The following is a 115343-nucleotide window of genomic DNA, read 5'->3' as shown; positions in this document are numbered from 1 at the left end:
CCCACATACTCTACATCTTGGGAGGCGAGCATTCTAGCCAGATCACCAGTTTTGTAAATGCGAGACCCTTGTCTAAACGGATTGTCCAAAAAACGCTCCTGTGTCAAATCCTCTCTAGACAAATACCCTCTTGCAACGCCATCACCTGAAATATATACCTCTCCCGCTACACCATCAGGTACGGGTTGTAGCTGATCATTTAGTAGATAGATTTGCACGTTATTTATCGGTCGACCAATTGGCACAGACCCAGTCCGATCTGTTTCTGGATTATACTCATAGATCATACACCCCACTACTGTTTCTGTCGGGCCATACTCATTGTAAATGCAAATATTTCCCTCAAAACTCTCATAGATTTTAGCAGCAAGCGATGTTTTAAGGTCTTCTCCTCCAACGATGAATCGTTTGATTGACGATTGTCGATTATCTCTGTCACTAATTAACGCAAGATGCGCAGGTGTCAGTTTAAGTATGTTGACGCGATTCTCACGAAGAATGGTGTCCAGAACGAATTCAGAACCATTTTCTACATAAACCACGATTTCGTTTCCATTTAGGAGTGGAGCGAAAATGGAAGTAACTGTTAAATCAAAAGCTAAAGAGGAATATAGTGCAAAGGATTCATCCTGAGACTGTATGTACATCTGTTTCGCCCAATGGATGTAGTTGATTAATCCTCTATGTTCGATTAACGTTCCCTTTGGTTTTCCAGTAGAGCCCGAGGTATAAATCACATAAACCAAATCACTTGGTTCGTTTATGTCCGTGAGATTATGTGACTCTAATGCATAGGTAGTTGGATCATCAAGACGGATAACCTCTCCATTGAAGCCTTCTATATCCACATCCACATTTGATAGTAAAAGCTTGGTCTGACTATTTTGCAAAATATATGCAACGCGATCGGTTGGATAATCAGGATCAATCGGCACATAGGCACAACCTGCTTTTAACACAGCCCAAATCCCCACAACCATATCATACGAATGTCTCATATAAATACTAACTAGTTGGTCTGGCTTAACGCCTTTAGCTCGAATCGTACGAGCTAATCTATTGGCTTGTTCGTTAAGCTGATGATATGTATACGTTTGATCTTGAAAGCGTACAGCAACACGATTTGGAGTTAACGCTACCTGATCCTCAAAAAGCTGATGTATAGTCTTGTCTTTTGGGAAAAACGCATCTGTTTGATTTCGACCATAGATATGATCATGTTTCTCTCGATCACTTAAAAGAGAGACTTCCTTAATCGACTTCTCTGGCTGTTGTATCATCTGTTCAAGAACATACATCAATCGACTGTGTATTTCTTCGATCTGCTCATTTGTATAGTCACTGGTTTTATAATCATAGAACAATGTAATTTTATTCTCACTTGACCATTCTTTTATTACCAATTGTAATGAGTAGGCCTGATAGCCACTATAAAATTCTAGATTATCAATGTTAATTCCCTCAAGCTCATTAACTAGCTTTGTTCCGTAGTAATTCACACAAATTTGGAAGAGACTATCATATCCCTTTTTCTTTAATTCTAAATTGCTAATTAGAAGATCATACGGATATCTTTGATGAAAAAAATTACTTAACATCTCATTATGAACTCTCTTGTATAAACTAGTCAGTGTTTCAGTATCTTCTAACTCCATGCGAAATGGCATGGAACTAGTAAACATACCAAAGATATTTTTCTCTTTATTCCCTGAACGATTAAGAACCGGGATACCAAGTATTTGATCTTTGGTTTGCTGTGTTTTGTATTGATAAAGTAAAACAAGCATAATGAACAGTGAGCTTAGCGATAGATTATGCTCAGTAGCAAACTCATTAATACGACTCGATAATTCTTTATCAAGATCGATGCTTTTTCTATGCCCTTCCACTTTATCTGAACTCTTACTCAAGAAGCTTTCAGGAAGTGCTTGAAATTTTTCATTCCAGTATTTCTTATTTTTTTCAAAACGGTTGGAAGATAGATATTTTTGTTCTTGTTGTAAATAATCGAGATACGAGTATTCAACTTCTCTAGATATTTTCTCACCATTTTTTATTTTTTGATAAATCTCCCCAATTTGGTTGGTCATAATATTGATAGACCAGCCATCGGCAATGATATGATGCAATTTGATGAAATATCCTGTATATTTCTCATGAACGCGAAAGGTAGCAAAGTAAAACAAAGGATGATCAGCAAGTACAAATGGCTTTTTGAACTCTGACTCGGCCCATTGCATTACCTCTTCTTCAGCTTGAATCGAATGACTGAAGTCATAGAAGGGTACGGAAAAATCATTCAACTCTACAACGTATTGATTTACAAAGCTATCTTTCTCATGCATGTGTAGCCTCAAACCATCATTCTTGTTTATAAAAATCTGAATAGCTTGAGTAAGATAGGTAATATTAACAGAACCATTCATTCGAACGACTCCTCCAATATTGTACATGGAGGTGTGAGGATATGTTTTCTCAATATACCATACCCGTTTTTGGGAATGTGAAAGTGGATAATACGTACGCGTAACGGTCAAAATAATCTCCCTCACTTTCTGGTAATTAGATAACTTCTAAAAAAACAACGAGTTTTCCTATTTCTATTTCAAACCTATTAGTATGTAAAGCTAGCGATTTCTGGCTTAATCATATGAGTCACGATTTATTTTTATATAAATCAAGTAAGGTTATGTTATTTTATTAAGCCACGTACTTTTTCCTTACCAGTCACAAAGTATCCCATATTGTTAAAATTTTAATTTTAATTCTATTTCATTTTATTAAAACAAACACTGAATGTAAAACATATTATCTCATTTATTCAATTTTTTTACTTTTTATATAATCCCCAAGTAAAGTAGCCATCTTTTGGACATGAGGCATTTCTAACATAGTATAATGATTGCCCGTAATATATGTTGAATGTATTTTCCCCATGGTAAATTCATTCCAGCGTGCTATATCAGCGATCGTCGCGGATTGATGCTGAACCGACGATTCTAAAGCAAGAAAGAGGTGTAGATCAGAGTCGATTTTCCCAAGAAGATGATATTTGTGTATTGCTAAGCCATTTGTTGCATGAATACGTAGTTTAGGAAGCAAAGCCTGTCCATACACTTCATCTGGAAATAGTTTTTGTTTGCGCGCCTCTTCCCAGCAAAATTTCATTTTTTCCTCTTCGCCTAATTCTGCTAAATCCTCTTGATCTATGCCGTTATAAAGAGCGTATTGAATAATAGTATCCAAGTTTTCATAACGTTGGTCAAAACTGATACGGTCCTTTTCAGTTAGCGGGAGACAATCTACCAATACCAGTAATTCTACCTTCTCCCCCTTCTGTTCTAATTGTTTGGTCATCTCATAAGCAACCAGACCTCCAAATGACCAGCCAACTAGTTGGATAGGCATAGTTGGCGTAATTCGGCGAATAGAAGCATTAAAGTGTGTGGCCATTTCTTCCACTGTTGTCAACATCTCTGCTTCGCCATCATACCCAACGGCTTGAATGCCATAAACGTTACGCTCCCCTCCTATAGCTTGTGCTAGATGAGAAAAATTAATGACTCCCCCTCCCTGACCATGAATAATGAATAGTGGTGGGACATCAGGATTTCCTTGCTGAAGCAGGATAACAGTCTCCTCTTTACTTGCCTCTTGCATCTGAAGATGTTCACAAAGACCTGCAATAGTAGGAGCCTTAAACAAATCTGACAAAGGAAGATTTATTCCAAAGCGTTGGTTGATCTGACTAACAAGCACAAAGGCTTTGAGTGAATGACCTCCTAGCATAAAGAAGTTATCCATAACACCAATAGGTTTAACCTCAAGAATTTTCTCCCACAACAACACCATTTGCTCTTCAAATTCGTTTCGCGGTGCAGAGTAACTATGTTCATTTACATGAATGCTCCCATCTGGCTCAGGCAAAATTTTGCGATCTATTTTCCCATTAGGAGTTAATGAAAATTCATCTACTGCGATAAAAACGCTTGGCAACATATAATCTGGTAAAAAAGTAGCAAGCCATTGATGCAATTTTTGTGTAGCATCTGGAGCTGAATTCCATTCTTTATTTTGAAAAACAACGTATGCACACAAATATTTAAATTCATAAGAATCCGTCTTAGTCATAACTAGTGCCGCTTCAATCTCAGGATGACGTAACAATTGAGTCTCTATTTCGCCAAGCTCAACACGGTAACCACGAATTTTTACTTGATGATCCGTTCGTCCCATAAACTCTAAATTTCCATCCTCTGCCCATCTTGCTTTATCTCCTGTGCAGTACATCAGAGTATGTGGGTGAAATGGGTTCGTCTTAAAACGGTCTTCTGTCATCTTTTCTTGATTCCAATAACCAAGGGATAATCCATCACCTGATACCCAAAGTTCACCTATCACACCTCTTGGCACAAGGTGGCACTGGGCATCTAGAATGTAAATCTGCATATTGCCCAATGGCTTACCAATTGGAACATATTTACCCCTTATCTCGTTTTTTTCATAGCGGTAGGTTGTACAACAGATGGTAGCCTCGCTCGGTCCATATCCATTGACTATGAGCATTTCTGGATTCAGAGATAGAAATTGATCCAATACCTCATCCTTTATTGGCTCAACACCAACAAGCATTTTATTCAAGACAAAACCATCAGGCGAAAGAAGAATAGTCTCATACAACTGGGTAAGGAGAGCAGGTGGTATATAAGCTAGAGTTACCTCTTCTTCCTCTATCGTTTTAGCAAGAAGCTTGACATCAAATTTATGCCCATTAAAAAGGACCAGTGTTCCACCATTAGTCAACGCCTGAAAAATCTCAAAGCAACTAACGTCAAATGAAATATCTGTAGAAAGGAGAAACCGGTCTTTATAGCTGATCGTTCCCAAATATTCTTTATTCATAGCAGTGACAAAATGATGCAGGGCCTTATGCTGAACCATCACGCCTTTTGGTTTACCTGTTGAACCAGAGGTATAGATGATATACAGAAGGTCATCTGCATTAGTATCACGCTCGAAATTGTCTGCATTGCCTTCCAATCGTATTTCATCCATGAAAATCCACTCGCCATCAAATCGTACATTGGTAAGGAGATTTCGCTTGGTTAAAACCAAGCCCACTTCACTATCTTCCAACATATACTCAATTCGTTCGTTCGGATAATTCGTCGACAGTGGTACATACGCCCCTCCAGCTTTTACTATGGCTAGAATGCTAATAAGTAGCTCAGGAGTACAATCCATCATCACCCCAATAGGTTGATTACGCTCAACCCCTTTGGCACGAAGAAACCTGGCAAGCCGGTTAGCTGCTTCATTCAATTCTCGATAACGTAGTATCCCCCCATCTGAAACAACCGCAATGTGATCAGGATGCAAAATAACTTGTTGCTCAATTAAATCAGTAATGGTTTGTTCTTTGTTATAAGAAATAGCGATTTGATTGTTGACGGATAACAATTCGTGTTTTTCTTCTAGACTCAGTATTTCTAATTCGCCGATAGTACGTTCGGGTTCTCGAGCAGCTACTTCCATTACTGTTATAAAATGCTTTAGCATCCTCTCTGCTGATTCCTTCCTCCACAGTTCAGAGGAAAATTCCCATGAGACTTGTAATTGATCTTCATATTCAACAGCAACCACGGTTATATCAAATTTAGCAATATCATGATCTTGCATGTTTGGTAGAATCGCAATTCCATCAAGCTCGACGCTTTGTTTCTCATAGCTTTGGAGTGTCAGCATGGTGTCAAATAGTGGATTTCGTCCCATATCTCTAGTTAACTTAAGATTCTCCACCAAGTCATCGAGAGAATAATCCTGATGATTAAACACCTGAATGGTTTGTTGCTTTACTTCTTCTAAAAAAGAAGCAAATGCTTTACTTGGCATAGGTTTATTTCGAATGGCCACCGTATTAACGAACATTCCGATGACAGATTCCACATCGCTTACACTCCGCCCAGCTACTGCTGTTCCTACAACAATATCTTCCTGATTGCTGTATTTGGCGAGCAGTATATTGTACGTAGCAAGCAGAAACATGTAGAGAGTAGTCTCTGTTTTCTGACAGAGTCGCTTTACAGCCTCAAACTGTTCCCCAGATAACGAGGCGGTTATTAACCCACCCTTGAAACTTTGGAGTTTTGGTCGCATAAAATCAGTTGGTAGGTTGAGCACAGGTATTTCATCAGAAAATTGTGTTAGCCAAAACTGTTTTTGCTGCTTGTACTCTTCCGATTGCTCCCACTTATTTTGCCACATAGCATAGTCTTTATAATGAATGGTAAGCGGCGACAGATTCTGACCGTGATAAGCTTTTTCCAGCTCTGCGAAAAGAATATTTATCGAGACACCATCAGATATAATATGATGCATGTCAATCATCAGAAGACATTCATCATTGTTCAGAGACACAAAACCTGCACGGAATAATGGAGCTACACCTAAATCAAATGTTTGAAAGAATGACTGAATAACTTGCTTCTCTTCTAATTCTGTAGCTTCTAGAAGAGATAGCGTGAAATCTATACGAGTATGAACCCGTTGCATGGGAACACTATCAATCACATGAAAAGAAGTACGTAGCGCTTCATGACGATTAATGAGAGTTTGAAATGCCTTCTCCAACTTATCCAGGTTTATGTTTCCAGTAAAACGCCAGATGGTAGGCATATTGTATGCGGTCTCTGCCCCTTCAAATTGATGAAGTAAGAACAAACGGCGTTGCATCGAAGAGAGTGGATAATATTCTCTATGCTCAGAAACTTCTATCTTTCTTGTTATTCTTTTTTCTGCGTGGGCAATCATTTTTACTTGATTGCCCACGGTTGAATGCATAAAAATATCCTTCAGCGTTATATGAGTACCATATGTTTTGCTGATTTGGTGAGCCAGTTTGATAGCTGATAGAGAATGACCACCTAATTGAAAGAAGTTATCTGTAACCCCAACCAACTCTCTTTTCAAAATATTTTTCCAAATGAAAACCAACTGCTCCTCCATCTCACTGCCTGGAGCAACGTAAGAAAGCTGGGCAAGTTCATGGGCATCTGGTTTTGGCAAAGCATGGCGATTGATTTTACCGTTTGAAGTGAGCGGGATATTTTTTAGTCGGATGAAAAATATTGGGATCATATACTCCGGTACTTTCCGTTGGAGAAATTCACGTAATTCACCTTGTCCCAGTTCTTCATCAGAAAGATAATAACTGCACAGCTCATTTTCGTTTTGCTCATTGGGCATAGCCAATACAATCGCTTCATGGATCGACGGATGACTTATTACATGCTTTTCAATCTCGTCTATCTCGATGCGATATCCTCGAATTTTTACTTGATGATCTATACGTCCCAGAAATTGAACTGTACCCGCTTCATCCCATCGCGCCATATCTCCGGTTCGATAAAGTCGTTCACCAGCTTGAAATGGATGGGCTATAAATTTCTCTTTCGTTAACTCTGGTTGTCCAAGGTAACCACGTGCAAGCCCTTTTCCAGCAATACACAATTCACCAGGTACCCCTATTGGAACATACTGCAAATCCTTATTTAGAATGAATACTTCCGCTTGATGAATTGGTGTACCGATAGTTGGACATTCTTCAAATCTACCCCATTCGTCAAACTCAATTGGCATAGCCAGAGTACCAATTGTTGACTCGGTTGGGCCATAGTGGTTCATTATGGTTACAGCAGGATAGTAACTATGGAACTTAGCAACATCAAGTGGCTGAATAGATTCTCCTCCTGAAACGACTAAACGCAGTGCTGTCATGTCGGATGTATGTAACCCGTCAATTGCTTGTACTAGTAATGAAAAAAGAGACGGTGTCAGTTTTAAAAAGCTGAGCTGCTGATCTTTGATGTAATTCAGTAAGCTATCAGGGTGCAGATATGTATCTTTTGGCACTATATGCAAGGTACATCCATTTAGCAGTGCTGGAAAAAGACTCGTATATCCTAAATCAAATGCATAGGAAGATAAGAGCATTGTGCTGTCTGTTTCTGTTATGCTAGCCTGCCTACTGAACCAGGTTACATAATTGATCAGGTTCCGATGCTCTACCATCACACCTTTTGGTTTGCCAGTTGTACCTGAGGTATAGATGACATATAGCAGATGAGCTGATGTCTGAATCGGTGTAAGATTGGACATATCACCAACATATAACTCATCCCCATCTAGGCTAATTATTTCTCCCTCAAACTCTACATCGCTTCCTAGTTTCTTGTGCGTTAACAAAAAGCGAGACTCACTGTCGGCTAGCATATAGCTTATGCGCTCTGAAGGATTCTCAGGATCGATGGGAAGAAAGGCACTGCCTGCCTTGAGAATACCTAAGATACCTATCATCATCTCCAAGGACCGCTCTACCATCAGAGCAACTACTTCATCTTTCTCTACACCTTTTTCTCGTAAGTTCCTTGCCAATTGATTTGCTTTCTCGTTTAGTTGTCGGTATGTTAACATCTGCTGCTCTTGGTATACCACAGCTACCTTATTTGGATGACGTTCAGCTTGATGTTCAAACACTTGATGTACTAACATATCTGTCGGATATGATTCAAGTGTTTGAGAAAAAGAAGCAAGCTGGACTTTTTCATCTTCACTCATCAGCTCAATTTCACTCAAAGATATCGTTACATTTGTTGAAATCGTGCGAAGAATATTTTTGTAGTGAGTGAAAAATCGCTCCAGCGTTTGTGACTTATACAGCGATTTATCATAATGAAGATGTACATTTATCGTTTTATCTGTCTTTGAAAAAAGAAGTATAAGGCCTACCTCTTGTGCCTCGATAAACTCTCTATCGTGTATGCTATCAAGTGCTACAACCACATTAATAAATGGAGAAACAGAGCCCTCAGGATTAATTCCCAACTCTTCAAAGATATGATGAAGAGGAAAATCCTGATGCTTGTATGAATCCGTAAGAGACTGTTTCACATCCATAATAAATTGTTTGGAGGCTAGATGTGGAGCTGGATTAGAGACGATAGGGACCAGTCTTGTTGTCGGTGAAAGATTTGGTGCGCCTATACAAACCTCTGTTTGTTGGGTATATTTATGTAGCCAAATTTTTGCCGTGGCTAACAAAAAGGTATACACAAGCACATCAGAATTTTTACAAACTTGAATCAGCCTGTCTGTAATATCCTGTTCAATAGATAATTGCAGTGATGCCTTACATTTGGTTTGACCTACGTAAGGATAGTCTGTGGGAACCATAGAGGGGATGAACTCACCACCAAGTTTAGAAAGCCAAAATTGTTTTTGTTCAATCACTCTATTGTTAAAGACTTTCATAGTATTTATTTGCCACCTTCCTCTTCATATAATCGGTGCCAGAATATATGGCTGGTTTATTGTTACTCATCTGCATAACCATATAGTTTCCTTGATTGTTTGCAAAACATTGTTTCAACGCCCTTTTTGCGAATCCTTTTTTGCGATAATTATTGAGGACAAATAGCTCATTCACATAGAAATCTACACCTTCCCGAAGATTTTTATTGAAAATTACACAAATATGAAATAGTTGATCTTTTTAATCAATAAAAATGGGCTTTGTGCTTCTTCAGTTACATAGCGTATGAGACCTTCATAAATCGCTTTGTGGAAAGAACGTTACTATCCACTAACAATTGAACAAATGAACTGTATCTTTAGCATCCTTCTCTGGTACGATTACGAAATAAACGAAATGAAGAAATTTTCAAAACAACAAAAAAATAAGAACGATCGTATTTAGAAATAATTGTTCTTCAGTCCTAGTTATTTATTGTTTTACTATTATTTAACTTCAAAATGGATAATCCTGCAAGTATCTTGTTAAATTATATTAAAAAATAATTTGATAATTGAGTATTTATTAAAAATACCTTAAGTTGATCATAACAATGAAAAATATTTATTTTGAATTTTATAACCTTTTTGTTTGTACATAACGTATTTAGATAAAATGTAATTGTTGCAATATGCTTTTTTTAAAGAGTAAATAACTTTTCTCACATTAAAAAAGATTGACTTCCATATAATCTCCATTGCATCATCTGTTTGATCCCTCATCCAGAAATATTCTTGTTTACACAATCTTATCCTAAATAGAATAAAGTCTTAAAGACACAAAATACCCCAGCACCAATACGGTACTGGGATTGCTTTATTGAAACAGATCTCTTTTGCCATACTTCCTTCTGGGCTTCTTTTTCCCAGTCTGTCTTAAAATTGCTCAGAACTATTTACTAGCAAGAATCATTTTTTTCTATGAGTTGAGGTGCTGTACTTCCTTTCTTCTTTTTACTAAAGGAGATTACATATCCAAGAAGTGCTCCTACTACCCCTGGAATAATCCATCCAAGACCTTCTGCATGCATGGGTAAATATCTCAGTAGGTTATCAAATGCAAGAGAATGAAATCCTACTTGGCCACATGCATCAGTAATGCTGATAATTCCAACAAATAACATACTGCAAACATAAACAATGGAATCACCTTTCAGTACGTCATTCGCAAATGAAAGAACAATCAGAGTAATAGCTAACGGATATATAGCAGACAATACCGGTACTGAAATCGATAAAATTCCACTCAATCCCATGTTAGCAAAAAACATACTTATTAAGGCAAGTACTGTTACCCACATTTTATATGAAACTCTAGGTACCAATGTTGCAAAGTACTGACTGCAAGAGGTAATTAGACCAACTGACGTCGTTAAGCATGCCAGCGAAAATACAAGACCTAATAATATCACTCCTGGTTTTCCAAACAAATAAAGTACCACGTTTGTTAAAGTTTGAGCACCATTCTCCGCCACTCCAAACATGTGTGAACTAGCTGCTCCCAGATAACCCAGTAAAACATAAATTGACACCAGAATGGCTCCAGCAATCAATCCTGCATAGACAGTAGTAGCGATCAATGACTTCTTTTCTTTAATGCCCTTTTGCTTAAGAGTCACTGAAATTACAATACCAAAATTAAGAGCTGCAATTGTATCCATGGTTAAGTAACCATCCAAAAAACCATTGAAGTAAGGAGTTTGTACGTAGCTTTCAATTGGACTATCAAAAGACCCCATAGGTTTAAATAAGCTATAGATGAAAATGCCCGCAAGTAAAATCAATAAGGATGGTGTTAGTACCTTTCCAAATCGATCAGATAGTTTATCAGGGTTTAAACAAAGCCAAAAGGCAATTAAAAAATAAACCAGCGTATAGAGTAATAGAATCCAACTATTTTGTTGCCATTCTGTTGGTAAAAAAGGAGCTACTCCCATTTCAAAGGCCAAGCTTCCATTACGCGGAATCCCTAAAAAAGGTCCGATCGACAAATAGATAAGAAGGGTGAAGATTAATGCAAAAATAGGATGAACTCGTTTTGCTAAATGGTGTAGGCCATCTGACTTCGCTACTGCAACAACACCCAAAATAGGAAGCCCAACAGCAGAGATAATAAAACCACTCATTGCTTGCCAAAAGTTAGTCCCTGCTGATTGCCCTAAATAAGGTGGAAAGATTAAATTACCAGCTCCAAAAAATAACGAAAAAACCATAAAACTAACTAACAGTAAATCTTTTTTTGATAACCTCTGCATATTTATTCTCCTCACTACAATTCATTTTCTTGTTTGAACGGATCCATGCTACTGTTAATCTGAATCTCAATTTCCATTGTGATCTCTCCTTTTAATTTATATATAAGTTAACATCCCTGAATAGTAGGAATTAATAGTGCTAGTAGCCAGAAAACAGTCAGTAATTCAGTCTAAAATTCGAATACGCCTCGCAGTAAACTATAAAAAAAACGCCTCAGTAACCAAGCGGGTGTTTGATCTACAAACACTTCTCTTTTGGTTACTGAGGCGAAGAAAACGCGGTACCACTCAGCTTTTCTGTCTTCTCACGAAAAACAGACTTTGCTAGTCCATACTGAACTATAATCAAATAACGGTGATTTTTCCGTTGTTCTCTACTATGACATTGTATTAGTTGTCATTTCAAAAACAAAGCTCTTAGGTGATATTCAAAGAAGTATAATGACCATCCTTTCAGCCAGGGGACAGCTCTCTGCACATTAAATCCTTCTTTTACTTCTCCTCTTCAACACTTTCTACATATGTAGTTATAGTGAAAAACTCTCGTCTCTGCAATCAACGGCTACGTTTTGATTGCAGAGACGAGAGTTTCGCGGTACCACTCAGCTTTTCTGCCTTCCTCACGAAAAGCAGACTTATCAAGTCTAAAAAAAGACTTCGTTCCTTTTAACGGGGGGACAATCCGTTGTTAGCTACTTCGATAGATTAGATTCATCGTTCGTTAACAAAGCTCCGAGGTGATATTCAAAGGGAAATAACGACCATCCTTTCAGCTCTAGGGATGGCTCTCTATCGTCAGTTCTTATCTTCTACTTGTCCTCATCACAACTTTTAAATTTGTTTGATTTGTTAGTATTATAGTAATTTTTTGAGGTTAATGTCAATCATTTTTAATTTAAATAAAAAAATTTAAAAATTCTGCACATATTTTAACTCTATCTCCAATTTACTTCCATAAACTACTCTACAAATGAATGATCCTCTTCTATAACCCCTCTAACAATAAGTAACTCATCTGTCAGTCCAAACTCCGTAGGAAGTTGACGGTCTAGTATTAAAAAAACATTACTTAACAAAACTCTTTTACGTACCCCTTCTAAATCCCCAACAATCCTATTCAAGACAGGTTTTCTATCTTCATTCAAGCTATTATTAATCATATCTCTAATTTTAGAGGAAGCTTTAAAAGCCAGCTTTACTTTAGCACCTGCTCCCTTCACATTTGGTTTGACAATAACATATTTGATTCTGTCAATTGGATCTCCGTTCTCATCATAAACATAAGCGTTTACAACTCTAAACATTTTATCAGCTCATCCCTATAGTATTACGTACATATAATTATAGCACTAATACGTTGAGATGTTCATAATTTCAGTAAAAGTCTTTGATTTTTCTAAGGTTTCAGCTATAAATCAATGTAAAATATTTTAAATTAGGAGCTTGAGTAAAAAAATCCTCCTGGAATACTTTTACGTATTATCAAGGAGGATTTCTTTTTCACGATATTATTTTATCTTATCCTATTCTTCCCAAAGCTTCACTTCAGCCATTTTTTCGCCTTGCTTAATTTTATCAACATGCTCCATACCTTCGATCACTTGACCAAATACAGTATGGACGCCATCTAGATGTGGGAATGCATCATATCCGATAAAGAATTGGCTACCGCCCGTATCTTTACCTGCATGTGCCATGGACAATGCGCCACGAACGTGTTTGTGTGGATTTCCTTGTGTTTCACATTTGATTGTGTAACCAGGACCACCTGTACCCATTCCGTTCGGGCAACCACCTTGTGCTACAAAACCTGGGATAACACGGTGGAAAGTCAGACCATTGTAGAACCCTTCATTTGCTAGTTTTTCAAAGTTTGCAACCGTTCCAGGCGCTTCGTTATGGAAGAATTCAATAACAACCTTATTTCCGTTCTCTAGGGTAATTTGCCCTTTTTTCATATGTATGTACCTCCATTATTTCCATTCCCTTAAAAGGGTAAAATAGTTAGTCCACTTGCTTATGCAACCAAGTGGTTTTTATCCCTTTTATATTATCCTGTTCAATTACTAATAGCAAGTTATCGTTGTTCCGAGCAAAAAAAAAAGAGACCCAATGTCTGATATCTCTTTTCTTTGCTTACTTTATAATGTAACACATTATTTATAGAGAGACTTTTGTATATAAGCGGTCATTACGAATCAGATCCATCAATGATTCGCGTTGAACAACCAATTCCGCTTCTCCCTCTTTAACAAATACCACAGCAGGACGTGTAATTCTATTATAGTTATTTGCCATTGCGTATCCGTAGGCTCCCGTACTGGAAACTGCCAATACATCCCCAGGTCGATGAGAGGATAAGTGAACATCCCAGATAAGCATATCACCAGTTTCACAGCATTTACCGGCTATCGAGACCAGTTCTGTAGCTGGTTCATGTAGACGATTTGCTACGCAAGCCTCATACTTGGCTTGGTATAGAGCAGGACGCAGATTGTCAGTCATCCCGCCATCAATCGCTACATATTTGCGAACATGAGGGATTTCTTTCGTCGCCCCAATCGTATACAAGGTTGTCCCAGCATCTCCAATGATACTCCGGCCTGGTTCAATCCAAATTTCCGGGAAAGGCAAGTCATGCTTTGTAAACTCATCACGCACGCTACTGGTAATCGCTTCGATGTAGTCTTTTGCTGCAAGAGGTGTATCCCCTTCTACATAGCGAATACCAAATCCGCCGCCGACATTAAATACCTGGCAAGTAACACCAAGCGTCTTTCTCACAGCCGCTAAAAATTCAGTCAAACGTTGAATAGCTAAAAGAAAACCATCTGTCTCGAAAATTTGTGAGCCTATATGACAATGAATCCCTAGCAACTGTAACGCTTTGCTTTCATGAACCACTTCAATAGCTTTCATTGCTTGATTGCTAATCATGTCAAATCCAAATTTCGAATCCTGCTGTCCAGTGGATATATATTCATGCGTGTGTGCCTCTACGCCAGGTGTAAGACGTAGTAAAACATTGGCTGTCAATCCACGTTCTGTAGCCAGCGAATTCAACATGTCTAACTCATAAAAGTTATCTGCCACAAAACAGCCTATATTGGCTTCCAGAGCCATAATTAATTCTTGCATGGATTTATTATTACCATGGAAATGAATTCGTTCTGCCGGGAATCCCGCCGCTAAAGCTGTGTATAGCTCCCCTGCTGAAACCACATCCAGAGATAACCCTTCCTCTTCTACTAACTTACACATCGCCATCGTGCAAAATGCTTTACTAGCATAAGCCACTTGGAAAGGAAATTCACTTTGCTGAAAGGCCGCTACATAAGCACGGCACTTTTCCCGAATTAATGTTTCATCATAGACGTATAATGGAGTCTGATATTGCTCTACTAGCTGACTAGTATCACATCCTCCAATTTCTAGGTGTCCTTTTTCGTTGATGCGACTGGTGCCATGCAAAAACATATCGTTTGCCTCCCCTTATCCACTTTCTCTGCTGCGCTGGTAGTATCTGTCTCTTTGACCAAAAATCATGAAGCTATTCTGTCTTTTTCATGTTTTTCGACTTTTGCAGAGAGGAGATAGCGAGGATCATACATTGCTGACTCGCTATTCATCCTGTATTTTTATGCGTATACCTAATTTTTAAGCATTAATATACCACAGCAAGTAACCAAATCCAAGAGATATATGACTATGCCTACCAATCTATTGCCTGTTCGCATTTTGGGAACGAACAATGCTTGGCCGTTTCCCCTGATTAGGCACAGGCGTACGGAACAAAATCTCTTTAAGCCCATCATAGTTAAACGGAATAAATGGCCACAAATAAGGGGTATCTATTGATCTAGTCATCGCAAGAACAAGCAAGACGAAGGCACAGCCAAACATATAGCCCGGCAATCCAAAAAATCCAGTACTCAACAACAAGAGTAATCGCACCAACCGATTGGCCATGCTGAGTTCATAGCTAGGAGTTGCATAGGTGCCGATCGCAGCCATAGCTAGGTATAGGATAACTTCAGGTGAGAACAACCCTACTTTAACAGCGATCTCCCCGATTAACATGGTAGCAATAAGTCCCATTGCAATGGAAAGCGGTGCAGGAGTATGTACCGCCGCCATCCTCATTAAGTCCAACCCCAGCTCAGCCAGCAAAAATTGTACCATTAACGGAATAGAACCAGTATTTTTCACACCGAGAAAATCAAGCTGGGCAGGAATATATTCCGTATGCATCACCAATAACAGCCAAAGAGGTGGTAAAATCAAGGAAGCTATGATTCCCAAAAAGCGTACCCAGCGTAGATAAGCTCCAACCACTGGCGTCTGCCTATATTCCTCAGCATGTTGTACATGATGGAAATAGGTGGCAGGTGTGATGATAACGCTAGGTGATGTATCTACATAAATAAGAACATGTCCTTCCAGAAGGTGAATAGCTGCTACGTCTGGCCGTTCCGTATAACGTACCATCGGAAATGGATTGTATGATTTTCCAATAATAAACTCTTCAATGGTTTTCTCTGACATCGGAATCCCATCAATCTGGATCTCCTGAAGTCTTCCCTTTAATTTCTCCACTAAATGCAGATTCGCTACATCAGCCAGATAAGCGATGACTACATCCGTTTTAGAACGTTCCCCTACCTGCATAATTTCATAGCGTAAGCGTTCATCACGTATACGACGACGAGTTAGTGAGGTGTTGGCAACGAGGTTCTCCGTAAAACCATCATGGGCCCCTCGCACAACGCGTTCTGTAGCTGGCTCTTCTGGTGTACGAGTCAGGTAAATTTTTGCATCTAACATCAGGGCTGTATCTTCCCCATCAATCAACATACCGATTTGACCAACCAATACTTTATCCATAAACTCATTGCATGTATTTATCTTTGTTATTTGAAAGAACGGAACATATTTTTGATAAAAGATTTTCCAGTTATCTTCGCCCGTTTCACGTTCCTTAATATTATTTAGATCTTGTAAAATCAAAGTTACAATCTTGCTATCCGCAAATCCGTTAATATAATACAGACTTACTCTAATGCGTCCTACTTTCAGATCATGGACACCAATATCAAAAGATGTGCCTATCCCTAGCTTGTCATCAAGAAACGCTCTATTCTCCTCAAGACTAGGTGCAATAGGTTGTTTGTCTTGTTTATCCTCCGACACTGAACCCACTCCTTTCCATAATCCATTCCACGGCTTTTCTTGTGATGGGACATCCCTTATTAATGTGGTCCCTACCGTCCATTTTTCCAATATCGCCAATTCCAATAATGTGGGCTATATCACATGCATTCAGAATGTCCACAGTGTCTCCGTAGATACGATGTTCAAGTTCTTTGTGTACGACCCCATCCTTATCAACAGCATCTTCAACCACCATTCCCTGCCTCGTAACCGAGTATTTTACCTTCGTACCCGCTACCCATTTCGTATTGGATGCTACTGCTATTGCTCCCATTACGTTAACGTCAGGGTGCTTTGCTACAAAACGAATCGCTTTTTCCCCTCGACCAAAACCATAATTCCCATTGTCATCAAACATGACTAGTACGGGATCGTGAGGGGTCTGTTTAATAAGTGTTACCATCTGTTCCCCTGACAGTGGCGTTGGATTACCTGCGGATAACGAAATACATCTTCCGCCGATTTGTCTAGCTACTTCTTCAATTACTCTCTGCGCGATGTAGTCGCCGTCTGTGATGATGATGACGCGGCGTCGAGCCTGTTTCATTCAACCGCCTCCTCCGCCGGAATACCTACCCTTTTGGTTTAAACACGAGAGAAGCTAGGAAGCTAAAGGCGATCGCCGCAGTAATACCAGCCGCTGGTACCTCAAACATTCCAGTCGCTACCCCTATCATTCCGGTTTGATTTAATTCCTGTAAGGCACCGTGGTACAGTGAATGACCGAAACTGATGATAGGCACAGTAGCACCAGCACCAGCAAATTTGATAAATCCATCATAAATACCAATAAAATCAAGCAAAACACCTGTGACTACTAACGTAACCATGACATGAGCTGGTGTTATTTTGGCTACATCTAACATGATCTGCCCAACCACACAAATTAAACCACCAATTACAAAAGCAATAAGGTATTCCATGATTATTTCCCTCCTTCAAATGCAACAGCATGTGCAATACACGGGATTGAATTTCCTTGTTGCGTGCTAATGGGACTAAGAAGGGCACCTGTGGCGCATACAAGCACCTTTTTCATTTTGCCTGATTGAAGCTGATTCATGATATAGCTGTACGTTACGCTAGCACTAGAAGCGCATCCACTTGCCCCTGCAAATACTTCTTGATCGGGCGAATAAATCATTAGGCCACAATCATTGTAAACACCTTCCATGTTGTAGCCTTCTTTTGCTAACATATCTTTACAAATGGCATAGCCAACACTCCCTAAATCTCCTGTGACAATGAGATCATAATCTTTAGGGCTACGACCGGTATCAATAAAATGAGTAGCGATCGTGGAGACGGCAGCGGGTGCCATCGCAGCTCCCATTGCAAAAGGGTCCGTAATACCCAAATCAATTACTTTGCCAACGGTAGAATATGTAATGCGTGGTCCACTCCCACCCAAGCCTACAATGGCTGCGCCCGCCCCTGTAACCGTACACTGTGAATGCGGAGGCTTTTGTCCACCATACTCCGTTGGATAACGGAATTGTCGTTCAGCTGTCGCGTTATGACTGCTACATGCGGCTACTATATAATTGGAATAACCCGCATTCACAAGGGCAGAAGCGGTAGAAAGCGTCAGCATCGAGCTGGAACATGCTCCATACATGCCCAGTGTAGGAAACTGCATTTTTTCTGCTGTAAAGCTAACCGTGATATTTTGATTAAGTAAGTCTCCTGCGATAATTTGATCGATTTGATCATCTTTTAACTTAGCTTTTTTAATCGCAAGCTTGATAGCATCTTCCATCAATTTTTTTTCAGCCTTTTCCCATGTTTCTTGACCTGCATACATATCGTCATATGCTTTATCAAACAAGTCTTTTAATGGCCCTTCTCCTTCCTTTGGCCCCACTACTACCGCACTGCCCTGAATACGTACATCTTCGTTATATTTCCACGTTTGTCGGCTTACTCTATTTTGACTTTTCGTTGCCATACTCACTTATTTCACCTCGTTTAGTAGTACATATTTAAAATCACACGTAAAATCCCAAAAATAAAGGCTGCCGTTACACCATAAACAATGACGGAACCTGCCAGTTTAAACATATTTCCAGCCACACCAAGCACATATCCTTCACTGCGATGTTCGATAGCAGCAGATGACATAGAGTTGGCAAACCCTGTGATGGGTACTGCTGAACCAGCCCCCGCATACTGCCCGATGTTGTCGTAAATCCCAAATCCTGTCAATAACACAGCAATTAAAATGAGCGTCACAGAAGTTGGTCCTGTGGCCTTTTCTGCGTTTAGCTGAAAAAAAGTCATATAGAGATTCTGAATGAATTGTCCTAACAAACAAATACTGCCACCAACCCAGAAAGCTCGAAAACAATTTAACAAGACATTACGTTTTGGTTCATATTTTTTGGATTGTTCCTGATAGATCTGCTTATTCATTTGTAGTTTGAATCCCCGTTTTTGTTTTGTTGTTGCCATCAAGCTTGTCTCCTTTATTTCTGTAATAAAGTACGATTATGGTCTAATTCCTACTGCTTATTTTTTCTATGTCTTCCCTATCCTATGAATGGTTCGATTTTCCAATCCCAATCCTTCTTGTTTTCCGGCTTTATATTCCCTTTATATAGAAAAGGTCCATTGCAACAAAGAACCAACTATTTTCCCCAGTACCATTGCCATTAAAAAGTTTCGCATATAGTCATGAAGCCCTAACCTCTTGGTTAAAATAGGAAAAACATTTAACACCTCTGTAAGACCAGCCGCTAGCATGCCTACGAAAATTCCAGCTATAGTTCCTACCACAGAGGATACAACTGCTGGCAACTGAACAGAAATCGCAAAGTAATCACACCACGTAAACCAGAGCGCTCCCAGGACAATTGCCCATTCGTAACTGCGGATAGAAGACTGAGAAGAAGAGAGTTGCGTCAAGCGTGGAATGATATCTAAGACGCTTAAAAAGGCGACCAGACCACTGCCTACTGCCAGACCCCAACCTAGTCCAGTTACAATGACAAACAAATAGAGAAGCATCATGTCTTATCTCGCTGGTTCTCCTCATTCTCATTCTCTAAATAATATTGATCTAAGTTCTGCTGATATAAAAATAATTCGACGTCAAGTGGACTAGGCTCTTCGTTGAACCGTTTACGAAAAATATGATTAAAAAACAAGACCATTCCAAGACCAATTCCTAGTGAGTAAGGGATTTGTAACAACAAAGGGCGTTTTTCATATTGTCCTGTAATCAGTTGATATAAGCGTTGCTGTACTTCCAACATGCTGACATCAGCGTGAAAGTTCATAATGGCTAATCCAGAGCCTATAAATAAAATTAGCCAAACAAACGATACAATAAAGAGATTGGCCCGTTTTATAGGGCTTTCTACCTCAACGATGATTTGAGACGTACCTTGCACTTCAAGATGGACTTCTGGGTACATCTGACGCAGTTTACGAATGACCTGCATAATGTCGATGATAATCAGATTCCCATCCTCTTTCTTTACTTGATAGACTGGGATGCGACGTAGTTTATCTTCTCGTTCTCCATCCCAGTAGAGTTGACAAATATCCCCGAGCAAAATGACATCTTTCTCTCTAATCACCAGTCGTTTCCGTAACCGTAAAAACAAAGGATGCTCCATTTCACTGCCTCCTTCCTTCTATGCAAGCAGTGTGGTGTTTTTTGTAGTATCTGCAAAAAGAAAAAGACCATTCGAGCTATGAACTGCACCCTGTCAAGTAGACAGTACAAAAAATAAAAAACAGTTAAGCAGCCTTAGTTCTGTATTCCATTGGACTAAGGCTGTTTAGTTTTACCTGTAATCGGTCGTTATTGTAAAAGTACATGTAGTCATCAATGTCTTTCTTAAGTTCCTCGAAGGTACTATATGAATGCAAATAATACTTCTCACATTTAAGGGTTCCCCAGAACGCTTCTATTGGACCGTTATCAATACACCTGCCAACTCGGGACATGCTGTGGGTTAGTTTGTCGGCAAATAACTTTTTGAACCTGAAAGAGGTATATTGAAAACCTCGATCACTATGAAGCATAGGCTTACTTCCTGGTACCGCTTGCAAGGCCAAATTCACTGTTTTAAACACAAGGCTATTGTTATTGGAATGGCCTAAAACATAGGAGACAATCGAGTTATCATGAAGGTCTAAGATAGCACTTAAATAGGCCTTCTGGCCACTTCCGTACTTGAATTCCGTTATATCGGTTACCCACTTCTCATTCGGTGTTTTCGCATAAAACTTACGATTTAACAGATTCTCAGCAACTTGCTGTGGAGCTGAACGCGCATATTTTTTTCTCTTTCTGCGGATCACCGATTGGATTCCTCTTTTCTTCATAAGGCGTTGTATTCGCTTATGATTGATCCGTCGCTGGGTCTGGCGGCGCAAATGGAGGGTTAACCGACGGTACCCGTAGATGCCATCAACCTTCTCGTATAACGAGAGCATGGCATCAGTGAGTTGTTGATTTTCCAGTTCACGAGAACTGGTTTTGCGATTGAGCCATTTGTAATAGCTTGACCGTGAAATCTTTGCGATTTCACACAATACCTGCACGCTACATTGTTCTTCTTGCCAAACAGCTTGAATGGCAAGGTAGACATTCTCCTGCCGATATTGGCTTAACGTCGCCACCTTTCGATTTCCTGTAACTTTTTTAAGAAAGCATTCTCTGCTCGAAGCCGCTCATTTTCATACTCCAGCTTTTTCATTGCGAACTTTTGGCGATCCGCTTCGGTTAACTCCTCAAGCGCTTTTTTTCTTCCCCGCCCATCCTGTAAAGCATCCTGACCGTCATTTTCATACTTCTTTACCCATTGGTACACTTGTTGGTAGGAGACCTGGTACTGCTCCGCTGTCTTTTGATAGTCATGATGATGGGTAAGACAATAAAGAACAATATCAATCCTCTCCTGCCAAGTTGTAGATCGACCTTTCGTCATAGCTTTCACTCCCCCTGTATAGGTTTTTAAGCTGCTATGACCATTATACTTCTTTACCCAGTTGGAGAGTTGTGTTCGGCTGGCTATCTTGTACTTATCGATGGTCTGATATTGTGACAATCCCCCATAGAGATAATCCCTCACCGCTTGAAGCTTTAGTTCCGCAGAATAACTTCTATTGTGGGTTCGAACCTCTAACCCTTCGTATCCATACACTTCATAACGACCTCGCCATTTCGCTAAGGTTGATTTGTTAATCCCGTATTTTTTAACTGTAGCCATAAGACCCAACTGGCCACTTTCAACTTCTTGTAGGATGGCGAATTTCTCTGGCGCACCATATTGTACTTTAGGCATGAAAAAGCTCCCCTCACAGTAACAGGTTTTATTATTTCACCTGTCTACCTTTAGGGGAGCATATCAGCTAATGCTCGATCTGGTCTCTTATCGTTTGAAGTATTCTCTTTTCCAATCGGGATACCTGTACTTGTGAAATTCCTAATCGCTCGGCTACCTCTGATTGAGTTTGGTCTTTATAGTAACGCATAAGAACAATTAATTGTTCTCGTTCTGTTAATTTACTTATTGCATCGCGTAAAGCAATCTGATCAAACCATTTGTTTAAACTTTCATCAGCTATTTGATCTATCAGCGTAATAGGGTCACCATCATTTTCAAAGACAGTTTCATGAATAGACGATGGAGCTCGGCTAGCCTCCTGAGCGAATACGACATCCTCGTTAGATAACCCTAACGTTTCCGCCACTTCGCTGATGGTAGGAGAACGCCCAAATTTCTTATACAATTCGTCCTTTGTTCTCCGTACTTTGTTTGCGGTTTCTTTCAACGAACGGCTTACTTTAACCGTACCATCATCACGTAGGAAACGCTGAATTTCTCCAATAATCATTGGGACAGCGTACGTAGAAAATTTGACGTCGTAGTTTAAATCAAATTTATCAACTGCTTTCAATAATCCAATGCACCCAATCTGGAACAAATCATCTGCCTCATAACCACGGTTCATAAAACGTTGGACAACGGACCATACTAAGCGAATATTACTACTCACCAATTGGTCACGTGCAGACGTATCTCCCGTTTGACTTTTGGCAATGAGCTCTTTTACTTGTTCGTTAGTGAGAAACGGCTGACTAGCGTTTTTGATATCGGCTCCCATGGCATTACCCCTAGCTTTGTAAAGCTTTAGCATAAGCGAGACGTTTAACTAAGCGAATACGTGTACCCTGATTAATGGCGGTAACCACTTCTAGAGAATCCATGAAGTTTTCCATGATCGTAAATCCCATTCCTGAGCGCTCCAATTCTGGCTTGGAAGTAAACAATGGTTGCATCGCTTCTTCCACGTCATTAATTCCTTTGCCATAATCCTCAATGACAAGCTCAACTACCCCGTCCTCCAAAGCTGCTTCAATATGGACCACGCCCAGTGGATTCTCATCATAGGCATGGATAATCGCATTCGTCACCGCCTCTGATACGACCGTTTTAATTTCCTCCAGCTCTTCCATCGTGACATCGAGTTGTGAGATAAAAGAAGCGACAGAAACACGTGCAAATGCTTCGTTTTGACTGAGGGCAGAGAATTGTAGTTGCATTTGATTTCTCATCGTTATGCCACCCCCAGTACGTTCAGGGCATCTGATACGTGTTCTTTATGCTTCAATACTTTAAACAAACCCGACATTTCAAAAATGCGATAGATGGTTGGGTTAATGGAACAAACAAATACTTCACCAGAACGGGCAGTAATTTGTTTGTATCTCCCTAAAATCACGCCAATTCCTGAACTATCCATGAAGGTCAAGTCCTCCAAGTTGAGGACCACGTGCCGAATCTGCTCATCCTTGATAGCTGTGTCTAAACGGTTGCGCAAGGTTTCCGCTGTGTGATGGTCCAATTCTCCTTGTAACCGGACCAACAAGACCTCATGTAAGGTCTCCATCTCAATGTGTAAACTCATAACTTGGAACAACTCCTTCTCCCGTTGATGTCTCTCTTTTTCTCTATGTAACAAACCAATTCCTCCCAGCCGACAAAAGAACAAAAAAGTCGAGAAGCCTCTACAAAAGTGGACATTCTCGACATTTTTCGTGATTTCAGCGATAGGTAAACATTACCTTCTTGGTTGTTCGTTTGAGTATGTCCCACATATTGGCACGGTCTACTGTTTTCTCCGGATACAGATCAATACGAGCTACTTCTTTACCATTTTTTTTGATAAAAATATGACCTACTACATCCGTTTTTTGAATCGGAGCCTTCACCTCGCTTGCAAGCGTGATCTCTTTTACATAAGCGTTAGGATTTTCTCCTTTTTTGGTAAGAAGACTGACAGGTTGTTCGGTCACGATGTTTACCTTCGTTTCTTCCCCTTTATCCAGAGAAAGCTGTTGAATAACATCCCCTTTTTTATAAACAGGATGTACTTGGTAATGATTGAAGGCATAATCAAACATACCAGTAATTTCACTATTTCTTACCTTGGTATCGGGTTCGCCCAATACGACAGCAATTACACGCATGTTTTTGCGTTTAGCTGTTGCTGTGATACAAAACTTAGCTTCCGAGGTATAGCCGGTCTTCAAGCCGTCCACTCCGTCATAAAATCGTACAAGTCGATTCGTGTTAACTAACCAGAATGGGCTGGTGCTTTCTTTGCGCAGGTAATCTTGATAGATGCCTGTATATTTGGTAATCATTTCGTGTTTTAACAGCTCACGTGACATGATTGCGATGTCAGAGGCGGTCGAGTAGTGATCTGGAGAAGGTAGTCCATTACAATTAATAAAATGAGTATTTTTCAAACCTAGTTGTACAGCACGTTCATTCATCTTGTTAATAAACGCTTCTTCTGTTCCACCAATATGCTCGGCCATAGCAACTGCTGCATCATTCCCAGAAGCAATTGCAATGCCTTTGATCATATCTTCCACGGTCATTTCTTCCCCTAGCTGCAAGAAAATCTGAGATCCACCCATGGAAGCCGCTCGCTCGCTGGTACGAACTTTGTCGGTTAACTTTACTTCTCCCCGCTCCATCGCCTCAACAATCAGTAACAAGGTCATTACCTTGGTAATACTAGCGGGTGGTAGCTTCTCATGCGCATTTTTTTCAAACAAAATGGTTCCGGAATCAGCCTCCATCAGAATTGCTGACTTTGCTTGTGGAGCCATATCAGGTTTTGACTCCGCTGCAAAGGCTACCCCTGGAGCAAGCAAGGTTATGCAAGTTACCAAACAGAGAAAAACACGAAGTAATCTTTTCATTTCGCTCTCGTACCTCCATTCGTATTCATAGCTTCCCCTTTTCCAAGGAAAATATTCACACTTTCATAGAATTTAAAAATGTGGAGAAATCCCTATCTGTTGCGTAAGTGAACCTTAATCAGGGTTGCATCTTTTACCATAAAATGTAACAGGATCCGACAGCACAAAAAAAACTTGCCGTCTCTTTTGCAGAGAACGACAAGTTTCTACTTATACTTGGAATTTAGATACATGAGCTTCTAGGTCATTAGATAATTCTAGCATGCTTTGTACATTTTGATTTATCCGGGATATTGCTTTTAATTGATCTTCTATAGTTGTGACCGCTTCAATTAGGGATTCATCAATTTCACCGGACCTAAGCGATAAACTTTGCATGGAGCTACTAACAACTTGATTACCTGCTGCCATCTCTTCCGAAATAGCGGTCATGGATTCGCTTTGTTCAGCCGCAGACTGAATTTCTTGCAAGATGTGGGTAAAGGATTGACCCACCATCTCAACGGATTTAAGTCCAACATCCGCTTGTTTTACTACATCATCCATATTTTCCGTCATCTCTTTTGCTTCATAGTTAATAGATCCAGCGATTGATGCGATCTTTTCCGAGAAGCTACTGCTTTCTTCAGCCAATTTGCGAACTTCGCTTGCTACAACGGAGAATCCTTTACCCGCTTCACCCGCACGTGCCGCTTCTATAGCAGCATTTAAAGCTAAAAGATTGGTTTGAGAGGCAATTCCTGTTATCATTTTCACAATTTCAGAAATCTCTTTAGCCCTTTGTCGCAGGGTATGCATCCGATTCGCGTTTTGTCCAATTTCTACTGTAACACCACGAACAACTTCAACTACATCTTGAACCTGCTTCATTCCAACTTGAGTGCGTTCTAATGTTTTGGATGTAGCATTGGATGTCGCCTCTGCTGATATAGCAACCTGCTCCACCCCTTCGGAGATTTCTGAAACAGTAGTCACTGTGTCTTGTACTTCGCGGTTTTGCATGGAAATACGCTCGGAAATCCCAGTTAATGTACCTGAAATTTGGTGTAGTGATACCGTATTTGCTTCAGAATGTTTCTGCAATTCTCCAGATGCCTCATTCAAGACAACCGCTTGGCTTTGTACACGCGTAATTAAATCTTTCAGCTCGCCTACCATCTGGTTGAGAGCCTGTCCAACTTGGGCGATTTCGTCTTTACCCTTCACTTCTATTTTCGTCGTAAAGTCTCCACTACCTACTCTGTGCATCTGTGTAGTAACAGAAATCAATTGCTTTTTCATGCTATTTGCATACCACCAAATGGCTGCACCCGCAAGCAAAGTGACCGGTATGCTAACTAGGAAAATAATCCAGCCCATACTGTTCACTTCTCCATAAATTTCCGACAGACTTGTGCTTAGTACCAAGCTCCAGGGCAACGTTTTTAAAGGAGCAATTGATGCAAATGATTCTATGCCATTATCATCGTAAATGACATTCGTGCTAGAGCGATCTTTTACTTTTTGCATCACTTCTTTGTATGCTGGATTATTACCAACTTCTACATTGTTCGTTTGCTCCACATTCTTATGAGCCACGACAAGACCATTCTCATTAAGCACATACCCATAACCCTGCTCCATGAACTGAACTCCTGCTACTCTATCCAGCATTTTCTGCATAGAGAATGCAACAATGAGAATACGACTCGTATCGGAATTAGAAGGACCCACCGGTGTTGCGATGTATCCGTAGCTTTTTTCCACTTGAGGTTGGATATCTTCACCAGAAATGATCATTTGCTTTTTAGCAATAGCATCTTTAAAAAATAACTTATCATTAAAATTAGTATAATTCATTGTCGTCAGTGAATATTCTTCAATCCCTGTTTTTCCATTTACCAGATGAATCTTTTTAATTTCCGGAAAACTCTGTCTCAATAATTTAAATTCATCTTTTATGAGGGTATCAATGGTCGTCCTCATTAGATTCTTTGAAGCAGAACCTTTTACTTGTGTCGCAATCGAATCTATCCATTCATCAACACTTGCTGTATACTGCTCTGTCAACATTTTAGATTGTTTAGTTGTAATGTTGATTAACGTATTTTTGGAAAAAGACAACACGATTGTTTCCAAGGTTCCAAAGATCAGTAGCACCATAATGATTCCCCAAATAATCATTTTAGTAGCTATGGAGTTGCCCATATGAATTTTCATTTTTCTTATGTTTGCTAAAGAGGGTTTCCAGTTATCTTTTAACCCTCTGACTCCCTTGATCATTTATATCATCCTCCTTACATGTTGGAAAGGCCAGTGCATAACGAGCCTACGGTACTACAATCATTCATATGTATAAACAAAACATGAAACATATTATCTATATCGGAAAAACAGAGGGACTTAATTACTATAAAACTGTAAATTTTCACAAAATAATAAATTTACAAATGATTTACACACAAAATTTCAAGTGGCAACATCTTCTTTTTTTGCAAGAACAATCCTCTTCACAACACAACATTCCCATCGATCAAAAAGAACAACGACGCCCTGCTATGATGCAAGGCGCCGTTTTCTTTTGTACTAGTTTCTTGAACAATTCAACGAGTTTAGTTATACAGGTGACAAGCTGCGAAATGGCCTGGTTCAATCTCTTTCCAAACCGGTTCTTTCGCTGCACATTCCGGCATTGCTTTCGGGCAACGCGTACGGAAATGACAACCGCTCGGTGGGTTCATTGGACTCGGTACATCGCCTTGAAGGACGATACGCTCACGATTACGTTCGATTTCAGGATCTGGAATCGGAATCGCGGATAATAAGGCTTGTGTATATGGATGTAGCGGTTTTTCATACAGCTTTTCACTGTCTGCCAGCTCCACCATTTTTCCCAAATACATAACGCCAACACGGTCAGAAATATACTTAACCATGGACAAGTCATGGGCGATAAACATATAAGTTAAACCCATTTTTTCTTGCAATTGTTCCAACAAGTTAACAACCTGAGCTTGAACGGATACGTCCAACGCAGATATTGGTTCGTCACATACGATGAATTGCGGCTCAACAGCTAGTGCTCGTGCAATCCCGATACGTTGACGCTGACCACCAGAAAACTCATGTGGAAAACGGTTCGTATGCTCTGGATTCAAACTTACTAAAGCAAGCAATTCTTGAATACGTTCTTTACGTTTTGAACCTGTAGCAAGACCATGGATATCTAATGCTTCCCCGATAATATCGCCAACTGTCATACGCGGGTTAAGAGAAGCGTATGGGTCTTGGAAAATCATCTGGATGTTACGACGCATCGCTTTCATTTCAGTCGGGCTTAATTTAGATAGATCTTTACCCTCAAAAATTACTTGCCCGTCGGTTGGTTCATACAAGCGAAGCATTGTACGGCCAGCTGTAGATTTCCCACAACCTGACTCGCCTACGATTCCTAATGTTTCACCGCGTTTAATAGTAAATGATACGTCATTAACCGCTTTTAACGTACTTTCACCGATCTTAAAGAATTTCTTTAAATTACGTACCTCAACCAATGTATCACTGTTTGACAGATCTTTGTTTGACATCTGTGCTCCTCCTCCCCTACGAACCTGTGCGAGCTTGTGCAAGCGGATGTTGCAACCAGCAAGCGGCACGTTGACTATCGCTAATGGTGGTCAATTCCGGATCATATTCCATGCACACCTTCATTGTGCATTCACAGCGAGCAGCAAAGCCGCAACCCACTGGAGGTTTTAATAGATCAGGTGGTGTACCGAAGATTGGAGTAAGCGGCTCATCACGATCTAAGTCAAGGCGTGGTACAGAGCGCAACAAACCTTTTGTATATGGATGCTGAGGATTGTAGAATACTTCATCAATTGTACCCTCTTCAATTACCTTACCAGCATACATAACAACTACACGATCGCACATTTCGGCAACAACACCCAAATCATGCGTAATCATGATAATGGAAGTACCCATTTTCTTTTGTAAATCTTTCATCAAATCAAGAATCTGCGCTTGAATAGTCACATCCAAAGCTGTTGTTGGCTCATCGGCAATTAACAGCTTTGGCGAACATGCAAGAGAGATAGCAATCATTCCACGTTGGCGCATACCACCAGAAAATTCATGTGGGTATTGGTTCACACGACGATCTGGCTGTGGAATACCTACGATATTTAATAATTCCACGGCACGTTCTTTTGCAGCCGCTTTGGACATGTTTTGATGTTTAATCAAACCTTCCATGATTTGATTACCAATCGTCATAGTTGGGTTTAAAGAAGTCATAGGATCTTGGAAAATCATACCCATTTCTTTACCACGAATGGATTCCATTTCTTTATTTGTCTTCTTAATAATATCTTGACCATTAAACAAGATTTGACCTTGCTTATATTCACCCGGAGGTGTCGGAATTAGCTTCATCAACGATTGAGCTGTTACCGACTTTCCACAGCCGGACTCCCCTACGATTGCTACTGCTTCCCCTTTATTTACATGAAAGTTTACGCCACGCACAGCTTTCACTTCACCAGCATAGGTGTGGAAGGAAACATGCAAATCTTTAACTTCCAAAATTCGTTCCATCCTAATCCCTCCTATTTACGTAAGCGTGGGTCTACTGCATCTCGTATACCGTCACCCAACAAGTTTAAGGCCAAAATGGTTAAACTGATAAATACAGCTGGGAACATTAATCGCCACGGGTAATACTTCATCGCTGGCAGCCCCTCGGATGCCATGGTTCCCCATGAAGCTACCGGTGCGGAAACGCCTAGACCTAGGAAGGACAAGAATGCTTCAGCAAAGATCGCACTTGGAATTGACAAGCTCAACGTTACGATGATCGGACCCAGAGCATTCGGAATCAAATGCTTAAAGATGATACGATTACTATCAGCTCCAAGTGATTTCGCAGCTAATACATACTCTTGTTGTTTAAGCTGCAACATCTGACCCCGTACAATCCTAGCCATTCCGATCCAACCCGTTATGGTGAGGGCTAAAATAATAGTGGTAACACCAGGCTTTAATACAACCAACAGCAAGATAACTACTAATAGATAAGGAATAGCAAACAGGATATCCGCAATACGCATCATAACCTCGTCAACTTTACCACCGTAGAAACCTGCAATACCACCCCAAAGTACTCCAACAATCAAATCGATAAAGGCAGCGGCAAAACCTACTTCAAGGGAGATACGTGCACCGTACCAAATTCGAACGAACATATCGCGTCCCAAATCATCCGTCCCAAAGAAGTGCTCCATGGAAGGCTTTTTGTTTTTACCAGTCAAATCTGTAGAGAAGTAGTCATTGGAACTCACCATCGGCATAAAAATAGCACAAACGATAAGAGCTATTAAAAAGATAAGTGAAACCATTGCTACTTTATTTTGTTTTAGACGGCGCCATGCATCTTGCCAAAAGGATAAACTTGGACGCTTAATTTGTTCTGCCTGACTAGCATCTACCGAGACAGGCTCAAAGTGTTTTTCTGTTAATTGCATACTGTCACTACTCCTTTCCAACATCGCCAAGCTTAATGCGTGGGTCAATCAATGTATAGGCAATATCCACAATCAAAACCATGACAACAAGTATCATCGCATAGAAGACGGTCGTACCCATGATAACCGTATAGTCACGATTCGTAATGGATATAACGAATTCTCTACCAAGACCAGGGATACCAAAGATTCTCTCAACAACGAATGCCCCAGTCAAAATGCTAGCAGCCAAAGGACCTAAGTAAGTAATAACAGGTAATAGAGCATTTCGAATCGCGTGCTTTACTGTGATAACGAAAGTACTTAACCCTTTAGATTTAGCCGTTTTAATGTAATCTTGTCCCATAATTTCAATCATATTAGAACGAGTCAGACGCGCGATAAAGGCTAGCGGGCTTGCTGCCAACGCGAATGTTGGTAGAACGGTATGTTTCCAAGTATCCCATTTTGCAATCGGGAACCACCCAAGTTCAATCGAGAAAATATATTGATAAAAACTTGCAAGAATAAAGCTAGGTACAGAAAGTCCAAGCACCGCAATCAACATGGCACTATAATCCTGCCATTTGTTATGATAAAGAGCTGCGATAACGCCCAAGGAAATTCCACCAAAAATGGCTACTAATAAAGCTTGTAAACCTAAATGTGCTGATACAGGAAATCCACGATTGATCATATCATTAACCGTTGATGATTTCTCAGTAAAGGATGGACCCAAATCCCAGGTAGCGATCCCTTTCAAATACAGCAGGTACTGCTGACTGATCGGCAAGTCCAGATTGTATTTTGCTTCCAGCGCTTTTTGAATCTCTGGTGGTACATTACGTTCACCGGTGAATGGTCCCCCCGGAATTGAATGCATCAGGAAAAAAGTCGCGGTAACAATTAAAAACAGAGAAAAAAACATAAAGATGATACGTTTACCAAGGTAACGGAGCAAACCTCATTCCCCCTTAAAAGATTTCTACTATCTCTACACAATCCACGTCAGACATCTTAATGACCTTACGTGAATATATGATTGTGCTACTGTACAAGCGATCATCATTTTTTAGCAAGCATTTTACAATATTCGACAGTTTTTGAGCGTGCTCTATCCTTCTCTGAGAAGGAAAAATAGTCTTATGCGTTATTGTACTACTTAAGTAAAGGAAACCAAATATGCTATTCATTCTGAATATTCTAGATACGACACGATAGGTTCTCTCGTGCTTTTTTACCGATATAATTCAAGAAGGCTGATCATACATCAAAACAGAGGGCAAGTGGTTCACTAAATCATGCCCTATACTGAAAGGTGCATGATTCATGGTACAATGCTCTCATTTTATGTTTTTTCAGAAAAATCTAGCATCGGAAGATATGGTCCTAAAACCGGATTGTTCAACTCCCTTCTGGTGTTACATTATCCTCTTCACGCACGTACGAAAAAGATTCTTTATACTGCTTTAGCTCCAAAGAGACATCGGCAGCGAGAATTCCATCGATTCGCGAGAGTTGCTCATTAACGAAGATAATCAGTTCATCATTGCTGTAAAAACAGGCTTGTATAATTAAATCGTGCTTGCCACTAAAAGCTCCCACGAATGTAACCTGAGGTAATTGGGTTAACTCAGCAGCTACTTGTTTCTGTTTGCCCAATTTCGTGGTTAGCCCGATAAAGGCTAGCACATCAAGCCCCAATTTTTCCGGGTCGGTGCGAATGACGAATTGAAAAACTCCATCATGTAATAGTCGGGATATCCTCGAGCGAATCGTGCCTTCACTCACTTTTAATTGGTGAGCAATCTCTGTATAAGGAGTTCGGCCATCTTCTTGGAGGATCTGCAAGATTTGCCTATCCACATGGTCGATTTTCCTCAATCTTACCACTCCATTTTACTCATATTTCTGTTTAAGCTCATTTACTCTACGAATTCACTTTCAATCATTTCCGTTTCTTTACGAATTTCGCAAAATAACGAAACAAACTCTCTGTTACATATAAAAATATTACGAATTTATTACGGTGTCAACGAATTAGAGCCCCTGCAAACATAAAATATTATAAACAAAGTGAATAGAGCTATCATGAATTTCCTACAAATGTATGTTGTATACTAAACTGACCAGTCAATTTTCATAAACTTTTCGGTTTCAGTCAAAAGAGTCTTGCAAATAAAGCTATGATTACGCTTTCTTTTTGTCACTTGTTTGAAATCTTCCTTTCTTTGTCATTCATTATTATAATTTATTTATTTTATTATTTTTTATGTTCATCTGACAGAATTATCTCACATATGTAACATCATGCATGCATTTTTAACCCCACATAGTAACATCTAAATGGAAAAACTCTCTTATCCACCCACCAGTATATCTGCAAAAGCAGATTTGGCTTATGTTTGGATCAAGAGAGTATCACAAAATCATTTTTAACATTCTTCTAACAAACGAGCTAATAGTGTGGTTCGTTTTGGAATATCTTTAATCCAAATGAACTCACGCGGAGAATGAGCATAATCTCCACTTGCCCCCAATCCATCTAACGTAGGCACGCCACAAGCAGCAACGAAATTACCATCACTTACCCCACCTGTTCCCTCTTCGGTTAAAGAGCAAGAAAATTCTTGCTCACAGATAAACTTTGCTAACGAAAAGAGTGCATAGCTTTTCTCTGTTTTTTCCATGGGCGGACGGCTAATTCCGCCTTTTACAACCAGCTTTGTTCCAGTAAGTACCGGTTGTAAAGACATGATCACTTGGTGTAACCGTTCGGCTTCCTCTTGAGATTGAACTCGTACATCTACTTCTGCTTCGGCATAATCGGCTACTACATTTCTCCCCACCCCTCCAGTGACAGTTCCTACATTAACGGTTGTTCCACTGTCATAATTGGTAAGGTTATGCAATCGTTGAATATGATAGGTCATCTCTTGAATAGCTGAAATTCCCTTTGCATGGTCCACACCTGCATGAGCTGAGACACCTGATACCTGAATGGTATATTGTGAGCTACCTTTACGCCACGTCTTCAACGCCCCATGTGGAGCCATCGGAGGTTCCAAGATGAAGGCTACCTCTGCTTTTTTTGCTTCCTCTTCCAAAATCATACGTGAAGTAGGACTACCGATCTCTTCATCACCTGTTAAAAGAAGAACAAATGTTTTATCTTTGGGCAAACGATCAAACATATCCAGAGCATGAATAGCAAATAGTGCTTGGAGAATTCCTGCCTTCATATCATAAACACCTGGACCATATGCTTTTCCGTCTTCGCAGCGAAATGGTCGCTCCACGGATTCTTGTAGTGGCCATACCGTGTCATAATGACCAACTAATAAAATTCTTTTCTTACCTGTCCCCACCTCACAGCGCAGTTGGTCGCCATAGGTGGGATTCGTATAACGATGGATGACTCCATTTGTTAATTTTTGTATTTCTTTTATATACCAAGCAATCATTTTTTCACTCTGTGGTTTATGTTTGGAAGGAGAGTCGATATTGACACTCTCCTCTAATCGTTGCAAAAAGCTAGGAAGTTGTTCTTGCAGATAAGTATATAGGGCCATAGGTAAATGACATCTCCATTAGTGTTGTTGTGCGTTTAATCCAAACAATCGATCTAAACCATACACCTTCTCTAATAAAAAGATAAAGAATAGGCTAATTAAAATAACGACAGATGAGATAGACGCTACCATCGGATCAAGAGACTCTTGCATGTACGTAAAAATGGCAAGTGGTAACGTTGTTGTATCGGGAGCGACAAGAAACAAGGAAATTGTCACATTATCAAACGAGGTCAGGAAGGAGAAGATAAATCCTGACAAAATCGCTGGACGAAGCATTGGTAGTGTAATATCCCAGAAAACATGTAGCGGCCTTGCTCCCAACATATACGCTGCTTTTTCCAGGGTGTAATCAAATGTAGTTAACCCCGTCAAAACCAGTCGTACTACATAAGGAATAGAAATTAAAACGTGAGCCAGCAACAAGCCAAGGAATGTTCCTCCCAGCTCTAGTCGAGTAAAGAAAAGCAGGGCGGCGATACCAATAATGAGCGATGGAACTGTTAAAGGTAACAAGAGTAACCCGCTTATTATGTTCTTTCCCTTAAATTGATACTTAGAAATAGCTAGAGCAGCCATAGTACCAATCAGTGTAGCAAGGATAGCTGTAATAGCTGCAAGCTGCAAGCTAAACCAGAATGCATCAATGAACTCTGGACGATCTAGGATTTGTTTATACCAATCAAAAGAGAACCCTTCAGGGGGGAACGACAGATAACCCGCAGACGTAAACGAACTAGGAATAATAATCAAAAAAGGTGCATTTACAAAAATCAAAATGGCGACGGTGATAACACCTAGCCAGGAAAATCTTCCTTGTCTCATGATGTAAACACCTCTTTATACCTTTTTGTTTCTACTAATCGTGTAAATAATGTGACCAGCACAACCGTACTTGAAAGCAATAATATTGCGAGAGCTGCCCCTAATGGCCAGTTCAATGTCGACATGATCTGTTCAAAAGCTAATACAGGAATCACTTTAACAGACGTTCCCCCCATAAGAGCAGGCGTTACATAAGCACTCATCGACAAGCTGAATACAAGCGTAATACCGGCAAACACACCTGGTATACTTAGAGGTAACGTAATGTGAAAGAACGACTGAAGACGTGTTGCCCCTAAGATAGAAGCTGCTTTATACAAAGAAGCATCAATGGTGTACAGACTAGTAGCAATCGCTAATACCATATAAGCAATAAAAGCATCCGTTAAGCCTACGACAATGCCCAATTCGTTGTATAACAAACGTATTGGTGCATCAATAAGCCCTACTTTTATCAACAAACTATTAATCCAACCAGTATCTCCAAGGATAACCACCCAGCCAAAATTCCGTATGACAACACTAATAAGATGTGGACACAAAATTAACATCGTGACAAGCCCGCGCATCTTTCCTTGTGTGCTGGCCATAAACATGGCCACAGGATAAGCTAGTAGTAACGTACAAACAACCGTATACAAACTTAAGGTAATCGTTCTTCCTAGAATCTCTAGATAATAGGTATCTTGAAACAACAAGAGATAGTTAGACCAACTAAATTGACCCTCTGCCCCTTCAAAACTTAAAAGAAGGATCAAGAGCATAGGAATCAGAAAAACACCCAGCAAAATAATCATTGCTGGCAAAAGTAATAACAGATAGGCAAGTCGTTTGGACATCTCCTACTTCCTCCCCTCCGTCATGACAAATACATCTTCTTTATCCCATTGACAGATTACTGTCTCTCCATGTTTAATTTCGGTAAGCACACTAGATTCTTGCACACGCACATCCAGCTGAACTCCGCCAATACACACCTTACATTCTGTATATGCTCCAAGGAACGAAGAGAACGATAGTTGTCCATACATTTTATGATCGGCGGTGATTTGATCACCTGATCTATCACTTAATGGACATAATTTGATTTTTTCAGGACGAACATAGGCAGTCACTCGCTGTCCTACTTGGAAGATTTTATCTGTCACCACAGCCTGCATCTCCCAATCTCCATCTGTCTTTATGATCATGGTTTGCCCTTCAATAGATGTAATGAGACCAGGCAATCTATTAGACTTACCAATAAACGTATGAACAAATTCGGTTGCAGGATGATGATAAATTTCATGAGGTCGACCAATTTGCTCTACACGTCCGTTATTCATAACTGCAATTCGATCAGATAGCGATAATGCTTCTTCCTGATCGTGCGTAACAAAAATAGTTGTAACGCCGATTTCCTGATGTAGACGCTTAAGCTCATCACGTAATTCTTCACGTAATTTCGCATCCAGATTGCTTAATGGTTCGTCGAGAAGTAATAGGGATGGCTCAACCACTAATGCTCGAGCAATCGCAATACGTTGGCGCTGTCCACCAGATAGCTGCTTGGGATAGCGGTCTATTACATGCGGTAGCTTCACCAGCTCTAGAACTTTTCGTATCTTTTCTTTTTGTTCCGTTTTAGATATTTTGCGTAGTTTTAATCCGTAACCAATATTCTCTCCTACAGTCATGTGTGGAAATAAAGAATAGGTTTGGAATACCATGCCCAATTCACGTTTGTAAGGAGGAACTCCATTCATCTTCTTTCCTTTAATGAGCAACTCACCTTGATCGGGATCTAAAAATCCAGCGATCATATGTAACGTTGTCGTTTTGCCACAACCCGAAGGTCCGAGCAAGGAGATGAACTCCCCTTGCTCAATCTGAAGCTGGAAGTTATCAACAACAATTTGATTCTGGAATTTTTTCTGAACATTGATGAATTCTACATCAAATACTCTAGTCAATGTGGACACCTACTTTCCTACCCTTGGTGCGATTTCCTTGTTGAAACGGTCAACCCACTCTCCCGTTTTGTTGCCCAAAACAGAATAATCAAAATTTACGACTCTCGTGCGGTCAAAATCAAGCTGTTTCTTTATCTCGTCTGGTAAGTTCACTTTGGTAGCTGGGTTGTAATACAATTTTGAGGCATACATGTTTTGCACTTCATCTGTTAATAAGAAGTTAATAAATTCTTTAGCTGCTTCTGGATGTTTCGCACCTTTTACCATAACTGCTACGTTAGGTACAATGTTGGCCCCTTCTTTGGGAAACACGAATTCAAGTGGTAAACCCGACTTTTTCTGCGTGATACTACGGGCCATTGTCCAAGCAGTGTAAGCGGACGTTTTACTTTGCAAATTCTGTTGTAGCTGTGCTGCTGACTTTGCAAATGTAGGCATATATCCTGCAATCGTTTCCAGCTTTTTAAAGCCCTCTTCCATCTCTTTTTCCGAACCGCCATTTGTATACGCAAGCATAATCAAAGTACTTCGTCCAAAGTTGCTTGTTACATCGGTTAAAGTCAGATTTCCTTTCATTTCAGGACGAGTGAGATCATTCCAAGATTCTGGAACAGGCATACCTTTTGCTTTAACTAACTCACTATTGTAAGAGATACCCATCGGCGTGAAATTGACTGTAACTCCCGAATTATCTAACACTTTTAAGTCATCAGATACGTTAGCAGCATTAGAGATTTCTGTAGCTGTAATGGGCTGCCATAGTCCTTCTGTACGACCTTTCTCTTGCTCACCACCTTCAACGATAGCTATATCGATCTGTGGAGAATTTTGTTGTGCTTTCACCTTAGCCACAATTTCTGTAGATACACCTGATACATATGAGAGCTTTACGTCTGGATATTTTTCATTAAATTTTTTAAAAATCTCGTCTTTCATTAATTTCTCTACGGTAGCGCCATTACCAGCAATGACTAGTTTGTTTTCCATTTTCGCTGGAGTAGACGCAGCACCTCCACCTTGCACGGGTACCGATGTCGAACCACTATTTGCTACTGGTTGCGCTGAGTTTCCACAGCCTGCTACTAACGTTCCTGCAAGTGCTATAACGGATAAGACAGACCACGCTTTTTTCTTCATCATAAGCCCCCCATACTCTCTTTTTATTGTTCACTATAAGAGAACGTTGTTATCTATATAAGAACGATATGTGAATTTTAGCATGAATATTTTTAAAAATCAATTATTTGTGAAAATTATGTGTTCATGATACAATACCGTTACGTCAGGGCTTTTCCCCCATTTTTTGGAATACCTAGTCAACCATGCATGACTTTTCATAGGAAAGGAATAATCGGATGGACAACTTCTTATCTTCCGTAAAAAAAAGCTGTCATCTCATGCAACTCTTTCTGGATTCTCCTAAGGAATTAGGCGTAACAGAGATAAGTAAGACACTGGCGATGTCCAAAAGTGCCGTACATAAATTACTGACAACTCTAGAAAGCGAAGGCTTTATACGCCAAAATCAAAAAACCAAGCAGTATTCACTTGGTTATACCCTACTTGAATTAGGCACAAAGGTATTACGCGATCACGATACAGTTGAATATGCTAAACCCCATGTACAAGAGCTGGCGGAACAGACCAAAGAATTGGTATGTCTCTGCATCATGGATGGTAGAGATGCCATTTATGTGGACAAAATAGATTCCCAATATCCTATCCGGTTTACCGTCGATGCTCATCGTCGCTTCCCCTTGTATGCGACCAGTAGTGCTCGTTGCTTGCTGGCATATCAATCAGAGACTTTCATTGATGAAATTCTGGCAACTGGCCTAAAAGCATATACACCACAATCACTTACTTCTTCTGAGGAAATGAAGCAGCGTCTGACAACTATCAAACAAAATGGCTATGAAGTTAGTTCTAATCTGCGTAACATTGGTGTAACAGCTATTGCAGCACCTATTTTCGATGCAACTGGTCAGGCTATCGCTTCTATCAGCCTGATCGGTCCTTCTGAGCGTATGCTTCCCTATATGGATGCTTTTCAGCAAAAAGTGTTGCGAACCGTCTCTCAGTTATCGCTTGGTCTAGGTTATCACCAATAACGTACAAAAATCCCTTTGGCTCTTGTTGTCCAAAGGGATTTTTCTATGTTACCTATCAAGCATACCTTGCGTTCCACTAATAGGCATGCCATGTATTTTTAGATCTTTTCTATAACACCTTTTACTAAAGAAAGAAACTCTGCTTTCACTTTCTCAGTCGTCTCCATTACCTCATCATGGGATAATGGTTGATCAAGTATTCCTGCCGCCATGTTGCTGATGCAAGAAATACCTAGAACCTCTACGTTCATATGACGGGCCACAATTACTTCTGGTACTGTGGACATTCCAACAGCATCCCCGCCTAAAATACGCAACATACGAATCTCAGCAGGAGTTTCATAGGATGGACCTAGTAGCCCTGCATACACGCCCTCTTGCAATTGGATCCCTAATGTAGCTGCTATCTCTTTAGAGAGCCCACGCAAGCGTTTCGAGTAAGCTTCAGACATATCAGGGAAGCGAGCACCTAAAGACTCATCATTTTCACCGATCAGTGGATTACGATATGTCAGATTTAGATGATCAGAAATTAACATCAGATTACCTGGCTGATAGGATTCATTGACGCCACCTGCCGCGTTTGTCACGATAATAGTTTCTACACCAATCGCCTTCATAACACGAATCGGGAATACAACAGCTTCCAAATCATGACCTTCATAGTAATGAAAGCGACCTTGCATCGCTACTACCTGCTTGCCCTTCAATTTCCCAATAACCAATTGCCCTTTATGTCCGACTACTGTTGACTTCGTAAAATGAGGAATCTCGTCGTATGAAATAATGGTAGCTTCTTCAATTTCTTCTGCCAAAACGCCTAAACCGGAGCCTAAAACCAAACCGATTGTTGGCCTTTCAGTCAGCTTTTCCTCAATAAACGCTTTTGCTTCAAGAATTTTGGACATGTATGCTCTCCCCCTACAATTGAGCTAAGAAACTTTGGCCGATTTTCGGCATTTTTACTTCGAAGTTCTCGGCAATGGTTGCACCTAAGTCAGCAAATGTTTCACGTACACCTAGATTTTTGCCTGTCTCCAAATTTTTATAGAAAGCCAATACAGGAACATATTCACGTGTATGATCAGTACCATGGTGTGTTGGATCATTTCCGTGGTCAGCTGTAATGATAAGCAAGTCATTTTCTTTCAAGGCAGCCAATAATTCTGGAATGCGTGCATCAAATTCCATTAAGGCTTTTCCGTACCCTTCTGGATCACGACGATGACCGTATTTGGCATCGAAATCAACCAGATTTACGAAACTAAGCCCGGTAAAGGATTCTTGCATGCTTTGAAGCATTTTATCTACTCCATCCATGTTATCTTTGGAACGAACCTCTTTACTTACGCCCTCTTCCGCATAGATATCAGAAATTTTACCAATAGCGATAGATGTTAATCCCGCATCCACAAGGTTGTTCATGACAGTTTTATCAAATGGCTTTACAGAGTAGTCATGGCGGTTAGAAGTACGCTCGAATGCACCTGCTTTTCCTAAGAACGGACGAGCAATGACACGTGTAACCGCATATTCGTCACGCAATGTTAGTTCACGAGCAACCTCACAAATGTTGTATTGCTCTTCTAACGGGACGATCTCTTCATGAGCAGCAACTTGGAATACGCTATCAGCAGACGTATACACAATCACTGCACCTGTTTTCATATGCTCTTCGCCCAGTTCATCTAAGATTTCAGTTCCGGACGCTACCTTATTTCCAAGGACCTTACGTCCTATGCGTTGCTCGAATTCCTCAATTAATTCTTGCGGAAATCCGTCTGGATATGTATTAAACGGAGTAGATACATGCAAGCCCATAATTTCCCAATGACCTGTTGTTGTATCTTTACCCATGGAGATTTCTTTCATTTTGCCGTAATGTGCCTGAGGTGCAGTTACAGCTGGTACGTTATGTAGAGGAGCAATGTTCCCCAGACCCAATTCTGCAAGATGCGGCAGAGCAAATCCTTCTACCTTTTGTGCGATATGACCAAGTGTATGAGAGCCTTCGTCATTAAATCTCTTAGCATCTGGCAATTCACCAATTCCAACACTATCCATCACAATTAAAAATACACGTGAAAAACGCTTCATTTGTCTGTTCCTCCTTATGCACTTGAAGTCTGCCTTGTAAAGTGTACGTTCATCTCTTTAGGCACGAGGATGTGTTTTAGCATATACATCTTTGATGCGCGTACGCGTTACATGCGTATAAATTTGTGTTGTAGAAATATCGGCATGTCCCAGCATTTCTTGTACAGATCGTAAATCTGCGCCATTTTCCAAAAGATGTGTTGCAAAGGAGTGTCGCAAGGTATGCGGAGTAATCTCCTTTTGAATTCCCTCTTGTAAGGCATATTTTTTAATAATTTTCCAAAAACCTTGGCGCGTAATCTGTGTGCCTAAATGATTTAAAAACAACGCCTGATCCGAACTAGCCTTAACAAGCTGAGGACGTCCCCGCTCTAAGTAGTTACGGATGACTTGAATTGCAATGCTACCAAGCGGAATCATACGCTCTTTAGAGCCTTTCCCCATACATTTAACAAAGCCCATGTCCAGATTAATATCCCCCAGTTGTAAGGATACTAACTCAGAAACACGAATTCCGGTCGCATACAGTAATTCTAGCATGGCCTTATCACGATATGCTATGGGCACATTTCCTTTTGGACCATCTAATAGACGCTCTACTTCTTCTACGGACAACACCTTAGGCAGCCTTTTCTCGATTTTGGGTGTCTCCAGATGAATAGATGGATCAGTCGTCATATGACGGTCTCGAACCAAGAATTGATAAAAAGCACGAATGGAGGCCATATTCCTAGATAACGTAGCCGTAGCCCGTCCTTTTTCTTGAAGCATTAAAAGATAGCCAACGATATGAGTACGCGTGGTATCTTCTACCTTGCTGATTCCCTGGTCGCTTAAATAGGCAGCGTACATTACCAAGTCATGTTGATAAGATTCCAACGTATTTACTGCAAGTCCTTTTTCTACTGCTAGAAAGTGGGTGAATTGATCGATTAGCGTATCCATGAAGCCACTTCTCCTCCTGGATTAATTATACCAGAGCGGTACCTTATACCTTTCAACAGCGTACTTTCAAAATCCTGCTTTCTCATTCCCCTTCCGAGAAAAAAAGCTGAAGGCGCTCCAAATACCAGTCCCACTCAGAGACGGGTTTATTGTCTAGCCATTTTACCACCTTAACGGCATTCCCTGAAGGTTCCCGATATGGATTCGCCGGCAAAATATGGTGTGATAAGTAGGATACTACTCCATAACTGAACAAGGAACAAGTGACAAAAAGTAAAAAGAATCGAATTAATTCCATAAATCGTCGAAATGGAAAACTCATTACAACAACCCCTTGTGCACGGTTGTTGTTATTTTATGCCTTCTTGTCCCATTTCATGACCCATTCTTGCATAAGAAAAAACTTCTCCTTAACTATGGAGAAGTTCTTACTTGTAGTCTTCCAAATTAACTTTATCAAGACAACGATGGCAGATTCCATAAAAACTGAGTCGGTGATCCGTAATAGCAAATTTGTAGTCCGATTTTACCTTCTCTTCTGTTCCCACTAACAAATCTTCAAATATCTCATCCACCGTCCCACAATGCAAGCAAATCAAGTGATGGTGGTGATGTTTAGCATTGTCATCACGGAGGTCATAACGTGCTACACCGTCGCCAAAGTTCATTTTATGGATAATCCGCAACTCACTCAATAGCTCCAAGGTGCGATACACCGTAGCCAAGCCAATTTCTGGAGCTTTGTCTTTTACCTTTAAATAGACATCCTCAGCACTAAGATGATCTGCCTCATTCTCCAGTAAGACACGAACTGTAGCTTCGCGTTGCGGAGTCAATTTATAGTGGTGCGAATGTAATTGTTGCTTTATCTTTTCTATTTTTTCTTCCATGTATGCCCCTCCCCGTTCGCATCAAACCTGTACTTATTATAGAGGAGAGAAATCTATTTAGTCAAATACATAAGTTATTATCTTATAATTATTCTTAATTAATGGCGTACTGCATCAATAATGGGGACAAAAAAGTCTCCAATAAAGCTGCCGCTGTCATGATTACAAACATGCCTCCCACCAAAATTGAATAATTAGCAAAGTGCGGCATAATGCTATCTCGACGTGTTACTAATCTAGTGCGAATCAAGCGAAGAGAGAATGAAATACCTGCAACTCCCGCAATTAGCATAGCCGGTACAACTAGCATGTTTTGTGGAAGGACGCCAAGCAAAGCAAACGTCACTCCCTTCCACTGTAATTCTCCCACCAAAAAACCAACAGTAAAGCCTACGATGATTCCTTTGAGAAATAATAAAAGTAAGATCATAGGCAATCCAATAATCGACATACCCAGTACCCACAGAATCAAGATTGTTTTTAAATGATATCCGAACGCTTGTTGAAAATGTAAAGAGGAGTCAGTTATTCCGCTCTTGTCAAAGGTAGTAAAAAAATAATTGAGAAAGCCGAGCAATTCTTGTCGCTGTAACAAATCAAGCGAGTTGACAAGCACAGCTCCAAAAATAATACCCATGGTGAACAAGACAATGGTAAATAAAAAGAGGGACTGATTTTCTTTCAAATAAAGTTGGATGCCAAGTCCAAAGCGGTTACGCAAGACGGCCCCCTCCTTGGTTGCCAGGATACTTGCATTCTATGCACCGCTTGTCTATACTATGACTTTTAAAAAACGTCTACTCCCCTATTTCTCCAATTACCTTTCCATAAATCCCTGCTCTACCGGCTTGAATCAATAGCTCTCCACGCCTTGCTTTTAGAATCAGACTAGTGACTTTCTCACCTAAAACGCGACGCAAAGTTTCCTCATCAGCCCTATGAAGCACATCCATCTCCGTTCCAATTTGTTCATACATTTTTTGCCGCAATTTTGGTCCCACACCTGGTAAAAACTCCAACGGAATCTGTTCCACATAAGGAGGTCGGTGTGGAGGATGAACCCCTACTGGTATATCAGCCAACTGCTCAATACGTTGACTAACACCTCTCACCATCCGTTTATACCCACACGCAGGGCATCTGCCAACATCATTTTCGCTCTCCATGGAACCGCATCCTTGACAAGCGGTTTGGTGATACTTCCCTAGCTGCGGAGATAGCCCGTAGTTGCATTCGACTCTTCTTTGCTTCTCGCGTCGCATCGCCATGACCCACTCTTGATAGCTTGGTTCCTTTTGCAAAATCACTTGATATTCCCTGCCGATTTTAACTAATGAATGAGCGTCTGAATTTGTTACAAAAGTTTTTCCGTGCAATTCCTGTAATCGATCTGCCATGTCAGTATTTGCACTTAATCCTAGCTCTACCGCATAAATAAAAGTAGGATCAGCAACCTCGCTAAGGTGGTCTGTACAACTGCCGTAGAGGCCTTTATGAGGCGTAAATATGTGGGCCGGGATCATCAGCCCGTCATGCTGATAAACAAAGTTCTGAAGCTCCCGGAGCCTTGTATACACGCGCTGTGAACTAAGGTGTACATTCTTGCAACGAACAGCCAACCATTCTGTGAACAGACGCATTCGACGCAAATCAGGCATATAGCACAAAAAATGAGCTTCTCCCCGGTCTGGTTCCTTAATCTCAAGCTCACAGCCAAGCAATAGCATCGTTCGTTTATAATGAATTCCTCCATCGGGATGAGCAACCGCTATTTTTCGATCAATTAATTCTTGCAATTCAGCTTGTACCTCAGGAGCATGCGCATCAATAACACCAATTATTTCCATCCCTTTACGCTCGGAAGCCTCCTCCAAAATACTTTGTAGAGTCATTTTTCGGGAGGCCGTGATTTTAACCGCTTTACCTGACATTGTTCCGCCAATGTGAATATGTAAATCTGCAAAAATAGATGTTAGCATAACTACAAGCGCTGATTCATACGCTCATTTTCCAAAACAAATAACGCAAGAACGGTTTTAGCGTCTCGAATCTCCCCAGCTTCGTGCAGTTGTCTAGCTTCTTCTAGTGTCACGTACATAACCTCAACAAATTCATCTTCATCAGGATTACACTCTCCTGCAGTCAGTCCTGTAGCCATATATAGGTGTAATAATTCATCCGCAAACCCCGGAGAGGTATAAAACGAACTGATATGTTTATATTCCTTGGCTTTGTAGCCCGTTTCTTCTTCCAATTCACGTTTAGCGCATTCTAGTGGATCTTCTCCCCGCTCTAACTTGCCAGCAGGAATTTCTACAATCGAGCGCTCCAATGGCTTACGAAATTGACGTACGACAATCAGTTTCCCATCCTCCGTGATCGGCATAACAGCTACGGCGCCTTGATGTTTAACAATTTCTCGCTGAGATGTATGGCCATTTGGTAATTCTACCTCATCGACCTGAACCGAAATAATTTTGCCATCATAGATTTTTTTCGTAGAGATCGTTTTTTCATATAACGAATCGTGCTGAGCTTGTATCATGGATGGTTCCTCCTTAAATTAACAATGTTTTGTGACTGTCTGTTGTAGAACATACTTATCATGAAATACCTCTTTATTTCTTGAACAGCCTGATTTTTAGTTCTACATTTAAACCACTCTCCATATCTTAGCATCAAGAACAGCTTGTACAACCCTTTCTCAAAAACTCCCCTTGAACCGTAGACCTCAAAACTCATTCTCGTTAGGTGGACGGCGGTTCTTTGGAGAAGCACTTGCAAAAGAAAGTTGTTCGGTTGTACAGGTAGCAGCTACTGCTATTACTAAGATACGAGGGGGAAATCTTAGATGAAGTTATATACAGATCTGAAACAAATACGTTTAGTCGGTAAAGCAAACGAAATACAGGCCGCTCTGCGAGAATTATCTGTGCAGCCCATCACGTTACAGGCCTATTTACAACAAACGAATAAACAATAACCTAAAACTCACACCTTTTCTATAAGCTGCCGTATCCAGTAGGCGGCTTTTGCCATTGCATCTGCTGTTAGAAAAGGACTTGGATCTTCTTTCCAATTTCGCCCCATCGAGGAAAGATTCACTAAGTGGTGTCGCTCATACAAGCTAGCAAGATCAGATACCGTCCCTGCTCTTTCTCTTAGGATGATATGTTTTCGTGACAAGGATGACTGCTCTACCTGCTGATCTATGCGTTGATCACGCTCATCTCCAAACACGGGTATAGGTAGAATAATAGGACGAAGCATAAATCGCTTTAACAAGGTCGTTGTATGATGACTAATTCCATGGTGCCTGTCTCGCCTATCTCCAAAACTAATTCTCGGCAAAAAAAGCGGTGCCCCTCCTAATATATCCACATGGTGTAAAACATCGGCTATTTGCAATCCTGTAAAGCCATAAGGCGTACCAGTACCTACTCCCCCAGGTCCCGATGCACAAATAATCCAATCAGCCTGATATACATGTTTAGCCGCTAATAAGCCTGTCACGGTATTGACGCACTCTCCATCCCCCCCAAAAGCTTGACCAGTAGTAATCGTAGCCTGTAAATAGTTATTGCTTACAAGCCAGTGGACATGCTGTGAAAGTGAGATTGGCAGTGCGGCATGATCCGTCATTACATACACAATACGTGCTTCCGGCATCAATTCTTTTAATCTGATGCACAAAGCAGGCAGCATACTATGTAGCTCTGCAACAATCACCAGGCTACCGGCTAAAGACAAATCCTCCTGCATAAATAGCTCATGATACGGGCTCGCTTGTTCCTCCAACGAATCTACTGCCACCTGCAAAGGAGTATAGCGCATTTTCATAATATGCCCGTATTTTGTTGGGTAATGTTCCCTATTACAAAAAGGTTCCTGAGCCACAATGAAGTCTGTTCCACCTGTTCCTAATGTTAATTTCGTCGCTGTCACATTAAGTAACACCGTTTGCCCTACCCATAGATCGTCATGATATCCATAATAAATAGCACGTTGTGTTATACCATCTGCTCGTTGGACCACTACTTCAGTAAGTCCCCTCCGTTGCTCCACACATGCAAGAATATGTCCCGCCATCATTTGTTGCATCATCTTCATCCCCATTATTTTCATTTCATTAGGAAAATCAAAGATGGAACTGCGCTTGATACATGCATATGCTCTTTGTTCTTCAAACTTTCTGATACGACAAAAAAGAGCTTGGCACCATAGCCAAACTCTCTTCATCTTCTGCTTTATTCTACACACTCAGCGATAACAGCTAGTACCAATTCAGACGCCTTGTACAATTCTTCTATAGGCATCCGTTCATTTTTTGTATGTATCTCTTCATACCCGATACCAAAGTTAACAGAAGGGATACCGTGTCCGTTAAATACGTTACCGTCGCTACCGCCACCACTACTTGTTAGTTTCGGCTCACGACCTACGCGCTTAACAGCGGCAATCGCCTTTTGCAACACAGGGGTGCTCTCATCAAATTTATAGCCGGAATACATAAACTTCACATCATTTTCGCAAGTAGCCCCTAGTTCGGAAGCGACTTCCTCAAATGCACTCGTCATTTTCTTCACTTGTACTTCTAGCTTTTCATTTACCATACTGCGTGCCTCTGACCAAATCTCTACGTAATCTGTTACGATATTGTAGGCACGACCACCTTCAAAACGACCAATGTTTGCAGTCGTATCTTCGTCAATACGTCCAAGCGGCATACGCGAAATAGCCTTGCTAGCAACAGTGATAGCACTCACACCATCTTCCGGATTAACGCCAGCATGAGCAGCTTTTCCATGAATTTTGGTAACAACGCGATATTGACCAGCTCCAGCCTTGACGATCTCGCCCACTTTACCTGTGGAATCCAAAATGAAGCCCATCTCTGCCTTTAACTTGCTTGCATCCATATGACGGGAGCCCACTAGGCCAGATTCCTCGCCTACGGTCAATACAACCTGAATAGATGGATGAGGTAAGTTCTGTTCTTTTAACGTACGGATCGCTTCAAAGATCGCAGCGATACCTGCTTTGTCATCAGCACCCAGAATCGTCGTGCCATCCGTTACCACATAACCATCTTTAATAGAAGGCTTTACACCTTTACCTGGAACGACGGTATCCATGTGACTGCTAAACAGAATAGCAGTACCCTTTGCAGTACCTTCTAGGGTAGCAAACAGGTTGTTCGCGCTATGTTCTGTTTTTGAGGCAACATCATCTTCCTCTACAGAAAAGCCCAAGCTCGCTAATTTATCCTTCAATACTTCGGCAATCACTGCTTCTTCTTTTGTTTCACTGTCAATTTGGACTAGTTCCAAAAACTCTGCAAGAATACGTTCTTGATTAATCACATTGATTTCCTCCGTTCCCAATTCTCTATGTATCACTATTTAGTATACCGTAAAAAAGTAAGTCTGTACTATTCCAGGCAGAACTTTTTTCTTTCCTATTCACAGGAATTACAATGGAATATTACCATGTTTTTTAGCCGGTCTCTCTTCTTGTTTTGTCTTTAGCATGTCCAGGGAATGAATGAGATATTTTCGTGTCTCCCGTGGATCAATAATATCATCTACCATGCCATGCTCAGCTGCTACATAAGGATTGGCGAATTTTTCACGATATTCAGTAATTTTCTGTTGTCTTGTACCCAGAGCATCTTCACTTTTCTCGATTTCTTTAGCGAAAATGACATTAGCTGCCCCCTCCGGACCCATTACCGCTATCTCAGCATTAGGCCAAGCATATACCACATCTGCACCGATCGCTTTGGAATTAAGCGCTACATAAGCACCACCGTATGCTTTGCGAGTAATGACACTAATTTTTGGTACAGTTGCTTCTGAGTACGCAAACAAAATTTTAGCCCCATGCCGAATAATGCCTCCGTGCTCCTGATTTACTCCGGGGAAAAAGCCTGTCACGTCAACAAAGGTAACTAACGGAATTTTAAAGCAATCACATGTACGGATAAAACGTGCCAATTTATCAGAGGAATCAATGTCAAGTCCACCTGCCATCACTTTGGGCTGATTAGCAATGAAACCTACAGGCTGGCCTTTTAGACGCCCAAAACCAACTACTACATTTCGTGCAAACTGTGATTGAATCTCCATAAAATCGCCATCGTCAACGATAAGGGTGAGTACCTTTTTCACATCATATACTTTCGTTCCAGCGACTGGGACAATGTCGAGCATCTCTTCCAGCCAATTACCTTCCTCCCCATTAAACGGGATAACTGGAGGCTCTTCACGGTGATTTTGGGGCAAAAACTGCAACAAACGACGGACTTCTTCCAGGACTTCCGCCTCCGTTTCCGACGTAAAATGAGCCACTCCACTTATACTGGAATGAACCTTTGCTCCCCCAAGATCTTCACTGGAAATCTTCTCTCCCGTCACGGTTTCAATTACCTTGGGACCGGTGATAAACATCTGTGAGGTCTTCTCTACCATGAACACAAAATCTGTAATAGCAGGCGAATAGACGGCACCTCCTGCACAAGGACCAAGAATAACAGAAATCTGCGGAATAACACCTGAATAGATAGAATTACGATAGAATATATGCCCGTAGCCATCTAGAGAGACTACCCCTTCTTGGATACGAGCTCCTCCAGAATCATTTAAACCTATAATGGGAGCTCCATTTTTTGCAGCCAAATCCATAATATTGGCAATTTTCTTAGCGTGCATTTCACCTAATGCACCGCCAAATACAGTAAAATCTTGGGCAAACACATAGATCATTCGCCCATGAACTTTACCATATCCTGTCACGACTCCCTCTCCAGGTGCTTCCAAGCGATCCAAACCAAACAAATGACTACGATGCTTTACGAACGGCTGTAGCTCTACAAAAGTTCCTGTATCTACTAACAGATCAATTCTTTCACGAGCAGTCAGCTTCCCCCGCTTATGCTGGGCTTCGATTCGTTCATCTCCACCGCCCAACTCCACTTTATTTTTCCGCTCGTAAAGCTCGTCAATCTTAGCGTATATGTCATTATTCATCTGCCAGTTCCCCCTTTTGCTGTTCGTACTGACATAGCTCGAACAATACGCCATTCGCTGCTTTTGGATGTAAAAAGGCAATTTGTGCTCCATGTGCGCCTTGCTTAGCCTGTTCATGAACGAGCTGCACACCATGTTGTTTAAACTGACGTAATCGTTCTTGTATATCATCAACATCCAGAGCAATATGATGAATACCCTCGCCTCGTTTGGTAATAAAGGTAGCGATCGGGCTTTCTGGGGAGAGTGGCTCTAATAGTTCTAGATTGGTTTCCCCGATTTGCAGAAATGCAACCTCTACCTGTTCTGACTCCACTTTTTCTCTGCCCTTAAGCTGTAAGCCTAATTGTTGAGTGTAGAAGGGAAGTACCGCTTCAATTGATTGGACTGCAATACCTATATGAGCAATTCGCTTTGGAGTCTCTACCCAACTATCCCTTTTAGGCCTTGCCTGACTTCGAACAAAATCTACAGCTACCTGAGTTGGCGTGCCTGGTGTAAAAATTTCAGCAACCCCATGCTCTTTTAAAAAAGGAATATCCTCTTGCGGAATAACTCCTCCGCCAAATACCATGATATCTTCAGCCTGTTGCTCCCGTAGCAAGCGAATCACTTCAGGAAATAACTCATTATGAGCACCAGATAAACAAGATAACCCAATAAAGTCCACATCCTCCTGAATCGCTGCATGTACAATTTGTGCAGGAGTCTGTCGCAAGCCTGTGTAAACGACCTCCATCCCTGCATCCCGCAAGGATTGGGCAATCACGAGCGCTCCTCGATCATGACCATCCAAGCCTGGCTTTGCTACTAATACGCGTATTTTCTGTTTCATAGTTGGCTCTCCTCCTTCGATGAGATTAAACCGCTCGATACTCTCCAAAAACCTGACGCAAAACGCCACAGATTTCTCCAATCGTGGCATATACGCGCACACAGTCGAGAATATGGGGCATCAAATTATCTGTACCTTCTGCTGCTACCTTTAATCGAGCGAGCGTTTGATCAACTAAAGTGTGATCTCTACGATTGCGTAGGTCTCTAAGCCGCTCTGTCTGTTTTTTCCCTATCGACGGATCAACTCGTAAAAGTTCCGGTTGAGTCTCATGCTCTAAAGTAAAACGATTCATCCCCACTACTACTTCTTCGCCAGACTCAATATTACGTTGTGTTTCATAGGCTTGCTTGTGTATCTCCCGCTGCATATAACCTGCTTCAACAGCGGCTACAGCGCCACCCATCTTCTCGATTTTGTCCATATAAGCAAGAACGCCTTCTTCGATTTCATCTGTTAATGCTTCCACGTAGTACGAGCCTGCCAATGGATCAACCGTATCTGTAACACCGCTTTCATGGGCTATAATCTGCTGGGTGCGCAAGGCAATACGTGCAGAATCCTCTGTTGGTAAAGCAAGTGCTTCGTCGCGGGAATTGGTATGCAAACTCTGCGTGCCACCTAATACAGCTGCCAATGCCTGCAAGGTAACCCGAACGATATTATTATCTGGTTGCTGTGCGGTTAATGTGGATCCGCCTGTTTGTGTATGAACACGGAACTGCCAAGATTTTGGTTGTTTTGCACCATAAGTGTTTCTCATTAGATTTGACCAGATTCTTCTTGCAGCTCTAAATTTTGCGACTTCTTCAAAGAAATGATTATGTGCATTAAAAAAGAAAGATAATTGTGGAGCAAAAAGATCAATATCAAGGCCCGCTTGAAGTGCAGCCTCTACATAAGCCCTTCCATCCGCCAATGTAAAAGCTACCTCTTGCACTGCACTGGAACCTGCCTCTCTTATGTGATAGCCGCTTATGCTAATGGTGTTCCATTTAGGCACATGCTCCGCACAGTAAGAGAAAATGTCTGTAATTAGGCGCATAGATGGCTGCGGTGGAAAAATATATGTTCCTCTGGCGATGTACTCCTTTAAAATGTCATTTTGAATCGTACCGCTTAAAGCATGCGGTGGCGTTCCTTGTTTCTCTGCTACAACGATGTACATAGCTAATAGCACGGAAGCTGGTGCGTTAATGGTCATAGAGGTACTTACTTTATCAAGTGGAATGCCTTGTAATAACGTCTCCATATCTTCCAAGGTGTCAATTGCAACGCCAACCTTGCCCACTTCTCCCACCGACATGGAGTCATCGGAGTCATAGCCAATCTGTGTAGGTAGGTCAAACGCTACGCTAAGTCCAGTCTGTCCCTGTTCTAACAGGTAGCGAAACCGTTTATTTGTCTCTTCTGCTGACCCAAACCCAGCATACTGACGCATCGTCCAAAAGCGACCTCGAAACATAGTAGGTTGAACGCCGCGGGTATATGGATATTCCCCAGGAAGACCGATTTGGTCCATATATGATTGGTCCACTTCTTTTGGCAGATAAAGCCGCTCGACTTCCAAATCAGAAGAAGTGGAAAATCTTTGCTTACGTTCCGGTATTTTTTCGAGCCGCTGGTTCAACCGTTGTTGCCAGTCCTGATAGATTTGGGTAAAATTATGATCAGACACGTGTTCTCCCCCAATGCCAGCATAATGGAAAAATTAAGAATTCTCCTCCATTTTATTCTAGCATAGCCTCGCCGTTTTTCAATCAACGGTATTAGCATTTGTACATTTAACAAATCAAATTCATGTTTAGAAAACTTGGCTTTGCATAACTAGGTACACGTAAAGCCTTGTATCACTTCATTGAACAAATGAAAAGGAGCTGTCTATATTGAAACATCAATCTACCATCGCCAAGATCTTGGTCATTATTCTTGTACTGGCTCTTGTTGTTCCGATGGTTCTTCAGTACGTATAGAAGAAACATATTTGAAAAACTGAAAAAACACCCCCAGTAGAGATGGAAGCAATTGGCTACTCATCTCTGTACTGGGGGTGTTTTAATATGCTATAAGTCTTATTTAAAGATCATGACGCTGGAAGAAGCATTATCCCATGATAAGTTGAAGCGCAAGTTGTCAGTGATTGTACGAATTGGTAACATTGGTACGTTGTTTTTCAATTGTACAGCAGCTGGCATTGTGTAGTTCTTACCATTGATGTTGACAACGTTTGAGCCTACTTTGAAGGTCATCGTTGTGTTGCCATGTTTTACAGTAGCAGCTGCTTTTGTGTATGTTGTGCTTACTTTCAAACCATCACGCACAAATGTTGCAGGTACCATCGTATTACCATTCAACGTGTAAGGTGCTACAGCCAACGGGAATGTTTTACCTTGCGTTTTAAAAGATGCTGTTCCTATTTTGAAGCTGATCCCGTTTTGTGCACCAACCGTTACTTGACGAATGAACAATGGGTTCTTTTCTGCTGATGTATAAACACCTACATTGTAAATGTTAGATGCACCTGGTGTTTGGATTTTTGCATTTTCATTAATAGATACGCTTACCGCTTGACCAGCTGGCAGGTTAACTGCTGGGTAGATAACCAAGTTTTGTCCACGAGTACCAACATAGCTTGGATATGTGCCATTAACAGTCACTGCTGTTGTAGGTATAGTTGTAGGTATACGGAAAGATGTTGGCATAACAACTTCAATATAATCTGCTGTGCTAAGACCAACGCCTAGTGCTTTAATGCCTACAGTCATACCAGTAATTGCGTTAGGATTAGGCTTGCCTAGTGTTACTGTAGCTGTGCTGTTATTAACAGGAATTGCAGGAACCGTTGGATTAGTCGGATTCGTTGGTGTTACTCCTCCAGTTGCTACAGTAAACGATTTAGAACGATAGGTTGTATCCCTATATTTTACAGCCAGATCATAGTTACCTGCTGATGTAGGTACTTTAATGAACGCGTCGTTTTTGAATTCGATACGCGCACGATCTGTACTAGAGAAGTTGTAAGGTGTTGACAAGGTTACTGTACGGCCAGATACACCAACATTTCTCACAAGTGTTCCGTTGATTGTGACAGAAGTGCTAAAAATGAAACCAGGCACCATATCTTGGGTAGGGAATTCTACTATGATATCATCGCCGCTTCTAAGATCATCCTTTAATTTCACTTCCATGGACAAACTTGTGCGCGCTCCTGCATTGCTGTCAGAAAGAGTTACACTGTAATCACCATCTACAGAAGAAGATCCTTTTTTCACTTCAAACTCTTTAGAAACATAGGTCGTATTTTTATAATCTACTTCTACTTTGTAAGAGTCACCGGAAGAAGGATTTTTGATACCAGCATCTTTGTTGAATTTGATTGTTAGCTTGCTATCTCCGTCCGCTTTGGAACTAGGCTTAATTTTAACTGTTCGACCAGAGATCGTAACATCTTTTGGTGAATATCCATTTAATTCAACATCGCTTGTGCTCATTTTGCTAGGTACCATGCTTGAGTTAGGGAATGTCACTTCTACATATTTAGAATCATCTAACTTGTCGTTTAAATCGATTCGGGAAATTTCGAGGGATGTTTTTTCATCTGGATATTTACTTCCCAAGTCAACGGAGAATGCATTTTTCTCCGTACCGCTTTTAGAAGAAGAGCTGCTTTTTCCAATTTTAATCGAATCTTTTGCTTTTCCTTCGCCATCGTCTACAGTAATGTCGTATTCATCGTCATCTTCGGGATTAACGACATCTTTGATAATAATTTCTACATCGTCGCCATCATCAATTTTTTTACCGATTTTAATAGTAATTTTGCCCTTGCTAACAGATACATCTTGTGGTGTACTACCATTCACTTTGATCGAATCTTCATCAACGTCTCTTAAACCAAAATCTGTACCAAAATCTACAGTGATTTTAGCCCCCTTTTTCAAATCGTCTTCTGCTTCGAATTCAAGGGTGTAGGTCGTTGTCTTGTCTGTTTTCGTATCTTTTGCATCCACAGACAAACTTTTCGCAGCATATGTACTCTGTGGAACAGAGACCAAAGGTGTAATTGCTAGAGTCGATGCTAGCAGTAGGAATGCGCCTCTCTTTAGTTGTTTATTCATAATTCTCCTCCTGTTCACTCTCTATTTTTTTTGCCTTTGGAAAATTACAACTCCCTTTAGTATACCAATAATAGTATAGGTAATAGGACAAAGTTGTTGATAACTTTAAGGCATTTTAAAATAGTACCCATTAATTATACGAACAAATCGTGAAAAAGTTACATAAAAAAGCAAAAAAAATGAGGAAGATTACCTATCTTCCTCATTTTTACCATTACATTAAGGCTTAATAAACCTTAGTTTCTGGGCCAATTGCTTCCAGTTTTTCTTTCACACTTTGTAGGAATCGTCCACATACCAGACCATCCAAAACGCGATGATCTAAGGATAAGCATAGGTTAACCATGGAGCGAACAGCAATCATATCGTTAATGACCACTGGACGTTTCACGATGGATTCCACGCTCATAATCGCCGCTTGAGGTGCGTTAATAATTGGTTGAGATAACACGGAACCAAAGGAACCAGTATTGTTTACCGTAAAGGTTCCGCCACTCATATCGTCCATAGTTAATTTGCCTGCTCGTGCTCGGGAGGCCAAATCTTCAATTGATTTTGCAATGCCATACACTGATTTTTGATCAGCATCTTTAATCACTGGTACAAATAAAGCATCGTCGCTCGCCACCGCGATAGAGATGTTCACATTTTTACGAACAATGATTTGATCGCCAGCCCACGATGAGTTAAGCATAGGAAACTCTTTTAAAGCCTCCACCACTGCTTTAATAAAGAATGGCAGGAACGTTAAGGACACGCCTTCTTTTTTCTTAAATTCATCCTTGACGCTATTACGGAAAGTAACTAGATTCGTTGCATCCACTTCAACCATCATCCATGCGTGCGGTGATTCATGCTTACTTTGCACCATGCGAGATGCTATCGTTTTACGAACAGGCGTTACAGGAATAATCTGATCCCCCTGTGCTACAAATACTTGACTTGGAGCAGAAGATGACGCCATTCTGATGCTATTGGACTGCTGAGTTACTGGCGCAGATGATACTTGTGAACTACCTGCTACCATTGTAGAAGGTTGAGAAGTAGTAGCTAGTTGACTATTCATCAACTTGCTCGTATCGGTTGCTTGTAGTAATCCACCATGGTCTATTACCTTTTGTACATCTTTACGCGTAATACGCCCTTCTGAGCCTGTTCCTATGACACGGGTTAGGTCAATATTATGCTCCTGAGCAAGACGCATCACAGCAGGGGAATATCGTTGTTTACTACCGGATTGCGTCTCACTTGCACTTGCCATAGAAACATTATCTGTAGAAGATGGTGTAGTTTGGGTAGCTTTTGGAGCTTGTGGAGCTGTTGATGTTGCAGACTCTTGCAAGCTAGCTTCCACGCTACCAGTTGAGTTGCTGGCACTCCCCGCTCCCTCTTCTTCTATATAAAGTATCAACGTACCAACACTAACCGTTTCTCCTTCAGGAACCACAATCTCCTTAATTCGTCCGGATACAGTGGACGGTACTTCCGCTGTTACTTTATCTGTATTTACTTCAGCTAATGGATCATACTTGTTGACCACATCGCCCACATTAACAAGCCATTTAGTAATGGTACCTTCTGTAACGCTCTCGCCCAATTGTGGCATGAGTACATTCGTTGCCATGGTTCGTCCTCCCTTTGCCTAGAAGTGCGCTAGTTCACGCATTGCTTCCAATACCTTTTCTGGACTTAACATAAAGAATTTCTCCATCGGCGGGCTGTATGGCATTGCCGGTACATCCGGTCCACAAAGGCGCTTGATTGGCGCATCCAAATCAAACAAGCAATGCTCTGCGATAATAGCAGCTACTTCGCCACCAACTCCGCCTTCTTTGTTGTCTTCATGGATGATTAACACTTTACCTGTTTTGGATGCTGCTTCTATGATTGCTTCCTTGTCAAGCGGATAAAGCGTACGCAGGTCAAGGATATGAGCAGAAATACCTTCTTGAGCTAGCTTTTCTGCCGCTTGCAAAGCAAAATGCAAGGTAAGACCATAAGAGATGACAGTAATATCTTCTCCTTCTCGCTTCACATCAGCCTTGCCGATAGGTACTGTGTAATCCTCTTCAGGCACTTCACCTTTAATCAAGCGATAGCAACGCTTATGTTCAAAAAACAGAACTGGATCCTCGTCACGGATAGCTGCTTTTAATAATCCTTTTGCATCATAAGGGGTAGAAGGTACTACTACCTTTAACCCTGGAACGTTAGTAAACATTGCTTCTAAGGATTGAGAATGGTACAAAGCTCCATGAACTCCTCCACCAAATGGAGCTCGCACAGTCAGTGGGCAATTCCAATCATTGTTGGAACGGTAACGCATTTTAGCTGCCTCGGAAACAATTTGGTTCACCGCTGGCAATATGAAATCTGCAAATTGTATTTCTGCAATAGGACGCATGCCTACCGCTGCTGCTCCGATCGCCACACCAACGATAGCTGATTCAGCTAAAGGAGTATCCATAACACGTTGCTCCCCGAACTCTTCAATCATCCCGTTGGACGCACGGAACACACCTCCGCGTACCCCTACGTCTTCTCCCAACAGAAATACTTTGGGATCGCGACGCATTTCTTCCTTCATCGCCATGGTAATTGCATCAATAAAAGAAATGACTGCCATCTTAACTCCCCCTTACGATCCGTATACGTGCGTCAATGTAGATTCTGGCGCTGGATATGATGCTTGTTCTGCGTATTCCGTTGCTTCATCCACGATTGCCTGCACTTCGCTAGAAAGAGCGGACTCTGACTCATCCGTTAAGAGGCCTACCTCTTTTAAATACTGGGCAAAGGTAATGATTGGATCTTGCTTTTTCGCTTCGTCCACTTCTCCACGGTCACGGTATACGCGATCATCATCGTCACTTGAATGAGGCACAAGACGATAGGTTACAGCCTCCACCAAAGTAGGACCTTCTCCAGCTTTTGCTCGATCAACCGCTTCTTTCATCACACGATAAACCTCAATAGGATCGTTACCATCTACGCTAACCCCAGGGAATCCATAACCGATAGCCCGATCTGCCACACTTTCGCAAGCCAATTGCTTTTTCAATGGTACAGAAATGGCATACTTATTGTTTTCACAGAAGAAAATAACCGGCAATTTGTGAACACCCGCAAAGTTAGCTGCTTCATGGAAATCACCTTGGTTGCTAGAACCTTCCCCAAAAGAAGTGAAAACGGCATGATTTTCACCCGTCATTCGACCTGCCAAAGCAATTCCTACAGCATGTGGCACTTGTGTGGTAACCGGACTAGATCCTGTTAGAATACGATACTTCTTGCCACCAAAATGACCTGGCATTTGACGACCACCACTGTTTGGGTCCTCAGCTTTTGCAAAAGCAGACAGCAACGTGTCACGAGCTGTTTGACCAAAGACCATAACCGCTCCAAAATCACGATAGTACGGGCATAAATAATCCTTCTGTTTATCAAAAGCAAAAGCGGCCCCAACCTGAGCGGCTTCTTGACCTTGGCAGGAAATAACGAATGGAACTTTCCCAGCACGGTTTAACAGCCATAAACGCTCATCCACTCTTCTCGACAAGAGCATGAAACGATACATTTCCATCACTTGTTCATCGGTTAAACCCACAGCCTGATGACGATTGTTTGTCATGAGGTTTCCTCCCTGCATTTAAGAATGAATAGCTAGACCTTCAACATCCAGAGCCGCTTCCGCAAAGGCTTCTGACAAAGTCGGATGCGGATGAATCGTATGGGCGATCTCCCAAGGGGTCGCATCAAGTACGCGCGCTAACGCTCCTTCTGAAATCATTTCAGTAACATGCGGTCCAATCATGTGAACACCAAGTACATCATTGGTTTTCTCATCGACAACCAGTTTAACAAAGCCATCGTTTTCTCCAAAAACCAATGCTTTTCCTAATGATTTAAAACTAAATTTCCCTGTTTTAACACTATAGCCTTGTTGCTTAGCCTCTGTCTCACTTAGACCCACACTTGCTACTTCGGGACGACTGTAGGTGCATTTAGAGACCTTCGTCGGATCAAGCGGCTCAATTAAGTGGTTATTCATATGTTCAACTGCCAAAATGCCTTCGTGAGCAGCTACGTGCGCCAATTGAATCCCACCGATCACATCTCCTACTGCATAAATATGCGGTTCAGCTGTTTGATAAGTAGCATTCACGACAATTTGACCCTTCTCTACATTAATCTCCGTTGCTTCTATGCCTAGATTCTCTACATTAGCTTGACGTCCGACAGACAAGAGCATTTTTTCAGCCGTAAAGGTTTGCATGCCCCCATTTACTTCCGCTTGTACACTTACTTGACCTTCTGCCGTATGAGCACTTTCAGACATCACTTTTGCATTTGTCACTATTTTTACTTTCCGTTTTTTAAGTATGCGGGTTAATTCCTTACTGATATCAGCATCTTCAGTTGGCAAAATGCGATCCCCGTACTCAATTACGGTCACATCCACACCAAAATCACTTAACAAAGAAGCCCATTCGATACCAATAACACCACCGCCAACGATGATCATGGAGGCTGGTAATTGCTCCATTTCCAACGCTTCGTCACTCGTCATTATATGTATCCCATCTATGTTTAGGCCTGGTAACAATCGCGGTCTAGAACCAGTCGCAATCAATAAAAAGCGAGGAACGATAATTTCTTGTTCACCATCCGCTGTCTCGATGCGTACAGCACCCGCTTGCGGAGAAAAAATGCTTGGTCCCATCACACGACCAAATCCTTGATATATTTTGATTTTTCCTTTATTCATCAAGTATTCTACGCCTTTATGCAACTGATCTGTAATCGAGCGTTTACGTTGTTGGACCAGTCCAAAATCTAGCTCAACACTCCCCGTACGTACCCCGTATTTCTCACTTTCCTTGATCGTGGCAAAAACCTCGGCGCTACGCAATAATGCTTTGGAAGGTATGCATCCGCGGTGCAGACACGTTCCACCCATTTTATCTTTTTCTACGATGGCAACCGACATGCCTAATTGTGTGGCACGGATCGCCGCCACATAGCCGCCAATTCCTCCACCAAGCACGACAAGATCAAATTCTTGGGACATGTTCACATCTCCTTTACCCTGTAGTAGCTGTGTGTTGCTTTTGCCTTACCGAGACACATTATACCACATTCCATGACCTGGTACTAAAAAAGGAGCTGGATGTGTCAATAAATGGTCCAACTCCTACTCTTTACTCATTTGTTCTGCCTTCTAGTTATAACGTTTTTGGCATGAAGTAGGTAGTGTAGGCAGTACAAGAATCAATAAACATTCTTGCACTACCGTACTACCAATGCTTTTTTCAGTCAAGTGATTCTTACTTTGGCAAGTTTGATTTTGGATCACGCAAAAACGTGTTACGAGATTTTGCTAAACGCGCAATACGCTCTTCTGCCATACGGTCAGCCGCTTTGTATGTTGGAATATTATCGCGATCGGCAATTTCAAACACGCGGTTCATGTTATCGTAAATGGTTTCTACTTTTTTCATCGCACGTTCGCGGTTGTATCCATGCAATTCATCCGCTACGTTGATGACACCACCTGCGTTAATTACATAGTCAGGCGCATAGACGATGCCCATTTCCTGAATAGTGTCACCGTGGCGTTCTTCCTTCAACTGGTTATTAGCCGCTCCCGCAATTACTTTCGCTTTGAATTGCGGAATCGTGTCATCATTGATGATTGCGCCCAGTGCGCAAGGAGAGAAGATATCACATTCAACGCCAAAGATTTCATTGACTCCTACCGCTTTCGCACCAAAGTCTACTACCGCGCGTTGAACATTTTCCATGTTAATATCTGTTACAATCAGGTTTGCCCCTTCTTCATGCAAATAGCGGCACAAGTTGTAAGCAACGTTACCTACCCCTTGAACAGCAATCGTTTTACCGGAGAGATCATCATGACCAAAGCCGCGTTTTGCCGCTGCTTTCATCCCACGATAAACACCGTACGCCGTTACTGGAGAAGGATTACCACCAGATCCAAATGCTGGAGATACACCTGTTACATAATTTGTTTCTTGATAAATTAAATCCATGTCAGCTACAGTCGTGCCTACATCCTCAGCCGTGATATAACGTCCGTTTAAACCTTGAACGAAACGACCAAACGCACGGAATAATTCTTCGCTCTTATCTTTACGCGGATCGCCAATGATAACCGCTTTTCCGCCACCCAAATTAAGTCCTGCTGCTGCAGCTTTGTACGTCATACCACGAGACAAACGAAGCGCATCCTCAATTGCCTCTTCTTCAGAATTGTACATCCACATACGAGTACCACCCAAAGCTGGTCCAAGCGTTGTATCATGAATCACAATAATTGCTTTTAATCCGGAAGTTTCATCCTGGCAAAGCACCAATTGTTCGTAATCGTATTTTTGCAGATAATCAAAGATTTTCATGAGTAGCCCTCCTGCTGTTTCTATTCTATAACGATTTTTGTATAACGATTTTTGGGGTTTGTTGTCATTTCTTGAATTCGCTTACACAACCTACCTACTTACTAAAGCAATAAGCATGCCAACCCATAAGATGATTGTGAACAATTGGTGGAGAGGATGTGAACAACACGGTTTCACTTTCTCTATGATGAAATATTTTGCATAACTTTGCAATCCTTTGCACGCAAAATTTTGCAGATATTCACAAACCTTCTTGTGGATTCGTTTCTAAAATGCCTAGTTTCTCCATTTTATAATACAGATTACGTAATGATACACCTAATTGCTTAGCTGCTTCCGTTCGATTGCCTTTTGCCTTTTGTAACTCTTGTAAAATACATTGTTTTTCTGCTTCTTCGACAGCTTGTTTTAAGGTTCTATTCTCCCTACTAGCTGGCTTTTGCTGCGTTGACTCACCTTGCGGAACATGAGTGCGTTCCAAGGGTGGCAAATGATGTGGCATGATCTCGACTTCAGTAAATTTCATGTGAATAATAGCTCGTCCCAAAATATTTTCAAGCTCACGAACGTTACCTGGCCAACGATACCCTTTTAGCCCATCCAGTGTTGATTTGTTGATATGCTGAACATGACGACCATACTCAAGATTGAATTTTTGCAACAAAAAGATAGCAAGCGGTTCCAAATCCTCTTGTCGTTGACGCAAGGGGGGAATATAAATCGGTAGCACATGCAAGCGATAATATAAATCTTCTCGAAATTTGCCGGCTTGGATGGCCGTTTCCATATGTACATGCGTAGCTGCAATAATGCGAACATCGATAGGAATTGCTTTAGTACCACCAACCCGGATAATCTCTTTTTCCTGTAATACACGCAAAAGTTTAGCTTGCATACCCATAGATAACTCGCCAATCTCATCTAAAAAAATGGTACCTCCACTTGCTTCTTCAAATAGTCCACGTTTGCCACCCCGTTTAGCACCAGTGAAGGCTCCCTCTTCATAGCCAAACAGTTCACTTTCCAACAGCGTCTCTGATAAGGATGCACAATTGACTCGAATAAATTGATTATACTTACGTGAGCTTCCGTTGTGAATAGCATGGGCAAACAACTCTTTACCTGTCCCTGATTCTCCACGCAGAATGACAGTAGCTGGAGTCATGGCAGCCAGCTTAGCCTGTTCGATAGCCCCTTTCATCGGTTCACTATCCCCAATAATATCATCGAAAGTATACTTGGCTTCCAGTGTACGGATAATCCTTTTAGCCGTCTCTAATTCTTCTGATAAGGTCTTAAATTCGGATATGTCATGAATAACGCCTACACTACCGCGTAATTCCCCATTCACCAACACTGGTGCAACGTTTACCACGACATCTTTACGCATCGGCCCTAACTTCATGCGAACACCTCGAACTGGTTTTTTCGTCCGAAGTACTTGCATATGCATGCTCTCTCCTTCAGAAATATCCACCGTGGCTGGTTTGCCGATCACATCATCGGGAGTCATGCCAGTAATGCGCGTATAGGCAGGATTGATTAATAGCCCTATACCATCGCCATCCACAACGGAAATCGCCTCGTCAGATGAGTGCAAAATTCCTTGCAATAAGCTTTGCAATTCTTTGAGATCCGTTACCTCTTCAAGTAATGCTATGATTTCCGTAATATCTCGGAAGATAGAGACAGCCCCGACCACATCCCCAGCATCATTTCGCACAGGTACCCGATTGGTAATAATGCGCGTGTCCTTCGTTAAAGCCTGCTCCTGATTAATCTCCGGCTGACCAGATGTAAGAACACAATGCAAACGTGTATTGGGTATTGTGTGTTCCGCCCGTGTACCAATAACTTCATCCTTTGTTCGTCCCATCAGCTTTTCACTGGCTCGATTGAAAATCGTTACCAGCCCCTCTTCATTGACAGCAATAATAGCATCATGCGTAGAATTTAGCATGGTATCATATTCTCGTTGTTTTTGGCGAAGGGTCTGAATGAGCTTCTCTCGCTCTCTAATCAACTTCATGATAATACTCGTAAAATTACCTGGTATTAAGACAGTTTCATCGCGCTTTCTTTTTAAAATGTCATCGTAGGCGTGGGGATCGCCAGTTGCTTCGAAAATCAAATCCACATCCCGAGCCAAATAAGGAACATAATCGCTCCCCACCTGAATGCCTAGAGAGTTGGCTACTTGTATGCCTGGAGCGTCAGCATTGTGGTCAATCACAGCTATCAGCTCAACACCTTCCATTTGCAATAACAAGTGAATGAGCAGCGTACCACCTTTTCCAGCCCCTACTACAATAATTTTATGCATGCGAAACCCACCTCTTTCATTCAGGCTTGCTGCTTTGGCTGAATCTTCCACTTACATTTTATCGCATTTTGTAGGTTAGACAAGCACCCCCAGATGTTTTATGATGAGAAAGTATTCAAACCTTTACAAAAAGGATGTGGCTTGGTTGCTTAGTCAAAGAATCGTCGCATTGCTTATCATGGTCATTCCTGCCGTCATAGCGGGATGGGGCTTTAAAATGATGCGCGATACTCTATATCAATACTTTAATCCCGATATCAATCAATTTTTGTGGGGTCCATTTACTTTAGGGGCCTTGTTATTTGTAGTGCCCGTAGCGTTTATCGGGGGGTTTGTTTTACATCATGACCGTAAACGTAATCGCGTTCAACCCCGCTTTATGAAACGAGATCCTGACGAAGAGGATGAGTAGGAAGCTTCGCTATCTATAGGCGGGGCTTTTTTTCCGCCCAACAGATCCAATTTGTGTAAAAGTGGTCGGTCTCTAATAAACGTAGTAAATGAATAACGCTCCGCCAATACATGCAATACGAGAAACACAAAGAAAAAGACAATTTTTATTTTTAGTGGAGTGGTGCAAATTAAGGTGTACCCTAAAATAAACCCCAGATAGTTGGAGCCTGTATCACCTAGCATCACCATTCGTTTTGCATCATGATAAAACAACAGGAGTGTAGCACTGATGATGGGATAAACAAATACCCAAGAAATCGGCACGCTAAATAACGGAGTAGCTACTAGCACAAGGATAAATAAGAGTAAAAAAACCTTACTTGCCCTTCCCGGACGTAGATCAAACAGATTTATCAGGTTGATCGACAGTGCAAGCAAAATGGTATGGAACAGAACTTCAAATACTGTGTCATACAAACCCAGACAAATAATTAGAGAAATGTTGCCCCCTGCCCAAGCCTTTAAAAAACCACTGGTCATTCTCCGTTCTGTAACCAGCGCTCCCAAGTGTCCACGGAACCCCTTGATATACTTATCGTGTGTACAATCGTCCTGCCAGCCCAACGCTGCAATAGCAAAAGAACCACACAGAAAAAATACGGCAAATTTCCAAGGAATGTCTAAAGAAGGCCGCACAAAAAATAAGAGAGATAGCAACACATATGTACTTGTAATATAAAAAAATAAAAACCATCCGCAGCCTGTTGGTATCATTTCCTCTTGATAATTTAGTCTGACAATCTCGTGTTTTTCCAGTAATTTAACTCCTCGTAGAAAGAACACATCGTGTAAGATCAAGGGTAACATTATAGCAATACAGGATAATAGCAGTACGGTGCTACTATTCATGATTCCCCTCCTCTCGTCGTTTGCGCTGAAGGGTCCGGTACACATGCCAGAACTCTTTTCCCCTATGCAAAAAGCCCTGAATATTGTTTGCTGTATAACGATGTGTAAATTCTACCGGAACTTCTTGGATTCGATATCCAGCTCGCAATATATCAATCGTCATTGCTACCTCAATCCCAAATCCACAATCCACAAAACGAACACAGGAAAACAAATCACGTCTTAATGCTCTTTGCCCAGATAAAGGAGCTTGTAGCTTCTGCTGGGTTATCTGTACAATTCCCTGGTCAGCCAGCCTCTTAACCAAACCAAATCCGGACTTATGGGGAGCTTTCGGTAAAATAGCAATTGCCATATCACATTCATTTCTAGCGACAGGTGCGAGTAGTTTGTCCACCTCACGTGCACTCCCTTGTAAATCAGCATCGAGAAATAAGACAATATCACCAGAAGCTCTCTCCCAGCCTGCTTGTAAAGCAACTCCTTTGCCAACGTTCTCAGGCATTCTAATGAGCTGATCAACCCATGGTCTTGCGATTTTGGCAGTCTGATCAGTGCTCCCGTCATCGACTACAATGAGCTCTTGAATAAAGGTTAATTCTCTCAAGGTTGAAACCGTTCCCTCAATCCAATGTTGCTCGTTGAAGGCAGGAATAATCGCGCTGACTCTCATACCATTCCCCTACTTACATGCGACCAGAGCATGTGTCCTACAGTTCGAATGGTTGGATGCATGAATAGAAGCAAAGAGATCAAACCCAGAGAACTTGCTATTACAGTACCCACAGAAGGTCTAAACTTTTCTTTTTGCTGTATCAAGTAATGCATTCCTTTTGCGTCAATTAGTTTATGCCCAATACGAGTACGAATGATAAAAGTACTAGCCATTCCCTTTCTCCCTTTTTCCAAAAAATCTTGCATACTGGTATGACTCCCTATTGTAATAATTCGAGTAGCCTGACCTTGATAGGCAACTAGCATAGCAACATCTTCACTCGTACCAGGTGCAGGCAATTCATAATAAGGAATTCCCAGCCTATCCAGCCGATTTCGCCCTGGCGCCGTACCATCTTGGTAGGCATGCAGGATAATATCTGCTCCTGAAAAGAGAGCATGATCCGAAACGCTGTCTAAATCACCTAGAATAACATCGGGGGTCCAACCACAACGAAGGATGACATCTGCTCCCCCATCAACCGCAAGTAGAATTGGGCGACATTTCTTAATAAAAAAGGCCAATGATTGAAGATCGTCTTGCGCAGAGGGACCACGGTTAACCAAAACCACAAAGCGATTAGTAAACGATGAACGAATAGGGAGAAGTGGAAGTTCGTCCGTAAAGAGGTTTTTTTCTTGTTCGGCAAAGGTTAACGTATTAGCTAGAAATTGATTATAATATTTATGCTCATGATTTATAGCTTGCTGAGCTCTAGCTTCGTAATCTAGCATTAGAAATGGACGTAAGGCAATCTTGGTTTGTTTTTGTTTTTCAGAAGGAATTGCATACAAGCAATTATTCACAATCTCTACTTGTTCTCCTTCTAAAAATTCTTGTATATCGCTAGCAACATTCATTGCAGAATCGATCTCAAAAAGTGCTATGTTTGCTTGTAAAAGGCGTGCGGCTCCTTCTGTCAAAAAATCTCCTGTTAAAAAGGGGGCGAGATTAATAACGGCTCTTACTTGAGATGCAATCAGTTCTTCCGCCGCTGTAACATCCAGATTTCTATGATTAATCATGGCAATATGTCCTGCTTTTAATCGTTGACATAGCCATTTGGTTTTCGAATCTGACATGAGTATCCCCTTTATATGAACGGAGTAGGACTTGCCCAAATTCCATCTCACTATTACTCCACCTCCTATCCCTAGTATGACGTAACCACTTCCTGATCATGCGTGAAAAAGAACTAGTCTAAAATAATTGGGGCCCTCTTCAAAAAGCTCATACAAAAATTCACAAAAAAAAGAAGCTTTGCCGGAGCAAAAGCTTCTTGAGATGAAACCACTTACATTTACGCGACTGTTGCAAATTTAAGAATAAGGAAATCAGCGTATACAAATACTGCTAATGAAACCAAACCAAACGCTGTTGCAAACTTGTTTCTCGCCTTAAATGAACGAAAAACTCCAGCCAAAATAAACAGAGTTATCAGAAACATGGTAACATCCATAACCCATTGCATCCCAGTTCAACCCCTTTGCAAATAATGTACCTGTTCAAGGATAGCAAACAATGGCAAACTTATTATATAATGTACCCAATATTGAAACAAGTCATAACAACAATTGTGACAAGTAAATTCACAAATTTTCCTATCAATCTATAGATTAGCAACTTTCCTACTTGATGTATTTTTCTTTTATCTTCTGGCAATCTGGCTTGAACAAATGAAAAAATGCGTGCAGAAAGGAGCTTATCATGGAAAAATTCACACTGGAAGCCTATTGTCTGAAGCACCCGGGAGCGGTTCATGATTACAAAGTGGAATGGGAAGCAGATCGTTATCAGGTAGGAGGAAAAATGTTTGCAATGCTTGGTGGAGATTCTAACGGAAAACCTATCCTATCCTTAAAATGTGATCCAGCTCGAGCCGAACAGCTAAGAGAAACATATGAGGGGATTATTCCTGGCTACTATTTGAATAAAAGTCATTGGAATTCTATTTATTTAGATGCCGATATTCCTACTGAATTGTGGGAGAAGCTGATTACTCATTCTTATGAATTGGTTTTTCATAAGCTTCCTAAAAAAATGCAAAAGGAATTAGTAAAATAGTGCTGCCTAAAGGACAAAAAAGCTACCGACAATGTATGTTAGTCAGTAGCTTTTACTTATTTACCGAACGTGGACTTGGAGACCGCTAACATTGCCACCGTCCGATCTATCAATCGCTCTATCAGTAAATATAGATACGGCTGTTTTCCCCGGACTCTGAAATACATAGCCTCCCCAATGATCACCACCATCAACCTTATACCCAGTAACGTCTATTCCAGTTATGTTTTTTATGAGCGGTTTGCCCACTGACATTGCTTCGTCTTTTGATTTGATACTATAACGATCAGTTTCATAACGTACACTATACACTTGACCTGTTTTCTCTCCAATCTGAACAGAATATTTGTCGTGATACTTATCTTCCTTATTGGAGAACCTCCACATATCTTCTTTTTCATGGGAGAACTTTTCTACATGATTAAATGAGAAATCATTTTTATTTGAAAGTTTCATTAACGCTTTTTGAGCTATGGACACAAACTTTTTATCCACATTACCCAGATTGTAATCTAAATAGAAATCGGTCACTTTATTGGTATTCAGATCAACATGCACGCGCTGGTTATCTTCTGACAAAAAAGACATGCCTGTTCCTGATTTGTTTTTATAGAGACTGACCGTTTGAAAATTATCATGTAGATTCGTTTCCTTAATCCGATTTCGTGCAGTCTCTACATATTTTTGATACATATTCGTCAGCTCATCGAATTTATATGTAGCCGAGACGCCATTAACATCTGTGGTTCCAGCTTTAAACCACACAATTGCCTCTCGATCCTTTGTCTCTAAAGTAGAGTAATCTGTGTCTTTCTCCAACTTTTCAAAATGAAAATCCTTATTAATGCCAAACGCTTTTTTTATTTCTTTTTGAGCTGCCGTAATATACTTTTGCTCTATTACATCCTTACTTCCTGATGTGTCTATTGAAGAAGAGTTTTCTACTGGAGAAGAGAATGGCTTCATCCAGATAAAAGCAAATAACGCTGCACATGTGATAAGCCCTTTTGCCGCCCATCCAAAATATATTTTCCGCCTTTTCAATTTTTGCATCATTCTTCTCTCCTTTCGTATATTTTCTACTATCACTTGGTTCCGCTCCCTAGAAAGGATCTGATCCGGGAAATGATTTAAATCTTCCAATATAATTTGCTCATCTTGTGACGGCATCGTTGATCACCTCCGAAACAGGAACATTCCTATTTTTTTGAACAGCTTTCATTGCCCTATGCAAAGTGAGATTTACTTTGGCTTCGCTCCATCCCAATACCTCCGCTGTCTCCTTACTTGATAATCCCTTGATACCGCGCAATATCAACACGTCCCTATAAGATCGTTTCAACTGATTGATGATGTCATAAAGCAAACGTTTATTCTCACTTAACTCTAAGGATTCTTCGGGTGTTTTATCGGGCGAAACAAGATGCTGCAAGAATATATCTGGCAACCAGTTTATTAGTTTTGTTTTACGCTTTTCATCAATGGCTACACTTCTAGCAATGGCAAACAACCACGTTTTTGGGTTTACAATCTCTGTATGCTGGGTAGCCTTTAGGGCACGAATAAAGGTCTCTTGTACAAGATCGTCTATATCTGTTCGTCCCGTATAATAGACGAGAAAACGATAAATATCATTGCTGTATGCTAGAAACCATTGTTCGATACGTGCGCCAGCATTGTCATCCAATTGTGTTCCACCTCCTTGTCACTGTATAGACGGAAAAATTTCTGACTATATTTCACTTTTCATATAAAAATTTTTAAGCTTCTCTTCTATTGCTGTAATACCCAGTTTACTTTCCAGATGATCGGTTTTGTTTTATATAGTTGAAATTGTAGTGACTCACGACCGTTATCAAATGAAATGATGATAGTTGCTCATTTTTGCCACAATTTAATTTCAATTCCTCCTTGAAAATGAACAAATAAAGGTAAGTAACTACATTATTTGATTTGAGAAACCTGCAAGCCCCTTTCTGTTTTCATTTTCCTTCTTTATTTATCAGACTAGTTATATGATTACGACAATACGCTATCAGCAATTTCGATCCTTCCCTCCCGCTTTGTCCAACAAGAAAAATTGCAAGGAAAAAATGGGACGTTAACTCGACCTACCCTGCTTGCCTATCCGGCAGAAAAGGAAAATGATCTCCGCCTTGCTTCCTTTATGGATTGGGTTATAGAACATTACGATCACTAGTGGATTGGTAAAAGTTTTTCATCCCTTTTTGACTAGTACACGCGATGTGTTTCGAGGAAATGGGGAAGCTATGAAGGACATTTTCAACCAACTACAAGAAAGGAAGTGTCATGATGTCCAAGCATAACGGGGTCAAACCTCAACAAAGTAGTAAAAATAACCCATCACAAACACGCTCTTCCAACACCATGAGCAAAGAATCGCAAGCAAAACCCATTTCACGATAGCACATGATGAACAAGCAGAAAGGAGGCAATATCGTGCACATGCTTAGCTCACAATACAATCAGCAAATCAATATGCATAAACAACAAGCTCAAGCTCATCTAACGCAAGCCCAGGCTCACGAGCAGCAAGCTCTCCTGCATCGTCAACAGGCAGATTTACACGATAAACAGGCTATGCTCATTTCGCAATCTGCACAGCAAATGAATCAAAACTCAGTGGCAATGCCTGTTTATGCTGAACATGTAACGGAACGGCCTATTAATAAACATCAACAGCAGGAAAAACAGGTTGCTCACAATAATCAAGTCTCAAAAGCTTCCCTAGCGTACAACGGCAAGGTTCCTAGTGATGGTGAATTGGCGAAGGAGATCAAATAATAAAAAAATGACCTGTTACATGTTTGGGAACGTAAAACCCCTTTTTGCCTGTTGCCGGGCAGAAAGGGGTTTTTGGGTTGAATAGCTTATGCCGTTTTACGAATAAGGTGGTGTCTCATATCTCTTCGAAGCAAATAGCGGCCGATCATGTACAAATGTTAGCTTAACCCTCTTAGAACGGACGTAATAGGTTACCCAGAAAATGCTAATTACGACTTCACGAATATAAGCAAAAGGTGTACTTTTATCCAAAAGCATAAAGCTACCGATGTACTCGTCCACTAGGTACATATCTAACATAGAGAACAACATTGTAATGATCATGTAGCCGATCATATAGCTTGGAAAACGTTTATCCTTGCGAAAAAAAAGAAATAAGAGTAAACAGACAGATATAATTAAGAGAATGGCGTAAAACAATTCAAAGGAAATAATCCCCTTCACCATCGTTGGATACCTTATTTCTGATCTTTCAAGAATCAACCATGCCTCACCTAGTGAGTTGAAGAGAGCTACAAAATTGAAAATGCTACTAGCAAAATTTAGTATTAACGAAAAACCAACAAAGTAAAGAAATCCACCAATAGGCTGCTGTCCTGTAAGAGTAAGTTTTGCTATTTCATTTACTGCTTCTTTATCCAGTGGGACTACAGTTGTTCGATTTGCATCTGCTCTTTTATTTTCATCCCCCTGAGTGTTCTTTTCATTTTCCTTCCCGCGATCATCAGACATAACGAACTCCTTTCATTCATTGGTCTGGTTCAATCTCTCTATTTTGTCTTCATGTACCACAAATTGTCAATACTCTACATTTTATTTGGACGATTCATTTTTACATTACACCATGAGAATTCCCATAGCATCTCGCACTTCTTGAAGAACCTTTTGTGCGGATAAGCGAGCTTTTACTGCACCATGATGTAAGATATCAAGTATTTGTTCCTCTGTTAGTTGCTGTTTGCGAGTACGGAATGGTTCGATAACTTGTTCGATCTGTTCTGCTAGTCGCTGTTTGCAAGCCACACACCCAATTGATGCCGATGCACACTGTTCTCTAAGCTGTTGCTGACCTTGCTCATCCGTAAAGTACGTATGCAGATGGTATACATTACACCCTTCTACACTTGGGTGACCCGGTTGCTGAAGATAGACACGCGTTGGATCAGAATATGCCTTCCTTACTTTCTGTTGAATCTGGACGTTTTCATCGAGTAAGCTAATATACGTATCTACGCTGTCCGATTTACTCATTTTACCCTGACCGTGTAGCGCCGGGATTCGCACAGCATTCTCTGCCAATGGTTGTGGATTTGAAAAAACTTCTCCATATAACTTATTGAAGCGCCGAACGATTTGCCTTGCCATTTCCAAGTGCACCAATTGATCTTCACCTACAGGAACCACTTGACCTTTATGCAACAGAATATCTGCTGTCATCAGCACAGGGTACCCGACCAAACCATAATTAACATTATCAGGATGTTTTTTTGCCTTTTCTTTAAATGTAGGACACCGCATCAACTCACCTAGTGGCATGACCATACCTAGATACAAAGATAATTCTGCTACCTCGGCTGCCAAAGAGGATTGTGTGTAAAACGTGCAGTACTCAGGGTTAAGACCTGCGGCCAAATAACTAGCGGCAGCCTCTAGAGCATTCTTGGACATGTGCTCTGGACTAGGATTTGTGGTCAATGTATGCAAATCTGCAATAAAAAAATGGGCATCGTACGTGTTAACAACATTCTCCATATTTTTCATCGCACCATAGTAGTTACCTACATGCAGCTCACCTGTGGAACGGATACCTGATACTAGTTTTTGTTTGTTCATATATAATCAGCTTCTTTCGTTTTAGGAGCAAAGATCGTTGAATATGAAAGGCAATGATCTCCCTCTTTTTATTTGTAATAATCAGTTGACAAATCCACCACCAACCATCTTCCATTCCCATCACGCTCCTTTTTACTGATTACATATTTGATGCAGAAATAAAAAAAGGGTTTCCCATCCTAAAAATAAGGACGGGAAACCCGTGGTGCCACCTTGATTCGCTGTTTACACAGCGCGCTCATTATGTATCGGAACAAGAGCGTACTTTATGCATGTCTGTTCGAATACATGTCTCCTTTATCGGTGAGACACTCCGCCAGAGCCTACCTGTGCGCTAACACTCTCGGTCTGAACGCTCAAAAGTCCATTCTGCAAGCTTCCTGCACTGATTTGCACCACCCATCAGCTCTCTTTAGCATTCTGCATGCATACTCCTCTTCGTCTTTGCGTATGCTTATTTACCTTCATTTATACAATCCTTGTAAACTTATCAGCTAGTATACGTCACCTACAACTAGCCGTCAATCTCTACACGTGCCACTCCATTTAAATTATGAACCATCTCATAAATGTCTGTTATATATATGTGATCATAAACGACAAGGCGTAAATCCATCTGTACGCGATGCTTATCAACATCCTTTAACCAGACATTTTTAATTTTCATATCCTCTTCTTTAAATTTCTGAATTATGGCAGTCATATGTGAGTGTTCATCTAAAAACAAGCGGATTTTTAACTCTTTTCCTTGCAATTTTCGAAACCCAATCATATTTACTAAGTAAGGGAGCAACTGCACAGAGAATAAAATCATGGCAGCACCTAACGCTGCTTCATAATAAAAGCCCGATCCAACTGCAATTCCGATACCCGCACTCGACCAAATAATTGCAGCTGTGGTTAAGCCAGAAATAACATCATTATTTCGGCGCAAAATGACGCCTGCACCCAGAAAACCAATTCCACTAACAATCTGCGCGGCCAAACGCATAGGGTCTGTTCGATTGTTAATAGATGTTTCAGCATAAAATTGGGCGGACTCAATCGAAACAATTGTCAGTAAGCAACTGCTAACCGATATGATCACGCTGGTTTTTAACCCAAGCGGTTTTTGTTTTAATTCGCGCTCAATTCCAATTACAATTCCAAGGAAAGCAGAAAGCATCAATTTTGCTAAAATAATTATTTCCATGTTATTCCACCTTTAACCTGGTTTTTCTGATGACTTTCATTACATGTAGCTTATTATAATTCTTTTTGAGCTATTCTTAAACCAGCTGATAATTAGAGGACGATTACTGAACAAAACATTTTTAACAAATCGTCTCTACCAACGTTGGCAAAGGGAAATATTCGTTTACTATAGCATACTTCACCATCGCCTCGAAATAATCTTTCGTTGGTTTCGGGCAAGCAATGTGAACCTTCTGTAACAAGGTAGTCGTCTGAGGGCAAGCAAATCGAACATGAGAGTCGTGAGCTCCATCTCCCTCTAACTGGGTAATAGCAAGCTCCATTCCTTCACGGTTTTTCGCTGTTGTATCAAATAACCACTGTTCATATTCTTGTTGTGATACAAGACTCAATTCATAACCGAATGACTGAAAATGTTTCAGTAACTCCGCATACGTAATCTGTTCAGGATTGACAATATGGAAAATTCCTCCTACTGCTTCCTCTTGCAAAGCAAGCGTAGCAATCGCTTTTCCTGCAAAATCAACCGGAGTGAAATCCACTAACCAGTCAGCATGTGGTGCAACTTTCAACAGGAACATAGCCCGACACATTCGATACATCGCATTTGTTCCCATGTTACGTTGGAATTTACCTGTTTGAGAATGGCTACTTAGATTACCCGGACGATAGATTGTCACTGGTATACCTTCTTGTTCATACGCCTTCATCACCAGCTTCTCTGACTCCCATTTGCTATTGATATAATGATTTTCTAACACAATGGAATAGTCCATTTGTTCTGCGTTACGTAATTCTTGCCATTTACCAGCATTGGATAGTTCTTCGGGAATACCAATTGTGGAGACAAAGTGAAGATGAGTCCCTTGTTTTTCCCGAGCCAGAGCTAGCAACGTCTCCGTACTACGTACATTTACCTGATAGAAATGCTGAGCTTCACCAAAGTGAGCCACATCCGCTCCACTGTGCATGATGGCATCTACGTGTTGAGCAAGCTCACTCCAATCCTCTTTTGATAATCCCAAGCCTACTTGCTGCAAATCACCTAACACAACTTTTATACGTGAACGAAGCTGTTGCTTGTGCTGATCGCCAAAATAAAAAGAATAATTTTGTTGTAAGCGTTCATGAGATCCCTGAATATCTGCCCCGCGAACTAAGCAATAAATCGTGCCCGAGGTTGTCTGTAACAGTTCATGCAACAAATGTGAACCAAGATAGCCTGTCGCCCCCGTTAACAGGAATGTCTGTTGTGGTCGTCGTACGACTTGTTTTGTGGTTCGCAAACGCTCTGGATACTCAGTTAGTACTTCCTCCATTCGACGATTCATTGCAGACGAAGCTGTACTCGCTTGTTCTTTCTTATGTTGGTCTAGTTGTAACTCTTCAATGCGTTGCGCTAATGATTGTACAGTTGGGTACGTAAAGAAGTCATTAATTTTTAGCATAGGGTGTTTCGGTTTTAGCTCAACTAACAGCTCTAAAATTTTAAGAGAGTGACCACCAATTTCAAAGAAGTTGTCACTCAAACTCACTTGGTCAACCCCGAGCCCTGTTTGCCACACCCTTGCAATCTCTTGTTCTATCTCTGTTTTCGGTGCAATATAGATTCGATTCTTCGTCATAGGTATCAGTTCAATGTTTGCTAGAAATTTACGGTCAATTTTACCCGTTGGTGTTATTGGCATCGTTGTTATATAACCAAATTGTGCTGGAATCATGTAAGGTGGCAGCTTTTGTGAACTAAAATCTTGTAAAAGCGACGGGTCAATCTCCTGGTTCGTTCCCGTTGTGTAAAAAGCAACCAGTCTATTCTGGTTATCACGATCTTTTTTCACAATAACCGTTACGTTTTGTATGTCAGGATACGTAGATAAACGTTCTTCAATCTCCCCAATTTCAATCCGATGTCCGCGAATTTTGACTTGAAAATCTTTACGCTCTAAATACTCGACGCTTCCATCTTCTAACATGCGGGCCATGTCACCTGTTTTGTAAAAGGTTTTTCCTGATCCTTTTGTAAACGGGTCCGGAATAAAAGCTTCTTTCGTTTTTTCAGGCATATGCAGATAGCCTTGCGAGATTCCTACGGTGCTGATTAAAATTTCACCGGGCACACCGATGGGGCATAGCTGATTGGCTTCATTAACTAGATAAAGCTCATAATTAGCTAGTGGTTTACCAATTGGAACGCTGATCGTATCATTCTTAACTGGTTCTGTCACAGCGTGAAATGTAGCTGTTACCGTGCACTCAGTAGGTCCATACAAATTATAAAGGATGGTATCCGTCGAAAATTTCGCTTGGAATGAACGTGCCACCTCACCAGTTAATAGTTCTCCGCCAACTCCAATACTTTTTACTTTAGCAAAGCAAGCTGTTTCCATACTCGGCAACGTTTTGACCAATTGATTAAAGAAAGCAGCGGGAATGCCTGGAATGCATGTGATACCTACTCGTTTGACCGCTTTCGCAAAAGCAATCGTATCCATTCTCTCTTCCCCAGTTAGAAAGTGTAGCGTAACCCCATTTAGCAAACCACCAAACACCTCGTGAATAGACGCATCAAAACTAAATGTGATGAATTGGGTAAAGACATCCTGCTCTGTCACATTCATCATTTTTCTCATAGCCAGCCTATAGTTAACTACGCCTTGGTGGTGCAAGATAACTCCCTTAGGTGTTCCTGTAGAACCCGAAGTGAAAATGACATAGGCTGGGTGAAACGGGGTGATAGCTGGTTTTACAGCATTTTGGGGATATTGTTCAATGTCTTCCATCCATAGTACCTGAGCATTGGGAATAGCTTGTAACACTAATTCCCGATAGGCAGAACTGGAAAGAACAACATGAGAATTCGTCTCTTTGATGATATGGGCATTTCGCTCTCGTGGATGATGTGGGTCTAATGGAACATACGCAGCTCCAGCTTTGATTATCCCGAGTAAAGCTATGGTAGCTTCGATACTGCGCTCCATAAATAACGACACATACTGCCCTGGTTCAACCCCATATTGTAATAACATCACAGCAACCTGATTAGATGCCGCTTCTAGTTCGTTATACGTATAAGAAGCTACATCTGTTTGTAATGCAACTCGCTCTCCAAACTCTTCTACTATCTCTTGAAAGATATCCACGATGGTTTTGTTCGCTGGGAATGGTAGGTATGTCTGATTAATGGACTGATAAAGTTGCTCTTCCATGCGGGACAGCATCGGATAAGCAGAAAATGGAGAATTCGGTTGCAACACAGCTTGTTCGGCTAAATGTTCTATTTGTTCCATAAATCGATCAATGGTCTGCCCATTAAAGCTGTTGGAATCATAACACATGTGCCACCTGGTTTCTGTTTCGTTCACCATTATTTCAACATGCAAGGGAGCGGCTGGTTGTGACGGGATAGCAAAGACCGATTGCTGTACACTAAAAGTGCTTGGGAATTGTTCTAAGAAGTACGATTCGTACGATTCGTCAACTAGTTCGCTTATGGTTGTCCACGCTTGTTCAACTAGGTCTAGTAAGTGAACAAAGCTCATTTCTTTTTGCACTGTTACGGCTATAGGCACCCATTTTTCTTGCACGAGGGTACCCACTGTGATTTGTTCTGTTCCGCTGACTCGATGCAACCACATCATGTACAGAGCCAATAAATGAAGCCCTTGTCCCTTTTCCCATAACTTTGTCATAAAAGGCGTCAATTCATACGAGCTCCTGGTTGTCACAGTACTTGTACGTTGACTGGAGCGATTATTGTCTAGTGGGAACGCTATTGGTTCAAATCTTGTTGTATTCTGCATGATAACTCCTGCCTCCTAAATGATTTGTATGTATGCTAAAAGGTGAAAAAAGAAGAGAGACCAATCTGATCTCTCCTCTCCTTGGCTCACTATTGGAATTCTGCTGTTTACCAAACCAAACATTCCCTAAGATGTTGTCTACTTGTGTTCTTCTAATCTCAGTTGGGAAAGCGCCTGTTCCAATTCCTGTGCAATTTTACTCAAATCGTCTACAGAAACTAAAATTTCCTGATAGGAAGCTAACTGATTATCTGATTTGGCCTGAATGTTTTCTGCCGTATTAGTATTTTTCATTGCATTTTCCGATACCTGTTTCACTACGGAGGTGACTTCCTCTGTTTCGGCTGCCATTTGTTGCGTCGAAGCAGAGACTTCTTGCATACGGTCGGATACCTCTGTACTTGCCTGAACCATATGACGGAATATGTCACCTGTTTCTTGTACGATTTTCACACCATCTTGGACGTGATCCGAACCTTTGCGAATGGATATCACTGCGGTATTTGTTCGTTCCTGTATATTTCCGATTAACTGACTAATTTCTTCTGCAGAATGCTTTGATTGTTCTGCTAGCTTACGTACTTCATCAGCAACAACAGAGAATCCTCGACCGTGCTCACCTGCTCGTTGCGCTTCGATAGCGGCATTTAAGGCAAGTAGATTCGTTTGATTAGCAATTTCTGAAATCATTTTGACAATCTCACCAATTTTGCCAGATTGCGATTGCAACACATTAATAATATTTTCCGATTCTTGCACAGAATCGTGAATTAACCGCATTTGATCTGCTACCTTGGTGACAGAGAACTGGCCAGACTCAGCCTGGTCTTTCATGGTAAGGGATGTATAGTGTACTTCTGTCGAGTTATTTGCGATGCTGTCAACACTGATGACCATCTCGTCCAACGATTTCGCACATTCAGTCGTAGCCATGTTTTGCAGGTTAGTTTGCTGGAACATTTCTTGAATATTATCCGTTATAGTTGTAGCATGCTGGTTATTAACTTCCATAATCGTATGTAGTTGTTGTGAATTTTTTACTAACCGGTGAGAAGATTCGCGAATCGTCATCATAATCGTACGCATATTTTCTGCCATTACATTAAATTTGTTATTAACCTGTCCGAGTTCGTCTTTTCCTTCTTGCAAACGGATATCTAAATTTCCTTTGCTCATTTCATTAATACCACGGATAAGCTCTTGAATTGGCTTAAATGTATAGTTCACAATCCAATATTGGAAGAATAAATTAATGACTAACAGAATGAGCAACAATATGCTAGAGTACAATAGCAAAGCGTCTTGACCGCGTGTAACTATACTAGCATCTACATCTATTCCAAAATAAGCGACAACTTTGCCACTGTTATCCATGATTGGGTGAAGCGCCGAAACCCATGTACCTAAATCATCATCATAAATGGAGGTTAGTGTATCTTGTTTCGTAGTGATAAGATGCTGGATACCGGTAACAATGACGTCTGGTTGAGGCAGCATATCTCCCATTTTGATACCTTCAGACTTCATAAACTCGTGGATGGCAGTTGGTTGAGCAATAATAGAAGTCTGGTTTCCCTCTTTTAATTCCACTCCAAACACGTATGCTTGTTTAACCTGCGAATGCTCCTTACTAATCTCATCAAGTTTCTCTGTAAGTTTTTTCTGAATGGAAGCATTCTGATCAAGATTTCTAATTGCCTCATCTACGTCTCCTGGCAAAACATGTGCAGCTTGTGACAGTAACAAGGCACGTGTATCTTTTTCTAGCATATCTATGAGGACACGTCCTTGAATAAAGAAGCTTGCAAAGATTAATACAGCTCCTATCAACACTGTATTAAGAACTGTAAACAATAGATTCCTTGTGGATATTTTCATGTTGGAAAACAACTCTTTCCCCTCTCTTTCTTCTTCCTGCATTTACAACGATACATTTGCTTAAAATAGAGCACTACCCCTAATATCGGTAAGGATTCATAAAAGCTTTAATTTTGATCTATTCAAAAAATCAAGCATTTTTTTACTAAAATGTACCAGAAAAGTCCAAAAGAAAGACTCGATGGAAGCGTCTGGCTTACCTGATTCATACGAAGGTGGTTCACCGAACATCAAGTCGGCTGGCTTTGTCAGTAGTACGTCCATCAAGCTAACCGCGATATAAAGCTTCGACAATTAGGGGGCGTTCGGCGTATCCTTTAGGATTTCGGTTGCACGTTCGAGTACTTCCGCCTGCTTGCCGTCGAAAATCTTACGGCCAAGGTAGTATTTGGCTAGCCGTTCGATGTCGCGAGTTGGTGGAAATTGTGGGCCTGATTCGAAATGGCCCCGTCTACTCGTCCATTTCAGCGACCATCCGTTTCAACTCGTCAATGTCCGGCACCTCTCCGGTATTCTTCGTCTTAACCTCAACCTTATCCGTAAGTAATCCGACTTGCTGATACAGTAGTTTAGCCGCCGCCGTGTTCCCTTCCGTGATTGCCGCATCTGCATTTGGGTGAAGCACCCCGTCGATCCGTTTAGTCAGGACAGGGCATACCGTCATTTACTATAAAAGGCGTGTTACTTCCAAAATAGGGGTGGAAACATGATGAGAAAAAATAGCAAGACAATTATTCAACAAGTACAGTATGACGGACATCCGAACTCATACGATGATCCTTATTTCCTATCAGACCCATACTCTCCACGTCGTCCTACCCGGCGTGATATTTGTATAAGAGAATGGCGAAGATGCTCAAGTTTCTGTCGCTTCAGAATAGGTTACGATAATGTCCGATGCAACAGAAGGTGCCATGATAATTTTCGAGATTGTTTAAAATTTCATAGCAGAAGATGACTTATACCCTTCTTTAATTTGTCTTTACTAAATTTAAAAACAGGGCGGTCGCCGAATAAGCCCCGGCCTGTTACCTTTTATATCTCCACTCACGGTACTTGTCCGCAATAAATTCCAACGACGCTCCAATTAGGAGTAATGGTACGTGGTACCAACCTAGTTCACTAAATGGATTGAAAGCGATCATCTCCTATTCCAATCTATCTTTCACTTCTTCTAATATGCTTTCAAGTACCTACGCGATCAAATGTACTTACTATACCTAGGTCTCGTCTAACTCTTCCTCATGTCTCTATCTTTTATATAAGAGTGACTGATTGAGGCGGTATCTTTTTAAGTCTTATTAGTAAGTCTAAGTACATAAGTCTTATTTACCAGTAAAATTTACCGTAACACTTTCCGAGCGTCTTCTCTACCGCATCTTCGCCATGTTATCGGCTGCCCGCCTTCTTTCCGAATCACGTCTTGGCAATCCTCTAGCGCTCGTAGCCCGAAAGGTCGGATTGCCAGCGCCAACCACGTCAAGTGTACACCCCGACATGAATCCGGCTCCCACGAGACTAAGCGTAGTAGCAACTCCGTACTACTCTGGTCCGCGTACATCGTGGTAAAAGTGGCTGCTTACCAGCCGATTCCACCGTCATTAAAACGTTGTTTTGTCCAATCAGATTCTGTCATATAGCGCACCCCTTCGGTGATATTAATAACCGGGATCGTCGACATAACCCGGATCGCCCGTATTGCAATTACGTTGCACTGCCCATTCTGGTTCGGTCATACTCTGTAGCCTCCTTCGATTAATAGCCGGCATCGTCGAGCCAATTAATAATACCTTGAGGATCGCATGCCAATTCATATCGTAGATCATATCGCGGTTCCTCCCTTGTTCAATGTCCGGGGTCTGCGTCCCAACCGGGGTCAAAAATCCAATCTGGTTCCGTCATAAGTAACACCCTCCTTCGATTAATAACCCGGGTCTGCATCCCATTCTGGATTAGTCATGTCGCGTAACCTCCTAATATTAATAGCCGGGGTCTACGTACCAATCAGGAGCCGTTTTCCAACGTGGGCCTGAGTCCCAATTTGGGTCTGTACCGTGTCTATTAGTTTTCATCATATCCACCTCCTCGCCTACGAAATCCTTCCATATATACAAAAAGCCGCCGGTGTATCCGACGACTACTTGCGATTTTTCACGGCGGCGATCGAGATAACCAGTGCTACTACCGCGATTACCAATGTAATAGTTTAAAAAACAGTAAAAGACATTGTATAATAGATAAAATATATAAACATGATAAACGAGAACGACGCTACTACAATGCTTACAATATAGAGCACTTTTCGTAACCTTTTGAATTTACCCTTCAAAAGAAAAGGTAGAATTGCTAGATTAAGAAATATATACAAAGGTAAAAGGAATAAAACCCAATTGTATTTTGTCATTTCACTCACTACTTTTCATAAATAATATCAAATGCACGTGCTGCTTTTCTCTCAATTATAACCACATCTGCAGCGTTAACAGCTGCTGCCATACCAAAACCAGCAGATCCGAGAAAAGCGATAATTCTATCAGCGCCCCAACCTGATTTAATGCCTTTTACACTTGCCATAAATGCCGAGGCTGAAACGGTTGAGTTTGCAATAAGCGTACCCTCAGCTTTAATTAAATCTAGAACTTTATCCTCATAATCAAACAAGTCGCTTTTGTTACTTGATGTTTGTTTTACATAGGTTCCTACTTTACCATTCCCGACATCCCAGTACTTATTGCTCCCACTCTTATCGACTACATAATAATAACCATAGTATGGTTCATGTGCTTTCCTGTCTATATCTTTCTTTGCAAATGCCGCCATTTTAGACTGTTTTTGTTTTTCTTTCTCTACTTGTTCGTCAGAATCTGCTATAGAGACCTGCGTTATGGTGCCATCTTCATCGAACTCTACATATTGGAACCGCGAACGATTGTGCAACAATGAAACGGTACGGCTGCCACTCGCCTCCTTTATTTCTGCACTAAGATACGGTAATAAACGCCTACCTATCGTGCTTATTACGTTGACAGTTACGGCATTGCCCGCCATTTTGTAGAGTTGCGAGTCGCTCTGATACCTATGGACTTTAACGCGTGATAATAAGTGTCTGGGAAGCCCTGTAAACGGAAGCATTCGAGGGGCGTTAGCTTACGTATTCGGTAACCCGGGTATGAGCCGAGAGCTACGCCGTACCGATCCTGTGCCGTTAGTGTGAACGCCGGCGCCCGTTCTGCCCCTTCTCTCCGCGATCAGGCGTAAGAACAGGGCGGGCTTCCTCCATTACATGCGTGCGACGTCCCTTCCCTACTTCTCCCGGCGACGTGCCTTTAGCGTAATTAGCATCCAAACAATAACTGATACTGGTTCCGTCCGTTGGGTTCACGGTGCCCACCGCCCATTGTCGTGAGCGTTGGCGAAACCCCTTCCGCCGAGTAGACTCGGCGATCACCTCTAATTATTTAAAAATATATAAAAATTTTGAATTAATGTAAAAAGTATGGTAATCTTCACTTGTAAAAGTATAATTATGGAAGGGTTGGATATTTTGAAGAAATCATTACTCTCTACTATTGCCGTTTTAACTCTTTGTGTAGTAGCATCACCTTCAGTATTTGCCGCAGAAGCTAGCCCATCAACAGTTCAGTTAGAAAGTAAGGTACAAGCAGATCAAGCTCAGGTAACAGAGTTGGTTGTTGAGCTTGGTGAGCGCAAGGTTTATTATGGAGACCGCACTGATATCTACATACAAGCACATTTCTCAGATGGGACAACGAAATGGGTTTCAAATGACGTAACTATAGGCAAGAGTGGTGGTGCTTATTATGACAAACAACCGGGCTCAAAATATGCATGGATAGAACCATACAGATCAGGCGAGGGTTATTTTGAGTTTAAATACGGAGGAATTACAAAAGAATTCTGGTTCGATATTTATCCAAAAAAATAGTAACTAGTCAGCAGTCCGCCAGAAGGCGGGCTTTTTAATTACCACCACTCCGTAAGCTCTTCATTACTCTGTGAGTTATCCGCATATACTCGTTTCTCGTCACGTAACACTCTCGCCAGCACCGGCGCCCTCATGTACGTATACATAAACGTAAAGGTCAACGTTGGGTACTGTCGCGTTGGCTTGTACTCACGGAAGCATCCATCAATAAACCGCTTGGTCACTTCCGCCCACATCTGATTGAATTGTCGTACATAAATCGGAAGAGTATAACAGTCGGCATACGCTAGTCGACGCTCGAGCCAAGCGATTAGGCTTTCATGGGCGCGTTTTCAGTACGGGTAAGGCGGTTCACTTTCGTAATGGCAAACACATCTGTCCATTATCATCCCGCTACATTCCCCCTTAATTTAGATACTCGACGATTCCCATCCCAAGCACTCCGCCACTTTCGCGTCAATTATTTGTCGGTCGGTTATTTCACGTTCTCCTTCTCTTCAAATGTGATACAATCATTCTGATGTGTTCACATGATGAAAACAAAAATGAGACTAATTATCCTATTGATCTGAGGGTTAATTATATTTTCCGATGGCATTTATGGAGTTTTCGCCTTTTAACGGAACCAGTATCATCCTTCCATATCGTGATTGCTTTGTACGGCTTAGTTGGAGTAGTAGGAATATTTGTGGGTATTAAACGTAAGAAGATATTTTCTGATTAACTATCATAATATTTTGTCAAAAGGTTATTTCCCCCTAGGAAACGGCCTCTTTTTTTCCAAAATCCCCTCCGTCTGACCTTCCTTTTTTGTCCCAACTCCACCCGTTATAATTCGGCGTAAAGGAGCGTGGCCCTATTGAACATTTCGTTTTCTTACGTTGTGCCTTACGAAGACGTTTCGCTGATTCTTTCCGCACTCAATCTCTCTATGTTCCATTGAGTTTAGGTATTGTACATTTCTGGAACTTTTCCAGTTATCGGACGTAATAAATATCGTAAGCAAAAATAATAGTTTAGGTGAGGTAGGGATATATATGACCGCATTGATAACTGTGTTAGCGAGCATTGGCCTCTTTGTTTTTTCTTGCTATTTCCTTACTAAATGGGAGAGAGTTGTGTTCCCAGGAAATCAAGAAAAGGATACCCAGAAAGGCAATGATTGTAAAAAAGAATGAATTTAACATATTGAGCAGCGTGTTAAATCGCCATCTGTAGCTTACCTGATTCAAAGTACAGAAGGATCATCCACGCTAACGCTTTTACCACTATTAGACTCACTGAGTTTCCGATATGCCTGTAATTCGTTGTAGTGGTGCAGTTCCAATTTCCGGTCGAAAATACGTTGGATTCGAAAGCACAGCGCGGATCGTCGCCCTCCCACGTCTTGCCGCGTTCAATACATAACGGACATGTGTCATCGTACTACATCCGTTTTCGTTTTATTTACGTGACCAAGCGTTAAGTAATCGCAAATTTGTGGCGGGTGTGAGACGGCGCCATGTCCCTGCGAGTATGCACATTGTTCCCCTTTCTTCTTCGAATAACCTTTGGCACGTGTCCCTATGTAATTGTATATATTGGGTCGCGTTGCAAGTTTTCTATTTTACTATTTCTTATCTAATAGTGGCCGCCATCCTCCTAATTTTAATGATAAAATCCGATCCTTAAATGCTAATTACCTTCGACTGGCCCAAACGTTGGGTTTCCGTGCTCTCCTACGTTCATATAATTCACCTCCCTCCCAATAAAAGGAAAACCTTTCCAAGAAATTGCGAACTTATGAAAAAAAACGCCAGCCCCGAAGGACTAGCGTAATTTTACACGTGAGTTTATCCGTGAAGGTACTCTACTATTTTTCTGACTTATCTTCCAGTTAAAGTTGATTCACAATAAATATTCGGGTACACTTTGGATCAATCGATCTTTCCGACTACCTACGTAAAAATACGGAGGTGAAAAGACCAACTTTATCGCAATGACGATAAAAAATTTATTGGAATCTCGACCGAACCACAAGCTAAACTTACGAGAATTTTCCGGGTAGATTTACGCAAGAATGGCGCCAATACTGAGATTATGACGCCTTATGCTCAAGCCTCAGCTTATCCGCAACCATTGCGATGAACTCACTATTCGTTGGTTTTGCCTTCGTCTAAAAAGCCCGTCAAATCAGGCGTGAACAGGTGCGTAAGTTTTGCACTCCAATAAACTATGCGTTTGCTTTATCGGAACGTGTCGACAAAATTTATTGGAAAGGTTTGATCCGTTTATGGCCGCTAAATTTAACTTTTTGTCCCGTACTGAACCTATGAAAGAACTTAATTTTGGTAAGCTGATTGATGAATTTCTCGCAGTTAAAAAGATGGAACGCCGCTCACCTAAAACTATTGAGATATACTCACAGTGCCTAGCGCAGTTTAGGAAATGGGCAGAGAAACGGGAATACACAAAATTCACCCCTGACATTATACGCGAATATATAGCCTACTTAACATGCGAAAAGGAAAAATGGGACGACCATCCTATGAGCCCAACCGGAAAGAAAGGGCTATCCGCTCGAACTGTGAATAATAATATACGTAATCTTCGAGTATTCTTCAACCATTTAGTCAATGAGAGAGTTATCTCAACTTCACCTATGAACAACATTAAGTATCAAACACAGGAAAAGGAAACTTTTGAAATCTTCAAAGACGAGGACGTATTAAAATTACTTGAAGCACCAAATAAACGTATATACACGGGCTTGAGAGACTACGTTATGATATTGGTCCTTTGTGATACTGGATGCCGTATCGGTGAGTTAACAAACTTAAAAATATCCGACGTGGATATCAGATTAAGACAAATCACAATTCGAGCCGAAACATCTAAAACGAAAACAGCAAGGACTATCCCTATCTCATCAATTACAGTAAAAGAGATCGAGAAACTAATTAATTACATGAATGTGCAACCAGATGATTATCTTTGGCTCACTCAATTTGGCGAAAGATACTTCGCTGATACATTTTCAAAGATGCTAAAGAAATACGCTAAGAAAGTTGGGATAAAGGGCGTAAGGGTGTCGCCCCATACGTTTCGTCATTTCTTTGCGGTTAAGTTCCTTCGACAACACGGCGAGCCCATCGCACTTATGCGCATACTAGGACACACGTCCCTTACTATGACGGAACAATATGTTCGATACGCTAAGAAGGACCTCTCAGAGTACCATGAAGTAGCCAGCCCAGTAACTTCCTTATTAGACAAGGGAACTCAGAGAAAACGTGGTAGTGTGATGCTCAAGTAGTAATCTTTCCCCTAAAAAATAAAGAGACCCGATGGCGGATTGACTCTGCTGTCGGGTCTTCTCCTATTCTAATCGGTAACGGACGCAATATTCCCGAAATCCAACCACGTCCATTCACCGTTTTCCTCCTCGATTCTAACCTGTTTCATAACGGTATCGAACGCCTTAGCAACGCCCTTCACCGTTTGAAACTCGCCCCCATTTTCGGACACTCTACGCCAGTATGTAACGGTTAACTCGAATGAATAACGTTTACTATCCGTCAATTTATAATTGATCGCCATGATCTCGTCGTGATCGAGGTCTGGCTTCGGCAACAACGATAATTCCCTTCGGTGTTTAAGGTACCATTCGCGATGCTCCGGCAGTACCAGACGCATGGAGCCGAATAGGTCGTTAAGCTTTGTTCGTTTTTCCATAGTAGAACTCGTCCTCCGTCCATAGCCAATCTATCAAGTCTAGGTTAGGTGATACAACGATGTCAACGATTTGATCGACGCGGATTATGATCGAGTTCCAGTCCGTCAATAGCTTGATTTGTTCGTAATCCTTAGTCGCGATCCAGAGTTCCTGTTTGATCGGACCATATAACCAGTAATGGTCTTGGTGTTGAGTATTGATTCTTGTATGATATACTGCGCATCATCTGGTTGAATACGCGAGATAGGGGTTACCTTCTCGACAAACAAGTCTAGCATAGAGACCGCCGCCTTCTGTTTTATATAGAACGTTTGTTCTTATTATACGCGAACGGTATGAGAACATGCAATCAAGAAATTAATGGGAAAATATTGTTATAAAACAAAAAAAAATAACGCCCACCTACCAGCCGTTAGGCCAATAAATGGGCAGTTATTCTTTCTATTGTATTAGTGAGAGCTATACGTGGTCTCACCTTGAAGGTCTGCTGCAACGTGAACTAGAGTCTATTTCGATTTTCCTTCATTACTATCCGGTTTCACATACGAATATGCACCCGCCGCCGTCAACCCGACCACGACCGTAGTCAATAGATTCGCCTTCAACGCGCCATCCGGTAGAAACACGAATAGGCCCGAAATCGCCATCGCAGCCAACGGAGCATACTTCGTCGGTATTCCGAATCCCTTCGCTATTCCCGTCAATGCCGCCACGATTGCGGCCAATGTCGCGATATCATACGTAAATTCCATGTTACGCCCCCTCCTTACCCGATACTCGATCCGCCAGTACGAAGACGAGCCACGGCATATCCTCGATTACTTTCTGCGGTTCTTTCCGTAAACGTTCCTTCCACTCGGCCGCATCCGATAACATCGACTTTGCCGCGAGACTATCGATCGACTTATCCGCTAGTTGTAATTGCCATTCTTTCAACGCCAATTCTACCGCCTCCTCTATTTTCTTTACGGGTACAGCCGGAGCGACCGGCTTATCAAACCGCGTTAACTGATTCCCGTTTACAATCGACATAATCAACGAAACGTAATTCGGATCGGTTGCGTAACCCGCGCCCTTAACCGCTTCTGCAAACTCCCGCGGCGTCTTCGCTTTCCATACGCCCGCATTGACGTAGCGCGGATTCTTTAATAATGCGAAATGGTCGTCGATGGCCTCGCCGTAATTGTTGTACGCACGGAACCGCGCCTTTACTTGCACCTTCGTCTTGGCGCCGGACGCGTCGAGTACCTTTACCAGATCACCGCTGGCCCTCGCCTTTGCTACGTCGGTGGCCGAATAATACTCCGTGGTCAAGATCGTAACGCTACCGGCTGGTCCCGTTCCTTTGATATTGCCGAGATTATACGATTCGCGTCCCGTTACCAAATCGCGGGGCGTACGTAGGTCCCATCCGACTTCGAGAATGAGTTGCGCAATGACGCCGGACGCGCACGGATAGCGCCCGACTACATGCGGTGAAATCAACGAGATTAACCGTTCCTGCTTCGTCATGTTACCGACCTCATTTCGTAAGAAAATAAAAAAGGATGGAACCGATAAAACTCGTTCCCATCCCGATGATCACGCCCCAACTTCGGCGTGAGTCCGCTTTGATTTCCGCAATGTCACGGGCGTTTTCTTGGGCCAACGCAAGTGCATCCCGTGCCTTTTCGCTCACTTGATCGAGCTTTTCACGGTCACGTGATAAGTGGTCGACCTTTTCTTCTACCCGGACCATGCGCTCGCGGACGTCTTGTAAAATAGATACGGTATCGTGTTCTCCCATGCGCGCCCTCCCTTAATTCTCCGATTCCTCAACTGGAGGGATTTCCCATTCAACGTTATCTGTCTCCGCATTCACCCGATAAGCGTACCCTTGTGCAAAATATTCGGAGTACTGTCCGTATTCAAGACGTACGCAGCCGACCGTTTCGGGGGCGCGTCCGATTAATACGGAGTAGGATTCGAGTCCTTGCTCTACCGTTTCTTCAAAAACAGAACCGACACTCTCGCCCGTATCTAGCAAGACAGTGCCGGTTCCCTTGTCGTAGTATATTTTACGTGGAATTTGTTTCATGTTATACCTCCTTATTCAAACGCATGCCAAGTAGCCTCTAAGATTTCTGTCGCGTTCTGTGAGCTAGTTACAACAACAACAAAGCCTTTTTGCGTTATCTCAGAGGGGTTCGTGTAGGTATTAACCTTGACGGACCCCCCGCTCTCATATCCAGTCGTTACGAAAGTACCATTACTGTAAATAACCGGTAGTTCATACTCTGCTACAGTCCCCTGAATGTTGGACCACCGAAGTCTTAGCCTTATCCGGACGGTAACCAAACTTGGAGTAAATTCTAGGTTTGAAACTTCGATTCGAAAAAAGTACGTACTGCCGTTGGGGCCCAACGATTCACTAGGCCGCTGTCTCCCCGTTGCCCACTTTTTACCCACATCTAACGTACCTACTACATTAAAGATCGACTTTCCCTTTGCGATATTACTCGGAGTCAAGTTAGAGTCGCCAGCTACCGTGATGTTCCCGCTATAATAGCCCGCCTGTCTGGTGATTGCGCTGGTACCCGGCGTTATTGTCTCTCCCGAACCTCTATTCACAATATTACCCGTTACCTTAACACCTTTAACGTATGCTGTTTTTCCGGATAGGATATCGGATGCAGTGGCAGTCGCGTCAGAGGTATTTGTACCCGATGGTATTTGCGTTATTTTAGCCGCTAGTTGTGGACCTGTATCGGTAGGCGACGCAAGTACTCCTTTACCAGTGATTGCACTAGCGACCTTTTGTTTAACATCACTGGCACCAGACTTTAAACCTTCTAACGCATCTTTCACCGTTCTTTCCGTGAATGATCCGCTCTCTAGGGCAATGTCTTGTGCTTTGAGTTCGTCGATTCTTTTGAAATTGTCGTTGAATTCTTGACGACTAAACATATCTTGACCAGACCATACATGTAAACTTAAATTAGAAGTCCTTTGTGAGCTCATCTGTACCTCCTACTCGGTAATCGCTAACCAAGCCATTAATGCCTCGTGGTCAGCGCTTCTATTTGCGTAGCTATAGACTTTTTTGCCGTTGAATACATAGGCGACATCTTGATACGAAACAGCGTCATAATACTTAGATATGAAATTAGGGCCTTGTAGAATCGATCCGTTGCCCAACTGTGTTACCGGCAAGTTCTCTCCTCCAAGTACGACTAATTCACCATTCAACCCAACTGCCGCGCCATTTGTCCGACCAATAATCAAGCTCGTTTGATAAGTTACACGATTTTGTTCTGTGTCGAATTTCCAAATCCAACTAGATAGATAGTTGCTGTTCGTTGCATCCTTGCGTCCACCACATATATAGATATTTCTCCCAATCGCACAAGTTGCTGACTCTCCTAGCGCGGTATCCATCAAGTCGCCAGTGGGATTCCACGTACTGGTTAAGAAATCGTAAACTAGAAAAGATTTCCCGTACCACAAGGAGCGACCCTCCGAAGAAATTACGTACAACTTATCGCCCACGACTTCACAGGCGACCGCATCTATTACATAAGGATTTTGTCCTTGTTCCCATTTGTCTGATTTTATGTCGTATACATGGAACGCCCCTTTGTAACCATCCATTGTTCCTCCGACCCAATAAATACTATCTTTATAAAGAACGATGTCGAAGCGAACCTCCGCGTCCACCGGAAAATAAGACTTCGGCGGCGGCGGCGGGGCCCCGTTCCTCCACGTTTTCGTAGTCACGTCAAATATCTGAACACGCGTCCGACTCACGCAGTAAACCAACGAGCCGTGGCACACGGATCTTACGTAATCCTCTTCTATTGGAAAGGACGATTCTTCACGCCACCGGTACGGAATAAAGTTCTGTGCAAGCGAGTATCCTACCGCGTCCACCTAGATCACCGCCTTTGAGACAGAAGAAAGTGCCCCATTAGTACCGTAGTTCAACGTCTGAGTAACCGTACTTTTCCCCGCCATCTGACGAACCGTACTCGCTTTTCCTGCCGTTGTGTAATCGATTGTTGTCGTCTTGACTACGGTAGCCCCGTCCTTTTCCTCTACTTTCGTTAGTCTTCCGTTCACATACGTTAAATGCATGGTCCGCGTATCTACCTTTAGCTCAATCGCAGTAATTGGGTTAACTGCTTGATTATTTTCGCCCACCGTTAACATCTGCTGGTCGATCTTATCAAAGTTTTCGTTTAGCACAGCGATGTCCGCTACTTCATTGGGCAGAGGCTTTTTTAGCTTCAAACGCGGCGTTAGATTAGGCATTCCACATTCCTCCTTTTACGTCAGTCCACGGATATGAAGCGAGATTGCCCCACGTGGTTTTTCCTACGTCTTGCCACATCGAGTATTCGTTCGTAAATTCAACGCCGATGTGTGCGGGGATGATTTCGAGTACAGCACGTTTTGCATCATCGTAATTCGCAGGTATCCCAACGTTACTTACAAACTTAATGGTGACCGCATAATGTTCGTTATCCTCTATGACCTCGACTTCGCCGTTCGTAAACGACTCCACCACGTTCTTCAACATCTCTTTCGTAACTGTCCCAGTCCCGCGTAATCTTGCTCGGATGGCGGAACGACGGTCTTCGTTTGGGACTAAAACAACGGAGGCCTCTGAAAGCCCGTCCCATGTATACTGGTCTAACGCGTTAAAGACAGGCCTGTTCGCGGTGACGATATCCCACGTTAAGTCCGCATACTTTTTATTCGGTAAATCAAATATCGCTTCCCATCGATCGAGACCCCACGTTGCCGTGTTTATAACGAGTTGATCTGTCGCGTCGTCTACGGCATGACTGAATCTATCTAGTTCAGCAGCTTCCTGCTCGAGAAGATTACCGACTACCGTAGACTCGGTATAGTACGGCGGCAACGAATCTAGCATACTTCGCTTTCTATCTCGATCCATCACGATAACGTCACCGTCCCCGGAACTCCAACCGAGCTATCCGGTATGACTACGTTAGAGGTACCTCCGTTCACCTTCAATCCCGCATAGTCAATGACACCTTCAGCGTCCAAGAGTATGTTTGCTATTCTCGAATACCGAATGATGCTTTCCTTAAATGCGATTGTTTTTAGATATTCGGTTAACGCTCTGGATACCGCTGGCTTGATAGTTGATAAAGAAGCCCCGGCCTGTAGTGTCAACTTAGACTCAACGTTAATCGGTAATTCGGTCGCACCCACTACAGTGACCGTTGCCCCGATAGGTCGTACCTTTTCGATATGTGCCGCTACCTCTGCAACTTTGGAGTCGACCGGCGACCGCTTGTTACCGTCTATTAATGCGACCTTGACCGTCCCATTCCCGTTCCATAAAGGATATACTTTCGCGTCTCCGATACCTGCGATCTCTTTCGCCCATTGCCGATAATGATGAATGTTACCGCTAGTAACTGGTCTACGAAGCCGATCGTAGCATCGTTCGCGCAGCTCTTCGTCTGGTTCTTCGTCAACTCCGCCCCGAAACGCAACCTCGTTCGTCACGTCCGTAATTCCCGTGAGGTCGCCTTGTGTCAACTTTATCGCTCCGATTTCGACGTTGCCCAAACTTCCGCCGTCTCTTGCTTCAGCCGCCAACGTAAGCTTTCCGTTCGTAATAACACCCGATTCGATCACAACAAAAAAGACGGGTAGCGTCCCGTCTGTTGATACTTGCGTACCGGCTTGAATAAACGTGCCATCATGACCTTGAAACGTTACTTGTCCGGTTGCTTTGATAACAGGCTTTCGATCAATACCGAATCCGGCACAAACTTCCGTCAAGTAATCGTCATATGACGTATCTAGCATAGCCTTATCTATTACTGCGTCTAATTCAAGATAAGCGCCTTCAATCTCCATTGCCGCGGGAGCCGACAGATCGTACGTCACTGCCCCTTGTCTTTTATCTATATCCGGTCGCGAATTATCAAGCATTCGTTGGAGGATCACGTCTCGGGTTTGGTTCTCGTAGGACAATTTCACACCACCTCCACGGTTTCTATCGTCAAACCATCCGTTGTATCAACGTAAAAAGAGACGGTCAATTTGTCCGCCTCTCGTTCTATCTCAAAATCGTACACATCGTCTATTCGATCGTCATAAATTAACGCCTCGGTAATGACGCGGGGTATCTCCGACCGTAAAAGTTCTATCGGCAAATCTTGCCCGATTAAGTCTACGAGTTCACAGCCGTACTCTCCGTCATAGATCGGAAACCGGAATCGCGCCGTTATGATAGCTTTTCGAATAAATTGACGAACGGCCGTTTCGCCATCGATCATGCCGCCGATATCGCCTGTATTGAAGTCTAGCGAATAGGTTAACGTTGGCTGTGTGTCTGGCTCCGATTGGATCACCCGATCCTCTAGTCGTTGCAACGGACTAAGCGCCATCGTATAACACCGCCCGATCCTGTATGATGTACGTCTGCCCTTCGTTAATTGACTGGATGATAACGCGATCGCCGGCTTTCAGTTCGTCAGTAAATTCGATCTCGCCCGTAATGACCAGCGATGTAATATCATGCGTATGCGGCGTGTAGCCTGCCGTAGCCATACTCTCATCCACGCGTTCACTGGTCAGAGTAACCTTACGCGTGTGTCGAGTTAGATGTTCGGCAACAATCAAATCCTCCGCCAACAATTCGAGCTTTTCGTCATTATCAACCTTGACGCGTATAGCAGGCGGAGGGGCGATAACGGTGCCGAGTTCAATGTCTACGTCTTTGTTGTAACCGATTTGTTTAATGAGTTGCCGCAACTGACTCGGGCCCCCGCCTTCCAGTCGACTAGGTTCCGGTAGCTTTGAAGATTGTGTCGACAATGGACGTTTTCCCCTTCCGTTTATTTTTCTTTTTCTTCGCTTTGTCTTCCGGTGGTGGATCGTATTTCAACGTCGGTAAGTCGTCTGTAGCACTTAACTTGAGTGACATCGTGTGCTTACTGCCTTCAAACGTATGATTATCGGCTGAAACGTAGTAGCCTCCAATGATCTCCGTCATAGACTCCTGCACATAGACGCCGACGCCCGCGTACACCGTATCTATTCCTAGAGCATTTACTGTCGCCTCGTCGTGAATGGTACCGAGGTCTATTAGTAGCTGTTTCGCTAGTTGCTCGATTTGCGAACGAGTCTTATCCGAGTCGGCGCTTTCGAGGTGTTGCATAATACCGAATCGCTGTATGAGTGCATCATTTTTGACTACAGCCACCAACGGCTTTTTCTTATCGTCCCCGCCCGTCACTTTAACCTGTGTGCGTAGTTCTTCGATTGACTGCGAGTATGACGCATCTAGTATATTGACGCCGTTTTCGAGCACCCACCGTACAGGTTGTTCTTTCCGCGACAAGAGATGAAACTTGCCTTCCTTCGAGCAAATAAAAAAGCGCCTTCCGGTCTGCTTCTGCGTAACCGTTAGCGCTGTAATTAACATGTCCCATATCGATTTGTTGCGGAATACTAACTTAGGTATCACGTAGCCTGTATCGTCGATCTTACCGACGGCTATCCCGAATTGCTTACATAGTTTTTGCGCTATGCCACTCGCTTTCATATTACGAAATATCTGCGTATCCTGATTCTTCGCGAGATAGATGTTGTCATCGTACGCAGTAACGCTCATAGCACCGCGATCATTGATATTATGCTTAAACGTTAGACCACGGAATAATTCTCGCCCGTTGCTGTAGAGTCGTAGTTCTTTGCCAAGTTCGATGGGGACGGCTTTTTTCCGGCCGTCCCCCGTATTAATAAAAGATACTTCCAACGTACGGGCGGGCTGCGTAATGTCACCGGACCACGTGGTACTCTGAACAAGCATCGGCGCACCGTCATAGTGAACTTCCCACGTCATACGAGCACCAACTTTTGACCGGGATAGATTCGATTGGGATCGGGACCTACCACGGCCTTATTCTTTGCGTAGACATCACGTGTTTTAAGCCCGTATCTTGCCGCAATCACCGATAAGCAGTCCCCTTTCTTCACGACATACGGCTTCGGAACGTCTTTCTTACCACCCCGTGTGGCCGTTTTCTTCACCTTGGCCGTTCCGTCGCTTTTCTTCGCACTCATATCAATCTGACGAATACTCACGAACTTGTATTCTTTCAACGCGATATCGTAATAGATGTCGCCCGGCGCTCCGTGTTTTTCGGGTACGATTTCGAAACTACGGATAGTGACCGCATAGTTTATCGGAGTTCCCGTAACGGTCAATCGGCACGGTTTACGGGAATCGCGCCACCTTTCGAGCATCTCTACGGTTGCCCACGGATCGGGAACGCCTTCGTATTCGCAATAAGATGAATGGTAATCACGAGGAAAGAACGAGGAAAAAGAAAAGTCCCGCAACTTGGCGTCACCGATAATGGTAAATTCGCCTAGATGCGAGACTAGTACGTCATCATACCTATGTTGTTGTGAGATTTGAATATATTCGGGATTGACTGGAAGTTGTAATCGTTCGGCTCCGTTATTATACGACAGCCAGAATTGAATAGTATTAGGCAGTATAGATCGTCTCCCTTCTAAACGATATCAATACGTAGAACAAAGAAAAACGTGACTAGTACAAGAATCATGATTACGGAGACCCAAAACATTCCGCGATCATAAAAAGGACGGTTATCCGATTTAACATTCTCTTCATCATAATCGATATCAAATTGCCTTTTTATTTTATCCTCTTTCATATCGCTCATGTCAAGTCTCCTCCGCAAACAATTAATTACCATTATTTTAGCACAGTTCCCAAATATTAGTCTAATACTGTTCTGCAAGGGACATAGTTAGTTTTCTAGTCAACAAGTCTATATCCGCTTCTTCGCGTATTATAATCTGGTCTGCTAATTTTGGGATAATAATAGTTCCTTTTGACGATTGTCCCTGCTTGTTTTCTTGAGCAGTCATAACCTTTTCTCCCTGATGCAACCTAAAAGTCATGCCATCTCTAGGAACATAGTCAATTCCATGGTAACGACTACTACTTATACTAGGCGCCTCTTGCCTTCCCGGAGTTGGTAGTCCGATATTATCAATCCAATCGGAGACTTTATCTGAGAATGACTTTTCTGGAGCCGTTCCAGTTAAAGTACCACCACCATAGATCGGAGTTTTAGAAGGGTCTAGTCCTTTTTCCCTCATCTCCGCAGCCTTCTGGTCTAGGTTGGTGAGGATGTCAATACTCCCTTCTGGTTTGTACCCCCGTAGCCAATCTATTAGCTTCATCACGTGGGGTGAGGCAGCAACGCTTAGACCTAAAATAGCTTTCAACTGAATTGGACCCGGAGCAGCGAGCCCTACATAACCTCCTAGTAGCAGTGCCATCATTGGATTTTCTTTAATAGTTGCTAGAGCAGTCGATCCCATTCCACTAACTAAAACAGCCCCTGCGCTTGCTCCCATTTCTGCCAACTTACTGATTGCCTTGTCTAACTGATTACCGCCACTCGATGAAATCCATCCATTAAGTTTGTCGAATGCTTTGTCGGTAGCATAGATAAAAGCATCGCCCCACTCTAAATTCTTAAAAGTGGTATCTTTTGCTAGCTCATCGATGAAACTACTAACGCCTTTAGACGCTCTTTCCATAGCGCTTACAATCGATGGCGAAATTTTATCAGAGAAGTCTGCTGCACCTAGCGCAATCCTTTTTATAATTGGCATGAACGGCAACATTGCGGAAATTTGCATCGTCTCCAAGGCGCCGCTCAACTGCTCGACTGCACCAGAAGCGTTGTCCATTTTCTTCTTCGCGACATCCAATGCGGTAACTTTCAGCATCTCCTGCTCAAAGTCTTTAACGCCCTTTGCACCCTCTTTATAAAGGATGTTGGCGGCTCGTATAGCATCCGATCCGAACATCGTCTCTAGCGCCAGCATACGTTGTTGATCCGTAAGCCCCCCGAGCGCTTTATTCAAGGTGCCGGAGATTTCTTCGAGTGATTTTAGTTTACCTTTAGCCGTGTAAAACTGGTTGGCGCCGTTTTTCGTTACGATACCAAGCTTTTTAAATAGTTCAATCTGGTCGTCAGTCGTCGGCTGCAAGTTCATCAGCATCGTTTTTAACGAGGTACCTGCGTCGGAACCTTTTAATGCGTTGTTCGCAAACAAACCGAGCGCGATATTTGTATCTTTGAATGTCATGCCAACACCTGCGGCAACCGCTGATACAGCCGATAATGAGAAGCGTAAGTCTGACACGCCCGTTGCGGAAGCATTCGCAGTACCGGCTAGAATATCGGACGCTTTAGCCGCCGTCATTGAGTCAGCCTTATACGCGTTTAGCGACGTCGACATGATTTCGGCGGCCTCCGCAAGCCCAAGACCACCGGCTGTTGCGAGGTTAAGCGCGGCTTCTAGCCCGCCCGCTTGTACAGTCGCTGGTGAAAGACCTGCTTTTAGTAGCTCCTCAATACCCTGTGCAGCCTCTAGAGCGTTGTACTTCGTTTTAGCACCCATATCAAGCGCTAATTTCTGCATTGCTGCCATTTCTGTATTGGTCGCACCCGTTAACGCTTGTATAGAAGAAAGCTGTGCTTCGAAATCCATTGCCTTGTTCACCGACTTAAAGACCACGGCGGTCGCACCGGCGGCGGCGGCGAGTGTGCCCAACTTGGCAGTAATACTACCCAACGCTGAACTGGCATTGTCAACAAGCCTAATTCGAGCCAAGAGGTCAAACATGACTAGCCGCCTCCCTTCGTTCTTCCATCGTTACGGCAGATGAGGCATAAAGAAAAGCCCGCACCATTCGAGGTTTCTTTAGCACCTCATCTGGCATGAGCCCTTGTTCTTGAAATAGGTAATGCAGGGAAGTAAGAACGCCCCCCTGCTTAATTAGTTTTTTATGTCTTCAACTAGCTCAGGCTCCGTTTGGCCGAACCCGGAAATACTGGCAATTTTCTCAGCCATCGACTCAATTTCGCCTGCAAATAGTCGTTTCTGAATTACATCTGTAGCATCCATTGTTTGGTATTTTTCAAGCAACACAGGGTCTTTCCAGTTAGGTACGACGCAACCGGCTTCAATCATCAGACGTCTAAACTTCGAGTTATCAAATTTATCTTTCCAAATCGCACGCTCCCTTAGATGTTCAATTGTTTTTTCGTCTAGTGCTTTTAGTGTGAAGTTAACTTTAAATCGTGGGATATAATGTGGAACTTCATAAGATTCGGGTGTATCCAAAAGTGAACGTAAAACATCTTCCTGTGTAGTACTCATGTGATTACCTCCGTAAAGTTTTATTTTTAGAGAAAGAGGACAGGATCGAACCTGTCCGTTAGTTTTGTGTAATTACATCCAGATACTCATAGTCCTCAAAAACAAAAGGCCACTCAGTTTCTACGAGGGCCCCATGTTCGAATTTAAAGATATCTATTTTGTTGAACTGAACCCCCTTAAGCAGTACCCTTTCCGCGCCATAAGCCTCTGGATCATCAATTTTCATAATCAATTGACAGACAAAAGGACCTTTACGATCGTCATTAATCTGTCCAACTCTTTGCGATAGACCGGAGGTTACCTTATAACCCGAAATGGTTCCCGCGTATTCGATACTCATTGCCTTATTTCCTGATTTACGAGTACCCGATCGTTTCACTTTTTCGTATTGTATATCGCCGTATGCCTCTCCCAAATGAAAATTCGACAACCACTCTCCGTCCATCCAAATTTCACCGAACGAACCACTCATTGTACGGGTGGACTCTAGTAAATTTCGTCCCATTTATAGTTACCTCCTTATACGTGGATTCGTAGAAAGATGCGTTCCATACTGTCGGTCTCCGTGTAAGCGATGTACAAAAATACAGCATCTCCCTTCGATTCAAATTCGGGGTCTAACGTCACAACGGGGTCTTCTAAGACGTTCGCCTTGCCTAAACGTTCTAGGTACGCCTTGATCGCCGCAATAAGTGCCGCCTGACCGTCTCGGTTGTTATCGAGCTTACCGATGTACTCACTCGCGGCCGTCTTCGGAATGTCCGTACTAATCGCCTGACGTCCGCGAATCTTACGAATCTTAGCTCCGCTTGTCAGTTGCCCTTTCTCAACGAGAACGTAGTCACCGTTGTGTACGAGGATCAGCGAGCCTGCTTCAAGTGCTTCGTCGATCTGCGCATTCGTCAATCGTTTATTAACGTCATCTAACGGTAATTTCGCGTACGTAATCGACTTGTTGATCGGCGTGCCTGCAATCAATCCAGCAACATACGCCGCGTATTCACAGGACGGGTATTCCTTACCGTTGACCACGCCGCCGGTTATTAGGTTAGCTACGTAATCGTCCGCTAACTTCTTACTCCGCGCATTGCCTACTTTCGGATCAGCATCGTCGGTCGCCGTGCCACCCGTTACATATACGAAATGCTTGCCTTCCTTACGATTGCGTTTCGTCCACGCTACTGTCGCATCAATTTCGGCTACATCCACAGGCCCGTCGTACACAAACACGTTAAATGCTCGTGTATCAAAAGACTCGCGCATCTCAATAAATGACTCTGCCGTTTGTTCCTTCGGCAAGGTGTATACGATTACTTGCTTTGCACCAGCCTGCAACACGAAACGAATCGACTGGATGTTAGTAACGCCAAACAAGTCGACCGCCTGCTTTTCGGTCTCAATCGTGTAAATCATTTTTTCTGTCGCCTTCGCCCCGTACTTTACAAGTGGAATCGCTACGATACCACGAGCTCCACCGCGAATCTGTGATGCCGCGGCTTCCACGTACATCATATAAAGCCCGGGACGGGTCGGCATGGTGATCTGGTCCCATTCCATCGCGTAACCTCCTTTTATCGGGCTTCAATCCGCCCGTATACATGCATGATTTTGTCGTACTGTTCCTGCGTCCGTGCCTCACGTACTTCCGTAGAAAGCACAGCAATGCAGGCGGATAACCCGCCCTCTGTCGCGAACGTCATGGAAAAAGAAAAAGCCCCGATACGGATATACCGCGTCGAGCCTTTTACGGGGATAAGCATTGTTTTATCGTTCAGAACGCGTTCAATGTCGCCCATTTTCGTTAGAGCAGACGCTGAATCAACGCCGTACACTACGATCTGGTAATCGCGATCAATCCGATAATGGTAGCGCGTTTCAGACTCGGGACTGGACGACTGCACCCGGACAACCAACGTGTCTTTCGTCGGTTGCTTCGGCACGTCGTATTTTAACGCTACTTTCGGTACGACTGCGCTTACGAACGAGCCCACCGACTCCAATTCAGTCACAACGGACATGTATTCCACCTCCTACCGGATGTTATAGCCCGCCCGTGACATCTCTGCTTTGATTTCGTCCTCAATCATCTGCTTCCATCGTTCCTTGTTCTCTTCCGCAGGCTTTTCGAGATAATTCGGAATGGTGCCGGGCGTGGTCGGATTCTGAAACGAGTCGCCGTACTTCTCCGGGTATACGTTGTGGAGATAATACGCGTAGTCAAACCGCTGCCCATTGCTTGATTCCACCGCTGATGATTGGATGGTGGCCGTAAGATTAGCGCTCTTACCAGTAACTTTCGTATGGATACCGCGCCGTAGCAACCCTTTGTCCAACGGAGCTAGGTCGACTGCTTCCACCTTCCACTCGTCAAGGACATCGTGCATACCGCGCTTGGCGCCGCGTCCCATCGTAGCTAATAGCTTCTTCCGATAGGCAGGCATTAACGACGCGATCCGCTGGCCACTAGTTCGGAGCCCGTTTAAGTCAATGTCGATATCTAAACGCGTCAAACTACCTCCTCCTTATACGTTGATCACGGTAAGTAACGGCTTACCGTTTACCCATCGTCTAATCTCTATTGAGATCGGCGTATATGTCCGTATCCGCCCTCGTTCGTTGACGAACTCAATCCGATCGCCCTCCTCAATCGGCGCCAATTTATCGCAATATATCTGCGCGGTAGAGACGACTTCCTGCGCATTTATGCCGTGGACACCACCTTGATTCGTCTGTGCTCGGACTAGCTTCGTTGTTTCGTGCATACGGCAACGTAACGAAAAAGGATCGCCGTAAACCGGTCGATCCCACTCGTCTGTTTGCGGCTTACCCTCATCGTCCAACAACGCAGGGTAAACCTTTATTTTGTTATTCATTGATACCATCGGCATCTATAACACACTCCATCCTGCGCCACGGCTTCCGAGCTTCACGTCGTTTTCCGCCCCAATTAGTTCACGACTTATTGGCGGTATTAGACCTGCAAGCTCTTTCGGTTTGTCGCGGAAGGTAAATGAGCCTACGTCGGTTAGTGAGAACGAACTCACTCCATTTTGTGCCTGTCTTAGCGTGTCATTGAAAGCCGTAGCCAACACAGTCGCAAACTCGTACACAGCCGCATCCGGTATCGTATACTTCGGATAAGTGGACGTTAATGTACGTGATGCGACGTTAATTATCCGTTGTTTTCTCGCTTCGTCACAATCCGTCCAATCCTCGATATCGATAACATTTACGTCAATATATTCGTCTGCGGCCTCGATTGATAAGGTCATGCGGTAACACCCCCGTTATTATTCGGAGGCTTTGCCGCGTCCCTTTTTGACGGGCTGAGTGGCGGGCTCCTCCGTTTGTTTTTCGTAATCTAGGCGTTTAATCCACGTAGGGACTAACTCGTCTAGCGTGGCAATCTGGTCCGCCTTTTCAGTTGTATACATGCCGAAGAAATCAAACTTGACGCGAACATCGCCACTATCAATTTCATAGAAAGGAGATGCTTTATAGTTAGCCATCTGCTACCTCCTTACGATACCGAGGTGGAGATATTTTCGAGGATCGCGATTTTCTCTTTTGCGTTCTTCACCTTGACGCCATACTCACCGCGAATCTGACGTGCTACAAAGTCCGCGCCCGGTACTCCTGCGTCTACGTCGTATAGCGCACGACCTTGCAACGCTTGCATCGACAAGATGTTTCGATCAAACAGCGCTACTTTGTTTTTCGGGAAGTTAGGGTCCACGATGATAGTCGCCTCACCGCCGCCAACGATGTCGGAAACGAACGTGGAGATACGGTGACCAGTAGCAGTATCTTGGCGCTCTGTACGAATGGTGTTGGTTGCTAGTTTCGAAAATTGACGTGCGCCTGCTGTATTTGTAAGGATCGTGTTCACGTTACCGCCACGCAGATAAACCTCTTCCATTAGGTCGTTGATTACCTTGGCGTCGATCTCTTTACCAGTAAGATTCTTTTTCGCTGCGCCTTTCTTATCCGCGTAATACAAGAGACCACCACTCATGCTCGGCGTGCCTTTGTTACCCATGATTTTACGGCCGTAGATCAAAGTATCGTTCATCTCGCGAGACATTTCCTTCAAGCGAAGTTCAACTTGGTAGTTCAACTCGTTCGTTACGTTATGGGTACGGACAGCCATTTGCGTATTGGATACGGATGCATAACGCTCATAGATTTGCGTATAGTTATCGTCAACATAGCGATCGTGGCCTTCGTCTTGACCGACGCCTGCGCCTTGCAATTGTGGACGAGCAACAATTCGAAGTTCGGCACCGGCTTTTAGCGCGACTGCTGTAGTCCCGTCAAAACCGCGACTTACCGTGACCTCATCGCCAGCAACGGCAGTAACTTTCATGTACTCTTCGCCGCTTACCACGATTGCATTAATACGGAATTTCTCCCCGTCGCCATCATTTACGACCAACTGGGTATCCGTAGCCGTTGCGTCCGCCTTTACATTGGCGCGGTTCGAGTTAAGGTTGTCGGACATCCACTCAAATTTCGTTTGCGTTAGTGGCTCACCGTTTAGACCCACCAAACCTAGCAACGTAGGTGAATCGTTGATAATCAAATCGATACCTGCGGATAATTCACGTACTTGGTCTTTAAAGTCATAGGTAAATAGCATTAATGGGATTCCTCCTTGTTTTTGGGTATAAAAAACCACCGCTAATAGATCGGTGGTGGGGTTACTTACTCAATTGACCTAGCTTATTTGACAGTTCTAAAACTTTTCCGAAGTCCCTCTGCTTCTTAGCTTCTTCCAACCGTGCTTCGAGTGTTTTTGTTTCCGTTTCATGCTCGGAACCGGAAGGCCCGCCAATCGTGATAGGCTCCCTTTTGCTCTGCGCGATTAAAAACGGCTTGTTCTCCACAAGCGCTTGCACAACGCTATCAACACCTATTACGTTGCCCGTATCATCAATCGTTACCTTCGCGAGATCAGACGACGCCAGTACGTACGCATCATCGATATGTGCGATATTTGCGCCGGTAGCCGCCGTGATAAAAGCATTACGAATCTTCTCTTGACGGTACTTCGCTTCCATCTCGGTAACACTCTGCTCAAGCGCCTGTTTTGCTGCAACTTCTTTCTCTAAATCCGTTTTCCATCGATCAATCTCGGTCATTTCTGCGCGCTGTTTCTCCTCACGTTCTTGCTCATACTCTGCGAGCTTCGTCTTGAGATCGTCGTAGTCAGCGAACCTCTCCGTTTTCTTACGCTCTCGGGCGACGCGTTCTGCTACGATTCTATCGAGTTCTTCCTGCGTAAATGATTTTGGTGGTTCCGCAGATTGTTCTGGTCCATCGATTGGTTCCGGTTCATCCTCTGCGAAAGTTTGCAAATTCATCGGAAACAACATCTTCAATACGTCAGTCATTCGTTACCTCCCGTTTTAAGCCCGTCGGCTATAAGTTAGGGTCCGTTTCTTTTAACGTCTTAACGTTCAGACAAATCAGGATTACGCTTGCCAGTAGCCAACGCCCTATCGCTTAACTCACCTTGACTCTCCGCAAGAGTACGTCGTTTTTCCGATAGATTCTCCGGCACTCGAATAGGTGATATCGTGTGTTTACACTTCGGGTGCCATATCTGCCTAGAGGCACGCAATGCGTCATACGTCGGGTATTTCGTATCGCCCGCGTCCGTTAGCCGGATAATCCGTCCCTCATGATAACGGCACGCATCAGTTGCGCCGTGTGACGATATAACTGCGTATAATACTTCGCGAGATAACGCCTCGTTGATCGTTGCCTCGTTGTGTACGTCCATGAGCTTTGTTTGTGCAACCACATCAACGTAGTGTTCGATTTTCCACTTACGTCCGGCCGCGTCTATAATGGCGTTATCTGCTGAGTCACCGAGTGTCTTACGTATGCGTTTAAGCACGTCAGCCGTTATCGTTCTGCGTCCGTTGACACCGGTAGCCATCTGCGACCGCATAGTTTCGGCAACAGCCTTACGAACCGCCGCGCGGACTCTCTTCGTTACGTTGTCCGTCACCGCGAGTAAATCAGTCTGCGTATCGGCAATTGCGGCGGCGACAGCGTGCTGATTAATCGGATTTAGCTTCGCTTTCTTGAGCGCTTGCTTACGGTTAGAAGCGAGACCAAGTGCAAGTAGAGTACGTGCAATGCCGTCGTAAGCCGCTTTCGGAATGACACGCGCTACCCATTCCTTTGTCTTTTTCGCTAGATTCGTAAGTATCACGGTAATTTGTGCATATACAGCCTGTGCGTTGGATCGGGAGAAGTCAGGAAGATCAACGCGTTGTAATTCAGATTGCACGTCGTCTAGTGCTTTTTTGTACGCCTCAGTGATCTCATTAACGTCGTAGTCATACGATGGCTTCGGTAACTCACGGAAATCACACATCTACTCCACCGTTATCCCCATTAAAAATAGACGCGTCCACCGTTCCGTTCGCGGCTTTCTCGTCCTCCTCTATGCGTACCATGATCTCGCGTGCCTTTTCGTCGTCCACTTCGGACAGCGTCTTAACGGCACTCTGAACGTCAATTGTCGGCTTACCGCCCGTTCTGATGTCCATGATCTCCGCAAGCTCTTTTTCGTCGCGAGGAATCCCGTCTTTCCAGTTAATTGTTGGATAAACTGCCTCGTAACTTTCAAACCCGTCAACTCTGGCATTAGCGTAGTTCTCTAGCAATTGGGCGGAGTATAGTGCGTCCCTAAATGCTCTATCAATGTGGGCTCTTATCCGCTTAACTTTCGATAGTATCGGCATAAAACGAGCCTTAATCGCTGAACCGTCGGTATGTGACGTACCCGTTCCGCCTTTGTCTTCTGCAAGTGTCGTACCGAATAACCATTGCGGTGTCTCGCTCATCTGGAATACGATACCTAGCAGAACGTCTAGTTCCTTAAAGGCACCATCTAACTGCGAATCCCACGTCATGTATCCGGGCTTAACGTCCGCTTTCTCAACGGGGATATAACGTCCGCTGAACCGTACGTCTGACTCCCCTAAGTCGGGTCCGTACGCTGTCGGGTCACTGTGTTTCCATAGGATGTAATCGATCTGTACGAGTCGGTCGTTAATCGCGGCTAGTATCGACTCTATCTTTTCGATACCGCTACTTCCACGCCAATCCGTATCCGTAGACTTATACGGAATATGATGAATTGCCATGTGAGACAGACCTGTTGCAACAACGTCTTTCTCGTGACCTGTACTAACCGCCTCACCGATAGTGAACGTTTGGATAGGTGCATCATATCGAGTATCTACCGACTTAGGGTACAATCGGAACCGCTCGTATATGATCGCCCCTGGAACGTGACGCTCGACGTTAAGATAAGGAGTTTGCGTTGTCTTTGAGGCCTCGACAATTGATTCGAGCAACCCGTTTGCCTCTGTCATCCACTCGACCCACGCAATATTGATCGCCTTGAACCGTTTACGCGAGCCTTTTGTTAGCTCAGGGAATACGTTCGATGGGTCAACTGCTTCAATAATCGGCTCGGGCTTAACGTTGATTTCGATACCCACGGGCACTTCCGATAAGTCCTGTCGTTGGGCATAGTACGTCTTGATGAACGCGTCTCCTCGTATACCTGCTCCGGTGACTAACTCATGGCCCAACACGTTCAAATCGTTCTCTTCAACGATAGAGGTCAGGCGTTGTTGCTCGATGGAGGCGTCCGGCTTACCGGACTCATACGAAGGAGGCTCACCGAACATCAAGTCGGCTGGCTTCGTCAAAAGTACGTCCATCAAGTTAACCGCGATATATAGCTTCGACAATTGGGCGGCGTGCGGCGTATCCTTTAGGATTTCGGTTGCACGTTCGAGTACTTCCGCCTGCTTACCGTCGAAAATCTTACGGCCACGGTAGTATTTGGACAACCGTTCGATATCACGGACTGGTGGGTACTGTGCGCCTGTAACGAATAACTTAGCGATGGGTCTCGCCTCCTCTCTACATATATGCGGGCTTATCAACTACCCGTTTTCTACGCAGTCTTGCCGCGTCATACGCCATGTGCAAGGCATCTGGACCATCATCGTGATTATGATTCGGGTACATTTCGAACATTTCGATCAGTAGACGTTGATCTCGCTTAAACCGAATCTTCCCACTCTGAATATCCGGCAACAACGATTCAATGCGGAGTGCTTTACGCATGCGTTGCTTGATTTCCTTCAAGCGCCGGTGCGTAGGGTATCCTTTTCTCCGTAATTCTTCCGCCAGTTTATGCGCAAACCATTCTTGGGCCTGTTGCGCCTCGACCGCTATACCTTCGTACTGGAACCGCAACGCCCTGTCCACCGTTTCGTTTAGCAGTACGTCGGGATGAACACGTCTTAGAAAGACGTCGGTGACGTAGCAAACACCCGTGTCGCGATTTCGGGCGAGTGTGATAATAGCCGAGTAATCGCCTTTCTCTTTTCCCATGGCAAAGTCAATCCCCGCGTAATAGTCGAGGGTCAGTTCCTCAAGTTCAGAATCGATATAATAGGTAAACTGCTCTGGATCGAATATCTGCGACTCTTCATCGACGGGGTTGCCGAGATACTCTTGATTGAAGGCGCGGGCTCCCATCGACTCTCGCTTCTCCATGAAGTAGAGATACGTATACATCTGCGGCCAAAGGACTTCAGTGCCCTTGGTCATTTCCTCCTCATTGCTCCTATAGAAACTCCGTGCGAGTTCTTTTGCGTCGGGACGATCTTCGACGTAGATTCTTCTCCATTCGTCCCACAAGTCCTCACGCTCTGACCAGCTTAAAATAGCAGGGAATTTCCTAGAAACGAAGTCCTTACCTTTGGTCAGTACGTGATTAAGCAACGAATCGTAGTGCACGATTGTTCCCATGTATACGCAAATACCACCAAACCCCAATGCCTCCAACATCTCAGACCTAAACCAATGTAGGTTTTTGGCGCGAGTCTCTGGTGTATTGGTATTTTCGGCGGATTCCAAGTCATCGAGAATAAACAAACCGGGCCGCTCACTCAAATGACGCAGACCACGCATCTGAGTCCCGATCCCTTTCGCCTCTACCTTCGTGCCTGTTGTCGTAATAAACTCGTATTTGTTGTCGACTTCATTCATCGAGGGCTTCGGGTGAAGTAAGGGCCCGAAATCTTCCCGTAACTTCTCGTTGAACTTGAGCTGGTTAACCGTCCATTTGATAAAGTCACCGGCTACGTCGGTAGTTTCGGAGACCTCCACGATGTACTTCTGCATGCGGAACGTGATTTGGTGGCATAGGTACGAGTTCGATAGGTACGCTGTTTTCGCGTGACGCCGCCCTACTGACCACGCCACATTCTCGCTAATGTCTCCCTTTACGATCTGATCTAGAAGACCACACAGCGTAATATGAAAAGAGGCAGCGCCCTCTAGCGTCTGCCCCTTCGGAATTAAATTCGAATTGTTATCGGGATTCCTGTCCTCTGAAAAATATTCGTACGTGAAAAAGAGAACGTCATGTTCGGCGCGATGAACTCGTTCTAGTTTTTCGAGTTCCGCCACGACGTTTTCCCACTGGTCTAGATCGTATTCGGTAAGGCTACCGCTTTTCGCTAGTTTCTTATATGCGTCGACAAGACGGTATCGTTGCGTGATTTCCTCTTCCCGAGCTTCCCGATCTAGCCACTCCCCGTTAAGATATGCCATCGGTATCAGGCTCCTTGGATCGTTCCAACAAGGCCGCTAGTCGTTCGTCGATCGATTGTAGTGAACGCCCATCATCGTTTGTAACCTCCGACTTATCGATCAGCAGACCTCCGAATTTATAAAAAAGCTCAATCCCCTTCATCGATCCTTGACCCTTTAGCGTCATGTCCAAGTGCTTCTCCATAATCTGCGGAAGATGCGACATAAACGCGTTTGCGGACAGGCCGTTCACGTAATCGATAAAGGTCTCGTTATAGTTGCGCCATTTGTAGAGTGAGCTAACGGAGCAACCCGCTTCCTTCGCAATTTCATCGAGCTTCATTCGCCCTTTTTCCGCGCCGACGGGGTTTTTGGCTAGAAAGTTATTAACCGCGAGTAACTGCGCCGCCTTAATCTGTTCTTGGGTAAGCCGCGCCTCTAACTTGCGTAAATCCTTCGCCATGTTATCGTCTCCTTTCGTAAATTGAGTACAAAAAGAAGCCACCGATAGGCATTCGGTAGCTTTCGTTTAAATTAGACCCGGTGATTTAAAACCTGCAAGAAATAGTCCGGCACCAGACCGCGGGGATACCGACGGCCGCCTTGGGGGGATTCGTTAGTCACTTACTTTTCAGTAGTTACATACGTTACGTCACTATTTTTACTTACTTTTCCGTAGTATCTTCCGTTTACTCCATGCAACCGTTATGCAAGCGTACGCCCCCGCTAATCTCCCGTATAACGCCGTGTTCGCACTATATATCGATATGCATCCGATTATGTTAACTGTATAACGAAACGTAACCATACGAATGCTGTAACGGCGCTGGTTGCGTATACGAACGGCTGTTAACATACCGTAGATTATCGGACTCAAACATATGTTCGAATACAGCCGTATACACAATCAGTGCATAAACGGGGAACGGGTGCAAACACGTATATAAGCGTTGGTTAATACGTACAATTAACACAATTTAACGGCGACCCGATGTTTTCGGAGGGCACGCGTCTGGAACGTCCGTGCGGATGTATTCGGCTAGATAGTCCTTTTGATTCGGTATGTATCGGTAACAATACGTAGCTTAATCCGTCCTGACGCTTCATTATATACGCGAAGGAAACGTGATCTTGACGTAGCGTAACGATTGTGCTTCCGTAGACATAGAAAAACGCGGAACCAACGAGTGGCGCCGCGTGCTTACTTCCGATTAATCTCTACGTCTCCAGTCACGGTATCTATCCGCGATAAATTCCAACGAAGCCCCAATGAGTAGTAATGGTACGTGGTACCAACGTAGTTCACTAAACGGATTGAAAACAACCGCCTCCTATCTCTTACTTCTTCGAATATGCTTTCAAATACCTACGCGATCAAATGTACTTACTATACCTAGATCGCGTTTATCTCTTCCCTTTGTCTCTATCTTTTATATAAAGTGACAGCGCGATAGAAGGAACGTAGTGACTGAACGAGGCGCTATCTTTCTTTCTCTTTTACTAATTGCTCTTTTACTACTTTCTCTTTTTACAGTGCGCCCAGTGCATACTATCGATAGTGTGTCCTGCGCATACTACCGGTAGTGTGTCCAGTGCATACTACGGCAACTTTACGCCGTCTTCCGTCTCCTTCTCGACTTGTACAACGTATAGTCCGGCAGGATAATTTCGCCGTCCTCATCGATAATGTACCCGTCATCTGTAATTCGCGGGCAGAACGAAGGAAAGTACCATTTGAACCGTTTCGTTCCCTCCCAGTGATCCACTGTCCGTATTATCCCGTTCGTAGCGAGTATGTCCGCAAGCAACTTAACACGCGCCCTATCGATCCTCAGCGTACCCATTATCGCCTCGTACGATAGGAAGCACGCCCCAAAACGGTCGCTTACCGTGCCATCTCCGCACTCATACCTACCGTCTATATACGCCTGTAGCAGGAAGTAAAACGCCACTATATCGCGTATCTCCGGTTTACGTTTTGCATCCGCATATACGACGTCATATGCCTCGTTAATAATCCGCGGGAACACTTTACGTACCAATTCACGGTTATAAATCTCGTAGCCATTCGGGTTATCCAGCAAAATTCGCTTATCATTCGGCTGTGGCTTAACGGTCATCTTCTCGCGCCCCTTATTCGTTAATTTAACGGCTTGTTACGTTCGTACTCTGCCAGACATCCGTCTAGCTTTTCGTCGCGTTTATACTGCCAGAATTTGCGGAGTGTTTTCTCGTGAAGGCCCGAGCAGATAAACCGTAGGCCTTTACGTTTCAAGAACTCGTACAGATTCGGGGAGTAACAATAAAAATACTCACGGGAATTATCCTCGTGAGCTTTCGTCAGTGATCCGTTCATTTACCGTCACCTTCCGTATGGGATTTATCGTGTCCAGTACCATCGCGCCAATCTCGTAATGAGTTCGGTATTCAAATAGATTCCGTAACCACTCGTGTATTTCGGGCGTGATATACTCCGCAAATTCTAACCGCCAATCGTCCGGTAGTTCGCGTAAATATTCCACTTTATATCCGCGATCCTCGATAAATAGTTCGGTCGTGCGGATGGCGGTCGCATTGTGTTCCGAGAGGCTACCGTAACTCATCATAACGGCAACACCGTAAGTTCCGATGGTCCCTCAATTCGAATGTCGCGTCCGGTTCCGTCTTCAATAACGACGAGGATACCGTCTCTGACCTCGTACGTCGCCGCGCGATCCCATGGTCTGACGTAAAGCTCCTCATCAAGCTCACGCATAACATTTCCGATCTCTTTCGCCACTCGGAAGTCGTCGCGGTTCAAATCGGTAAGTAAACGTAGGTAACCAAGTAAATCGTCAATTCTTCGTCTTTCCACCGTCATCGTCCCCAATCCGTTATATTTACGCTCCCATAAGGTAAATCTGCGGCCGAATGCGTGGACGTTACATGACGCCGTCCCTCGGCCGCATGTAGCGTACGTAAACTAAATAAAGCTCCCGACGGAAGGCACTCGTCAGAAGCTCTCGTTTAATTTACGTTTGAAATCGTCACTTTCGAATACAACGTGGACCTTACGTTCCTCAATCGCGAACACTCTAACCTCATCGTCTGTTTCCGATACCTTAATACGGAGGTCCTTTCCGTCTAATTCCCGCCACTGTGACTCGCGCACTTCTCGAACGTGGTTGGCGTACCCCCGCGCAGGAAGACGCACCTCACCGTGGTGGAGTACCGCGAGATAGCCGTCTGTCGGTACGTAACCGCCTAGCTGTTCTACCGCAGCTAATGCCCGTTCTGCTTCGCTTCTTAGTGCGTGTATATTAGAAATTGCTTCCGATGTGTCTACGTTGATTTTTATGGATACTTCCGCCATATCACGTCGCCTCCCTTAAAATAGAAAAAGCCGCCGTAATTGGCGACTAAATACCAAACATTTCTTTAATACCTAAGCCAATCAGAGTACTAAGAGCAATCTTAGTGGTTGCAGCTAGTAAATCAAGCTCCATATCTAGACACCTCCTCTCGTCCCATTACTTTCGACATAGGTGGCCTGTTCCTCGTCAATTCCGAATATTCTAGCGCTCGTAGCCCGAAAGGTCGGATTGCCAGCGCCAACCACGTCAAGTGTACACCCCGACATGAATCCGGCTCCCACGAGACTAAGCGTAGTAGCAACTCCGTACTACTCTGGTCCGCGTACATCGTGGTAAAAGTGGCTGCTTACCAGCCGATTCCACCGTCATTAAAACGTTGTTTTGTCCAATCAGATTCTGTCATATAGCGCACCCCTTCGGTGATATTAATAACCGGGATCGTCGACATAACCCGGATCGCCCGTATTGCAATTACGTTGCACTGCCCATTCTGGTTCGGTCATACTCTGTAGCCTCCTTCGATTAATAGCCGGGATTATCCGTCCAATCATAAATCATATCGCGGTCCCTCCTTGTCTAGTGACCCGGATCGTCAGTCCAACCGGGGTCCAAAATCCAATCTGGTTCTGTCATAGGAAAGCCTCCTTCGATTAATGGCCGGGGTCTGGGTCCCACTCAGGAGCCGTTTTCCAACGTGGGCCTGCGTCCCATTCCGGTTCTGTGCGGTGTTTCCACTCCGGGAAGCTTTCGAAACCGTTATGTGTTTTCATCTTATCCACCTCCTTGCCTACACCTTTCGACATGAAGATTTCAAAATCCTTCCAAATGCAAAAAGCCGCCGGATGTCCGACGACTAATCGCGTTTCTGATCGAGATAGCCAGAGCTACCACCAAGATTACCAATGTAATAGTTTCCAAGGCTCCGTTGGACAAGGGTGTGAAAGGACTTAATTAAATGAATTGTATATGATATAAATAAGCATGATAGACGAATATGCCACTACTACCATATTTACAACCAATAGTACTTTTCTTAACTTTTCAAATTTACCCTTAAAAAGAAACGGCTGGATTACTATGTTAAGAAATAAAAACAAAGGTAAAATCAAGAAAATCCACTTGTTTAAAAAAATACTTGTTATTATTTCACTCACTACTTTCCTCAATCCATAATATTATCAAATGCACGTGCTGCTTTTTTCTCAGCTAGAACCACATCCGCAGCGTTAACGGCTGCTGCCATACCAAAACCAGCGCCTGCAAAAAAAGCGATCAATCTATCAGCGCCCCACCCTGATTTAATGTCTTTTACACTTGCCATAAATGCCGAGCCTGAAACAGTTGTGTTCACCACTAACAGAGCCTCAGCTTTAATTAACTCATCAACTTTATCCTCAAAATCAAACAAATCGTCTTGATTAACCGATGTTTGTTTTACATAGGTTCCTTTTTTACCATTCCCGACATCCCAGTATCTATTGCTCCCACTCTTATCGATTACATAATAATAACCATAGTATTGTTCATGTGATTGCCGTACTATATTTTTCTCTGCAAATGCCGCAATTTTAGACTGTTTTTGTTTTTCTTTCTCTACTTGTTCGTCAGAATCTGCTATAGAGACCTGCGTTATGGTACCATCTTCATCGAACTCTATAGTATGATTCATTTTATCATACGTAGCCTCAATAATTCCATTTTCACTTTCTACTCTAACTATTCTTACGCTATCATTATCCTCTAAAATCTCAATCCTATATTTATTTCCTTGACTGTCTTCGAGATTCTCGGCTTCAACAATTTGATTAGATTCATTCATAGCAAAAGCAGGAATACTAGATGAAGCAATTAATGATAAAACAAGAGCACTAGATAAAATAACTTTTTTCATTTTTTCCTCCTTGGAAATATATACTAATTTTAATTTACAGAATTTAGTATAATAGTTATTGTTTTAAATATCAACAACATATTGGAACTACGAACGATTGTGCAACAATGAAACCGTACGGATGCCACTAGATAATCTTGCGAAAATATGCGAAGTGCTAGGCGTTGGGATTACGGATATACTCGAACTTTCGCACGAACGTCTCTAACGTGCATAGATACGAAATTGCCCAAAACGAACCCCCTTACGCAATAAAATAGCTCTTGACTTCGCCCGCCTTAGTGTCTTTTGCGTACTGTTCCCGCCTCGCCTTATTCCGTATCTTCGCGTTGTTATCCACGAATTGCATTTCGTAAGGGCTGCGTCTTCTACGCGAAGGCTTGCGATAGGAAATCCCATCCGTCCCCGTCTCCTCTACGATTTTAAGCGAAGTCTCACCACCCATGCCGGAACCACGTCGTTTGTGCTTACCGAGCGTTCGGCGGGCGTATTGTGTCGCAGACAGTATCGGATATTCTTGGTGTGCGATTTTATGCTCATCATCATCCGTAAGTTCTTCGTGTAGGATCGCGTCTGCTAGGCGTTCTAGTTCGCCGGAGTTTGGTCGATTGCCAGTCCGTAGGATTACACCGTCTATCCACTCGCTAATAGTTACTATACGATCCATACGATCCATTTTGGTTAACTCCATCATCATGCCGCCTCCTCACCGTAATTCCATGCCGTATAAACCTTCGCAATTCGTTCCAATCCATTTCTTACGCGCAATCCGGCTTTTTGAGGGCTAATGCCCATCAGTTGCCCGGCTTCCTTTACGTCCAAGTCCCGTTCATACACGTAATACAACACCTCTTTCTCGCGCGCTGTCAGCCCCGCCCGTCCGATCGCCTCCGCCAGATCAATCAGCACGTCACACGCCGCATAGTCGCCCCGTTCGAACCGGCTCGACCGTAAATGGTGGATGTCGCGTAGGATTGCGTGTACGCCGTCGCGGTCGTTTAATGCGTATCTTACGGAAAGATTTCGGTGTCCCTTTTCGATATCTACGGCACATGCGCCCATTACGCCGCCTCCCTTATCGTAGTTCCCTCGTAATACTCCGCCACAATCCGATCCATCCACTCGAAGTCCCACGTACTATTACCGTCTATCTCATCGCCCGCGCCGAGTGTCAGTTCATTCCACCGGTAAGGTCCGTCGGCATACGTTCGGGACCCGTCTCTGTATCCATCGCAGTAGCCGTTACCATGCGAGAAGAAAAACGCCTCGTTACCCTTGCCGATCCCGTGCCAACTCGGAATATGTGGATACAAGTTCTCGCGGACTAAGCCGTCATCCGTAAAGTCCACGAGCAGATCGTCCAGTTGTGCCGCCTCAGTCCGTCGCCCCTTCGTATCCCACCCGATGTCCGTCACCACCGCGAAATAGGACGGAGGCTGTCCGGCTAGGAACCGCGCATCGTATTGCGTGATAGCGCCGTCTCCCCCACGCTTAAAGCTCGATCTCCATCGTTTAGTCGCGGGTTCAAATAACGGAGTGTCAGGTGGCGCCTTCCGTAATATCAATATCTGCGTTTCTATCGTCGTCCCTACATGTTGGAACGTTTCGCCCGGCAGGTGGACCGTCGCAATTTGCCAGCACGTTTCGTACATTAGGCGGCGTATCTTTTTGGACACTTGCGAGAACGAAACGCCCATCGGCAGGACAAACGCAATGTAACCGCCGGGCTTCGCTGCCTTAATGGCGAGTTCAATGAACACGTTCTCGGACTTGCCGCGATACTTCCCTTTCGACTTGCTCATCGTCTGGAAATCGTCGCGCTCCGTTTCTAGCGTCAGCCCGTACGGCGGGTTACCGATGACTAGGTCGTAGTAGTCGCGTCGCTCATGCGTTAGTGCATCCGCATTTATAACGTTAACGTGCGGATAAATGAGCTTCGTCACCTTCGCGCTCGTTTCGTCCAATTCGAGCGCAGTAATTTCGCAATCTATCGGAATGTGTTCGAGAAAGACGCCGGAGCCGGCTGACGGTTCAAGTACGCGGGTGCCTGACGTAAATTCTCCAGACAACCCCGCAATCGCTTCGACCATGAACCGCGCCACATGTGCCGGCGTGAAGAAAGCCCCACCGGAGCAGGCATTCGGGAGTAAGCCGCCTGCCGACGTGTAATTGTCGCGCAGAAACTGAACGTCATCCTCCGTGATATCTTCGAGTGCTTTCGTAACTATCGCCATTGAACGTACATTTCCGTCCCACCGTTTGCGGTCGGCTTTTCCCATTACGCCGCCTCCTTTACCGTAGACTCTTCCGTCAAATACGGTAATAAAC

General features: G+C 42.8%; 110 protein-coding genes and 6 pseudogenes (2 of these 116 running past the window's edge). 9 read left to right on the top strand and 107 right to left on the bottom strand.

The genetic code is table 11. The annotated features are described in order from the left end of the window. From EEL30_16300 to EEL30_16150, 31 genes and pseudogenes are all read right to left on the bottom strand, one after another. Positions 1–2552, bottom strand: partial view of an amino acid adenylation domain-containing protein gene (locus EEL30_16300; GenBank protein ID QDX93719.1) — the 5' portion only. It extends 1951 nt beyond the left edge of the window; 2552 of the gene's 4503 nt are visible here — the first part of the coding sequence; the start codon lies at positions 2550–2552; its stop codon lies beyond the left edge, outside the window. A gap of 265 nt (positions 2553–2817) precedes the next feature. Beyond that, complete coding sequence (locus EEL30_16295) at positions 2818–9309, bottom strand: non-ribosomal peptide synthetase (protein ID QDX93718.1); 6492 nt, start codon at positions 9307–9309, stop codon at positions 2818–2820. Between the two features lie 5 nt (positions 9310–9314). After that, positions 9315–9499, bottom strand: a pseudogene (locus tag EEL30_16290) (GNAT family N-acetyltransferase). Positions 9500–10247: 748 nt separating this feature from the next. Beyond that, the gene (gene brnQ, locus EEL30_16285) at positions 10248–11603 is read right to left on the bottom strand and encodes a branched-chain amino acid transport system II carrier protein (protein QDX93717.1); all 1356 of its coding nucleotides are present in this window, start codon (positions 11601–11603) and stop codon (positions 10248–10250) included. A 959-nt stretch (positions 11604–12562) separates the two neighbouring features. After that, positions 12563–12907 carry a hypothetical protein gene (locus EEL30_16280; GenBank protein QDX93716.1) on the bottom strand — a complete coding sequence of 115 codons (345 nt, stop codon included), beginning with the start codon at positions 12905–12907 and terminating at the stop codon, positions 12563–12565. Between the two features lie 219 nt (positions 12908–13126). Further along, entirely contained in the window at positions 13127–13561 is a 435-nt protein-coding gene (locus tag EEL30_16275; GenBank protein QDX93715.1) for a peptidylprolyl isomerase, read from the bottom strand. Between the two features lie 202 nt (positions 13562–13763). After that, positions 13764–15080 (bottom strand): diaminopimelate decarboxylase, encoded by a 1317-nt coding sequence (gene lysA / locus EEL30_16270; GenBank protein ID QDX93714.1) that lies wholly within the window; start codon positions 15078–15080, stop codon positions 13764–13766. Positions 15081–15323: 243 nt separating this feature from the next. Further along, positions 15324–16793, bottom strand: coding sequence for a spore germination protein (locus tag EEL30_16265; GenBank protein QDX93713.1), 1470 nt, complete (start codon positions 16791–16793; stop codon positions 15324–15326). After that, positions 16780–17361 carry a stage V sporulation protein AE gene (locus EEL30_16260; GenBank protein ID QDX93712.1) on the bottom strand — a complete coding sequence of 194 codons (582 nt, stop codon included), beginning with the start codon at positions 17359–17361 and terminating at the stop codon, positions 16780–16782. Before EEL30_16260 ends, EEL30_16265 begins: the two co-directional genes overlap by 14 nt. Before the next feature lie 25 nt (positions 17362–17386). Next, a complete protein-coding gene (gene spoVAE / locus EEL30_16255) occupies positions 17387–17737 on the bottom strand; it encodes a stage V sporulation protein AE (GenBank protein QDX93711.1) in 351 nt (116 codons plus the stop codon). A gap of 2 nt (positions 17738–17739) precedes the next feature. Continuing rightward, positions 17740–18768 (bottom strand): stage V sporulation protein AD, encoded by a 1029-nt coding sequence (spoVAD, locus tag EEL30_16250; protein QDX93710.1) that lies wholly within the window; start codon positions 18766–18768, stop codon positions 17740–17742. A 14-nt stretch (positions 18769–18782) separates the two neighbouring features. After that, complete coding sequence (gene spoVAC / locus EEL30_16245) at positions 18783–19265, bottom strand: stage V sporulation protein AC (GenBank protein QDX93709.1); 483 nt, start codon at positions 19263–19265, stop codon at positions 18783–18785. Positions 19266–19406: 141 nt separating this feature from the next. Continuing rightward, positions 19407–19823 (bottom strand): stage V sporulation protein AB, encoded by a 417-nt coding sequence (locus EEL30_16240; GenBank protein QDX93708.1) that lies wholly within the window; start codon positions 19821–19823, stop codon positions 19407–19409. Beyond that, complete coding sequence (locus EEL30_16235) at positions 19820–20434, bottom strand: stage V sporulation protein AA (GenBank protein ID QDX93707.1); 615 nt, start codon at positions 20432–20434, stop codon at positions 19820–19822. The genes EEL30_16240 and EEL30_16235 overlap by 4 nt, the downstream gene beginning before the upstream one ends. 124 nt (positions 20435–20558) lie before the next feature. Next, positions 20559–21446 (bottom strand): IS3 family transposase, encoded by an 888-nt coding sequence (locus EEL30_16230; protein ID QDX93706.1) that lies wholly within the window; start codon positions 21444–21446, stop codon positions 20559–20561. Further along, positions 21434–22111, bottom strand: coding sequence for a transposase (locus EEL30_16225; GenBank protein QDX93705.1), 678 nt, complete (start codon positions 22109–22111; stop codon positions 21434–21436). The genes EEL30_16230 and EEL30_16225 overlap by 13 nt, the downstream gene beginning before the upstream one ends. A 67-nt stretch (positions 22112–22178) precedes the next feature. After that, positions 22179–22934: an RNA polymerase sporulation sigma factor SigF gene (sigF, locus tag EEL30_16220; GenBank protein ID QDX93704.1), complete on the bottom strand. Its 756-nt coding sequence runs from the start codon at positions 22932–22934 to the stop codon at positions 22179–22181. Positions 22935–22944: 10 nt separating this feature from the next. Then, positions 22945–23385: an anti-sigma F factor gene (locus EEL30_16215; protein QDX93703.1), complete on the bottom strand. Its 441-nt coding sequence runs from the start codon at positions 23383–23385 to the stop codon at positions 22945–22947. Positions 23386–23387: 2 nt separating this feature from the next. Beyond that, a complete protein-coding gene (gene spoIIAA / locus EEL30_16210) occupies positions 23388–23738 on the bottom strand; it encodes an anti-sigma F factor antagonist (protein ID QDX95793.1) in 351 nt (116 codons plus the stop codon). Positions 23739–23874: 136 nt separating this feature from the next. Further along, positions 23875–25044: a D-alanyl-D-alanine carboxypeptidase gene (locus EEL30_16205; protein QDX93702.1), complete on the bottom strand. Its 1170-nt coding sequence runs from the start codon at positions 25042–25044 to the stop codon at positions 23875–23877. 210 nt (positions 25045–25254) lie between these two features. Next, entirely contained in the window at positions 25255–27306 is a 2052-nt protein-coding gene (locus EEL30_16200; protein QDX93701.1) for a methyl-accepting chemotaxis protein, read from the bottom strand. A 329-nt stretch (positions 27307–27635) separates the two neighbouring features. Beyond that, a complete protein-coding gene (locus EEL30_16195) occupies positions 27636–28595 on the bottom strand; it encodes an ATP-binding cassette domain-containing protein (protein QDX95792.1) in 960 nt (319 codons plus the stop codon). Positions 28596–28626: 31 nt separating this feature from the next. Next, a complete protein-coding gene (locus tag EEL30_16190; protein ID QDX93700.1) occupies positions 28627–29622 on the bottom strand; it encodes an ABC transporter ATP-binding protein in 996 nt (331 codons plus the stop codon). Between the two features lie 11 nt (positions 29623–29633). Continuing rightward, entirely contained in the window at positions 29634–30548 is a 915-nt protein-coding gene (locus EEL30_16185; GenBank protein QDX93699.1) for an ABC transporter permease, read from the bottom strand. Positions 30549–30555: 7 nt separating this feature from the next. Further along, the gene (locus EEL30_16180) at positions 30556–31488 is read right to left on the bottom strand and encodes an ABC transporter permease (GenBank protein QDX93698.1); all 933 of its coding nucleotides are present in this window, start codon (positions 31486–31488) and stop codon (positions 30556–30558) included. 443 nt (positions 31489–31931) lie between these two features. Then, positions 31932–32411, bottom strand: coding sequence for an Lrp/AsnC family transcriptional regulator (locus tag EEL30_16175; protein QDX93697.1), 480 nt, complete (start codon positions 32409–32411; stop codon positions 31932–31934). Between the two features lie 551 nt (positions 32412–32962). Next, positions 32963–34099: a M20 family peptidase gene (locus EEL30_16170; GenBank protein ID QDX93696.1), complete on the bottom strand. Its 1137-nt coding sequence runs from the start codon at positions 34097–34099 to the stop codon at positions 32963–32965. Positions 34100–34117: 18 nt separating this feature from the next. Then, positions 34118–34924 (bottom strand): ABC transporter permease, encoded by an 807-nt coding sequence (locus tag EEL30_16165; GenBank protein ID QDX93695.1) that lies wholly within the window; start codon positions 34922–34924, stop codon positions 34118–34120. Beyond that, positions 34921–35763, bottom strand: coding sequence for an ABC transporter permease (locus tag EEL30_16160; GenBank protein ID QDX93694.1), 843 nt, complete (start codon positions 35761–35763; stop codon positions 34921–34923). Before EEL30_16160 ends, EEL30_16165 begins: the two co-directional genes overlap by 4 nt. A 3-nt stretch (positions 35764–35766) precedes the next feature. Then, a complete protein-coding gene (locus tag EEL30_16155) occupies positions 35767–36876 on the bottom strand; it encodes an ABC transporter ATP-binding protein (GenBank protein ID QDX95791.1) in 1110 nt (369 codons plus the stop codon). A gap of 9 nt (positions 36877–36885) precedes the next feature. Then, the gene (locus EEL30_16150) at positions 36886–38013 is read right to left on the bottom strand and encodes an ABC transporter substrate-binding protein (GenBank protein ID QDX93693.1); all 1128 of its coding nucleotides are present in this window, start codon (positions 38011–38013) and stop codon (positions 36886–36888) included. 218 nt (positions 38014–38231) lie between these two features. On the opposite strand from EEL30_16150, the gene EEL30_16145 reads away from it, so the two are divergent. Beyond that, a complete protein-coding gene (locus tag EEL30_16145; GenBank protein QDX93692.1) occupies positions 38232–38987 on the top strand; it encodes an IclR family transcriptional regulator in 756 nt (251 codons plus the stop codon). A gap of 98 nt (positions 38988–39085) precedes the next feature. Here EEL30_16145 and EEL30_16140 read toward each other — a convergent pair whose 3' ends face one another. The 8 genes from EEL30_16140 to EEL30_16105 all read right to left on the bottom strand — a co-directional run bounded on the left by EEL30_16140 (position 39086) and on the right by EEL30_16105 (position 45464). Further along, positions 39086–39895, bottom strand: a complete 810-nt coding sequence (locus EEL30_16140; protein QDX93691.1) for a purine-nucleoside phosphorylase — start codon at positions 39893–39895, stop codon at positions 39086–39088. A gap of 13 nt (positions 39896–39908) precedes the next feature. Beyond that, positions 39909–41084: a phosphopentomutase gene (gene deoB, locus EEL30_16135; GenBank protein QDX93690.1), complete on the bottom strand. Its 1176-nt coding sequence runs from the start codon at positions 41082–41084 to the stop codon at positions 39909–39911. Positions 41085–41141: 57 nt separating this feature from the next. Continuing rightward, positions 41142–42029 (bottom strand): site-specific tyrosine recombinase XerD, encoded by an 888-nt coding sequence (xerD, locus tag EEL30_16130; GenBank protein QDX93689.1) that lies wholly within the window; start codon positions 42027–42029, stop codon positions 41142–41144. A gap of 82 nt (positions 42030–42111) precedes the next feature. Beyond that, the gene (locus EEL30_16125; GenBank protein QDX93688.1) at positions 42112–42351 is read right to left on the bottom strand and encodes a DUF4227 family protein; all 240 of its coding nucleotides are present in this window, start codon (positions 42349–42351) and stop codon (positions 42112–42114) included. A 106-nt stretch (positions 42352–42457) separates the two neighbouring features. Further along, positions 42458–42919: a transcriptional repressor gene (locus EEL30_16120; protein ID QDX93687.1), complete on the bottom strand. Its 462-nt coding sequence runs from the start codon at positions 42917–42919 to the stop codon at positions 42458–42460. A 94-nt stretch (positions 42920–43013) separates the two neighbouring features. Beyond that, the gene (gene spoIIM / locus EEL30_16115) at positions 43014–43640 is read right to left on the bottom strand and encodes a stage II sporulation protein M (protein QDX93686.1); all 627 of its coding nucleotides are present in this window, start codon (positions 43638–43640) and stop codon (positions 43014–43016) included. A gap of 76 nt (positions 43641–43716) precedes the next feature. Beyond that, on the bottom strand, positions 43717–44898 hold the full coding sequence (locus tag EEL30_16110; GenBank protein ID QDX93685.1) for a TIGR00375 family protein: 1182 nt from the start codon (positions 44896–44898) through the stop codon (positions 43717–43719). A 2-nt stretch (positions 44899–44900) separates the two neighbouring features. Next, positions 44901–45464: an NUDIX hydrolase gene (locus EEL30_16105; protein QDX93684.1), complete on the bottom strand. Its 564-nt coding sequence runs from the start codon at positions 45462–45464 to the stop codon at positions 44901–44903. Positions 45465–45770: 306 nt separating this feature from the next. Here EEL30_16105 and mciZ point away from each other — a divergent pair, with 306 nt between their 5' ends. Beyond that, positions 45771–45902: a Z-ring formation inhibitor MciZ gene (gene mciZ / locus EEL30_16100; GenBank protein ID QDX93683.1), complete on the top strand. Its 132-nt coding sequence runs from the start codon at positions 45771–45773 to the stop codon at positions 45900–45902. A gap of 8 nt (positions 45903–45910) precedes the next feature. Here the strand turns inward: mciZ and EEL30_16095 are convergent, their stop codons facing one another. The 12 genes from EEL30_16095 to EEL30_16040 all read right to left on the bottom strand — a co-directional run bounded on the left by EEL30_16095 (position 45911) and on the right by EEL30_16040 (position 63642). Next, a complete protein-coding gene (locus EEL30_16095; GenBank protein QDX93682.1) occupies positions 45911–47020 on the bottom strand; it encodes a DUF3866 family protein in 1110 nt (369 codons plus the stop codon). Between the two features lie 146 nt (positions 47021–47166). Continuing rightward, positions 47167–48288, bottom strand: a complete 1122-nt coding sequence (locus EEL30_16090; protein QDX95790.1) for a M20/M25/M40 family metallo-hydrolase — start codon at positions 48286–48288, stop codon at positions 47167–47169. A 102-nt stretch (positions 48289–48390) separates the two neighbouring features. Beyond that, positions 48391–49947, bottom strand: coding sequence for a methylmalonyl-CoA carboxyltransferase (locus tag EEL30_16085; GenBank protein ID QDX93681.1), 1557 nt, complete (start codon positions 49945–49947; stop codon positions 48391–48393). Continuing rightward, complete coding sequence (gene mce, locus EEL30_16080) at positions 49940–50782, bottom strand: methylmalonyl-CoA epimerase (protein ID QDX93680.1); 843 nt, start codon at positions 50780–50782, stop codon at positions 49940–49942. The genes EEL30_16085 and mce overlap by 8 nt, the downstream gene beginning before the upstream one ends. A gap of 25 nt (positions 50783–50807) precedes the next feature. Beyond that, positions 50808–52460 carry a methylmalonyl-CoA mutase gene (locus tag EEL30_16075; protein QDX93679.1) on the bottom strand — a complete coding sequence of 551 codons (1653 nt, stop codon included), beginning with the start codon at positions 52458–52460 and terminating at the stop codon, positions 50808–50810. Positions 52461–52854: 394 nt separating this feature from the next. Next, positions 52855–54900, bottom strand: coding sequence for a copper amine oxidase N-terminal domain-containing protein (locus EEL30_16070; protein QDX93678.1), 2046 nt, complete (start codon positions 54898–54900; stop codon positions 52855–52857). 226 nt (positions 54901–55126) lie between these two features. Beyond that, the gene (locus EEL30_16065) at positions 55127–56524 is read right to left on the bottom strand and encodes a 2-oxo acid dehydrogenase subunit E2 (protein ID QDX93677.1); all 1398 of its coding nucleotides are present in this window, start codon (positions 56522–56524) and stop codon (positions 55127–55129) included. Positions 56525–56542: 18 nt separating this feature from the next. After that, entirely contained in the window at positions 56543–57526 is a 984-nt protein-coding gene (locus EEL30_16060) for an alpha-ketoacid dehydrogenase subunit beta (protein QDX93676.1), read from the bottom strand. A 12-nt stretch (positions 57527–57538) separates the two neighbouring features. After that, on the bottom strand, positions 57539–58531 hold the full coding sequence (locus EEL30_16055) for a thiamine pyrophosphate-dependent dehydrogenase E1 component subunit alpha (protein ID QDX93675.1): 993 nt from the start codon (positions 58529–58531) through the stop codon (positions 57539–57541). Positions 58532–58549: 18 nt separating this feature from the next. Continuing rightward, complete coding sequence (lpdA, locus tag EEL30_16050; protein ID QDX93674.1) at positions 58550–59971, bottom strand: dihydrolipoyl dehydrogenase; 1422 nt, start codon at positions 59969–59971, stop codon at positions 58550–58552. Positions 59972–60227: 256 nt separating this feature from the next. After that, positions 60228–61319, bottom strand: a complete 1092-nt coding sequence (locus tag EEL30_16045) for a Glu/Leu/Phe/Val dehydrogenase (GenBank protein ID QDX93673.1) — start codon at positions 61317–61319, stop codon at positions 60228–60230. 241 nt (positions 61320–61560) lie between these two features. Next, positions 61561–63642: a PAS domain S-box protein gene (locus tag EEL30_16040; GenBank protein QDX93672.1), complete on the bottom strand. Its 2082-nt coding sequence runs from the start codon at positions 63640–63642 to the stop codon at positions 61561–61563. Positions 63643–63745: 103 nt separating this feature from the next. On the opposite strand from EEL30_16040, the gene EEL30_16035 reads away from it, so the two are divergent. Then, positions 63746–64054 (top strand): DUF2627 domain-containing protein, encoded by a 309-nt coding sequence (locus tag EEL30_16035; GenBank protein QDX93671.1) that lies wholly within the window; start codon positions 63746–63748, stop codon positions 64052–64054. Here the strand turns inward: EEL30_16035 and EEL30_16030 are convergent. The 4 genes from EEL30_16030 to EEL30_16015 form a co-directional block, all read right to left on the bottom strand. Next, positions 64009–64944, bottom strand: a complete 936-nt coding sequence (locus EEL30_16030) for a hypothetical protein (protein QDX93670.1) — start codon at positions 64942–64944, stop codon at positions 64009–64011. The two genes, EEL30_16035 and EEL30_16030, sit on opposite strands and share 46 nt — an antisense overlap. Then, positions 64937–65617, bottom strand: coding sequence for a glycosyltransferase family 2 protein (locus EEL30_16025; protein ID QDX93669.1), 681 nt, complete (start codon positions 65615–65617; stop codon positions 64937–64939). The genes EEL30_16030 and EEL30_16025 overlap by 8 nt, the downstream gene beginning before the upstream one ends. Beyond that, a complete protein-coding gene (locus EEL30_16020; protein QDX93668.1) occupies positions 65614–66792 on the bottom strand; it encodes a hypothetical protein in 1179 nt (392 codons plus the stop codon). Before EEL30_16020 ends, EEL30_16025 begins: the two co-directional genes overlap by 4 nt. Positions 66793–66959: 167 nt before the next feature. Then, positions 66960–67130, bottom strand: a complete 171-nt coding sequence (locus EEL30_16015) for a DUF2759 family protein (protein QDX93667.1) — start codon at positions 67128–67130, stop codon at positions 66960–66962. A 236-nt stretch (positions 67131–67366) separates the two neighbouring features. On the opposite strand from EEL30_16015, the gene EEL30_16010 reads away from it, so the two are divergent. After that, a complete protein-coding gene (locus EEL30_16010) occupies positions 67367–67723 on the top strand; it encodes an MmcQ/YjbR family DNA-binding protein (protein ID QDX93666.1) in 357 nt (118 codons plus the stop codon). 60 nt (positions 67724–67783) lie between these two features. Here the strand turns inward: EEL30_16010 and EEL30_16005 are convergent, their stop codons facing one another. Continuing rightward, a complete protein-coding gene (locus tag EEL30_16005) occupies positions 67784–68893 on the bottom strand; it encodes a hypothetical protein (protein QDX93665.1) in 1110 nt (369 codons plus the stop codon). Beyond that, complete coding sequence (locus tag EEL30_16000) at positions 68877–69410, bottom strand: RNA polymerase sigma factor (protein QDX93664.1); 534 nt, start codon at positions 69408–69410, stop codon at positions 68877–68879. The genes EEL30_16005 and EEL30_16000 overlap by 17 nt, the downstream gene beginning before the upstream one ends. A gap of 354 nt (positions 69411–69764) precedes the next feature. On the opposite strand from EEL30_16000, the gene EEL30_15995 reads away from it, so the two are divergent. Both EEL30_15995 and EEL30_15990 read left to right on the top strand, forming a co-directional pair. Then, a complete protein-coding gene (locus EEL30_15995) occupies positions 69765–69923 on the top strand; it encodes a transcriptional regulator (protein ID QDX93663.1) in 159 nt (52 codons plus the stop codon). Positions 69924–70183: 260 nt separating this feature from the next. Further along, complete coding sequence (locus EEL30_15990; GenBank protein QDX93662.1) at positions 70184–70528, top strand: hypothetical protein; 345 nt, start codon at positions 70184–70186, stop codon at positions 70526–70528. A gap of 96 nt (positions 70529–70624) precedes the next feature. Here EEL30_15990 and EEL30_15985 read toward each other — a convergent pair whose 3' ends face one another. From EEL30_15985 to EEL30_15945, 9 genes and pseudogenes are all read right to left on the bottom strand, one after another. Next, positions 70625–71260 (bottom strand): DUF2569 domain-containing protein, encoded by a 636-nt coding sequence (locus EEL30_15985; GenBank protein QDX93661.1) that lies wholly within the window; start codon positions 71258–71260, stop codon positions 70625–70627. A 105-nt stretch (positions 71261–71365) separates the two neighbouring features. Beyond that, positions 71366–72361 (bottom strand): tryptophan--tRNA ligase, encoded by a 996-nt coding sequence (gene trpS, locus EEL30_15980; GenBank protein QDX93660.1) that lies wholly within the window; start codon positions 72359–72361, stop codon positions 71366–71368. A gap of 514 nt (positions 72362–72875) precedes the next feature. After that, entirely contained in the window at positions 72876–73553 is a 678-nt protein-coding gene (locus EEL30_15975) for an MgtC/SapB family protein (protein QDX93659.1), read from the bottom strand. 121 nt (positions 73554–73674) lie between these two features. Next, positions 73675–77355, bottom strand: coding sequence for an amino acid adenylation domain-containing protein (locus tag EEL30_15970; GenBank protein ID QDX93658.1), 3681 nt, complete (start codon positions 77353–77355; stop codon positions 73675–73677). Between the two features lie 138 nt (positions 77356–77493). Then, a complete protein-coding gene (locus EEL30_15965) occupies positions 77494–79245 on the bottom strand; it encodes a methyl-accepting chemotaxis protein (GenBank protein QDX95789.1) in 1752 nt (583 codons plus the stop codon). Between the two features lie 171 nt (positions 79246–79416). Continuing rightward, a pseudogene (locus EEL30_15960) lies at positions 79417–79701 on the bottom strand (portal protein). Beyond that, positions 79685–79897, bottom strand: a complete 213-nt coding sequence (locus EEL30_15955; protein ID QDX93657.1) for a hypothetical protein — start codon at positions 79895–79897, stop codon at positions 79685–79687. The pseudogene EEL30_15960 and the gene EEL30_15955 overlap by 17 nt, the downstream one beginning before the upstream one ends. 994 nt (positions 79898–80891) lie before the next feature. After that, entirely contained in the window at positions 80892–81113 is a 222-nt protein-coding gene (locus EEL30_15950) for a hypothetical protein (GenBank protein ID QDX93656.1), read from the bottom strand. A 532-nt stretch (positions 81114–81645) separates the two neighbouring features. Further along, positions 81646–82513, bottom strand: a pseudogene (locus tag EEL30_15945) (hypothetical protein). Between the two features lie 246 nt (positions 82514–82759). Here EEL30_15945 and EEL30_15940 point away from each other — a divergent pair. Beyond that, a complete protein-coding gene (locus tag EEL30_15940; GenBank protein ID QDX93655.1) occupies positions 82760–83179 on the top strand; it encodes a hypothetical protein in 420 nt (139 codons plus the stop codon). A gap of 38 nt (positions 83180–83217) precedes the next feature. Here the strand turns inward: EEL30_15940 and EEL30_15935 are convergent. Both EEL30_15935 and EEL30_15930 read right to left on the bottom strand, forming a co-directional pair. Further along, positions 83218–83406: pseudogene (locus EEL30_15935) on the bottom strand (hypothetical protein). Between the two features lie 1850 nt (positions 83407–85256). After that, positions 85257–85334 (bottom strand): annotated as a pseudogene (locus tag EEL30_15930) (stage 0 sporulation protein A). A 117-nt stretch (positions 85335–85451) separates the two neighbouring features. Here EEL30_15930 and EEL30_15925 point away from each other — a divergent pair. After that, positions 85452–86474, top strand: a complete 1023-nt coding sequence (locus EEL30_15925; protein QDX95788.1) for an integrase — start codon at positions 85452–85454, stop codon at positions 86472–86474. A gap of 68 nt (positions 86475–86542) precedes the next feature. On the opposite strand, the gene EEL30_15920 is transcribed toward EEL30_15925, so the two are convergent. The 35 genes and pseudogenes from EEL30_15920 to EEL30_15750 form a co-directional block, all read right to left on the bottom strand. Next, positions 86543–86893 (bottom strand): YolD-like family protein, encoded by a 351-nt coding sequence (locus tag EEL30_15920; protein ID QDX93654.1) that lies wholly within the window; start codon positions 86891–86893, stop codon positions 86543–86545. Next, a pseudogene (locus tag EEL30_15915) lies at positions 86871–87163 on the bottom strand (hypothetical protein). Before EEL30_15915 ends, EEL30_15920 begins: the two are co-directional and overlap by 23 nt. A gap of 237 nt (positions 87164–87400) precedes the next feature. Next, positions 87401–87646 (bottom strand): hypothetical protein, encoded by a 246-nt coding sequence (locus EEL30_15910; protein QDX93653.1) that lies wholly within the window; start codon positions 87644–87646, stop codon positions 87401–87403. A gap of 1 nt (position 87647) precedes the next feature. Next, entirely contained in the window at positions 87648–88406 is a 759-nt protein-coding gene (locus EEL30_15905; GenBank protein QDX93652.1) for a mannosyl-glycoendo-beta-N-acetylglucosaminidase, read from the bottom strand. A gap of 10 nt (positions 88407–88416) precedes the next feature. After that, positions 88417–88680, bottom strand: a complete 264-nt coding sequence (locus EEL30_15900; protein QDX93651.1) for a holin — start codon at positions 88678–88680, stop codon at positions 88417–88419. Positions 88681–88692: 12 nt separating this feature from the next. Beyond that, positions 88693–88971, bottom strand: coding sequence for a hypothetical protein (locus tag EEL30_15895; protein ID QDX93650.1), 279 nt, complete (start codon positions 88969–88971; stop codon positions 88693–88695). Between the two features lie 11 nt (positions 88972–88982). After that, positions 88983–89894: a hypothetical protein gene (locus EEL30_15890; GenBank protein QDX93649.1), complete on the bottom strand. Its 912-nt coding sequence runs from the start codon at positions 89892–89894 to the stop codon at positions 88983–88985. A 9-nt stretch (positions 89895–89903) separates the two neighbouring features. Further along, the gene (locus EEL30_15885) at positions 89904–90803 is read right to left on the bottom strand and encodes a hypothetical protein (GenBank protein ID QDX93648.1); all 900 of its coding nucleotides are present in this window, start codon (positions 90801–90803) and stop codon (positions 89904–89906) included. Next, positions 90804–91184: a hypothetical protein gene (locus EEL30_15880; GenBank protein QDX93647.1), complete on the bottom strand. Its 381-nt coding sequence runs from the start codon at positions 91182–91184 to the stop codon at positions 90804–90806. Beyond that, the gene (locus EEL30_15875; protein ID QDX93646.1) at positions 91177–91833 is read right to left on the bottom strand and encodes a DUF2313 domain-containing protein; all 657 of its coding nucleotides are present in this window, start codon (positions 91831–91833) and stop codon (positions 91177–91179) included. Before EEL30_15875 ends, EEL30_15880 begins: the two co-directional genes overlap by 8 nt. After that, complete coding sequence (locus tag EEL30_15870) at positions 91833–92888, bottom strand: baseplate J/gp47 family protein (GenBank protein ID QDX93645.1); 1056 nt, start codon at positions 92886–92888, stop codon at positions 91833–91835. Before EEL30_15870 ends, EEL30_15875 begins: the two co-directional genes overlap by 1 nt. A 2-nt stretch (positions 92889–92890) precedes the next feature. After that, positions 92891–93304 carry a DUF2634 domain-containing protein gene (locus tag EEL30_15865; GenBank protein QDX93644.1) on the bottom strand — a complete coding sequence of 138 codons (414 nt, stop codon included), beginning with the start codon at positions 93302–93304 and terminating at the stop codon, positions 92891–92893. Further along, complete coding sequence (locus EEL30_15860) at positions 93294–93734, bottom strand: DUF2577 domain-containing protein (GenBank protein ID QDX93643.1); 441 nt, start codon at positions 93732–93734, stop codon at positions 93294–93296. The genes EEL30_15865 and EEL30_15860 overlap by 11 nt, the downstream gene beginning before the upstream one ends. Further along, a complete protein-coding gene (locus EEL30_15855; GenBank protein ID QDX93642.1) occupies positions 93700–94764 on the bottom strand; it encodes a hypothetical protein in 1065 nt (354 codons plus the stop codon). The genes EEL30_15860 and EEL30_15855 overlap by 35 nt, the downstream gene beginning before the upstream one ends. Then, a complete protein-coding gene (locus tag EEL30_15850; GenBank protein QDX93641.1) occupies positions 94761–95423 on the bottom strand; it encodes a LysM peptidoglycan-binding domain-containing protein in 663 nt (220 codons plus the stop codon). Before EEL30_15850 ends, EEL30_15855 begins: the two co-directional genes overlap by 4 nt. Positions 95424–95675: 252 nt before the next feature. Next, entirely contained in the window at positions 95676–97598 is a 1923-nt protein-coding gene (locus EEL30_15845; GenBank protein QDX93640.1) for a phage tail tape measure protein, read from the bottom strand. A 153-nt stretch (positions 97599–97751) separates the two neighbouring features. Then, positions 97752–98135, bottom strand: coding sequence for a hypothetical protein (locus EEL30_15840; GenBank protein QDX93639.1), 384 nt, complete (start codon positions 98133–98135; stop codon positions 97752–97754). A 58-nt stretch (positions 98136–98193) separates the two neighbouring features. Further along, positions 98194–98640, bottom strand: a complete 447-nt coding sequence (locus tag EEL30_15835) for a phage portal protein (GenBank protein QDX93638.1) — start codon at positions 98638–98640, stop codon at positions 98194–98196. Positions 98641–98654: 14 nt separating this feature from the next. Continuing rightward, entirely contained in the window at positions 98655–99692 is a 1038-nt protein-coding gene (locus EEL30_15830) for a phage tail sheath protein (GenBank protein ID QDX93637.1), read from the bottom strand. Between the two features lie 14 nt (positions 99693–99706). Continuing rightward, positions 99707–100153, bottom strand: a complete 447-nt coding sequence (locus EEL30_15825; protein QDX93636.1) for a hypothetical protein — start codon at positions 100151–100153, stop codon at positions 99707–99709. Between the two features lie 12 nt (positions 100154–100165). Beyond that, on the bottom strand, positions 100166–100645 hold the full coding sequence (locus tag EEL30_15820; GenBank protein ID QDX93635.1) for an HK97 gp10 family phage protein: 480 nt from the start codon (positions 100643–100645) through the stop codon (positions 100166–100168). A gap of 12 nt (positions 100646–100657) precedes the next feature. After that, positions 100658–101023 (bottom strand): hypothetical protein, encoded by a 366-nt coding sequence (locus EEL30_15815; GenBank protein ID QDX93634.1) that lies wholly within the window; start codon positions 101021–101023, stop codon positions 100658–100660. Further along, on the bottom strand, positions 101024–101407 hold the full coding sequence (locus EEL30_15810; GenBank protein ID QDX93633.1) for a hypothetical protein: 384 nt from the start codon (positions 101405–101407) through the stop codon (positions 101024–101026). An 18-nt stretch (positions 101408–101425) separates the two neighbouring features. Then, positions 101426–101644: a hypothetical protein gene (locus EEL30_15805; protein QDX93632.1), complete on the bottom strand. Its 219-nt coding sequence runs from the start codon at positions 101642–101644 to the stop codon at positions 101426–101428. Between the two features lie 11 nt (positions 101645–101655). Beyond that, positions 101656–102774, bottom strand: coding sequence for a hypothetical protein (locus EEL30_15800; protein QDX93631.1), 1119 nt, complete (start codon positions 102772–102774; stop codon positions 101656–101658). A gap of 61 nt (positions 102775–102835) precedes the next feature. After that, positions 102836–103528 carry a hypothetical protein gene (locus tag EEL30_15795; GenBank protein ID QDX93630.1) on the bottom strand — a complete coding sequence of 231 codons (693 nt, stop codon included), beginning with the start codon at positions 103526–103528 and terminating at the stop codon, positions 102836–102838. A gap of 59 nt (positions 103529–103587) precedes the next feature. Beyond that, positions 103588–104523 (bottom strand): minor capsid protein, encoded by a 936-nt coding sequence (locus tag EEL30_15790; GenBank protein QDX93629.1) that lies wholly within the window; start codon positions 104521–104523, stop codon positions 103588–103590. After that, on the bottom strand, positions 104516–106015 hold the full coding sequence (locus EEL30_15785) for a phage portal protein (protein ID QDX95787.1): 1500 nt from the start codon (positions 106013–106015) through the stop codon (positions 104516–104518). Before EEL30_15785 ends, EEL30_15790 begins: the two co-directional genes overlap by 8 nt. 73 nt (positions 106016–106088) lie before the next feature. Continuing rightward, positions 106089–107792, bottom strand: a complete 1704-nt coding sequence (locus EEL30_15780) for a hypothetical protein (GenBank protein QDX93628.1) — start codon at positions 107790–107792, stop codon at positions 106089–106091. Then, positions 107779–108234 (bottom strand): hypothetical protein, encoded by a 456-nt coding sequence (locus EEL30_15775; GenBank protein ID QDX93627.1) that lies wholly within the window; start codon positions 108232–108234, stop codon positions 107779–107781. The genes EEL30_15780 and EEL30_15775 overlap by 14 nt, the downstream gene beginning before the upstream one ends. Positions 108235–109381: 1147 nt before the next feature. Continuing rightward, positions 109382–109891 carry a hypothetical protein gene (locus EEL30_15770; GenBank protein QDX93626.1) on the bottom strand — a complete coding sequence of 170 codons (510 nt, stop codon included), beginning with the start codon at positions 109889–109891 and terminating at the stop codon, positions 109382–109384. Positions 109892–109911: 20 nt separating this feature from the next. After that, the gene (locus EEL30_15765) at positions 109912–110127 is read right to left on the bottom strand and encodes a hypothetical protein (GenBank protein ID QDX93625.1); all 216 of its coding nucleotides are present in this window, start codon (positions 110125–110127) and stop codon (positions 109912–109914) included. A 246-nt stretch (positions 110128–110373) separates the two neighbouring features. Continuing rightward, positions 110374–110625: a hypothetical protein gene (locus EEL30_15760; GenBank protein QDX93624.1), complete on the bottom strand. Its 252-nt coding sequence runs from the start codon at positions 110623–110625 to the stop codon at positions 110374–110376. Positions 110626–110763: 138 nt separating this feature from the next. Continuing rightward, positions 110764–111123 carry a hypothetical protein gene (locus EEL30_15755; GenBank protein QDX93623.1) on the bottom strand — a complete coding sequence of 120 codons (360 nt, stop codon included), beginning with the start codon at positions 111121–111123 and terminating at the stop codon, positions 110764–110766. Positions 111124–112286: 1163 nt separating this feature from the next. Then, positions 112287–113015 carry a hypothetical protein gene (locus EEL30_15750; GenBank protein ID QDX93622.1) on the bottom strand — a complete coding sequence of 243 codons (729 nt, stop codon included), beginning with the start codon at positions 113013–113015 and terminating at the stop codon, positions 112287–112289. Positions 113016–113136: 121 nt separating this feature from the next. Between EEL30_15750 and EEL30_15745 the strand changes: the two genes are divergently transcribed. Next, positions 113137–113223, top strand: a complete 87-nt coding sequence (locus EEL30_15745) for a hypothetical protein (protein QDX93621.1) — start codon at positions 113137–113139, stop codon at positions 113221–113223. Positions 113224–113259: 36 nt separating this feature from the next. Here the strand turns inward: EEL30_15745 and EEL30_15740 are convergent, their stop codons facing one another. The 4 genes in view from EEL30_15740 to dcm are tightly spaced (each overlapping or abutting the next) and all read right to left on the bottom strand, a layout consistent with a single transcriptional unit that may run on beyond the window. Beyond that, entirely contained in the window at positions 113260–113709 is a 450-nt protein-coding gene (locus tag EEL30_15740; protein ID QDX93620.1) for a hypothetical protein, read from the bottom strand. Then, positions 113709–114077 (bottom strand): RNA polymerase subunit sigma, encoded by a 369-nt coding sequence (locus EEL30_15735; GenBank protein ID QDX93619.1) that lies wholly within the window; start codon positions 114075–114077, stop codon positions 113709–113711. Before EEL30_15735 ends, EEL30_15740 begins: the two co-directional genes overlap by 1 nt. Then, a complete protein-coding gene (locus EEL30_15730; protein ID QDX93618.1) occupies positions 114077–115294 on the bottom strand; it encodes a hypothetical protein in 1218 nt (405 codons plus the stop codon). The genes EEL30_15735 and EEL30_15730 overlap by 1 nt, the downstream gene beginning before the upstream one ends. Next, a protein-coding gene (gene dcm, locus EEL30_15725) for a DNA (cytosine-5-)-methyltransferase (protein ID QDX93617.1) crosses the window boundary here: on the bottom strand, positions 115294–115343 show its 3' end. Its footprint extends 1390 nt past the window's final position; 50 of the gene's 1440 nt are visible here — the last part of the coding sequence; its start codon lies beyond the right edge, outside the window; the stop codon is at positions 115294–115296. The genes EEL30_15730 and dcm overlap by 1 nt, the downstream gene beginning before the upstream one ends.

Source organism: Brevibacillus laterosporus (assembly GCA_007833815.1).
GTDB classification, from domain to species: domain Bacteria; phylum Bacillota; class Bacilli; order Brevibacillales; family Brevibacillaceae; genus Brevibacillus_B; species Brevibacillus_B laterosporus_D.
The sequence above is the reverse complement of the archived record's forward strand: the minus strand, read 5'-3'. Positions and strand labels throughout refer to the sequence as shown.

Coding starts and splice junctions, on each gene's coding strand:
- EEL30_16295 (QDX93718.1), bottom strand. CDS start 9,309: ATGAAAGTCTTTAACAATAGAGTGATTGAACAAAAACAATTTTGGCTT.
- brnQ (QDX93717.1), bottom strand. CDS start 11,603: ATGCAGAGGTTATCAAAAAAAGATTTACTGTTAGTTAGTTTTATGGTT.
- EEL30_16280 (QDX93716.1), bottom strand. CDS start 12,907: ATGTTTAGAGTTGTAAACGCTTATGTTTATGATGAGAACGGAGATCCA.
- EEL30_16275 (QDX93715.1), bottom strand. CDS start 13,561: ATGAAAAAAGGGCAAATTACCCTAGAGAACGGAAATAAGGTTGTTATT.
- lysA (QDX93714.1), bottom strand. CDS start 15,080: ATGTTTTTGCATGGCACCAGTCGCATCAACGAAAAAGGACACCTAGAA.
- EEL30_16260 (QDX93712.1), bottom strand. CDS start 17,361: ATGAAACAGGCTCGACGCCGCGTCATCATCATCACAGACGGCGACTAC.
- spoVAE (QDX93711.1), bottom strand. CDS start 17,737: ATGGAATACCTTATTGCTTTTGTAATTGGTGGTTTAATTTGTGTGGTT.
- spoVAC (QDX93709.1), bottom strand. CDS start 19,265: ATGGCAACAACAAAACAAAAACGGGGATTCAAACTACAAATGAATAAG.
- EEL30_16240 (QDX93708.1), bottom strand. CDS start 19,823: ATGATGCTTCTCTATTTGTTTGTCATTGTAACTGGACTAGGTTGGGGT.
- EEL30_16235 (QDX93707.1), bottom strand. CDS start 20,434: ATGGAGCATCCTTTGTTTTTACGGTTACGGAAACGACTGGTGATTAGA.
- EEL30_16225 (QDX93705.1), bottom strand. CDS start 22,111: ATGCCTAAAGTACAATATGGTGCGCCAGAGAAATTCGCCATCCTACAA.
- sigF (QDX93704.1), bottom strand. CDS start 22,934: ATGGGAGCCGATATCAAAAACGCTAGTCAGCCGTTTCTCACTAACGAA.
- EEL30_16215 (QDX93703.1), bottom strand. CDS start 23,385: ATGAGAAATCAAATGCAACTACAATTCTCTGCCCTCAGTCAAAACGAA.
- spoIIAA (QDX95793.1), bottom strand. CDS start 23,738: ATGAGTTTACACATTGAGATGGAGACCTTACATGAGGTCTTGTTGGTC.
- EEL30_16205 (QDX93702.1), bottom strand. CDS start 25,044: ATGAAAAGATTACTTCGTGTTTTTCTCTGTTTGGTAACTTGCATAACC.
- EEL30_16200 (QDX93701.1), bottom strand. CDS start 27,306: ATGATCAAGGGAGTCAGAGGGTTAAAAGATAACTGGAAACCCTCTTTA.
- EEL30_16190 (QDX93700.1), bottom strand. CDS start 29,622: ATGGAACGAATTTTGGAAGTTAAAGATTTGCATGTTTCCTTCCACACC.
- EEL30_16185 (QDX93699.1), bottom strand. CDS start 30,548: ATGCAATTAACAGAAAAACACTTTGAGCCTGTCTCGGTAGATGCTAGT.
- EEL30_16170 (QDX93696.1), bottom strand. CDS start 34,099: ATGGCCCTATATACTTATCTGCAAGAACAACTTCCTAGCTTTTTGCAA.
- EEL30_16165 (QDX93695.1), bottom strand. CDS start 34,924: ATGAGACAAGGAAGATTTTCCTGGCTAGGTGTTATCACCGTCGCCATT.
- EEL30_16160 (QDX93694.1), bottom strand. CDS start 35,763: ATGTCCAAACGACTTGCCTATCTGTTATTACTTTTGCCAGCAATGATT.
- EEL30_16150 (QDX93693.1), bottom strand. CDS start 38,013: ATGAAGAAAAAAGCGTGGTCTGTCTTATCCGTTATAGCACTTGCAGGA.
- EEL30_16145 (QDX93692.1), top strand. CDS start 38,232: ATGGACAACTTCTTATCTTCCGTAAAAAAAAGCTGTCATCTCATGCAA.
- EEL30_16140 (QDX93691.1), bottom strand. CDS start 39,895: ATGTCCAAAATTCTTGAAGCAAAAGCGTTTATTGAGGAAAAGCTGACT.
- deoB (QDX93690.1), bottom strand. CDS start 41,084: ATGAAGCGTTTTTCACGTGTATTTTTAATTGTGATGGATAGTGTTGGA.
- xerD (QDX93689.1), bottom strand. CDS start 42,029: ATGGATACGCTAATCGATCAATTCACCCACTTTCTAGCAGTAGAAAAA.
- EEL30_16125 (QDX93688.1), bottom strand. CDS start 42,351: ATGAGTTTTCCATTTCGACGATTTATGGAATTAATTCGATTCTTTTTA.
- EEL30_16120 (QDX93687.1), bottom strand. CDS start 42,919: ATGGAAGAAAAAATAGAAAAGATAAAGCAACAATTACATTCGCACCAC.
- EEL30_16110 (QDX93685.1), bottom strand. CDS start 44,898: ATGCTAACATCTATTTTTGCAGATTTACATATTCACATTGGCGGAACA.
- EEL30_16105 (QDX93684.1), bottom strand. CDS start 45,464: ATGATACAAGCTCAGCACGATTCGTTATATGAAAAAACGATCTCTACG.
- mciZ (QDX93683.1), top strand. CDS start 45,771: ATGAAGTTATATACAGATCTGAAACAAATACGTTTAGTCGGTAAAGCA.
- EEL30_16095 (QDX93682.1), bottom strand. CDS start 47,020: ATGCAACAAATGATGGCGGGACATATTCTTGCATGTGTGGAGCAACGG.
- EEL30_16085 (QDX93681.1), bottom strand. CDS start 49,947: ATGAATAATGACATATACGCTAAGATTGACGAGCTTTACGAGCGGAAA.
- mce (QDX93680.1), bottom strand. CDS start 50,782: ATGAAACAGAAAATACGCGTATTAGTAGCAAAGCCAGGCTTGGATGGT.
- EEL30_16070 (QDX93678.1), bottom strand. CDS start 54,900: ATGAATAAACAACTAAAGAGAGGCGCATTCCTACTGCTAGCATCGACT.
- EEL30_16065 (QDX93677.1), bottom strand. CDS start 56,524: ATGGCAACGAATGTACTCATGCCACAATTGGGCGAGAGCGTTACAGAA.
- EEL30_16060 (QDX93676.1), bottom strand. CDS start 57,526: ATGGCAGTCATTTCTTTTATTGATGCAATTACCATGGCGATGAAGGAA.
- EEL30_16055 (QDX93675.1), bottom strand. CDS start 58,531: ATGACAAACAATCGTCATCAGGCTGTGGGTTTAACCGATGAACAAGTG.
- lpdA (QDX93674.1), bottom strand. CDS start 59,971: ATGTCCCAAGAATTTGATCTTGTCGTGCTTGGTGGAGGAATTGGCGGC.
- EEL30_16045 (QDX93673.1), bottom strand. CDS start 61,319: ATGAAAATCTTTGATTATCTGCAAAAATACGATTACGAACAATTGGTG.
- EEL30_16040 (QDX93672.1), bottom strand. CDS start 63,642: ATGCATAAAATTATTGTAGTAGGGGCTGGAAAAGGTGGTACGCTGCTC.
- EEL30_16035 (QDX93671.1), top strand. CDS start 63,746: ATGAGAAAGTATTCAAACCTTTACAAAAAGGATGTGGCTTGGTTGCTT.
- EEL30_16030 (QDX93670.1), bottom strand. CDS start 64,944: ATGAATAGTAGCACCGTACTGCTATTATCCTGTATTGCTATAATGTTA.
- EEL30_16025 (QDX93669.1), bottom strand. CDS start 65,617: ATGAGAGTCAGCGCGATTATTCCTGCCTTCAACGAGCAACATTGGATT.
- EEL30_16015 (QDX93667.1), bottom strand. CDS start 67,130: ATGCAATGGGTTATGGATGTTACCATGTTTCTGATAACTCTGTTTATT.
- EEL30_16010 (QDX93666.1), top strand. CDS start 67,367: ATGGAAAAATTCACACTGGAAGCCTATTGTCTGAAGCACCCGGGAGCG.
- EEL30_16005 (QDX93665.1), bottom strand. CDS start 68,893: ATGCCGTCACAAGATGAGCAAATTATATTGGAAGATTTAAATCATTTC.
- EEL30_15985 (QDX93661.1), bottom strand. CDS start 71,260: ATGTCTGATGATCGCGGGAAGGAAAATGAAAAGAACACTCAGGGGGAT.
- trpS (QDX93660.1), bottom strand. CDS start 72,361: ATGAACAAACAAAAACTAGTATCAGGTATCCGTTCCACAGGTGAGCTG.
- EEL30_15975 (QDX93659.1), bottom strand. CDS start 73,553: ATGGAAATAATTATTTTAGCAAAATTGATGCTTTCTGCTTTCCTTGGA.
- EEL30_15970 (QDX93658.1), bottom strand. CDS start 77,355: ATGCAGAATACAACAAGATTTGAACCAATAGCGTTCCCACTAGACAAT.
- EEL30_15955 (QDX93657.1), bottom strand. CDS start 79,897: ATGACGGTATGCCCTGTCCTGACTAAACGGATCGACGGGGTGCTTCAC.
- EEL30_15940 (QDX93655.1), top strand. CDS start 82,760: ATGGAAGGGTTGGATATTTTGAAGAAATCATTACTCTCTACTATTGCC.
- EEL30_15925 (QDX95788.1), top strand. CDS start 85,452: ATGGCCGCTAAATTTAACTTTTTGTCCCGTACTGAACCTATGAAAGAA.
- EEL30_15920 (QDX93654.1), bottom strand. CDS start 86,893: ATGGAAAAACGAACAAAGCTTAACGACCTATTCGGCTCCATGCGTCTG.
- EEL30_15910 (QDX93653.1), bottom strand. CDS start 87,646: ATGGAATTTACGTATGATATCGCGACATTGGCCGCAATCGTGGCGGCA.
- EEL30_15905 (QDX93652.1), bottom strand. CDS start 88,406: ATGACGAAGCAGGAACGGTTAATCTCGTTGATTTCACCGCATGTAGTC.
- EEL30_15900 (QDX93651.1), bottom strand. CDS start 88,680: ATGGGAGAACACGATACCGTATCTATTTTACAAGACGTCCGCGAGCGC.
- EEL30_15895 (QDX93650.1), bottom strand. CDS start 88,971: ATGAAACAAATTCCACGTAAAATATACTACGACAAGGGAACCGGCACT.
- EEL30_15890 (QDX93649.1), bottom strand. CDS start 89,894: ATGAGCTCACAAAGGACTTCTAATTTAAGTTTACATGTATGGTCTGGT.
- EEL30_15880 (QDX93647.1), bottom strand. CDS start 91,184: ATGCCTAATCTAACGCCGCGTTTGAAGCTAAAAAAGCCTCTGCCCAAT.
- EEL30_15875 (QDX93646.1), bottom strand. CDS start 91,833: ATGGATCGAGATAGAAAGCGAAGTATGCTAGATTCGTTGCCGCCGTAC.
- EEL30_15865 (QDX93644.1), bottom strand. CDS start 93,304: ATGGCGCTTAGTCCGTTGCAACGACTAGAGGATCGGGTGATCCAATCG.
- EEL30_15855 (QDX93642.1), bottom strand. CDS start 94,764: ATGACGTGGGAAGTTCACTATGACGGTGCGCCGATGCTTGTTCAGAGT.
- EEL30_15845 (QDX93640.1), bottom strand. CDS start 97,598: ATGTTTGACCTCTTGGCTCGAATTAGGCTTGTTGACAATGCCAGTTCA.
- EEL30_15840 (QDX93639.1), bottom strand. CDS start 98,135: ATGAGTACTACACAGGAAGATGTTTTACGTTCACTTTTGGATACACCC.
- EEL30_15835 (QDX93638.1), bottom strand. CDS start 98,640: ATGGGACGAAATTTACTAGAGTCCACCCGTACAATGAGTGGTTCGTTC.
- EEL30_15830 (QDX93637.1), bottom strand. CDS start 99,692: ATGGAATGGGACCAGATCACCATGCCGACCCGTCCCGGGCTTTATATG.
- EEL30_15825 (QDX93636.1), bottom strand. CDS start 100,153: ATGTCCGTTGTGACTGAATTGGAGTCGGTGGGCTCGTTCGTAAGCGCA.
- EEL30_15815 (QDX93634.1), bottom strand. CDS start 101,023: ATGCCGATGGTATCAATGAATAACAAAATAAAGGTTTACCCTGCGTTG.
- EEL30_15810 (QDX93633.1), bottom strand. CDS start 101,407: ATGACCTTATCAATCGAGGCCGCAGACGAATATATTGACGTAAATGTT.
- EEL30_15805 (QDX93632.1), bottom strand. CDS start 101,644: ATGGCTAACTATAAAGCATCTCCTTTCTATGAAATTGATAGTGGCGAT.
- EEL30_15800 (QDX93631.1), bottom strand. CDS start 102,774: ATGCTATTTACCTATGACTTTAAAGACCAAGTACGTGAATTATCCGCA.
- EEL30_15795 (QDX93630.1), bottom strand. CDS start 103,528: ATGACTGACGTATTGAAGATGTTGTTTCCGATGAATTTGCAAACTTTC.
- EEL30_15790 (QDX93629.1), bottom strand. CDS start 104,523: ATGTGTGATTTCCGTGAGTTACCGAAGCCATCGTATGACTACGACGTT.
- EEL30_15780 (QDX93628.1), bottom strand. CDS start 107,792: ATGGCATATCTTAACGGGGAGTGGCTAGATCGGGAAGCTCGGGAAGAG.
- EEL30_15775 (QDX93627.1), bottom strand. CDS start 108,234: ATGGCGAAGGATTTACGCAAGTTAGAGGCGCGGCTTACCCAAGAACAG.
- EEL30_15770 (QDX93626.1), bottom strand. CDS start 109,891: ATGACCGTTAAGCCACAGCCGAATGATAAGCGAATTTTGCTGGATAAC.
- EEL30_15765 (QDX93625.1), bottom strand. CDS start 110,127: ATGAACGGATCACTGACGAAAGCTCACGAGGATAATTCCCGTGAGTAT.
- EEL30_15755 (QDX93623.1), bottom strand. CDS start 111,123: ATGGCGGAAGTATCCATAAAAATCAACGTAGACACATCGGAAGCAATT.
- EEL30_15750 (QDX93622.1), bottom strand. CDS start 113,015: ATGAAAAAAGTTATTTTATCTAGTGCTCTTGTTTTATCATTAATTGCT.
- EEL30_15745 (QDX93621.1), top strand. CDS start 113,137: ATGCCACTAGATAATCTTGCGAAAATATGCGAAGTGCTAGGCGTTGGG.
- EEL30_15740 (QDX93620.1), bottom strand. CDS start 113,709: ATGATGGAGTTAACCAAAATGGATCGTATGGATCGTATAGTAACTATT.
- EEL30_15735 (QDX93619.1), bottom strand. CDS start 114,077: ATGGGCGCATGTGCCGTAGATATCGAAAAGGGACACCGAAATCTTTCC.
- EEL30_15730 (QDX93618.1), bottom strand. CDS start 115,294: ATGGGAAAAGCCGACCGCAAACGGTGGGACGGAAATGTACGTTCAATG.